Origin of the sequence: Paenibacillus harenae, from assembly GCF_030812415.1 — a bacterium.
Classification (GTDB): domain Bacteria; phylum Bacillota; class Bacilli; order Paenibacillales; family Paenibacillaceae; genus Pristimantibacillus; species Pristimantibacillus harenae_A.
Genome location: NZ_JAUSST010000003.1, coordinates 230,686 through 346,028 on the forward strand (window position 1 = coordinate 230,686; position 115,343 = coordinate 346,028).

Annotated in this window: 94 protein-coding genes and 3 pseudogenes (2 of these 97 only partly in view); 82 read left to right on the forward strand and 15 right to left on the reverse strand. The window is 48.4% G+C overall.

All coding sequences use genetic code 11. From position 1 onward, the window contains the following. Positions 1–115: the beginning of a TRM11 family SAM-dependent methyltransferase gene (locus J2T14_RS11275; protein ID WP_307470812.1), read on the reverse strand. Its footprint begins 839 nt before the window's first position; only the first 115 of its 954 coding nucleotides appear in the window; its start codon is at positions 113–115; its stop codon lies off the left edge, out of view. Positions 116–267: 152 nt separating this feature from the next. Further along, a complete protein-coding gene (locus tag J2T14_RS11280) occupies positions 268–702 on the reverse strand; it encodes an Lrp/AsnC family transcriptional regulator (RefSeq protein ID WP_307470814.1) in 435 nt (144 codons plus the stop codon). Positions 703–851: 149 nt separating this feature from the next. Here J2T14_RS11280 and J2T14_RS11285 point away from each other — a divergent pair, with 149 nt between their 5' ends. From J2T14_RS11285 to J2T14_RS11295, 3 genes are all read left to right on the forward strand, one after another. After that, positions 852–1,679, forward strand: coding sequence for an alpha/beta fold hydrolase (locus J2T14_RS11285; RefSeq protein WP_307470816.1), 828 nt, complete (start codon positions 852–854; stop codon positions 1,677–1,679). A 103-nt stretch (positions 1,680–1,782) separates the two neighbouring features. Beyond that, complete coding sequence (locus J2T14_RS11290; protein WP_307203028.1) at positions 1,783–2,076, forward strand: hypothetical protein; 294 nt, start codon at positions 1,783–1,785, stop codon at positions 2,074–2,076. A 199-nt stretch (positions 2,077–2,275) separates the two neighbouring features. Beyond that, a complete protein-coding gene (locus J2T14_RS11295) occupies positions 2,276–3,142 on the forward strand; it encodes a YitT family protein (RefSeq protein ID WP_307203026.1) in 867 nt (288 codons plus the stop codon). 348 nt (positions 3,143–3,490) lie between these two features. On the opposite strand, the gene J2T14_RS11300 is transcribed toward J2T14_RS11295, so the two are convergent. Both J2T14_RS11300 and J2T14_RS11305 read right to left on the reverse strand, forming a co-directional pair. Continuing rightward, positions 3,491–4,693, reverse strand: coding sequence for an SLC45 family MFS transporter (locus J2T14_RS11300; RefSeq protein WP_307470818.1), 1,203 nt, complete (start codon positions 4,691–4,693; stop codon positions 3,491–3,493). 5 nt (positions 4,694–4,698) lie between these two features. Beyond that, positions 4,699–5,436 carry a glycerophosphodiester phosphodiesterase gene (locus J2T14_RS11305; RefSeq protein ID WP_307471926.1) on the reverse strand — a complete coding sequence of 246 codons (738 nt, stop codon included), beginning with the start codon at positions 5,434–5,436 and terminating at the stop codon, positions 4,699–4,701. A gap of 354 nt (positions 5,437–5,790) precedes the next feature. Between J2T14_RS11305 and J2T14_RS11310 the strand changes: the two genes are divergently transcribed. From J2T14_RS11310 to J2T14_RS11370, 13 genes are all read left to right on the forward strand, one after another. Then, positions 5,791–6,063, forward strand: a complete 273-nt coding sequence (locus tag J2T14_RS11310) for a metal-sensitive transcriptional regulator (RefSeq protein WP_307203464.1) — start codon at positions 5,791–5,793, stop codon at positions 6,061–6,063. A 22-nt stretch (positions 6,064–6,085) separates the two neighbouring features. Further along, on the forward strand, positions 6,086–6,286 hold the full coding sequence (locus J2T14_RS11315) for a copper ion binding protein (protein ID WP_307470820.1): 201 nt from the start codon (positions 6,086–6,088) through the stop codon (positions 6,284–6,286). Between the two features lie 812 nt (positions 6,287–7,098). Further along, positions 7,099–8,508: an ABC transporter substrate-binding protein gene (locus tag J2T14_RS11320; protein ID WP_307470822.1), complete on the forward strand. Its 1,410-nt coding sequence runs from the start codon at positions 7,099–7,101 to the stop codon at positions 8,506–8,508. Positions 8,509–8,709: 201 nt separating this feature from the next. Further along, on the forward strand, positions 8,710–11,706 hold the full coding sequence (locus tag J2T14_RS11325; RefSeq protein WP_307470825.1) for an extracellular solute-binding protein: 2,997 nt from the start codon (positions 8,710–8,712) through the stop codon (positions 11,704–11,706). Continuing rightward, positions 11,703–12,662, forward strand: coding sequence for a carbohydrate ABC transporter permease (locus J2T14_RS11330; RefSeq protein WP_307470827.1), 960 nt, complete (start codon positions 11,703–11,705; stop codon positions 12,660–12,662). The genes J2T14_RS11325 and J2T14_RS11330 overlap by 4 nt, the downstream gene beginning before the upstream one ends. 6 nt (positions 12,663–12,668) lie before the next feature. Beyond that, positions 12,669–13,532 (forward strand): carbohydrate ABC transporter permease, encoded by an 864-nt coding sequence (locus J2T14_RS11335; protein WP_307470829.1) that lies wholly within the window; start codon positions 12,669–12,671, stop codon positions 13,530–13,532. Positions 13,533–13,545: 13 nt separating this feature from the next. Further along, entirely contained in the window at positions 13,546–15,045 is a 1,500-nt protein-coding gene (locus J2T14_RS11340; RefSeq protein ID WP_307470831.1) for a hypothetical protein, read from the forward strand. Then, the gene (locus J2T14_RS11345; protein WP_307470833.1) at positions 15,029–15,646 is read left to right on the forward strand and encodes a YIP1 family protein; all 618 of its coding nucleotides are present in this window, start codon (positions 15,029–15,031) and stop codon (positions 15,644–15,646) included. The genes J2T14_RS11340 and J2T14_RS11345 overlap by 17 nt, the downstream gene beginning before the upstream one ends. 9 nt (positions 15,647–15,655) lie before the next feature. Continuing rightward, on the forward strand, positions 15,656–18,043 hold the full coding sequence (locus J2T14_RS11350) for a DUF5696 domain-containing protein (protein WP_307470835.1): 2,388 nt from the start codon (positions 15,656–15,658) through the stop codon (positions 18,041–18,043). 2 nt (positions 18,044–18,045) lie between these two features. Then, entirely contained in the window at positions 18,046–18,924 is an 879-nt protein-coding gene (locus tag J2T14_RS11355) for a carbohydrate ABC transporter permease (protein ID WP_307470836.1), read from the forward strand. A 5-nt stretch (positions 18,925–18,929) separates the two neighbouring features. Next, positions 18,930–19,910: a carbohydrate ABC transporter permease gene (locus J2T14_RS11360; RefSeq protein WP_307470837.1), complete on the forward strand. Its 981-nt coding sequence runs from the start codon at positions 18,930–18,932 to the stop codon at positions 19,908–19,910. A 53-nt stretch (positions 19,911–19,963) separates the two neighbouring features. Then, positions 19,964–21,439 (forward strand): LamG domain-containing protein, encoded by a 1,476-nt coding sequence (locus J2T14_RS11365; protein WP_307470838.1) that lies wholly within the window; start codon positions 19,964–19,966, stop codon positions 21,437–21,439. Between the two features lie 84 nt (positions 21,440–21,523). After that, positions 21,524–22,942 carry an alpha-L-arabinofuranosidase C-terminal domain-containing protein gene (locus tag J2T14_RS11370; RefSeq protein ID WP_307470840.1) on the forward strand — a complete coding sequence of 473 codons (1,419 nt, stop codon included), beginning with the start codon at positions 21,524–21,526 and terminating at the stop codon, positions 22,940–22,942. A gap of 37 nt (positions 22,943–22,979) precedes the next feature. Here J2T14_RS11370 and J2T14_RS11375 read toward each other — a convergent pair whose 3' ends face one another. Then, a complete protein-coding gene (locus J2T14_RS11375; RefSeq protein WP_307470842.1) occupies positions 22,980–23,897 on the reverse strand; it encodes an ArsR/SmtB family transcription factor in 918 nt (305 codons plus the stop codon). A 272-nt stretch (positions 23,898–24,169) separates the two neighbouring features. Here J2T14_RS11375 and J2T14_RS11380 point away from each other — a divergent pair, with 272 nt between their 5' ends. Then, positions 24,170–25,141: a glycoside hydrolase family 43 protein gene (locus J2T14_RS11380; protein ID WP_307470844.1), complete on the forward strand. Its 972-nt coding sequence runs from the start codon at positions 24,170–24,172 to the stop codon at positions 25,139–25,141. A 151-nt stretch (positions 25,142–25,292) separates the two neighbouring features. Here J2T14_RS11380 and J2T14_RS11385 read toward each other — a convergent pair whose 3' ends face one another. Continuing rightward, positions 25,293–26,621: an FAD-dependent oxidoreductase gene (locus J2T14_RS11385; RefSeq protein ID WP_307471929.1), complete on the reverse strand. Its 1,329-nt coding sequence runs from the start codon at positions 26,619–26,621 to the stop codon at positions 25,293–25,295. 279 nt (positions 26,622–26,900) lie between these two features. Here J2T14_RS11385 and J2T14_RS11390 point away from each other — a divergent pair, with 279 nt between their 5' ends. From J2T14_RS11390 to J2T14_RS11430, 9 genes are all read left to right on the forward strand, one after another. Next, complete coding sequence (locus J2T14_RS11390; RefSeq protein WP_307470846.1) at positions 26,901–27,653, forward strand: SDR family NAD(P)-dependent oxidoreductase; 753 nt, start codon at positions 26,901–26,903, stop codon at positions 27,651–27,653. A 316-nt stretch (positions 27,654–27,969) separates the two neighbouring features. Next, entirely contained in the window at positions 27,970–29,355 is a 1,386-nt protein-coding gene (locus J2T14_RS11395) for an ABC transporter substrate-binding protein (RefSeq protein WP_307470848.1), read from the forward strand. 130 nt (positions 29,356–29,485) lie between these two features. Further along, positions 29,486–30,547: a GntR family transcriptional regulator gene (locus tag J2T14_RS11400; RefSeq protein WP_307470850.1), complete on the forward strand. Its 1,062-nt coding sequence runs from the start codon at positions 29,486–29,488 to the stop codon at positions 30,545–30,547. 362 nt (positions 30,548–30,909) lie between these two features. Continuing rightward, on the forward strand, positions 30,910–31,803 hold the full coding sequence (locus J2T14_RS11405) for a carbohydrate ABC transporter permease (RefSeq protein ID WP_307470855.1): 894 nt from the start codon (positions 30,910–30,912) through the stop codon (positions 31,801–31,803). A gap of 40 nt (positions 31,804–31,843) precedes the next feature. Continuing rightward, entirely contained in the window at positions 31,844–32,680 is an 837-nt protein-coding gene (locus J2T14_RS11410) for a carbohydrate ABC transporter permease (RefSeq protein WP_307202986.1), read from the forward strand. A gap of 6 nt (positions 32,681–32,686) precedes the next feature. After that, positions 32,687–35,152, forward strand: coding sequence for a family 43 glycosylhydrolase (locus tag J2T14_RS11415; protein WP_307470857.1), 2,466 nt, complete (start codon positions 32,687–32,689; stop codon positions 35,150–35,152). Positions 35,153–35,188: 36 nt separating this feature from the next. Next, positions 35,189–36,967, forward strand: coding sequence for a glycoside hydrolase family 2 protein (locus J2T14_RS11420; protein WP_307470859.1), 1,779 nt, complete (start codon positions 35,189–35,191; stop codon positions 36,965–36,967). A 90-nt stretch (positions 36,968–37,057) separates the two neighbouring features. Further along, the gene (locus J2T14_RS11425; protein ID WP_307470861.1) at positions 37,058–37,798 is read left to right on the forward strand and encodes a GTP cyclohydrolase II; all 741 of its coding nucleotides are present in this window, start codon (positions 37,058–37,060) and stop codon (positions 37,796–37,798) included. Between the two features lie 453 nt (positions 37,799–38,251). After that, positions 38,252–39,124, forward strand: coding sequence for a DUF421 domain-containing protein (locus J2T14_RS11430; protein WP_307470863.1), 873 nt, complete (start codon positions 38,252–38,254; stop codon positions 39,122–39,124). Between the two features lie 87 nt (positions 39,125–39,211). Here the strand turns inward: J2T14_RS11430 and J2T14_RS11435 are convergent, their stop codons facing one another. After that, a complete protein-coding gene (locus J2T14_RS11435) occupies positions 39,212–39,547 on the reverse strand; it encodes a winged helix-turn-helix transcriptional regulator (RefSeq protein ID WP_307470865.1) in 336 nt (111 codons plus the stop codon). A 150-nt stretch (positions 39,548–39,697) separates the two neighbouring features. Between J2T14_RS11435 and J2T14_RS11440 the strand changes: the two genes are divergently transcribed. Beyond that, on the forward strand, positions 39,698–40,675 hold the full coding sequence (locus tag J2T14_RS11440; protein WP_307470867.1) for an aldo/keto reductase family protein: 978 nt from the start codon (positions 39,698–39,700) through the stop codon (positions 40,673–40,675). Positions 40,676–40,804: 129 nt separating this feature from the next. Here J2T14_RS11440 and J2T14_RS11445 read toward each other — a convergent pair whose 3' ends face one another. Next, on the reverse strand, positions 40,805–41,542 hold the full coding sequence (locus tag J2T14_RS11445) for a hypothetical protein (RefSeq protein ID WP_307470868.1): 738 nt from the start codon (positions 41,540–41,542) through the stop codon (positions 40,805–40,807). Positions 41,543–41,909: 367 nt separating this feature from the next. Between J2T14_RS11445 and coxB the strand changes: the two genes are divergently transcribed. The 18 genes from coxB (at position 41,910) to J2T14_RS11525 (ending at position 57,199) form a co-directional block, all read left to right on the forward strand. Then, positions 41,910–42,962, forward strand: a complete 1,053-nt coding sequence (gene coxB, locus J2T14_RS11450; protein WP_307470870.1) for a cytochrome c oxidase subunit II — start codon at positions 41,910–41,912, stop codon at positions 42,960–42,962. 80 nt (positions 42,963–43,042) lie between these two features. Next, positions 43,043–44,890: a cytochrome c oxidase subunit I gene (gene ctaD / locus J2T14_RS11455; protein ID WP_307471933.1), complete on the forward strand. Its 1,848-nt coding sequence runs from the start codon at positions 43,043–43,045 to the stop codon at positions 44,888–44,890. Next, positions 44,887–45,504, forward strand: coding sequence for a cytochrome (ubi)quinol oxidase subunit III (locus J2T14_RS11460; RefSeq protein ID WP_307202964.1), 618 nt, complete (start codon positions 44,887–44,889; stop codon positions 45,502–45,504). Before ctaD ends, J2T14_RS11460 begins: the two co-directional genes overlap by 4 nt. 3 nt (positions 45,505–45,507) lie before the next feature. After that, entirely contained in the window at positions 45,508–45,825 is a 318-nt protein-coding gene (locus tag J2T14_RS11465; protein ID WP_307202962.1) for a cytochrome C oxidase subunit IV family protein, read from the forward strand. Between the two features lie 83 nt (positions 45,826–45,908). Further along, entirely contained in the window at positions 45,909–46,811 is a 903-nt protein-coding gene (gene ctaG / locus J2T14_RS11470; RefSeq protein WP_307470872.1) for a cytochrome c oxidase assembly factor CtaG, read from the forward strand. Positions 46,812–46,867: 56 nt separating this feature from the next. Continuing rightward, entirely contained in the window at positions 46,868–47,329 is a 462-nt protein-coding gene (locus J2T14_RS11475; RefSeq protein ID WP_307202958.1) for a DUF420 domain-containing protein, read from the forward strand. Positions 47,330–47,500: 171 nt separating this feature from the next. Then, complete coding sequence (locus J2T14_RS11480) at positions 47,501–48,226, forward strand: hypothetical protein (RefSeq protein ID WP_307470875.1); 726 nt, start codon at positions 47,501–47,503, stop codon at positions 48,224–48,226. 30 nt (positions 48,227–48,256) lie between these two features. Further along, positions 48,257–48,643 (forward strand): GntR family transcriptional regulator, encoded by a 387-nt coding sequence (locus J2T14_RS11485; protein ID WP_307202953.1) that lies wholly within the window; start codon positions 48,257–48,259, stop codon positions 48,641–48,643. Positions 48,644–48,659: 16 nt separating this feature from the next. Then, entirely contained in the window at positions 48,660–49,574 is a 915-nt protein-coding gene (locus J2T14_RS11490) for an ABC transporter ATP-binding protein (RefSeq protein ID WP_307470878.1), read from the forward strand. 17 nt (positions 49,575–49,591) lie between these two features. Next, positions 49,592–50,497 (forward strand): ABC transporter ATP-binding protein, encoded by a 906-nt coding sequence (locus tag J2T14_RS11495; protein ID WP_307470879.1) that lies wholly within the window; start codon positions 49,592–49,594, stop codon positions 50,495–50,497. Continuing rightward, positions 50,490–51,812 carry an ABC transporter permease gene (locus tag J2T14_RS11500; RefSeq protein ID WP_307470881.1) on the forward strand — a complete coding sequence of 441 codons (1,323 nt, stop codon included), beginning with the start codon at positions 50,490–50,492 and terminating at the stop codon, positions 51,810–51,812. Before J2T14_RS11495 ends, J2T14_RS11500 begins: the two co-directional genes overlap by 8 nt. 643 nt (positions 51,813–52,455) lie before the next feature. Then, positions 52,456–52,656 carry a hypothetical protein gene (locus J2T14_RS11505; RefSeq protein WP_307470883.1) on the forward strand — a complete coding sequence of 67 codons (201 nt, stop codon included), beginning with the start codon at positions 52,456–52,458 and terminating at the stop codon, positions 52,654–52,656. A gap of 165 nt (positions 52,657–52,821) precedes the next feature. Further along, positions 52,822–53,040, forward strand: coding sequence for a helix-turn-helix domain-containing protein (locus J2T14_RS30860; protein ID WP_373458140.1), 219 nt, complete (start codon positions 52,822–52,824; stop codon positions 53,038–53,040). Positions 53,041–53,042: 2 nt separating this feature from the next. Next, a complete protein-coding gene (locus J2T14_RS11510; RefSeq protein WP_307470885.1) occupies positions 53,043–53,465 on the forward strand; it encodes a DUF2262 domain-containing protein in 423 nt (140 codons plus the stop codon). 612 nt (positions 53,466–54,077) lie between these two features. After that, on the forward strand, positions 54,078–54,779 hold the full coding sequence (locus J2T14_RS11515; RefSeq protein ID WP_307470886.1) for a hypothetical protein: 702 nt from the start codon (positions 54,078–54,080) through the stop codon (positions 54,777–54,779). A 276-nt stretch (positions 54,780–55,055) separates the two neighbouring features. Continuing rightward, a complete protein-coding gene (locus tag J2T14_RS30865; RefSeq protein ID WP_373458154.1) occupies positions 55,056–55,496 on the forward strand; it encodes a DUF5946 family protein in 441 nt (146 codons plus the stop codon). Positions 55,497–56,048: 552 nt separating this feature from the next. Next, a complete protein-coding gene (locus J2T14_RS11520; protein WP_307470888.1) occupies positions 56,049–56,570 on the forward strand; it encodes a GNAT family N-acetyltransferase in 522 nt (173 codons plus the stop codon). 179 nt (positions 56,571–56,749) lie between these two features. Beyond that, a complete protein-coding gene (locus tag J2T14_RS11525; RefSeq protein WP_307470890.1) occupies positions 56,750–57,199 on the forward strand; it encodes a cell wall hydrolase in 450 nt (149 codons plus the stop codon). A 545-nt stretch (positions 57,200–57,744) separates the two neighbouring features. On the opposite strand, the gene J2T14_RS11530 is transcribed toward J2T14_RS11525, so the two are convergent. Together J2T14_RS11530 and J2T14_RS11535 are read right to left on the reverse strand one after the other, a co-directional pair. Continuing rightward, positions 57,745–58,500 (reverse strand): SDR family oxidoreductase, encoded by a 756-nt coding sequence (locus J2T14_RS11530; RefSeq protein WP_307470892.1) that lies wholly within the window; start codon positions 58,498–58,500, stop codon positions 57,745–57,747. Between the two features lie 74 nt (positions 58,501–58,574). Further along, a complete protein-coding gene (locus J2T14_RS11535; protein ID WP_307470894.1) occupies positions 58,575–59,147 on the reverse strand; it encodes a carboxymuconolactone decarboxylase family protein in 573 nt (190 codons plus the stop codon). A 231-nt stretch (positions 59,148–59,378) separates the two neighbouring features. On the opposite strand from J2T14_RS11535, the gene J2T14_RS11540 reads away from it, so the two are divergent. From J2T14_RS11540 to J2T14_RS30880, 16 genes and pseudogenes are all read left to right on the forward strand, one after another. Continuing rightward, positions 59,379–60,239, forward strand: a complete 861-nt coding sequence (locus J2T14_RS11540; protein WP_307471935.1) for an RNA polymerase sigma-70 factor — start codon at positions 59,379–59,381, stop codon at positions 60,237–60,239. A gap of 728 nt (positions 60,240–60,967) precedes the next feature. Then, on the forward strand, positions 60,968–61,585 hold the full coding sequence (locus tag J2T14_RS11545; protein ID WP_307470897.1) for a hypothetical protein: 618 nt from the start codon (positions 60,968–60,970) through the stop codon (positions 61,583–61,585). A 1,313-nt stretch (positions 61,586–62,898) separates the two neighbouring features. Beyond that, positions 62,899–63,093: a hypothetical protein gene (locus tag J2T14_RS11550; protein ID WP_307470899.1), complete on the forward strand. Its 195-nt coding sequence runs from the start codon at positions 62,899–62,901 to the stop codon at positions 63,091–63,093. A 202-nt stretch (positions 63,094–63,295) separates the two neighbouring features. Then, positions 63,296–63,775 (forward strand): DUF3885 domain-containing protein, encoded by a 480-nt coding sequence (locus J2T14_RS11555; RefSeq protein WP_307470901.1) that lies wholly within the window; start codon positions 63,296–63,298, stop codon positions 63,773–63,775. A gap of 690 nt (positions 63,776–64,465) precedes the next feature. Further along, positions 64,466–64,882 carry a multicopper oxidase domain-containing protein gene (locus J2T14_RS11560; protein ID WP_307202946.1) on the forward strand — a complete coding sequence of 139 codons (417 nt, stop codon included), beginning with the start codon at positions 64,466–64,468 and terminating at the stop codon, positions 64,880–64,882. After that, positions 64,854–65,153, forward strand: a complete 300-nt coding sequence (locus tag J2T14_RS11565; protein ID WP_307470903.1) for a hypothetical protein — start codon at positions 64,854–64,856, stop codon at positions 65,151–65,153. Before J2T14_RS11560 ends, J2T14_RS11565 begins: the two co-directional genes overlap by 29 nt. 1,325 nt (positions 65,154–66,478) lie before the next feature. Next, a complete protein-coding gene (locus tag J2T14_RS11570; protein WP_307470905.1) occupies positions 66,479–67,951 on the forward strand; it encodes a spore germination protein in 1,473 nt (490 codons plus the stop codon). Positions 67,952–67,977: 26 nt separating this feature from the next. Beyond that, positions 67,978–69,036 (forward strand): Ger(x)C family spore germination protein, encoded by a 1,059-nt coding sequence (locus J2T14_RS11575; protein WP_307470907.1) that lies wholly within the window; start codon positions 67,978–67,980, stop codon positions 69,034–69,036. Next, entirely contained in the window at positions 69,036–70,130 is a 1,095-nt protein-coding gene (locus J2T14_RS11580; RefSeq protein WP_307202940.1) for a GerAB/ArcD/ProY family transporter, read from the forward strand. Before J2T14_RS11575 ends, J2T14_RS11580 begins: the two co-directional genes overlap by 1 nt. 10 nt (positions 70,131–70,140) lie before the next feature. Continuing rightward, positions 70,141–70,935, forward strand: a complete 795-nt coding sequence (locus J2T14_RS11585) for an LLM class flavin-dependent oxidoreductase (protein ID WP_307470909.1) — start codon at positions 70,141–70,143, stop codon at positions 70,933–70,935. After that, positions 70,893–71,066, forward strand: a complete 174-nt coding sequence (locus J2T14_RS30870; RefSeq protein WP_373458141.1) for a winged helix-turn-helix transcriptional regulator — start codon at positions 70,893–70,895, stop codon at positions 71,064–71,066. Before J2T14_RS11585 ends, J2T14_RS30870 begins: the two co-directional genes overlap by 43 nt. 232 nt (positions 71,067–71,298) lie before the next feature. Next, positions 71,299–72,144, forward strand: coding sequence for an oxidoreductase (locus J2T14_RS11590; RefSeq protein WP_307470911.1), 846 nt, complete (start codon positions 71,299–71,301; stop codon positions 72,142–72,144). A gap of 170 nt (positions 72,145–72,314) precedes the next feature. Further along, positions 72,315–73,181, forward strand: coding sequence for an aldo/keto reductase (locus J2T14_RS11595; RefSeq protein ID WP_307202936.1), 867 nt, complete (start codon positions 72,315–72,317; stop codon positions 73,179–73,181). A gap of 734 nt (positions 73,182–73,915) precedes the next feature. After that, positions 73,916–74,187: pseudogene (locus J2T14_RS30875) on the forward strand (IS110 family transposase); the annotation flags it as partial. A 428-nt stretch (positions 74,188–74,615) separates the two neighbouring features. Next, positions 74,616–74,892, forward strand: a pseudogene (locus J2T14_RS11605) (transposase); the annotation flags it as partial. Between the two features lie 516 nt (positions 74,893–75,408). After that, positions 75,409–75,633: pseudogene (locus tag J2T14_RS30880) on the forward strand (DUF3885 domain-containing protein); the annotation flags it as partial. Positions 75,634–76,359: 726 nt separating this feature from the next. Here J2T14_RS30880 and J2T14_RS11610 read toward each other — a convergent pair. After that, positions 76,360–77,190 carry a helix-turn-helix domain-containing protein gene (locus J2T14_RS11610; RefSeq protein ID WP_307470914.1) on the reverse strand — a complete coding sequence of 277 codons (831 nt, stop codon included), beginning with the start codon at positions 77,188–77,190 and terminating at the stop codon, positions 76,360–76,362. Positions 77,191–77,719: 529 nt separating this feature from the next. Between J2T14_RS11610 and J2T14_RS11615 the strand changes: the two genes are divergently transcribed. The 9 genes from J2T14_RS11615 to J2T14_RS11655 all read left to right on the forward strand — a co-directional run bounded on the left by J2T14_RS11615 (position 77,720) and on the right by J2T14_RS11655 (position 92,545). Next, positions 77,720–79,423, forward strand: a complete 1,704-nt coding sequence (locus J2T14_RS11615; RefSeq protein ID WP_307470916.1) for a cellulase family glycosylhydrolase — start codon at positions 77,720–77,722, stop codon at positions 79,421–79,423. A 151-nt stretch (positions 79,424–79,574) separates the two neighbouring features. Continuing rightward, on the forward strand, positions 79,575–81,320 hold the full coding sequence (locus J2T14_RS11620; RefSeq protein ID WP_307470919.1) for a sensor histidine kinase: 1,746 nt from the start codon (positions 79,575–79,577) through the stop codon (positions 81,318–81,320). After that, positions 81,317–82,897 (forward strand): response regulator, encoded by a 1,581-nt coding sequence (locus J2T14_RS11625; protein WP_307470921.1) that lies wholly within the window; start codon positions 81,317–81,319, stop codon positions 82,895–82,897. The genes J2T14_RS11620 and J2T14_RS11625 overlap by 4 nt, the downstream gene beginning before the upstream one ends. 254 nt (positions 82,898–83,151) lie before the next feature. Further along, the gene (locus tag J2T14_RS11630) at positions 83,152–84,051 is read left to right on the forward strand and encodes an ABC transporter permease (protein ID WP_307203460.1); all 900 of its coding nucleotides are present in this window, start codon (positions 83,152–83,154) and stop codon (positions 84,049–84,051) included. After that, positions 84,045–84,932, forward strand: coding sequence for a carbohydrate ABC transporter permease (locus J2T14_RS11635; RefSeq protein WP_307470923.1), 888 nt, complete (start codon positions 84,045–84,047; stop codon positions 84,930–84,932). The genes J2T14_RS11630 and J2T14_RS11635 overlap by 7 nt, the downstream gene beginning before the upstream one ends. Positions 84,933–84,989: 57 nt before the next feature. Next, the gene (locus J2T14_RS11640; protein WP_307470925.1) at positions 84,990–86,651 is read left to right on the forward strand and encodes an extracellular solute-binding protein; all 1,662 of its coding nucleotides are present in this window, start codon (positions 84,990–84,992) and stop codon (positions 86,649–86,651) included. A gap of 205 nt (positions 86,652–86,856) precedes the next feature. Beyond that, positions 86,857–87,621: a hydroxypyruvate isomerase family protein gene (locus J2T14_RS11645; protein WP_307470927.1), complete on the forward strand. Its 765-nt coding sequence runs from the start codon at positions 86,857–86,859 to the stop codon at positions 87,619–87,621. Between the two features lie 443 nt (positions 87,622–88,064). After that, the gene (locus J2T14_RS11650; RefSeq protein ID WP_307470930.1) at positions 88,065–90,890 is read left to right on the forward strand and encodes a sensor domain-containing phosphodiesterase; all 2,826 of its coding nucleotides are present in this window, start codon (positions 88,065–88,067) and stop codon (positions 90,888–90,890) included. Beyond that, positions 90,887–92,545 carry a thiamine pyrophosphate-binding protein gene (locus J2T14_RS11655; RefSeq protein ID WP_307470932.1) on the forward strand — a complete coding sequence of 553 codons (1,659 nt, stop codon included), beginning with the start codon at positions 90,887–90,889 and terminating at the stop codon, positions 92,543–92,545. Before J2T14_RS11650 ends, J2T14_RS11655 begins: the two co-directional genes overlap by 4 nt. An 8-nt stretch (positions 92,546–92,553) precedes the next feature. Here the strand turns inward: J2T14_RS11655 and J2T14_RS11660 are convergent, their stop codons facing one another. Next, positions 92,554–93,141, reverse strand: coding sequence for a hypothetical protein (locus J2T14_RS11660; protein WP_307470934.1), 588 nt, complete (start codon positions 93,139–93,141; stop codon positions 92,554–92,556). A 262-nt stretch (positions 93,142–93,403) separates the two neighbouring features. On the opposite strand from J2T14_RS11660, the gene J2T14_RS11665 reads away from it, so the two are divergent. After that, positions 93,404–93,823 carry a VOC family protein gene (locus J2T14_RS11665; protein WP_307470936.1) on the forward strand — a complete coding sequence of 140 codons (420 nt, stop codon included), beginning with the start codon at positions 93,404–93,406 and terminating at the stop codon, positions 93,821–93,823. Between the two features lie 380 nt (positions 93,824–94,203). Here the strand turns inward: J2T14_RS11665 and J2T14_RS11670 are convergent, their stop codons facing one another. Next, entirely contained in the window at positions 94,204–94,710 is a 507-nt protein-coding gene (locus J2T14_RS11670; protein WP_307470939.1) for an SRPBCC domain-containing protein, read from the reverse strand. Beyond that, positions 94,707–95,057, reverse strand: a complete 351-nt coding sequence (locus tag J2T14_RS11675) for an ArsR/SmtB family transcription factor (RefSeq protein WP_307471937.1) — start codon at positions 95,055–95,057, stop codon at positions 94,707–94,709. Before J2T14_RS11675 ends, J2T14_RS11670 begins: the two co-directional genes overlap by 4 nt. A 902-nt stretch (positions 95,058–95,959) precedes the next feature. Here J2T14_RS11675 and J2T14_RS11680 point away from each other — a divergent pair. The 3 genes from J2T14_RS11680 to J2T14_RS11690 all read left to right on the forward strand — a co-directional run bounded on the left by J2T14_RS11680 (position 95,960) and on the right by J2T14_RS11690 (position 99,977). Continuing rightward, a complete protein-coding gene (locus tag J2T14_RS11680; RefSeq protein WP_307470941.1) occupies positions 95,960–97,702 on the forward strand; it encodes an ABC transporter ATP-binding protein in 1,743 nt (580 codons plus the stop codon). Positions 97,703–97,714: 12 nt separating this feature from the next. After that, entirely contained in the window at positions 97,715–99,484 is a 1,770-nt protein-coding gene (locus J2T14_RS11685; RefSeq protein WP_307470944.1) for an ABC transporter ATP-binding protein, read from the forward strand. 199 nt (positions 99,485–99,683) lie between these two features. Continuing rightward, positions 99,684–99,977, forward strand: coding sequence for a hypothetical protein (locus tag J2T14_RS11690; protein ID WP_307470946.1), 294 nt, complete (start codon positions 99,684–99,686; stop codon positions 99,975–99,977). 338 nt (positions 99,978–100,315) lie between these two features. On the opposite strand, the gene J2T14_RS11695 is transcribed toward J2T14_RS11690, so the two are convergent. Continuing rightward, positions 100,316–101,155 (reverse strand): AraC family transcriptional regulator, encoded by an 840-nt coding sequence (locus J2T14_RS11695; RefSeq protein ID WP_307470948.1) that lies wholly within the window; start codon positions 101,153–101,155, stop codon positions 100,316–100,318. A gap of 165 nt (positions 101,156–101,320) precedes the next feature. On the opposite strand from J2T14_RS11695, the gene J2T14_RS11700 reads away from it, so the two are divergent. The 8 genes from J2T14_RS11700 to J2T14_RS11735 all read left to right on the forward strand — a co-directional run. Continuing rightward, positions 101,321–102,709 carry a family 4 glycosyl hydrolase gene (locus J2T14_RS11700; RefSeq protein WP_307470950.1) on the forward strand — a complete coding sequence of 463 codons (1,389 nt, stop codon included), beginning with the start codon at positions 101,321–101,323 and terminating at the stop codon, positions 102,707–102,709. Between the two features lie 267 nt (positions 102,710–102,976). Then, positions 102,977–105,040: a GxGYxYP domain-containing protein gene (locus tag J2T14_RS11705; RefSeq protein ID WP_307470952.1), complete on the forward strand. Its 2,064-nt coding sequence runs from the start codon at positions 102,977–102,979 to the stop codon at positions 105,038–105,040. 161 nt (positions 105,041–105,201) lie between these two features. After that, a complete protein-coding gene (locus J2T14_RS11710) occupies positions 105,202–106,350 on the forward strand; it encodes a GntR family transcriptional regulator (RefSeq protein WP_307470954.1) in 1,149 nt (382 codons plus the stop codon). Between the two features lie 473 nt (positions 106,351–106,823). Further along, a complete protein-coding gene (locus J2T14_RS11715) occupies positions 106,824–109,016 on the forward strand; it encodes a hypothetical protein (RefSeq protein WP_307470956.1) in 2,193 nt (730 codons plus the stop codon). A gap of 24 nt (positions 109,017–109,040) precedes the next feature. Continuing rightward, complete coding sequence (locus tag J2T14_RS11720) at positions 109,041–112,130, forward strand: alpha-mannosidase (RefSeq protein WP_307470958.1); 3,090 nt, start codon at positions 109,041–109,043, stop codon at positions 112,128–112,130. After that, positions 112,127–113,038 carry an ABC transporter permease gene (locus tag J2T14_RS11725; RefSeq protein ID WP_307470961.1) on the forward strand — a complete coding sequence of 304 codons (912 nt, stop codon included), beginning with the start codon at positions 112,127–112,129 and terminating at the stop codon, positions 113,036–113,038. Before J2T14_RS11720 ends, J2T14_RS11725 begins: the two co-directional genes overlap by 4 nt. A gap of 18 nt (positions 113,039–113,056) precedes the next feature. Next, positions 113,057–113,950: a carbohydrate ABC transporter permease gene (locus J2T14_RS11730; protein ID WP_307470963.1), complete on the forward strand. Its 894-nt coding sequence runs from the start codon at positions 113,057–113,059 to the stop codon at positions 113,948–113,950. Positions 113,951–114,003: 53 nt separating this feature from the next. Continuing rightward, positions 114,004–115,343: the 5' portion of an extracellular solute-binding protein gene (locus J2T14_RS11735; RefSeq protein ID WP_307470965.1), read on the forward strand. Its footprint extends 328 nt past the window's final position; the window shows 1,340 of its 1,668 coding nt (coding positions 1–1,340); its start codon is at positions 114,004–114,006; its stop codon lies beyond the right edge, outside the window.

Genomic DNA, 115,343 nt, shown 5'->3' on the forward strand with positions numbered 1-115,343 from the left:
TGGCCTCCGTGTCCTCTCCGAAGAAAGCGCGCATCTCGAGGCGGCATAGCGAATGCTCTTCCTCGCGAAAAGCATAGGTATATATAAATAATGGCGTCTGACCGGTTACTGTCAATTCGTTCGCATCCTCTTCATCAATGAAATAACGTTCAAGTATAAATGGCGGTATGACACAACGATAGCCTTTAACGGCGTAAAAAGCAAAAGAGGTCAGCGATGACCGACAGATGAGCCAAGCACAGGCAGCCTGTTCATGCGTTGATCGGATTATTCCGTGCTTCCGACCAAACTTTTATCCTCGAATCGCGTGGAAAGAACAACGAGGGTCGATGAAAATCCGAAATTATTGCAAGTCTCAAGAAAGGTTTCCAAGGTTTCGCTTGTTTCGGTTACGACCTTCAATAAATAATTGTACTCTCCGCCGGTTCTATACAAATCGACGATCTCTGGGGTTGCCTCGCCGAAAACTTCGAACTCCTTGCAGCTATTCGACTTAAACAGGACAAACGCGGTTGTATGCTTGCCAAGCTTAGAGGGGGAGATCTCCGCTCGATAGCCCGTTATGACCCCCTGCTCCTCGAGCTTCCGGAGTCGTTCCGTTACGGCCGGCTGCGACATCGCTATCATTCGACTCATCTCGGAAATCGTAATTCTGGCGTTATCGTGAAGCGTTGATAATATTTGGTAATCGATGCGATCCATAATCAGAGCACCTCATTTTTATAAGTTATACGATCGGAAACAACGATAGAATTAAGGTTTTAGGGCCCAAACTCCTTCATATTCTCATTTAAATTGTAGGTCAATTCCAATAAAATGTCACTAATAACCAGTGAGGGAGAATGAGAACGATGACCATGACATCACACGAAACCAGAGAGACCGACGGATTAAACTTTTTCGCGACAGGAGATGGAGTTCGGATTGCTTACCGAATCGATGGATCGGCCGATAAGCCGGTATTGATGCTTGCGAACTCCATTGCCACCTCGATGAGCATGTGGGATGGGCAGATAGCCGAATTATCCCTGCATTTCCGCGTGCTGCGTTACGACTATCGGGGGCATGGGAACTCGGATACGCCCGCCGGTCCGTATTCGTTCGACAGACTGGGACGGGATGTAATCGAACTGCTTGACGCTCTTCATATCGACCGTGTGCATTTCCTCGGGCTGTCGCTTGGCGGCGTTATCGGACAATGGCTCGGCATCTACGCTCCCGAGCGGCTCGGCCGGCTCATTCTAAGCAATACATCCTCCTACCTGGGGCCGGCCGATCAGTGGGAGGGGTTAATCGCCTCCGTGCTGCAGCCCGAGAAAATGAGCGAATTCGCCGATATGTTCATGAAGAACTGGTTCCCTTCGCATATGCTGGAGTCGGAGAACGCTATCGTCGCGAAATTTCGCGAGATGGTGCTCGCTACCCGTCCGCAGGGCATTGCAGGAAGCTGGGCTGCCATCCGTGACATGGATATGCGCCGTACTGTCGCCCTTATCAACAGTCCGACATTGGTCATTGCCGGCCAGTATGATACAGTGACGCTTCCCAGCCATAGCGTATTAATCGCCGAGACGGTGCCGAACGCGAACCTCCTTGTGCTTCCTGCCGTTCACCTGTCGAATGTGGAGTATGAAGCTGAATTCCTAAGCACCGTGCTTGAATTCCTGCAATCGAAATAACTTTGTCATGGAGCCAATGGGTCCTCACGGCCATACCTTGCAAGAAATAAGGAGCAATATGGTACAATAAAAGGGAGCGAAACGAATGAGGAGATGAGTGGCCATGAGCAAGGAACAACAAAACGAGCAAGTGAACGAGCAGGAGCTGCTTCAGTATATAACGAAGGCGACAGGTCTTGAAGCGGCAGCCGTCAAGCTGGTGCTAGAACATGCGCAGACGTACATTAACGATGCGAAGGCAGACGCCAAGGGCGAGGTGGATATCGACAGCGACGATCTGGTCGATTACATTCTCGGGCGCCGCGATATTAGTCTGAACGAGCTGCAAGTCGAATCGATTCTTGATGCCGAGATGGATTATTTGATGGACAAGGGGCTCGCCGGCTACATCGATTAAGAAGCTGGCAATCCGCAATCGAATAAAATATTTTTGACCGATTGAAAGATGCTATTCCGCGTAATCATTGTTGTTTGCGCAGGGTAGCGTCTTTTTTTCACAGAATGGAAGACAGTCTTATGCGGGGACTCTGTTTTGAGAAAATGCCTTTTCTGTGCTAAAGTCTTAATAAGGAAAACTTATATAGGAGGTTGGGCTTTTGGCGAAAGTACATAAAGGGTTATCATTTACGGAAATTCTCAAAAGATTCGTTTTCATAACGATTGGTTCGATTATGATGGGTGTCGCTTTGGAATTGTTTCTCGTTCCGAATAGCGTAATTGATGGAGGCATTGCGGGGATTTCAATTATGCTGGCGGCCAAGACTCCCTTGCCAATCGGTCTTTATTTATTTATCGTGAACGTACCGTTTCTTGTTTTGGGTTATAAACAGATTGGCAAAACCTTCGCGATCTCGACGCTGTACGGCATCGCTTTGATGTCGGTCACGACAGCCCTGCTGCATCATGTAGAGGCCTTCACCGATGAGAAGCTGCTGGCCGTGCTGTTCGGAGGTCTCATTCTCGGCGCTGGCGTCGGACTTGTTATTCGTTACGGAGGATCGCTTGACGGGGTAGAGATCGTATCGATTCTCATTTCCAAAAAAATGCGCATGCCGGTCGGACAAATTATAATGATCTTCAATGTTGTCGTATTTATTGTTGCAGGCTTCGTCTTCGGTTGGGATTCGGCCATGTATTCGATATTCACGTATTATATTGCGATTAAGGTAATCGATATCGTTGTGGAAGGCCTCGAAGAGTCGAAGTCGGTCACAATCATCTCCAGCGAGCATGATGAGATATCGTCGGCGATCATGGACAGACTCGGACGGAGCACGACGCTCATCCAAGCGCGCGGCGGCTATTCCAAGGAAGAGACGCAGATGATTTATTGCGTCGTAACGCGTCTTGAGCTTGCAAAGTTGAAGTCGATCGTGCAATCCATCGATGAGAAAGCGTTCATCGCGATCGAGCATGTATCGGACGTCATGGGCGGCAGCTTCAGCAAAGGCAGCATCCATTAATTTGAACAAGCATGGGTAAACCCAAAAAATCCGAACCGTTGTCAAAGAGACGCGGGATCGGATTTTTTGTTGAAGGTCTGTTTTTGCGAGCTGGCTCGCTGATAGGGACTGCTATAATGGATTTTTTGCAGGATAGAACATCCTTAGGAGGACCCGGTAGCAGCTATATTGGATTTTCGCATTAACTTCGCTCTTGAACCGCCTAAATGAAGCATTCCGATGGGAAGTTATTGCAGATATCCAATATAGGCTTGGAGAGTCTCCTTAATCGGCAAAAGTTAATGCAAAGATCCAATATAGGCTTTTCTGAGTACGTTATATGAGGTTTCGTGGTGGGTGCTGTTAGTATTAAGCGGTTGTTGAATGCCCTGTCGCGGTCGTGTCGCGGGCGAGACCCTTGTCGCGGACGCCGAATAGAAAGGCGAGTGCAATGAGCATGCTGCCGGAAGCGACGTAGAACAGGATGGAGTAGCCGAACAGGTCGATTAATCCGCCCATAAGCGGCGGCGAGGCAATCGCGGCAAGCGACGAGAATACATAGTAAATGCCCGTACGTCTGCCGATGCTCTGCTCCTTGCCGAGACCGATAATAAACGGATAGGAATTAATGTTGATCATCGCCCAGAATATACCCCCCGCCAGCATGAGCAGCCGAAGCGGAAGCAAGGCGTCGATGAATGTAATCGCTGCGAAAATCACAACGAGACCGGAGACTCCGATCATAATAATCCGTTTCTTGCCGAACCTGCGTCCGAGAAGTCCGCTTGGAATAGCCGCAAGCACGAGCGCAAGGGAGAAGAAACCGAGCGAGAAGGCGGATTGCCCTTCCGTTAAGCCTAGATGATTCTCGCCGTACAAGGTGAAGAGCGCCTCTACGCCTTGATAGGACAGAAACCAGAAGAAGATCGCCCCAAGCAGGAAGACCGTCGACCGATTCAGCTCGCTCCTGAAAGACAGCTTTTCTCTCTGCTCGGCAGGGATATACGCGACAGTATCGCGTTTTTCTTTAATGACGAACATGAGAATCCCTAAGCTTATAATCGTGATGACGGCAGCGGACAGAAACGGCAATGAATGATCCGCGTCGTACAGCTTCGAACCGACGAAAAAGGCGAGCAGCGCGCCGATGCCGCCCATGAAGTTAATGATGCCGTTCGCCTGCGAGCGCTTGCTGTCGATCGTAATATCCGGCATCAGCGCCACCGTCGGCGAACGATACACGCTCATCGACAAGTTCATAAGCACCATGAAGGCGACGAGCGTTACGAGGCTGACATGGAACGGCACGAGCGCGACGAATAAGGCGGCCAGCGGCATGCCGATCATGAGGTAAGGCAGGCGTTTCCCGAACCTCGTGTTCGTCTTGTCGCTGAGGTTGCCGACCCACGGCTGCAGGAAAAGAGCAAAGTAGTTGTCGATCGTCATCATGAAGCCAATCAGCAGCGTGCTCGATAAATAATTATCGAGGAAGAACGGCACGAACGCATTGTAAAGCGCCCAAGTAATGCTAATACTAAAAAAACCAAAGCCGAGCAGCCACGTTTTCCTCATGACGGTTACGCTCCTCTCGATTGCAGCACCTGAACGAGTCGATCTGGATAATCGGTAATGATGCCTGCGACGCCGGCATCGATAAGACTAACCATCTCTGCTGGGTCGTTGACTGTCCAAGGGTGATAGGCAATGCCGTTCTGGGCCGCCCCTTCTACCCACTCTGGAAGTATAGCATGCTTATTGGCGTGCAGAGCCGATGCTTGCAGCGTCTTCGCATACGCCCATGGCTCATACAGCCCTTCCATATACAAGATTCCGGTGCGGATCTCCGGTGCGAGCTGCTTGCATAGGGCAAGCGAATAATGATTGAAGCTGGATATAATGATCTGTTCGGATAAGCCGTACGAGCGAATCTGATCGATCACTTGCTGCTCCATGCCTTCATACAGGAAGACACCGTTTTTAAGCTCCAAATTCACGATGGTGTCGGTATTCTTCACGAGCTCCAGCAGCTGCTCCAATAAAGGAACCTGCTCCGTACCGAATTCGGGATCGAACCAGCTTCCGGCATCCAGCTTCGCTACTTCGTCATAATCGGTATCTTTTACGAATTGGTTCAAGCCGGCCGTGCGTGCAAGCGATTCGTCATGGATAAGGACGATCTTCCCGTCTCTCGTTCTCTGCACATCGGTTTCGATTCCTGTTGCTCCAAGCGCAAGCGCTTTGGCGAAAGCGGCCATCGTATTCTCGGGACAATAAGCGCTTGCGCCGCGATGGGCAAAGTTAATAGGCTGTTTAATGCTGATCCATCCTTTCTGCTTGTAAGGTCGCGAATAAAATATAACCGACTTTTGTTTCCGCTGTATCATCGTTTTCGATTAGAAGGAAGAATACGTTTTCACCATAATAGTACCTGAAATGAAGCAAATAGCAAGACTAACGTAAACGCCGGTAATGGTTATCGAAAAAGAAATGAAAAAGAGGCTTTACATACCCCTTAGGGGTATGATATGATTCAATTATCAAATATACCCCATGGAGGTATGCAAATGGTGAAGGAAACAGCGACAAACGATAATCATCAGCATGCTCACGCTAGTGAATGCGCCGCGCCGGAAGCGGGAAGCGACCATTGCGGCTCGAAGACGGAGCGCATGAGCCATCACTCGGACAAGATGAAGGCGAATCTGACGACTAGGCTTAACCGGATCGAAGGACAAATCCGTGGCGTTAAGGCGATGATCGAGAAGGATACTTACTGCGATGACGTGCTTAATCAGATAGCAGCCGTGCAATCCGCGCTGAACGGCGTCGGGAAGCTCTTGCTTGAAGGCCATATGAAGAGCTGTATAGTCGAGCGTATCCAGGCAGGCGAGAACGAAGTGATTGACGAGCTTCTTACGACGGTTCAGAAATTAATGAAATAATCATTCGAAAGGGGTAATTACAATGGCAAACGTAACGTTGAAGGTAGAGGGCATGACTTGCGGACATTGCGTCAGCTCTGTGGAGAAAGCGGTAGGCAACGCGGGGGCTGCGGGCAAGGTCGATCTGGCAAGCAAGAAGGTGTCGATCGAATACGACGAGGCGAAAGTATCGCTGGACTCGATTAAAGCGGCTATCGAGGACCAAGGCTACGACGTCGTATAAGATGTGCGGCATTAATTAGAAGGAGGCTATTGCAGCCTCCCTTCTTTTTAATTTAAACATACCCTATATGGGTATGTTGAATGAAGGATTACCGGCCTGCAGCCGTATTTTGGCGCAATCGGCCATGTCGTTGTCATAAGCGACGTTTCCGGTAGCGGGCATCAACAAAGTATGGTGACGATTCCAAAGGGCGGACGAAACCTTCATCGTGCCTTTTACGATTTCGGTGGAATAAGTTGGAGCGACCTCTTTCATAAAAGAGTTAATCACTATCGAAAAATGTTAGTTACTATCGAAACCTTCAATAAATGCTAGAGCGAAGCAACGGTATCAGCCGCCAAAGGGGTGGATGATACCGTTTTTATTTGCCCGTATAAATACCTGGGAAGTCACTAATGACGCGGTTTCACGCTGATTTGATAGCTTCTCCCAGCAAGCGCTTACAATTTTTATTTTTAGAATGAAGATTTAGGGGTTGAAATGAGGGAAATTCATGTTAAAATAAGTTATGTAACAAAATCATTAATCAATTAATATAATGGTTATTTCTGGTGGGGGTGAGCTGCGATGAATGTAAGGATTAGCGGAAATTTGCGGGGTAATCGTACTTCATCTTACAGTTAATTAATTTGTTAATCGATTCAGAGAAACAAAGGGAGTCATTGTTTTTGAAAGACTATAAGACTTATATTAACCTCTTTATTACCGGTAGTAAATGAAAACGTTTTCTTTGATGCTATTTATTTTGCGTACATCTCCTGCAAGTGAATGAAAACGAAATTGACGGAAGTAGACAAGGGAGGAAATTACTTATGAAGAAGTTTGCAAGCACTTTCATTATGGTGTTGGCGATCATTATGCTCGTATCGGCATGCTCTGGCGGCACTGCCAAAACAAACAACGGCGGCAATGCAGCGACGAATGCGCCGGCTAACAACGGCGGCGATGCGGCTACGAACGCTCCGGCCGAAGACGACGGAACGATGAAGTCGTCGATCGATCCAGGCATCTCCGGCGAAGTGACGTACTGGACATTCCTCGACAACCAAAAGAACGGCAAAGACAAAGCTTTCCAGGAAGCGTTCAACGCCGTATATCCGAACATTAAGCTGAACACGATCTTCGTTCCTTTCGGAGACTTGCACGACAAGCTGCAAACGACGCTGGCCGCAGGCAAAGGCGCTCCTGACGTAGCGCTTGTCGAGCAAGGCCAATTCCCGAGATACTCGACCGGCAACGTGCTGGAAGACCTTCTTCAGCCTCCGTATGACGCAGGCAAATACCAAGACCTCGTATCCGAATACAACTGGAACCGCTGGTCTTCCGTCGACGGCAGTAAGCTGCTAGGTATGCCTTGGGACGTTACGCCGGGCGTAACGTACTACCGCGCCGACATTTTCGAAGAGCTTGGATTGCCTTCTGATCCTGCCGAACTGGGCGAATACATCCAAGATCCGGAAAACTTCTTCACGCTTGCTCAAACGCTGAAAGCAAACGGCAAGTATGCGATGGAATGGCGCGATTCACCGGTTCACTGGCTGGGCGATTCCTACGGCTACTATGACGATCAAATGAACTGGGTCCGCAACACGGATGAATTCGTGAAATTCCTTGACATTTCGAAGCGAGTAAATCAACTGAAAATTGCTCCGCATGATGGCATTCTTAGCGATAAAGGCAAGCAGCGCGTGAAGAAAGGCGAGTCCCCGATGTTCGTAGCCGGAAACTGGGCCGCGCGCAGTCTGGCAGAGAACTTCCCGGATCAATCGGGCAAATGGAGAGCGACGACGATGCCTTTCGGCCTCAACGTAGGCATGGGCGGTTCGACGTTCGTTATTCCTTCGCAAAGCCAAAACAAAGAAGCCGCTTGGGCGTTCGTAGAATTCGCGACGACTCACGAATCGGCATGGAAGCTGTGGATCGAGCAATCGGTTCAACCGGACTGGAGCCATATTACGAGCCAAGAATGGTACCTGAACCACACGAATCCTTACCTTGGCGATCAAGCGGACTATGCGCTTTACGTCGAACTTGCGAAGAAGCTTCCTGTAAGACGCTATACTCGTCTGGACGGCATGGCATGGCCGCTGTGGGTTGAAAACGTGCTTGCCGCAATGGACAAAAACATCGATTCCAAGACGGCGATCCAGCAAGCGCAAGAAAACATCGAGAATAAGCTGAAAGCCGAAAAAGACAAGCTTATCAAAGAACTTCAGCAATAGGCCTTGCACATTTAGGGGGGGACGTGTATGCCTCCCTGCTGTATCTCGATAGATAGCATGAAACGATGCGGCGCCGCGAATTGCGGCGTCTGCCGTTTCTTATAATCAAAGCATATATTTTGAGAGGTTCATTCGGAACGAAAGCTGCGTCGCGCCGCGACGGCAGCCGTTTACGCTGGTATGGCAAGGGGGTGCTCCTTGGTGATTCGTTGGCTGAAAAAGTTTAGGGTAACGTTGGTTGTTATTGCCGCATTGATCTGCTTCTTTATATGGTGGAACAATTCAAGGGGCTACGATGATAGTGTAATGGCAAGCATTACGGTGGATGATACCATCGATGAATCGTCGATTTTGGAAGGTGAAGACGCGGGCGGAAAGCTCGAGCCGTCTTTTAATAAATATGCGGACAGCTGGAATGAGCAAGGCGCGAAGGATACGGAGGGCTTCAAGCTGTCGATCGAATCAGCCGCTTATACGGCTGTCAGCGAAGCGGGTACGCGGATCGAAAGCGGACTTGGCGGTCAAGCGGGCGAAGCGCTGGCGCTTATCGACGAGGACAGCTGGGCGGAGTATACGTTTGAGGTGCCTGAGGACGGCTATTATCAAATGGGTATGAGCTATTATGCGCTTGAAGGCAAACGCTCGGCCGTTGTCCGCAGCGTACAAATCGACGGCGCGTTTCCTTTCTACCAAGCGAAGAAGTTGGAATTCCAACGGATGTGGAAGGAAGGCGGCGAGCCTTGGTTCGACAATCAAGGCAACGAATTCAACCCGCGCAGGGTAGAGGTCGCCGGATGGCAATACCGCGATTTCGTCGATGCGGAGGGCAAGGTGTACGAGCCGTTCCGATTCTATTTGACGAAGGGCGAGCATACGCTCCACATTCAAGCGGTACGCGAGCCTGCCGCAATCGGTTCGATCGACATTTTCTCGCCGGTGCATGTGAAGGCTTACGCGGAGGTGCTGGCCGAATACGAGAAGCAAGGCTACAAGAAGGTTGAAGGGCGGCTTATTAAAGCGCAGGCCGAGCTGTCTACGCTGAAGTCCGATCCGACGCTGAAGCGGATCGAGGACCGCGAGCCGGCGACGGAGCCGTTCAAGAAGGATTCGATCGTTCTTAACACGTTCGGCGGCGCGAGCTGGCGCACGGGCGGTCAATGGGCCGAATGGGAAATCGATGTGCCCGAAAGCGGTCTGTACGAGCTCGGCGCCCGTTACGGCCAATGGTTCCTGAACGGCATGCCGGTGCAGCGCTCGATCAAAATCGACGGCAAGCTGCCGTTCAAGGAAATGGAGGGAATGTCGTTCCCGTACAAAGCGGAATGGCAAATCAAGCAGTTCGGCGCAACTGAGGAAGAGCCGTATCTGGTCTATCTCGAGAAGGGCAAGCACACGATCCGCATGGAGGTGCAGGTCGGCGCGCTTGGCCGGATGCTGGAGACGGTGACGGATACAACGCGCAAAATGTCGCTGATCGGCCGCGAGGTCATTCAGGTTACGGGCACGAACCCGGACCCGAACGGCGACTGGCGCCTCGAGCAAAACATTACGAACCTTGTGCCGCGCCTTCAATTGATGGCGAAGCGGTTCGATGATACGATCAAAGGCTTGTACGCGCTTGGCGTACAAGAAGGAAGCTCGGAGGTCAGCACGCTGTACGAGGCGCGCGACGTTATTCTGAGCATGGCGGAAGAAACGACGACCATTCCGGCCCGCATTGGGCAATTCAACGATTTGCAGGCATCGCTGGGAACTTGGGTCAACGGCCTCAGCAAGCAAAGCTTGCTGCTCGACTATCTGATTATTAAGTCGTCCGATCAAGCTTGGCCAAAAGCGGATGCAGGCGCGCTTGCAAGAACGGGCACGATGCTGTACGACTTCGGCAGCTCGTTTACGAAAAACTACGGCGGCATCGGCAACGTGTACGCGGACGAGCAAGTGCTCGACGTATGGGTAGCGCGCGGCCGCGATTGGGTCGACATCATTAAGCAAATGATTGACGAAGACTTTACTACGGAGACCGGCATCAAGGTTAACGTCAATACGATTCCGGCTCAGCAGATGCAAGTGCTGCTGCTGGCCAGCACGTCGGGCCTTGCGCCGGATGTCGCGCTCGGCGTTGAAGGCGAAATTCCGATCGACTATGCCGTTCGTAACGGATTGGTCAACCTGGAGGAGTTCGACGATTACGAAGAAGTGGCAAGCCGGTTCAGACCGGGCGCCCTTATTCCGTACAAATACAACGGCGGCAGCTACGCTCTGCCGGAGAATCAGAACTTCAACATGCTGTTCTACCGTAAAGACATTATGGAGCAGTTGGGCGTCAAGGAAGAGGATATTCCGGATACGTGGCAGGAAGTGATGGATCTCATTCCGCTGCTTCAGCAGAACGGCATGGATTTCTTCTATCCGCATGCGCCGAACAACCCTGGGCTTGCCATCAACGAATTCGCTCCGTTCCTATTCCAGCATAACAGCGAATTTTACAAAGAAGACGGCAAGTTCTCCAATCTCGACTCTCCGGAGGCGATGGAGGCGTTCAAGCTGTGGACGGGATTGTTCACGAACTTCAAAATTTCCAAGCAGGCCGACTTCTACAACCGCTTCCGTTCCGGCGAAATGCCGATCGGCGTTGCCGATTATTCGACTTACGTGCTGCTGTCCACGGCAGCGCCTGAGCTGACCGGCTGGTGGGGCATGAAGCCGATGCCGGGCACCTCGCAGGCCGACGGCCAAATCAACCGTTCGACGGGCGGTATTGCTCAGACGGGCATGATCTTCAAGGATACGGATATGAAGGAAGACGCATGGGAGTTTCTGAAATGGTGGACCAGCGCGGATACGCAAGAGCGCTTCGGCTCAGAGCTGGAATCGCTGCTTGGCGTTGAAGCCCGCTGGAACACCGCCAACATCGAGGCGCTGCAGCGGATGCCGTGGCAGACGTCGGATATTAACGCCATCTTGGAGCAATGGGAATGGTTCAAGGAACGCGAAGTCGTAATCGGCGGTTACTACACGACTCGGCATATCGCGAACATCTGGAACCAAATCGTCCTGAACGGCAAAATACCGCGCGAGGCCGTTGAAGAAGGCGTTAAGGAAATCAACAAGGAATTGCGCAAGAAACGCGAGGAATTCGGTCTGGATTCCGAAGGCGGCGCGGCGCAGAAAGCTGCAGAAGGAGGCGTAAGCCCGTGAGCATAGAGACAAGTACATCGGCAGTTCCAGCCGCGGAGCGCCTTCCGAAGAAGCAGGGCAAGCTGTCCTTGCTATGGCAGGATGTGAAGAGAAACAGGGTATCTTACCTGTTTCTCGCCCCGTTTCTTATCCTGTTTACGTTATTTACGATTATTCCGGTCGTTACATCGATTGTGCTCAGCTTTACGTACTATAACATTTTGGAATCGCCGCGGTTTATCGGCTTGTCCAACTATCGCCTGCTGTTCGTCGACGACGACATCTTCCTGAAGGCGATCGGCATTACGCTGAAATTCGCGTTTATTACCGGTCCTGTCGGTTACGCGATGGCGTTTATGCTCGCTTGGCTCATTAGCCAAATTCCGCAAAAATACCGGTTCTTTTATACGCTTTGCTATTATACGCCATCGATTACGAGCGCGACGGCCATGTCCGTCGTCTGGCTCTACCTGTTCGCGGGCGACCGCAAAGGCTTGCTGAACTACTTTGCGATGCAGCTTGGCGTAATCGACGAGCCGTACCTGTTTCTGCAAAACATTAATTCGATCGTGCCCGTCATCGTCATCGTATCGCTTTGGATGTCGATGGGGGTCGGCTTCCTGGCTTTCCTCGCCGGCTTGCAGAACGTACCGAAGGATTTGTACGAAGCAGGCGGAATCGACGGCATCAAATATAGATGGCAGCAGCTATTCTATATCACGATTCCGTCCGTTCGTCCGCAGCTGCTGTTCGGCGCCGTGCTGCAGGTCGTATCCTCGCTGACGGTATTCGACGTCAGCGTGCAGCTTGTCGGCTTGCCGAGCCCGCTTTACGCCGGCCATACGATTTTGACGCATTTATTCGATTACGCCTTTATCAAATTTGAGATGGGTTACGCCGCAGCGATCGCCGTCGTGCTGTTCTGCATGATGATCGGCCTTAACCGTCTCATCTTCAGATGGCTAGGAAAGGACTGAACCAAGATGACTGGCGCGGTAAAAGGCAGGAGAATAGATTGGAGCGGCATTTTCCTCTATCTGTTCCTCACATTGTTCGGTCTTCTGATGCTTGCTCCGCTCGTCTATATGATTTCCACGGCGTTTAAGCCTACGAGCGAGCTATTCCTATTTCCGCCGCGGTTTTTCGTGAACAATCCGACTTTGGTCAATTTTCGCGATTTGCTGCTCATAACGGGTACCACAAGCGTTCCGTTCTCGCGGTTTATATTCAACAGCATGCTCGTCAGCGTCTGCATTGTCGGCTTCGGAATATTGATTTCCGCCATGGCCGCGTATCCGCTGGCTAAGCATAAGATGCCGTTTCGCGACGGAATCTTCAATCTGATCGTGCTTGCGATCATGTTCTCGCCGATGGTCGTGCAAATTCCGCAATATTTGCTCATCAGCAAGATCGGTCTGGTCAATACTTATTGGGCGATGATATTGCCGTATTTGGCGGCGCCGGTCGGCATGTTTCTGATGACGCAATTTTTGCGCCAAATTCCGGATGCGCTGCTGGAAGCGGCGCGCATTGACGGCGCTAACGAATGGAAGGTGTTCTGGGTCGTCATTATGCCGATGCTGAAGCCGGCCATTGCCACCTTCGCGCTGTTCAGCTTTATTTCTGCCTGGAACGATCCGTATCCGGCGATGGTATATACAACCGATCAGGATATGAAATCGCTGCCGCTGGCCATACAGACAATCAGCGGCGGATACGGCGTCGTCGCGCGCGTCGGCACGCTGGCCGCAGCCAGTCTGCTGATGATTATTCCGACGATTATCGTCTTTATCGTTACACAGCGCATGGTGCTGCAGACGATGGCGCATTCAGGTCTGAAAGAGTAGGGGGACAACCGGGATGAAGCATGTTTTCAAATTCCGATACGTTGTCAGTACGGCTATGGCTTTACTGATGCTGCTGTTAGCTTTACCGATTCATACGTTTGCGGCGACGCCTTATACCGGATATACGATCAACAATCTCCGTCAAGACGTTCGTTCGATAAACGGTTATGTATACGAAGGTTCAATCGACGGCTATAACCTTGCTTCGGGGGCGTTCTCCGCTCCGGAAGATGTTTTTATCGCGGAGGACGGCACGGTATTCGTTGTCGATACGGGCAACAGCCGAATCGTTCACCTGGACAAGAACAACAACGTGATCAAAATCGTCGGCGACGCGGAAGGCGACGGCATGCTGAACGAGCCGAAGGGCGTGTTCGTCAAGCAGGACGGCACGATTTACGTCGCGGATACAAAAAATCAACGAATAGCGATCTTCGATCAAGACGGCAAGTTCGTGAAAGCGTACGGCAAGCCGGACAATCCGCTGCTCGGCGCAACGTTCTCTTATTCGCCGTCGAAGCTGCTTGTCGACAAACGCGACTATATGTACGTGGTCAGCGACGGCAATACGCAAGGTCTGCTCCAAATCGATAAGAACGGCCAATTCAGAGGGTTTTACGGAGCGAACCATGTCGGCTTCAGCTGGAAACGGCTGATCGACAAGCTGATTGCAACCGACGAGCAAAAGGCGAAGCTTGCCGTCGTCAAGCCGCTCGAATTTTCCAACGCGGTGCAGGATAACGAAGGCTTCATCTATACGACTACGCTCGGTACGGAAACGAATCAGCTCAAGCGGCTGTCGCCCGTCGGCGTCGATACGCTTAATATCGGCGAGCGTAGATACGGCGGCCGGTTCGACGCGGGCCCGTTCTCGGTGCCTTCGTTCCTTGATATCGCCGTCGACAAAGACGGCGTGATAACCGCGCTCGATTTGCAATCGAGCAAAGTGTATCAGTACGACAAGCTTGGCAACTTGCTGTTCGTCTTCGGCGGGCTCGGCAATCAAAACGGCCTGTTCGTAACGCCTTCCGCCCTTGCCCAGTCCGAGGGCGGCACCGTATACATCGTGGACAAAGGCCGGAACCGTGTCGATATGTTCCGCACGACGCCGTTCGCCGACCTCGTGCACGACGCGTCGAGGCTGTTCGTTGACGGACGCTACAAGGAAGCGGAGGGCATGTGGAACGAGGTGCTCCATTACAACGCCAATTTCGACCTCGCTTATCTTGCTATCGGCAAGTCACTGTACAAAGCTGAAAATTATAAAGAAGCTATGACGTATTTCGAGCTGGCCCGGTCGCGCGGCGATTATTCGACGGCCTTCAAGGAATACCGGAAAGAGTACATTCGCGACAACTTTGCCATGATATGCTTGATTCTTATCGCGCTATTCGTCGCGCTGCGCTACTTGCTTCCGTTCTTGTGGAGAAAGGCTAAGCCGCTTCTGTCGGCGCGCCGGACCGCTGGAGCCGGATTGACGAAGGAAGGGGTGCCCCATGATCGCAACGTTTAAATTGATGCGGCAAGTGCTTGTGCACCCGATCGATTTTTTCCATGACATTCAAGAGCCCGGACGTATCAAATGGAGAGATGCGGCAGTCGTCATGCTGCTGACGTATATTGCCAGGATGGTGGCTATCTTGGCCACGGGCTATGCGTTCGAAACGAGAGAGCCTTACGAAATTTCGTTTCTGCATGAATTTATTTGGCTGATCGTGCCTTGGCTCACATGGTCGGTTGCGAACTGGGCGGTCAGCGCGATTCTCGAAGGCGAGGGCAAGTTCAAGGAAGTATTCGTCGGAAGCGCGTTCGCATTCGTGCCTTATATGGTCTTCATCGTACCGGTTACGCTGCTGACGAATGTCATTGCGCTCGACGAAGATTCGATCTACAGCTTTCTCATTAATTTGACGATCGTGTGGGTCGCCTGGCTGCTATTGCTTAAAGTGAAAATTATTAACGACTTCGAGCTCGTCAAAATGCTGTGGATTACGTTCCTAAGCATCGTCGGCATCCTGATCATTTGGTTTGTCGGCATTCTGATGTTCGGTCTCATGAATCAACTCATTAACTTTGTAGTCGATTTGTTCAAAGAATTAAACTTCCGAAGGTAGGCGAACGAAATGAGGAAACAACGAAAATGGCTCATCGCGGCTGCACTTCTGCTCGTTGTCAGCGTCTTCCCTCACTTCGGGTCCTCCGAAGGCGACATCCGGGTGCTGGCGGAACAAGAAACGGCGAGCGAAGGAGCAAGCGGTGAAGAGGCGGCAAGCGCAGAGCAGGCTGCCGGCGACGCAGCGGGAGAGGAAGCTCCGGCGGATGCGGCCGCGACGGACACGGCCGAAGCGGCCGCAGTCTCAGTTGATGAGGGTGCAGGCGCCGAAACGGGAGAAGTGAAGCTGTATCCGGTAACGGCCGTTAAGGAAATTGCGGCAAACGACGCTTTGACGATGTATATCGATGAAGATACGGGCAACATCCGCCTCGTCGACAACAAGACGAAGAAGGAATGGCTCGGTACGCCGCAAGTGCCGCGCACGACAATGCCTAACAACAAGAAATTTATGGACGCGGCCGTACACATCAAGTATACGGAAGGCGTCGATACCGTTCAGACTTATTTGGCGAAGGAAAAGGAAAACAAACTGGCCATCGAATATTTGGAGGACGGAGCGAAGGTTACTTTTTCGTTCGTAAAGGAAAAGCTTGAGCTTGTTGTCGTCTACCGTTTGCTGAAGGACGGATTCGAGGTCACGGTTCCCGAGGACTCGATCAAGGAAACCGGCAAAGCGAGATTCGTCAGCATCGAGCCGCTTCCGTTCTGGAACGCGGCGGCGAGCACGGACGAGGGCGCGCTGTTCTTGCCGGACGGATCCGGCGCATTGATGACGTACAAAGCGACTCATCCTCAATATTTTGCCGGCTATTCCGAAGTCATTTACGGAGCGGATCCCGCTTACCTGTCGCGGACGAACGAAAATATTATCGAGGAAATATGGCGTCAGCAGCCTTCGCCGAAGGAAAGCATCGCCCTGCCGGTATTCGGCAATTACCGCAACGGCATCGGCTCGCTCGGCATCGTAACGAAGGGGCAATACGACGCGAAGGTGAACGGAACGCCATCCGGCATTCGGGCTATCGATTATTATCGGACGTCGACGGAATTTGTATACCGCTGGGACGATATTATATTCATCGGAACGTCGGGACAAATTCCGTTCTTCCAAGGCGAATGGATCAAGGGCGACCGCCAGCTCCGCTACGTGCTGCTGCAGGATGAGAAGGCCGATTACGTCGGCATGGCTCAAGCATACGGCGCTTATCTGAAAGAAGAGCAAGGCGTGAAGCCGGCCGAGCAAACGGCCGCGCCGATCAGAGTGAAGCTGCTCGGCGGCATTTTGCGCGACGAGGTGCTCGGCAACACGTTTATCGCGATGACGACATTCGACGAGGCGCGCAAGATTATCGACGAGTTCCAGGCAAAAGGCGTAAGCAATCTGGAATTGACTTTGTCAGGATGGTCGCAGGACGGCATTTACGGTGATCAGCCCGACCACTTCCCGGTCGAGAAGAAGCTTGGCGGCGCCAAAGAGCTGAAGGAACTGGCCGCTTACGCCGCTAACAAAGGCGTAACGCTCTATTTGGAAGCCAACTATGCAAGAGCTTTTTCGGAAAGCGACGGCATGAGCAAAAATAAAGATTCCATTCGCGGCATGGACCGCGAGGCTGCCGTAAGCACCGACTATTACATCGGCAGCAGATGGAACCGCGACAGCAGAACCTATTACTGGATGAAGCCGGAGAGAGTCATCAGCGAGCATTTGAACAATGAACTGGATGACTATAAGAAGCTTGGCGTCAGCGGCGTTCATTTTGCTTACTGGGGCAATACGCTGTACTCCGACTTGGATACGAAAGCGTATCTTCCGCGCGAAAAGACGGCTTCGGCTTGGGTCGAAGCGACGAATGCGGTTCGCGAGACGACCGGCGGCGCCTCGGTCGACTACGGTTTCGGCTACATGCTCGGCCATGTCGATTCGATTGTCGGCGCGCCGCTCGATTCGAGCCATTTCATCTACAACGACGAAACGGTTCCGTTCTACCAAATCGCGGTTCGCGGCCTCGTGCCGTATACGGCGGGCGCGGCGAATCTGCGCGAAGACGCTCGTAACGAGCTGCTGCGCATGGTGGAATACGGAGCGCTTCCAAGCCTCGAGCTGACGTACGAGCCTACCTCCAAGCTGCAGCGGACGATGGAAGATCGGCTGTGGAGCTCGGAGTATACGGGGTGGCTGGACAGCTCGGTTCAGGAATACAAAGAGCTGGAGCAAATTTATACGGCAACGCTCGGTCAACATATTGCCGATCACGAGAAATTGGGCAACGCTGTATATAGAACGACTTACGGAAACGGAACGCAAGTTATCGTCAACTACGGCGCGTCGGATGCGACTGTTGACGGCGTCACGGTACCGGCGGCGGGCTATGCGATGCGGAATGGAGGGAACTAGTCATGGGCAAAAAGTTTAAGCTCTCAATGAGAGGGCGTCACATCCTGGAAGGCTATTCCTTCATTTCCATCTGGATTATCGGTTTCCTACTGTTCATGCTCATTCCGCTCGGTCAATCGTTTTATTATTCATTGAACCATTTGGAATTGACGCAGGGCGGTCTGAAGGCAACGTATGCGGGTCTTGAGCATTACCGAGCCGCCTTTGCGACGGATATCGATTTCCGTCCGTTTCTGCAAACGACGGTAACGAATATGCTGACGCAGGTGCCGCTTATTCTCATCTTCTCGATGATGAGCGCCTTGCTGCTCAACCGCGGCTTCCGAGGACGGATGCTGTTCCGCGGCATCTTCTTCCTGCCGGTCATCATTGCGTCCGGCGCAATCCTGCGCGAGCTGCTGGAGCAAGGCGCCGCCCAGCTGCCGATCTTCTATCAATCGGATTTATTCGGCAAGCTGAACGCGTTCATTCCGGAAGATATATTGGAGCCGCTGCTCGAATACGCCGATTCGCTGACGATGGTCATGTGGGATTCCGGGGTGCAAATCTTGATCTTTATCGCGGGCTTGCAGACGATTTCCCCGTCTTTGTACGAGGCGGCGAAGTGCGACGGCGCGACGAAATGGGAAAGCTTCTGGAAAATTACGTTCCCGATGATTATGCCGATGCTGTTCGTCAACACGCTGTACAGTATCGTCAATTCGTTCACGAAGCCGGACAACAAAATTATGGAATACATCAACAATATCGCGTTCAGGTCGAATAACTACGGTTACGGCTCCGCGATGGGCTGGATTTATTTCATTGTCATTTCGATTATTTTGGCGATAGTCTTCTTCATCTTCCGCAGAAGCTTATCGGCTACCGAAGGCAGGAGGTAGAGACTATGAACACAACTAGCTTGGCAAGCAAATATACGGAGCTGCAGAGTAAGGCGAAGGACGCTTGGAAGGTTACGTGGGTCAAGCGCAGCCGCGGCATTTTGGGCACGGTCTTTTTCTACCTCGTCATTCTCAGCTTGGCGTTCGTATTCATGTACCCGCTGCTTTATATGATTTCCAAATCGTTGATGCGCCCGGAGGACGTGGCTGACGCGACGATTCAATGGATACCGAAAAAATTCAGTTTGCAAAATTATTCGATTGCGTTGGATGCGATCAACTTCTGGAAGGGTCTGGTCAACAGTATCATTATTTCGTTCGGCAGCGCCATCTTGCAGGTGTTAAGCTGCTCGATTATCGGCTACGGCTTTGCGCGGTACCGCTTCCCGGGACAGGCGATTTTCCTGGCTCTCGTCGTCTTTACGTTCCTGGTGCCGCCGCAAACGTTCGTCGTTCCGCTGTTCAAGCTGTTTCTTGACTTAGGGTGGGTCAATACGCATTTGCCGTTCGTTGTACCGGCGATTCTCGGCCACGGCTTAAAGGGCGCGCTATTCGTGCTCATCTTTATCCAGTTCTACAGCAGGCTGCCGAACGTACTCGAAGAAGCAGCGCGCATCGACGGCGCGGGCCCGTTCCGCACGTACTGGACGATTATGTTCCCGCTGGCGAAGCCGGCCATGCTCGTCGTATTCCTGTTCTCGGTCGTATGGCACTGGAACGACTTGTTCGAGCCAACGCTGTATTTGCTGGTTCCGGAATATTTCAACCTGGCGCAAAATATGGCCTTCTTCAACGGCAACGCCAATCTGGAGATGCAGCAGGCTGCGTCCTCCATTTCGCAAGGTACGCTCGGACTTGCTCCTACGCTGCAAAATCAAATTATGGCGGCCGTTATGCTGACGATCTTTCCGATTCTTCTTTTGTATCTGTTCACGCAGCGTTATTTCGTTGAGAGCGTGGAACGCGCAGGCATCGCCGGCGAATAAGCGATGGCTGGCTGTCGACTTGCGCTGAACGATAAATGGGGACGTGATACGGCTTGAGAGGCAAGTGGGGGTGGACAGCTTGCGGCGCGCTAATTGCCGCGGTTGTCCTAGCTGCCGTGCTGCTGAACGCACGGTTGCATAAGGAAGAGGGGAATCATGCCGCTGCCTTATATGGACAATCGCTGGATTCGCTCATGCTGCGTTACTCGTTCGACGAGGATGCGGCTGACGCGGGAGATGCTAAGGACGCAAGCGGACATGAGAACGAAGGGCTTAAAACCGGCGGATCGCTCGAATCGGACGGCAAGTTCGGCGCAAGCTATCGGCTCGGCGGAGCCGGCGATTACGTGGAGCTGCCAACCGCGTTATTAGGCGGCTTAGAGGAGCTGACTCTGTCTGCCTGGATGAAAGCAGACGATCTGCGAACTTGGCAGCGGCTGTTCGACTTCGGCAACGGACAAGATCGTTACTTGTTCCTGACGCCGATGTCGGAATCGGGCAAAGTGAAGGTAGCGATCAAGAACGGCGGCGGAGAGCAGATCATACATTCGACCACGGAGCTGGAGCTGAACAGCTGGACGCATATCGCCTTCACCTGGGCGGGAAGCACTGGCGTTCTGTACGTGAACGGCCGCGAGATAGCGCGCAATGACGAGCTCTCGATCAAGCCAAGCGATATGGCAGGTACAACCAGCTATTATATCGGCAAATCCCAGTATGACGTCGATCCGTACTTATCGGGGGAGATTGACGAGGTGCGCTTGTATGCCAAAGCGTTGACGGCCGATGAAATAGCCGACCAGCTTACTTCCGGCATGACGGATGAAGAGGCTGTCGCCTATGTCTCGGATTGGTTGGCATTGCCAAGCACGGATCGCGTTGTAGAAGATCTTAATCTTCCCAAGGATGGACCGGGCGGAACCTCCATTATGTGGATGACCGACGATGAGAAGGCGGTAAGCATAGAAGGAGCTGTTACTAGGCCGGGAGAAGGCGAAGGTGATCGGAGCGTCACGTTGACAGCAACAATTAGCAAAGGGAAGGCGCAAGCGGCGAAGGCCGTTCCATTGCTAGTATGGGAAGAGGGAGTCGTCGATTACGCGGTTACGATTGATGCATCCGTGGATCAACAAGGCGCGCCCGTCAGCGAAACGCTTTACGGCATCTTCTTCGAGGATATCAACTATGCTGCCGACGGAGGCGTATACGCGGAGCTGATCGAGAATCGCTCCTTTGAGTTCGCCGACCCGCTATGGAATTGGGCTTTGCGAACGGAAGGCGCGGGAGACGGCTTGCTGGCGGTGTTGGACAGCGAACCCTTGAATAGCAACAATACGCACTACTTGACGATGGAGATTAATGCGCCCGCTGCAGGCGATGCGGTGGCAGTCGTGAACGAAGGCTTCGGAGGCCTGGCGATCGAGCAAGGAGCAACGTACGACTTATCGGTCTATGCCAGAAGCGGCGGCGAGGCCATTTCAAAACTATCCATCGTCCTTGAGACGGAGGATGGCAAGCGAATCGGGTAAGCGGAAGTTGACGGGATCGGTGCGGATTGGCGCAAGCTGACGGCGCGGATCACAGCAACCGCAGCTGCCGATAACGGCAGGCTTGTGCTTATCGCGTCTGGCGTCGGCGAATTAAGCGTCGATATGGTGTCGTTCTTCCCACAATCGACGTGGAAGGGCAGACCTGGCGGTTTGCGTGCCGATCTAGTCCAGATGCTGGCTAATCTCAAGCCGTCGTTCGTCCGCTTCCCGGGCGGCAGCATTGTCGGCGGCGATGGCATAGGCAACCGATACAATTGGAAAGACTCGATCGGCGATCCGGCCGGGCGGAAGCAGAATGCGAATATGTGGGGCGGTACGGCGCAGAATACGTCCTACTACCAAAGCTACGGCCTTGGCTTCTACGAGTATTTTTTGCTAAGCGAGGATATCGGGGCAGAACCTCTGCCCGTCGTCAACGCTGGTATGGGCGATCAATTCAGACAGTCGGATGTGGCTCCATGGGAGGAGCTGGACAGCTATATACAAGATGCGCTTGATCTGATCGAGTATGCGAACGGTCCCGTTACAAGCAAGTGGGGAGCAAAACGTGCGGAGAGCGGTCATCCGGAACCGTTTGGGCTTCATTATCTGGCGATCGGCAACGAACATTGGGGGCAGGAATATTTCGTCAGGTTCGAAAGGTTCAAAGATGCGCTGAAGGAGAAGTACCCCGACATTCAACTGATTTTCTCGGCGGGGCCATCCCCTGACGGAGCGATCTTCAACGATGCACGGAGCTGGCAACGATCACAGCCTGCAGATATTGTAGATGAGCACTACTATATGAATCCGGATTGGTTTCTGGACAATACGAATCGTTACGACAGCTATGACCGAAGCGGGCCGAAAATATTCGTAGGCGAATATGCCGCCCACAACGGCAATCGGGACAACAGCTTCGGCGCGGCGCTTGCGGAAGCGGCATTCATGATCGGGCTTGAACGCAACTCCGATGTCGTGGCGATGGCTTCTTACGCTCCGTTATTCGGCAAGGAAGGTTTTGCGCAGTGGTCGCCTGACTTGATTTGGTTCAATAATAGCTCGGCCTACGGTACGCCAAGCTACTACGTGCAGCAGCTATTCGGCGTCAACAAAGCAAGCGTGGTGCTGCCGGCTGAAGTGAAGCTTCGCAGCGGCAAGTCTTATGAAGCTGGCCGAAGCCAGGTTCATAACGATGATGCAGAGCGGTGGCAAGAACCGTTCTATTGGCTGGCTGGAAGAGACGATCTTAGGGGAGAGCTTATACTGAAGGCTGTAAATGCGGCAACGTATGACGTCAAGGCAATGGTCGAGGTGAAGGGCGTAAGTGGGCTGGAAGGATCAAAGCTAACGATGAGTGCGGATTTGCTGGCGAAAAATTCGTTCGGGCAGCCACTGCTCGTGAAGCCTGAGCAGCAGCGGATTGAGGGATTGACGAATACGTTTACGCTGGAATTGCCTAAGCAATCGGTGACGGTCTTCAGGTTGAAGACCGTTCGATAGTAGCAATAGGAGATATACGGCTTAGGCCGTGTTTCTCCTATTCATTTCTTTCGTAATATAGGCGCATTACGATGTCTTGATTGTAATTGCCGAATCCGGAACCGAATAGCGTAACGCCGCCAACGTTCTCGGCATCCTCTTCTACGGCGATTCTGAACTTCCATTTCTTGTTCGTTACGTCGATCTGATCGAGCGTTACGTCGGATATTTGCTGTCCGTCGATAAACGTTCCTTGGTTATTGATCTTAAGGCGTTTCAGCAAGCCGTATTGATTGACGGCATCCCACCACCAATCGGGAGTGAACTTGCCTCGCTTCGTTCCGCCGAAATCGCCGGGGCTTGTCCAAATGCCAATCCTGACACCATTGAAGTAGAAGCTAATGTCCGAAGGCCAATTCTCGTTTGCATGGGGCGCCTCTGAGGAAATCTCGAACGATATTTCAAGCTCGGTCGGCTTCTCGCTCTTGAGCAGGAAGTTGGCCGCCTTGTATTCGATAAAGCCGCTCGTGAACCACAGTATCTTGGCATTGATCCGTTCGGCATCAAGGAAAAACCGCGGTTCGTCGAACATGCCAATGACTTTCGATGTAGTCGACAATCCGCATGTGGGTTCTACCTCGAAGTCGGTATAATGGCCGATAGAGATTATGGTTTCATGGTAGGTGCGCAAAGCGGCGCGGTTCTTGGACGGGAAATCGATTTCAATGCTATCCGTGATCAGCTTGCACATCTTCTTCGTGCCGCCGCCGCTCGATATCATCTCGGAGCTGATGATTCCCGCCTTCTCCAGCTTCTTCACATGCATCGTAATGATCGGGCTGCTCAGCTCCAGGGCTTGAGCGATATCTTTAATGTTCATGTCCTGCTGCGAGAGCAATTGAATAATGCGCAGGCGAACATCGCTGGCCAGAGCTTCATAGATCGGCAGGTGCGTCGTTGTTACATCGATCTTCATTACTTCACTCCACTCTAAGATTGGTGAACAGCGATTTATTAATTTGTTTTCGGATTAACATCAGACAAAAGCACATAGGATGACTGATGCGAGAGTGTCTAATGGGACGAAAATAAAATGTCGAATCACCGTTGCGGTACATCTTTAATACTTATATTTTATATGTAAATAGGTAAATTGACAAACACATTTTCTATGTTATTATATAAAATATTAATTGATTAACATATTTATAAACAAATGGTTGGAATCGAACTGGAGGAACTATTAAAGTGGAAAACAGACAAGGGATTGGAAACTTGCAGACGGTTTATCGTAATCCGCTAGTCGAGCAGCGTGCCGACCCATGGGTGCTTAAGCATACGGACGGTTATTATTACTTCACGGGCTCCGTACCCGAGTACGATCGCATTGAATTAAGACGCGCAACGACAATCGAAGGGCTTACATCGGCGCCGGCAACCGATATTTGGCAGAAGCATGAGAACGGCGTGATGAGCAGAAACATATGGGCGCCGGAAATCCACTATATAGCGGGCAAATGGTATATCTATTTCGCGGCAGGAAGGGACGATGAGCCTTTCGCGCACCGGATGTACGTGCTTGAGAACGATGCGGTTAATCCGCTCGAGGGGCAGTGGGTAGAGAAGGGGGAAATCAAGACGGCATGGGACTCCTTCTCGCTAGATGCGACGAGCTTCGAGCATAACGGCGAGCAATATTTGGTTTGGGCGCAAAAGGATCCGCAGATTGAAGGCAACACGAACTTATATATCGCGGAGATGGATAATCCTTGGACGCTCCGAAGCGAGCAGGTTCGCATTACGAAGCCTGAATACGACTGGGAAGTAATCGGCTTCCTGGTGAATGAGGGAGCTGCGGTATTGAAGCGCAACGGTCGGATCTTCTTGACTTACTCGGCGAGCGCGACCGATCATAACTATGCGATGGGCATGCTGACTGCCTCCGAGACGAGCGATCTGCTCGATCCGGCTTCTTGGATCAAGTCGGAGAAGCCGGTGTTCGCCAGCAATCCCGATGCGAGCCAGTATGGCCCGGGCCATAACAGCTTCACCGTGTCGAAGGACGGTACGCAAGACATCATGATTTATCATGCACGCAGCTACAAGGAAATTGCGGGCGATCCGCTGTTCGATCCGAACCGTCATGCGCGTGCCAAAGCGATCGAGTGGCGCAGCGACGGCACGCCGGACTTCGGCAAGCCGCAGGCTGACAATGCGTAAATGAAATAATGGCGGTGCAAGGTAATCCTTGTTCCGCCATTATTATTTGATAGGGAAGGTTCTGCCAGCAGTTAGGTTGGATTCTTGCAGGATGGAACGCCACTGAGAGGCAAGCTTGACTGCTGTAATGGATTCTTGCATGCCAAGCGGATTAGATCGCTTGCAGTCCTGCCTGGTTCAGCAAGTTCCATGGCTTGTTGTAATGCGGCTGGAAAAAGAAGTCGACGAAGCTTAGCTCATCCATCGTCATTTCGTTCTGGATGCATACCGACAGCGTGTTGATCGCTTGCGTCAGATCGACCTTCGATAAAATTTGCGCGCCTACGATTCTGCCACCTTCAGCTTCATACACAACCTTGAGCATCACCTTTTCGTAGGTAGGCATGAACTCGGGACGGTAGTTGTCTTCGATTGTGACATTTTTCACATTCAATCCCGCAGCAAGGGCAGCCGCTTCCGTCATGCCGGTCGAAGCGATATTGTAATCGTAGATTTTGATGCCCGACGTTCCTTGCGTACCCAGGTAACGGACGGTTGGCTTCATGAGGTTTCGCGCGACTAACGTACCCATCCTTACGGCGTTCGTAGCTAATGGAATGTAGGCGTGCTGACCAGTCGGATTATAATGCACGGCACAGCTGTCTCCAGCGGCGAAAATGTCCGGCTTGCTCGTACGCATGTAGCTGTCCACGATAATCGCGCCGTTCGGAAGCATGTCGACCTGCCCTTTCAATAGCTCGGTATTCGGACGGAACCCGATGCAGAGGACGACGAGATCGGCCTCGTATTCGCCGGCGGTTGTATTGATCCTCGTTACGCGTCCGTCTTCCCCGGTGAACGACGTTACCGTCTGTCCGAGCGCAAGCGTAACCCCTTTGTCCGCGAATTGCTTTTCCACGATAGCGGTGAACGATTCATCCAAATATTTGAACAATACCCTATCCATATTATCGATCAGTGTCACTTGCTTGCCGAGCTCCTCGAACGCTTCCACGAGCTCGATGCCGATATAGCCTGCGCCGATAACGGCGATGCGCTTTGCATGCTTCGCTTTCTCGATGATCGTCTGCGAGTGTTGGTAGTTTTTGCATAACTCGATATTTTCAAGTCCGATGCCTTCCATCTGCGGGATGATCGGCCACGAGCCCGTCGTCATTACGAGCTTGTCGAACGTATCGACGAATGGCTCGCCGGTAGCGAGATTGCGAACCTCAATCGTCTTGGCGTCCGTATCGATGGCAAGCACGTCATGCCGCATATGCGTCGTCACGCCGAGTGCGGCAAGCTGGTCGGGCGAAGCGTAGAACAACTGCTCGGCATCCTTTACGATTCCGGCAACATGAAGTGCGATTCCGCACGATAGGAACGAGATGTTGTCATTTCTTTCATAAACGGTAATAGCAGCCTCCGGATAGAGACGGGCTATCTGCGTAATAGCGGCAGTTCCGGCATGCGTACATCCAACAACAACAATTTTCATCGACATTTTCAAACGCCTCCTTGTATGAGTGCAGACTTCCCTTAGGGAAGCTCGCTAACGTTGTGAATAAATTCACAACCATCTGTATAATGTGAAAACATTCACAACCACTTCTTGCTATTATCATATTCGTTAAGCGGATAAATGACAATGAATAAATTGTGACAAATTTCACAAACATAATTTTCATATTCAAACCGATTGGATTGGCGCTGCGGCCGTTGAATTGTTTAAAATAAGAGGTAGTGTTGCAAGGCGGACAGAAGGAGGCATGACAAAATGGAATTTACTTTCACGGGGAAGGTCGTTCTCATTACGGGAGCAGGCGGCGGAATCGGACGTGTGGTCGCGCTTGCCTATGCGCAGCAAGGCGCCATTGTCGTGATTACGGATAAGCTGGAAGACAAACTGGAGGAGACGGCAAATCTACTGCGGGAGAAAGGATTCGATTCCCACCGGTATGCAGCGGATATGAGCAAGCCGGAGCAGATTGCAGCCTTGGTCAAACAGATCGGCGAGCTGTTGGGGACAATCGATATCGTCATCAATAATGCGGGCTTCGGCATATGGAAGCCGCCTTACGATCTGGAACTGGACGAATGGGACGATGTGATCAACACGAATCTTCGCGGGACGTTCGTATGCGCGAGGGAAGCGGCGAAGCTGATGCGCGTTGGCGGCGGCGGTTCAATCGTCAATATATCGTCGACGAGAGCGATGATGTCCGAGCCGAACTCGGAGGCTTATGCCGCTTCCAAAGGAGGCATTTTGTCGCTTACCCATGCGCTTGCGGTATCGCTTGGTCCTGATCGCATTACGGTGAATGCCATATGCCCCGGTTGGATCGAGAACGGCGATTACAGCCGGCTTCGTCCCGAGGATCATACCCAGCATCCGTCGCAGCGTGTAGGACGGCCTAACGATATCGCGCGGGCTTGCCTCTACTTAACGAATCCTCAGAACGATTTCATTACCGGCACAAGCTTAACGATTGACGGCGGAATGACGCGGAAAATGATCTATGAGGAATAAGAGAATGCGTAAGCATGGCTAATGGGAAGACTAACCGACTGCTAATCCACAAATGGATAGACTGACGGTTGGTCTTTTTTTTTTGTTTATATACTAAATAGATCATAATATTCATTGCAATAAGACTCGTAGGCTTATATGCGGAACTTACCGCTGTTATAAGATTGTTGGAAATGAATTATAGATATTTAAATCGTTCCATATAATTTTATACTAAATACAGTATTTAAAATTATAACAATATAAAATAGAATGAAGGAGCGATAAGGGAAGCGCTTGCAATTCGTGATTTACGAAAAAAGGGAGGCGTCAAGAAATGATGAAAAAGGGTTCGATGAAGCTCGGTTTGGTTCTTATCCTTTGTATGGGACTACTGTTGTCGGCATGTTCTTCGAATAATAATGGAAGCGGTTCCGACAAAGGGAACAACGGGTCGGGCAACGCGGTAAACGAAGGGAATTCAGCTGAAACGCCGAAGGAAAACGTAAAGATTTCGTTCATGGGCCATGGCAGCCCGCAGGAGAAAGAAATATTCGCGAAGCTGATCAAGGCTTACGAAACGAAGTATTCGAACGTAAAGGTGGAATATACGAGCGTCCCGCCGGCGGAGTACAACCAGAAGCTGTCGACGTTGGTCGCATCGGGCAAGACGCCTGACGTGTTCTACGTATCGGGCCCGCAGTTCTATAAGTTCGCGGAGGCAGGCACGATTCAGAACCTGCAGCCGTTCTTGGAAACGACGGAATTGTTCCAGGAAGGCAATGTATGGAAGCAGGCGCTGGACCGCTATCGGTATGACGGCAAGCTGCTTGGACAGGGCGACATCTACGGCCTGCCGAAGGACGTAGGCCCGTGGACGATGGCGTATAACAAGACGATGTTCGAGGAAGCGGGCGTCGAATTGCCGCCGGCCGAAGTCGGCGGTTGGGATTGGAACGACTGGATCGAAGCGGCGAAGAAGCTGACGAAGGACGAGAACGGCGACGGCAAAACGGACATCTACGGCGGAGCGAACTTCCCGCTGGAAGGCGCAGTGTGGGCGAGCGGCGGCGATTTCATCGACTACGCGACGGGTACGATCAAGATCGATCAGCCGGAATTCTACAACGCGATGCAATGGGTGGCGGACTTGCGACTGAAGCATAACATTACGCCATCGCCTGAGGACGAGAAAGCGATGAATGCGTATTCGCGCTTCGTGGCGGGCAAGGTGGGCATGTTCCCGATGGGTCCTTGGGATCAGCCGGGCTTCTGGGATTTGCCTTTCGAGTGGGATATCGCGGCATGGCCGGTGAACCCGGGGACGGGACAGGCGAGCACATGGCTCGGATCGATGGGCTATGCGGTGTCGAGCAAATCGAAGCATGCGCAGGAAGCGTTCAATCTAGCGGCATACTTGGCGCTAGATGCGGAAGGGCAGAAACAGAACTATGAGCTGGGTCAAGCCGTGCCGAATCTGGTCGATATGGCGAAGGGCGAATTCCTGGAAATGGACAAAGCGCCGGCGAACCGCCAAGTGTTCCTCGACGTTATCGAGAAGTACGGACATCCGCCGGTCGAATTCGGCTCGAAGGATACGAAGTGGATCGATACGATGTGGCAAGAGGCCGGCAAAGTATGGGACGGCAAAATGACGGCCGAGGCATGGGCAAAGGAATTGGCGCCGAAGCTTCAGGAGCTATACGACAAAGGGAACAAATAAAGTCTTCTAGTGAGGAGGCTGCCTACCCGGGAAACATGTCCGAAGGCAGCCTCTTTGTTGCGCATTGATGCTGACAACTGCAAATATATTTAGTATGATGAGTATATTAATATATGATTGGGGCTGCGGCATGAAAAACCATCCATTATACAAGCAGATTCAAGTCGATATTTTAGGCCAAATAAAAGCAGGAAAGCTGCGGCCGGGAGATCGGGTGCCGTCAGAGAAGGAACTCGCCGAACTATATAGAGTCAGCCAAATTACGAGCAAAAACGCATTGATCGGATTAGCGGATGAAGGCGTTCTGGTACGCGTGCAAGGCAAAGGAACGTTCGTCAGACAAGAGGGCGAGTCGGCGCAGACAATGGAGAACGCGAGTCAGAGAGGAGCAATTGGCCTCATTCTGCCGTGCATGAAGACAAAGGTTGATCAGAAAATATTGGATTCGATCGAGAAATACGTAACGGCTAGCGGCTACAGCCTTCACGTGCGAATTACGAGAGAATCGCAAGCCGAGGAAAGCGCGGCAATCGAAGCGATGGTGAATGACGGCGTTCGAGGGCTCATTATTTTTCCGACCGAGGAGGAGCGCTATAATGAAAGCATATTGCGATTGTCGCTCGATAAATTCCCCCATGTGCTTATCGACCGGTTCTTGAAGGAAATACGCACCTATAGCGTCAGCTCGGACAATATGACGGGAACGGAGCAGGCGATTTCTTACTTGTTGGACAACGGCCACGAGCATATTGCGCTTATTACGCCGGAAATAACGAATACAGCTACCGAGGAGCGAGTTGTCGGTTTCGAGAAAGCCTATATGGCCAGGAAGCTGCCGATAGACAAAGACTTATGGTGCGTGCTTCGAATAGAGGATATTTCGGGTGGCAACGCACAGACGATCATCGAAGCTTTCCTGAGCGAGCGACCGGCAATTACGGCGGCGTTCGTAGTCAATGTCGAGTTAACCAATTATGCCTACTATGCTGCGAAACGGATGCGCAAGGCTGTGCCGGACGAGCTTGAGCTTGTCTGCTTCGATCGTCCAGACTTTCAAGACGTATCGCATCTTCAGCAAAACGAGGATGAAATGTGCAAGGTAACGGTCGAGCTGCTTCATGCGCAGCTGCAAGGTGAATACGACCCTCGTCGTATCGTCGTTCCTGTAACCTTCAATAATAAGAGAACCTAAACGAGAAGCATGGAAAAAGTACCTTTATGCCGTTCAACAGCGGCTTAGAGGTACTTTTTTTATATTATATTTAGTATATAAACATATAACAATATAAAATATAATGAATGTAAGGAATGAAGCGCTTACAGGCGATTGCGACGATTCACACATAAGCAAAGGAGGCGTCAACTTTTAATGAGAATAAAACGGTTTTTGAAGCTTGGGCCGGTACGTGGCGAGAGGCCGGCAAAGTATGGGACGGCAAAATGACGGCCGAAGCATGGACGAAGGAATTGGCGCCGAAGCTTCAGGAGCTTTACGTCATAGGGAATAACTAGTTGAACGAATTTACGAATAGCGAGTAGCGAGGATGTGTACGCATGAAAAAACGTAAACCCGGTTATATCCGCAAAGAATACGCGTGGGCATATTTGTTCGTAGCAGCTCCTGTGCTCGGCTTCCTCATCTTCGGGGTTGCACCGCTGCTATATTCCGTGTGGCTGAGCTTCACCTCATGGGACTTGGTTACGCCTCCGGAATTTGTCGGCTTGGACAATTACGTCGAGGTGTTCCAGGATGAGAAGGTCTATAAGTCGCTGTACAATACCGTCTTCATGATGCTTGGCATTCCAATCGGTATGGTATTCGCCTTGATTCTGGCCATCATGATGAATCGGCCGCTTAAAGGCATATCGTTCTACCGGACGATCTATTATTTGCCGGTCATTTCCCCGATCATTGCCGTATCGCTTCTATGGCAATGGATATTGAACCAGGACTTCGGCTTGCTGAACCAGACGCTTTGGAATTGGTTCGGCATTCAAGGGCCGAACTGGCTCGGCAATGCGGATTGGATCAAGCCTTCAATGATTTTGATGGGCGTGTGGGGCGGCGTCGGCGGTACGATGGTGCTTTATCTGGCGGGGCTTCAATCGATCTCTACCTCTTATTACGAGGCGGCGGAAGTGGATGGAGCGAATGCGTTTCAGAAGCTATGGAAAATCACGATTCCGCTGCTTACGAATATTCACTTCTTCGTGATCGTCATGGGCGTCATAGGCGCGTTCCAGTCATTCAGCCAAATCTACGTATTGGCGGGTGACGGCGGTCCGGAATACAGCGCAGCGACAGTCGTTTTCTATATTTTCGAAAATGCGTTCAAGTACTTCAATATGGGCTATGCCAGCGCGATCGCATGGGTGCTCGGCCTCATTATCTTTATCGTGACGCTCATTCAATTCAAGTTATCGAAAAAATGGGTGTACAACGATTAAATTTTTGCGGTCATAGTTAGCGAGGGGAGTTTGATCAGATATGAAGCAAAAACAATTAACGAACCAATGGGTTAGCCTGCTGCTCGCCATCGGCTCAATCGTCATGCTTGCGCCGTTCGTGTGGACCGTGTCTACCTCCTTGAAAAATCAGCGTCTCGTATTCGAGATTCCGCCCAAGTGGATTCCGGACCCGGCCACGTTCGACAACTATGTGACCGCTTGGAACGATTCGCCGCTTCTGAACGGCTTTTTGAACAGTATCATTATCGTCATTTTCGTACTTGGCATTGGGCTATTGACCTCGACGATGGCTGCGTATGCTTTCGCCAAAATCGACTTCCCGTTCAAGGACGGTCTCTTTCTGGCCTTGCTTGGTACAATGATGATTCCTTATTCCGTAGTCATGATTCCGCAATTCATCGGCTTCTCGGAAATCGATTGGGTCGATAGTTTGCTGCCGCTCATCGTGCCGGGATTGTTCGGCAATATCGTGGTCGTCTTTTTCCTGCGCCAGTATTTGGCCGGCGGGCTTCCGACGGAGCTGGTCGAGGCGGCCAAGCTGGACGGGAGCGGCTTCTTCCGGACATTCTGGACGATTGCTTTGCCCGTAGCGAAGCCTGCAATTGCCGCACAAGCGGCGTTAAGCTTCATGGGCATCTGGAATGATTTCATGGGACCTCTTATTTATTTGCATACGCCCGAGAAGCAGACGATTCAAGTTCTCATCGCATCGATGCAATCCCAGTACATGGGCTCGTCCAACTTCCCGGTTATTATGGCAGCATCGATTATTTCGATGATTCCGGTCATACTGGTCTTCTTCTTCTGCCAGCGTTATTTCATTGAGTCGCTTGCGATCAGCGGGTTGAAGGGGTAGCCTATCATGCGAATTCGGACCAAGCATTTCGGTTGGAGATTATCGATTAAGGCTGCAATATTCACCGCTACGATCATTCTGGCGCTGGTCGCCTGCCAAGCGGATGAGGTGTCGAAGGTCGAATTGTTGAAGGAGGATGCAAAAGTGTACACGAATTCATTCAAGCTGGATGGCGAGTGGGAGGATTACGGAATAGGCGATCCTTACATTCTGCGATACAACGGAAGATTCTATTTATATTGCAGCACCAAGGATTGGCGTCCCGGAATAAAGGCTTGGAGCTCCGATAACCTGGTCGATTGGCAATATGAAGGTCTCGTAACCGAGTCGGAAATAACGACCGGCGCGTATGCCCCGGAGGTCGTCTATTGGAACGGCAACTTCTATTTATATACGTCGCCCGCCGGCCAAGGGCATTACGTGCTCCGGAGCGACAATCCGACTGGTCCGTTCACCGTCGAAACGGATAATCTGGGTCAAACGATTGACGGCTCGGTATTTATCGACGACGACGGCAAATGGTATTTCACGAATGCGGGCACGCAAGGCATCGTAGCGCATGAGATGCCGGACCCGTTCACGATCGACATCGGCGTTACGACGAATGCGTTCCTTGGCCATTGGACGGAAGGGTCGATGATTTGGAAGCGGAACGGCTTGTATTACATGACGTATACGGGCAACCATGTGTTCAGTAACGGCTACCGCGTCAATTACGCGACGTCCAAGATCAGCCCGTTCGGCGACTATGCGATCCCTTCCAACAATCCGATCATCATTAACACGGAGGAAACTTTCAAGGGTCTTGGACATAGCGCTACGGTGCTGGGACCCGATATGGATTCCTACTATGTAACGTATCACAATCTGGTCGGCCATTCCGCCGAGGGCCCGCCCGTTCGCGAACTGAATATCGACCGGCTTGCCTATAACGGTGACAAGCTTGTCGTGTTAGGGGCAACCCATGACCATGAACAACCTGCGCCGGCCATGCCTGCGCTATATGGTTGGCTAACGGACAACATGCCGGAGGAGCAGTGGGACTCGGCTGATGCGAATACGATTCTTAGCAAAGCTTCAACCGCAGAAAACTTCATAGCGGAATACAATTTTCGCTTAACGCCTGAAACAGGGCTAGCCAATAAGAACAGTGCCGATGCCGTATTTGCCTATAAGGATGCGGATAACTACTCGTCTGTTAGATTGCTTCCGACGAACGACACGCTTCAATTGCTAATCGTTGAAGAAGGCGCGGCGAAGGTAGCGGCTGAGGCGTCATTGCCTGACGATTTCGATTACTCGAAGCTTCATACGATTCGAGTCGAGCAGCGGGAGGGCAGAGTACTTGTCTTCTTCGATACGATGAAGAAGCTTGAAGCGGAAACTTCCGGCGCAAGAAGCGGAAAGATCGGATATATGTCCTCCGAGGACATGAAACCTGTCTATGAATATACGGCATTCTCCAACGATTCCGACGGAAGCAGCGATTTCGAGGCTTATAAGCCGCTGCCGGGAGCAATCGAAGCGGTTCATTATTTGAAAGGCGAAGATCGCGGATATCATGTCGGGAACAAGTATGCCGCTGCCGAGTACCGGAAGTCTGACGGCGTCCGGATTGGCAAGACCGAGGATGGCAGCTATTCCGTACGGCTGCAGGATAGCGGAGATTGGCTCAAGTATAAGATAAATACGAAGAAAGATAGTCCCTACGGAATTGCCGTAACGGTGAAGAAGCCGGATACAGACGCCGTGCTGGAATGGTCCGTTGACGGGGCCAAAGCGGTCAAGACGACGATCGATGCAGATGATGCGGCATTTGGCGAGGGCGCAGCTACGCTGCGTATCGGTACGCTTACCATTCCAAAAGGCTTTCACGAGCTTAAAGTGAAGTTGAAGGCGGGCTCGATCGAGCTTGAATCATTCCAGCTGTTCGCAGCGAAGCGACCAGTGGAAGATGAAGCGTTGGACGGAGATTCGGCGAAATCCCTGTTCGGTATGTTCGGCAGCAGCGAAGGGACTTATACGGGCAGCGGCATCGATGACGATATGCTGTTCGCGGGAGACGACGATTGGGATAACTATGCTTTTGAAACGGAGATTCTGTTAAATGATCAATCGGATCGAGGCGGTATTTACGTCCGCGCCACGAACGAGTCCTACCATCCCGATCAAGTGAAGGATGCGGCTATGGGCTACTACATTGGCATCTCGTCGTCTATCATCACGCTTAATCGAATGAATTACGACTCTTATCCGCTTGCAAGCGAGACGGTATCGCTGGAGGCGGGCCGAAAACATGCCTTCAAGGTAACGGCAGAAGGCGGACGCATTGAAGTATTCTTGGACGGATCGTCTAAGCCGCTTATCGCTCATACGGATCCGGAGCCGTTCCTTCACGGCAAGATCGGCATTAGATCGGAACATTCGGCGATGTCATTCGCTAATATGAGCATTCATCCAATAAAAAAATAAAGGTAGAGCAAGTAGCACCGGAATTGGAGTGGAAACATGAATTATCCAACTAGAAACGAGTATCCAAGACCGCAATTCGAGCGGTCGACGTGGGTTAATTTGAACGGGGAATGGCAATTCGCATACGACGATGCCAATGCAGGCCTCGATGAAGGCTGGTTCGCAGGCGGTACGGATGGCGGGCCCTTCGAGAAGACTATTCAGGTTCCGTTCTGTTATCAGAGCGAGCTGAGCGGCATTAATGAGCAGGCGTTCCACGATATCGTATGGTATCGCAAGGAGATAGAGATTCCGAAAGCGATGGCCGGCAAGCGAATAATCCTTCATTTCGGAGCGGTCGATTACGAAGCGAAGGTATGGGTTAACGGCAGGCTCGTTGCCTGCCACGAGGGCGGACACACCCCGTTTCATGCCGATATTACAGCAGCCATGCATGTTTCGGGGGCAAACCGCATCGTCGTTCGCGCGCAGGATTACAGCAAGGATGTAACGCTGCCCAGAGGCAAGCAATATTGGAAAGAAAAGTCCGAGCAAGTGTTTTATACCCGCACGACGGGCATATGGCAGACGGTGTGGCTTGAGGCTGTCCACCCGACGCATCTTGGCAAAGTAAGGCTGACGCCGGATATCGACCAGAACAAAATCCATATTCGCAGCTTTATCGCGGAGGCGGACGCATCTCGAAGCCTGCGCCTGAACATCAAGATCACGTTCGGCGGCGAGTTGGTTGCAGAAGATCTTATTCGCGTCATGGCATCCGAGGAGGAAGTATCGATTAAGCTGCATGACTTCAACGATCACGGGCTTGGCCGCTGGTGGTCGCCGGAGAAGCCTCAGCTATACGACGTTGAATTTACGTTGCTGGACGAGGATCAGGAAATCGATCGAGTGAGCAGTTATTTTGGAATGCGCAAAATCTCGATCGAGAAAGGCATCCTCTGCTTGAATAATAGGCCTTATTATATGAAGCTGGTACTTGATCAAGGGTATTTTCCCGGCGGCGTGCTTACGGCTCCGAGCGACGACATGCTTCGGAAGGACGTCGAGCTGACGAAGCAAATGGGCTTCAACGGAGCGAGAAAGCACCAGAAGATCGAAGATCCGCGATATATGTACTGGTGCGACAAACTTGGCTTGCTCGTTTGGGGCGAGATGGCTAACGCGTATCAATTCTCGGAGCAATACGTCGAACGTGTAACGAAGGAATGGCAGGAAGCGGTTCACCGCGATTACAACCATCCTTGCGTCGTCGTCTGGGTACCGCTTAACGAAAGCTGGGGCACGCCGAATATATTGATCGACAAGCGCCAGCAGCATCACGCTTCAGCCTTGTACTATTTGACCAAGTCGCTGGACGATACGCGCCCCGTTATATCGAATGACGGCTGGGAGCATGTGAAATCGGATATTTATACGATTCATGATTACGAGAGCAAGGAAGAGGTATTGCGCAGCAGGTATGCAACTCCGGAATCTTCCGTAGGGTGCGATCCGCAAGGCAGGAAAATCATTTTGCCGGGTTTTGCATACAATGGAGAGCCTGTTCAATTATCCGAATTCGGCGGTATTTCGTACATTCAGGACGAAAGCGACGGCTGGGGCTATTCCGCTGCGAAGGATGACCAAGATTATTTGGAGCGTCTTACCGCTGTTATGAGGCCGGTACTTGCTGCAGGCGGGTTGCAGGGTTATTGCTATACGCAGTTGACCGACGTCGAGCAGGAGAAGAACGGCTTGTTGCGATTCAACAGAGAACCGAAGCTGCCGCTCGAGGTTTACCGTAAGCTGAATACCGGAGAAGCGCCTGCATTGTAACGAAAGTTAATTCGATTCCGGCATATTGGCTAAGTCTGAGGAACATAATAGGTCATATGTCTATTATGCACCAGTCAGGAGAGCAGCCTTATGTATAACGAAGCGATAGCGATATTGGATCATAAAATCAAGGCGATTGAGAACGACACCGGAATGATTTATTTGGTCGGGCCCATTCGTCTACCGGTTCGTCTCGGCGAGGACGAAGCGATCTTTCAGTGGTATTGCTGGCTGAGCTGCGATGAGAAGCTGGATGACGAGGAGCAGATTATTAGAAAGCTATCGTCTATCAACCTTGCTGAGATGCAGCAGTCCAGCGTACTCGTGTACGGCGACTTCGAGCATGCGGACGAGGCTTGGATCCGGATGCACAGCATCTGCCATACCGGCGATATATTCGGCAGCAAACGTTGCGATTGCGGATTCCAATTGCATGAATCGATGCGCAGAATCGTAGAGAAAGGTGCCGGCGCATTGTTTTATTTGGCTAATCACGAGGGGCGGGGCATCGGCCTATTCAGCAAAGCGATGGCCTACCTGCTGCAAGAGAAGGGCTACGACACGGTAGATGCCAATCTGAAGCTGGGCTTCGCCGACGATGCGCGCAATTATGACGATGCGATCCGGGTGCTCCAGGCGCTACGCTCGAAGCCGGTTTCACTTATTACGAACAATCCTCGCAAGCGCGATGCGATGCAGGAAGCGGGACTAAGCGTAACGGAGCTCATCCCGCTATGGGGTGATCGATCCCAGCACAACGAGCGCTACTTGGATACGAAGGTGAACCGGTCGGGGCATCTGACCACGGTTTCGGCTTGCCCGAATGATTGATTATAAAATTGGACAGGGCTGTCCTGCCAGCAGAGAATCTGCTAGCGGAACAGCCCTTAGTTGTTGCTTATATTTAACCGGACCTATGCGCGAGCGACAGGTCGTATGGAATCCCCATGTTAACAGCAAACAGCAAATGTACTCTTAGTTGCTTAACTACGCATCCTAGAACAACGGAAGCCCTACCTCTCTTCCGTCCTTGCGGCTCCGATGACCGCGCCAGTGTGAAATAGAAATACAGCACGAAAATTGGTTTGGAATTAACAGCACAGAAATCAAAATCCGAGGAAAACATTGAATTCGAAAGGGGATTATTCTGAGGGTTAAATATAACACATTCATTTCATTATACATGGATGCTTGGGGAAAAGCAATATAATTTTCAAGAATTGCAAAAAAAGAATGACAATAACCATTTTGGACACGATAGGAGGGAAGGAGGAGGGGATAAACATGCCTGAATGGTTTGAGATTTCTTTACGTACGCTTGCTGCCGTCGCTATTTTATTTATGCTGACTAAGATTTTGGGCAAGAGACAAATTTCCCAATTGTCCCTGTTCGAGTACATAACGGGAATAACCATCGGCAACATCGCGGCTTATGTCTCCCTTGATTTGGACACTCTTTGGTATTTGGGCCTCGTTTCGATCGTCGTTTGGACAAGCGTCGCGGTCGGCATGGAATATATGACGATGAAGAGCAGAGTCATACGCGACTTCGTTGATGGCAAAGGCACGGTGCTAATTAAAGACGGCCAGCTCTATAAGCAGCATCTGCATAAAGAGCGTCTAACGCTGGATGAGCTGTTGGAGCAGCTGCGCAAGAAGGATGTATACCGGGTTGCAGATGTTGAATTCGCCGTCATGGAGCCAAGCGGCGAGATTAACGTAATGCTGAAGAAGGAGCATCAACCGCTCACGGCAGAAATGATTGGCTGGAATCTAAGACCAGAGAACGAAGCCAAGACGGTCATCATCGATGGGCGTGTGTTTAATGACATGGTCGACGAGAGCGGATACAGCCTGGAATGGCTGCATCACGAGCTGAAGAAAAAGAATCTTGCGCCTGAGAGCGTCTTTCTAGCCCAGATCGATAGCGATGGCCAGTTGTACGTACAGACCGGCGATGCGAGGCCGGACCATGACAACGCCGATAGGAAACCGAAGGATCGGATAGATTCTTTGGCCAAGCAATTCGAATCGGAACTTAAGCGGCTAAGGAAGCTCGCACGCAATGAGAGCGACCGCCGCACTTACCAATCCGCGCTTGATCGTTTTCAAGCAGGCTATAGTCCATCAATGCCGGATAGAGAGCAGAAGCCTTAGCAGCTCAGCGGTTGGCAAGAAAGAAATAGCCTGTTTTTCCTTCTATTAAATACGGAATAGAAGGAGAGGCAGGCTTCAAGCGAGCGATTAATCCGTCCATCTTGCGGCCCAAAGCTTCATTTCCTTTAATATATGGGTTAAATCCTCGCCCTTCGGCGTTAACGTATATTCCACCGTTACGGGGACAGTCGGAAACACCTTGCGCTCGAGTACGCCTTTTTCTTCCAGATGGCGAAGCGTTGTTGTTAGCGCTCTCGGACTAACGGACGGAATCATCCTCTGCAATTCGCCGAATCGCCTCGTTCCGCAGAACAGCTCCCTGAGCACGAGAAAGGCCCATTTTCCCCCGATAACATCCAATGTTTTCTCAATATTGCATTCGATCTGAATGGGCTCCTTTGGTACATAATTATGCGCGCTCATTAAGCCAGCTCCCTTCCTCACGTGCGGTTACTATAAGTATAGTATATATACTGTAGTTAATAAAATGAATAAACTTTCACTACTTTATTAATCGCTAGAACTGCTATACACTACTAGTGAGACGAGGAAAGAAAAGAAGGAGTGAAGCAGTTGAAATACAGGAAACTTGGCAGAAGCGGGCTCAAAGTGAGCGAGATCGGACTTGGGAGTTGGCTTACATTCGGTACGGCAACGGCAGAGGAAACAGCGCAAGCTTGTATTCATAAAGCATACGAGCAAGGCATTAATTTCTTCGATACGGCGAACGCCTACAATAACGGCGCAGCGGAGCAAGTAATGGGAAGCGCATTGAAAGCGTATACGCGGAGTAGCTACGTGCTCGCTACGAAGCTGTTCTTCCCGATGGGAGCCGGCCCGAACGATAGGGGCTTGTCGCGCAAGCATATTATGGAGCAATGCGATGCCAGCTTGAAGCGTCTAGGCACGGATTACATCGACTTGTACCAATGTCATCGCTTTGATAACGAGACGCCGATCGAAGAAACGCTGCGTGCGCTGGATGATTTGACGGCTCAAGGCAAAATATTGTATGCGGGCGTCAGCGAGTGGACGGCAGGGCAGATTGCCGATGCGGCTTCGATTGGCAAAAACCTGAACCTTCGTCCTCTGATCTCCAATCAGCCGATCTACAATATGTTCGAGCGTTATATCGAGAAGGAAAACGTTATCCAGCAATGCGAGTGGGAAGGGATGGGGCAAGTTGTATTCTCTCCGCTCGCGCAAGGCGTGCTGACTGGTAAGTACAAGCCGGGTCAAGCCATTCCGCAAGACAGCAGAGCGGCAAATGACAAGACGAACGGCGTCATTAACAGCTATCTGCGTGAAGATGTGCTCGCTTGCGCGGCAAAGCTTGAGGAGCTGGCCGCGGAGCTTGGCGCTTCGCTATCTCAATTCGCGCTCGCTTGGGTGTTGCGCCAGACGAATGTGAGCTCTGCGATCATCGGCTCGAGCCGTCCGTCCCAAATCGAAGAGAATATTAAAGCGATCGATTTGGTTTTAACCGACGACGTTCTTGCGCGTACGGAGAACATTTTGATGGAGATCAGCGGCTTCGCGCCAATGAGATAGATGAACCAACGAGTAAGGGCTCTCCACGAAGGCCACGCATTTGGCCTGCGTGGAGAGCCTGTTTTAATTTTCATGTCCGCAATGAATGTGAAATTATGTCTTATATATAGGAAGCGATTTTTCGAAATGCTATTTTTGACCCCTGTTTCTTTCTTGTCGATGCGGGATGACGATTGGATCGGATATAGTCTTCGGCATTGTGGTGCCGCCGGCAAAATGATACTTGACCAAATTGTTGAATTCGTCGAGCGACGGCATCAGCGAGCGGCCGCCCCAAGCGATTTTCGCATATTCATTGAAGTGATTGACAAGCTCCATATTGGCCGAGATATGAACCTCCTGCACGGTAGGAGCCATTTTCCTTACCTTCAAGGCAATCGTCTGCTTCAGCTCGTCGGACAAGTTGTTGTAGTCGTTGACGGTAAAATAAGAATTGTAAGGGCCTGCCAGTCTTTGGTTGTTCGTAAAGTTGCTCCCTGTAGCGTGATTATAGACCCCTTCCGTCGTTCCCGTATTGTCCTGCTCAAGCGTACCGCCGGAATTGCGCGTGCCGACAGACGTCCAGTCGAGCAAGAGACCGACATAGGCATTCTTGTCCGTAAGGAAGACAAGCCCGGATGCGATACCGTTAATGCTCGATATTTGATTGGATATTTTGGAGCTGTATTCAAAGAAAGCATTCATGTGCTGATTAGGATTGGTCGACATTGTGCCGAATGCTTTGTTCCCGATCGTCTTCGGATCACCGGTTTCCCTGCTTCCGTAATCGGTATCGCTTTTCTGCGCTTGATTCTCGTAGTTGCAGCCGATTGCGACAGCGAATAGAACGGCGGCGGACACTAATAAAGCGGCGATTCGTTTCACCATAATAGAACGGACCCCCATTCATGCGATAATGGCTTTAGCTTCTGCCAGGAGCGCTTAAATATACGTTTCGGGCCGCATACATAATTGACCATGGGTTTGGTGCACAATGTAGGGTAAGAAGACAGAGCTGAGACAAGCTGTTCGGATCGTTTGCAAGTGCCGAAAAACCCCCGTATATCGCGATTTTGACAGCTTTGAGAACAATTTGTGAACTCTCTGTGGAACATTGACAAATAGGTGCTTCAACTTTATATTTAATAAAGTGATTTAAGTTGCAGGAGTTGTAATAACATCTGTGAAACACGCAGTTAGCCGCTTGCCACGCGAAATTAGGTAGCTGCGAAAACGTCAAAAGTGGGGTTGATTAATGATGAAACGGTGGCAATTTGTAAAACGGCTTGCGCCGCTGATGGCCATGATGGTGCTAGTGTTAGCGGCATGCGGACGGGAAGATTTGTCGACGCTGAATCCCCAGGGACCTGTAGCGGAAGAGCAATTCGGACTGATGAAGCTGGCGATTTCAATCATGTTGGTCGTGATTGTAATCGTATTTGCGATTTCTTTGTATGTAATTATTCGTTTCCGCAGGCGTAAGGGAGACAACACGATTCCGAAGCAGGTTGAAGGAAACCATAAGCTGGAGATTATCTGGACTGTAATCCCGATTATCATGCTTATCATTCTTGGCGTCCCAACTGTACAGTCGGTATTCAATCTGGCGAAGGACTACAGCAAAGACCCAGACGCTGTTAAGGTAATCGTTACTTCGCACCAATATTGGTGGGAATTCGAATATCCGGAGCTGGGCATTAAGACGGCACAAGAGCTTATTATTCCGACAGGCAAGACGATCGCGATCGAAGCGAAATCGGCAGACGTGCTTCACTCGTTCTGGATTCCTTCGCTAGCAGGCAAGATCGATACGAATCCTGGCGCGAACGTAAACAAAATGTATTTCTCGGCGCCAAAAGAAGGCGTTTACCTCGGCAAGTGCGCCGAGCTGTGCGGACCTTCCCACGGTTTGATGGACTTCAAGGTTAAAGCGGTAGACGAGTCCTCGTTCGACCGTTGGACGGCAGCTATTCAAGAACCGGTTGCTTTGCCTAGCGATCCGGCTGTCGCTGAAGCGTTCCAAAGCAAATGTCTTACTTGCCACGCAGTCGGCGATCTGGGCGGACCGGCCTTCCCTAACTTAACGGGTATCGGCAGCCGCGAGAGCGTCGGAGGTATACTTGTTAATACCGATGATCCGCAATATAGCAATGAGGGTTCCGTTTACGATAACCTGTATCGTTGGATCAAGGATCCTAACAGCATTAAGCCGGGCAACCAAATGGCTGGCGCTTACGATCTGACGGAGCAGGAGCTTGAAGGCATTACAGATTACTTATCGAAACTAACTCTCGACTACGAACAATAAATCATCGGTGATTGAAGGAGGTACCTACTTTGGCTCATGCACATGCTCATACGCATGCGGTCAAACGTCACAGCGGTTTAATGGACTGGCTGACAACGGTTGACCACAAAAAAATTGGAATTTTGTATTTGCTGGCTGGAGGATTTTTCTTTCTAGTTGGCGGCTTGGAAGCATTGTTGATTCGGATTCAGCTTTGGAAGCCTATGAATGACTTCGTAAGCGCCGATACGTTCAACGAATTGCTGACGATGCACGGAACGACGATGATCTTCCTTGCGGCGATGCCGATTCTATTCGCGCTTATGAACGCGATCGTACCGCTCCAGATCGGCGCGCGCGACGTTGCTTTTCCGTTCTTGAACTCGCTTGGCTTCTGGACTTTCTTGTTCGGCGGCATTCTACTTAACGTAAGCTGGTTTACCGGCGGCGCGCCGGATGCAGGCTGGACAGCCTATGCACCGCTCGCCGGCACGACATACAATGGCGACCATGGCGTCGACTATTATGTTCTAGGCCTGCAGGTTGCCGGTATCGGCACATTGATCGGGGGCATCAACTTCCTCGTTACCATTATCAACATGCGTGCGCCTGGCATGACGTTCATGCGTATGCCGATGTTTACTTGGACGATTTTCATTACATCCGCTCTAATCTTGTTCGCATTTCCGGCCCTTACCGTTGGTCTTGCGGCACTCATGTTCGACCGGTTGTTCGATGCGAACTTCTTCGACCCGTCGGGCGGCGGTAATGCCGTGCTATGGGAGCATATTTTCTGGATATTCGGGCATCCTGAGGTTTATATCCTCATCCTGCCGGCCTTCGGCGTTATTTCCGAGGTAATAAGCACATTCTCGCGTAAGCGTTTGTTCGGTTACAGCTCGATGGTTTTCGCTACCATCCTGATCGGCTTCTTGGGTTTCATGGTTTGGGCGCATCACATGTTCACGACAGGTCTTGGACCGGTAGCGAATGCGCTGTTCTCCATCGCAACGATGCTGATCGCGGTACCGACCGGTATCAAAATTTTCAACTGGCTGTTCACGATGTGGGGCGGTTCGATTATATTCAACACCGCTAACCTGTTCGCAGTGGGCTTCGTGCCTACCTTCGTAATGGGTGGCGTAACCGGCGTCATGCTGGCTGCCGCGCCTGCCGACTTCCAATATCATGATTCCTACTTCGTTGTAGCGCATTTCCACTACGTTATCGTCGGCGGTCTGATCTTGGGTATTTTCTCCGGTCTTCACTACTGGTGGCCGAAGATGTTCGGTCGCGCGCTGAACGAAACAATTGGTAAGTTGACGTTCTGGACGTTCTTTATCGGCTTCCACTTAACGTTCTTCATTCAGCATTTCCTTGGTCTTCTTGGCATGCCGCGTCGTATCTGGACGTACCTTGACGGTCTTGGCTTCAATGAAATGAACTTAATTAGTACAATCGGCGCGTTTCTGATGGCGCTTGGCACGATCTTGTTCCTCTTGAACATTGTTACGACGGCGTTCAAGCCGAAGAACGCGCCTGCAGATCCATGGGAAGACGGTCGTACGCTGGAATGGACGATTCCTTCGCCGGCTCCGGAGTACAACTTCGCTCAGACGCCGCTTGTTCGCGGTTATGACGCTTATTGGAAAGAGAAGATGGATGGCCACAAAGGCATGACGCCTGCCGAGCCGCTTGGCCCGATTCATATGCCGTCGCCATCGATCTTGCCGTTCTTCATGGGTGTCGGCTTGTTTATTGCAGCGCTTGGCTTCATGTACGCACCGGATTGGGGCGATATGTTCGACGGCTTCAAAGCGGGCTATGGCGTTGGTATTTTCGGCCTTCTCATCTTGTTCGGATGCATGTTCTTGCGTTCGGTCATCGATGATCACGGCTTCCATATCGAAGAAGAAGAAATCCTCAAAGACAAGGGGGGGAAAGCATGAGCGCACACTCGCATGTAGATGGGCAATTGCCTCATGAGCCCGAAAAGGCGACCCTCGAGGGACGCAATAAAGTATTAGGCTTCTGGTTATTCCTTGGCGGCGAGACCGTATTGTTCGGAACGTTGTTCTCCGCGTTCCTTGCGCTTCGCCACCAAGTGCTCGGCGGGCCTCCTGCCGAGGAACTGTTCAATCTTGGTCTCGTAGCAGCAGCAACGCTGATCTTGCTTACATCCAGCTTGACGAGCGTATTCGCGGTTCACGCGCTGCATACGCATCAAGTGAAGTCGTTGATTATGTGGCTTATCATTACCGTTGTTTTGGGTGCAGGCTTCCTGGGCCTCGAGATTTACGAGTTCGTGCATTACGTGCATGAAGGCCACGGCTTTACGACGAGCGCATTCAGCTCCTCGTTCTATACGTTGGTCGGCTTCCACGGCGCACACGTTGCATTCGGTATCCTGTGGATCTCGCTTCTTATCATTCAATTGGCGAAGAAGGGCCTGAACACAACGACTGCTCCTAAAGTGTACATTGCCAGCATGTACTGGCACTTTATCGACGTCGTATGGGTATTTATCTTCACCGTCGTGTACTTGATGGGAAAGGTGGGCTAATCGATGGCAAGCAATCATTCAGCCACAGAGGAAAGCACCAAACGTCATAAGGTCGAAGGACCGAAGAAACACGTCATTGCCTTTATCTTCTCCCTTGCGCTTACGCTTATCGCGTTCGCGGCAGTAATGGGCGGAGAAATCAACAAAGACTTCATCTACATCATCTTGATGGGAACGGCTTTCTTGCAGGTGTTTGTACAGATGGCATTCTGGATGCATATGAAGGATCGTGGACATACGTTCGCGCTAATCGGAATATTGGGCGGGGTATTCATCGTCTTTACTTGCGTCATCATGGCGGAGTATTGGGCTTGGTGGTAAGCCGCAGTTGAATTTCATCGGAGGAGGGTCCCAAGGCTTGGGTCCCTCCTCTTTTCTAGAAAGCAATGAAAGGAGTATCCACGATGCTAGGCTTAGAGTATTTTACATTCGAAGAGTTGTGGACCCCGTTGTTTCTGTTCGGAATGGCGGCTATCGTCATTCTATATTTCTATCTAATCGGCCCATGGCGGCTTAAGCATACGCCGGGCGAGCCTCCGGCAACGGTACTGCAGAAGACGTTGTTCGTGACGTCGGCCGTCCTGATCTACCTGTCGCATGGCGGTCCGCTCAGCCTGTTAGGCCATACAATGTTCACGTTCCATATGGTCAACATGTCGATATCCTATCTAATCGTTCCGCCGATGTTCTTGCTTGCTATACCGGCTTTCCTATGGCGCAAAGCATTCGCAGCCGCCTTCTGGAGCAAGTTCGGCAAGCTGATGCATCCTATTGTTACGTTAGTGTTGTTCAATATGCTGTTCTCCATCTATCATGTGCCCATGATTCATGATTACGTCATGACGCATTTCACGATTCATCGCCTTTATTATTTGATCTTGTTCATTACTTCATGCATGATGTGGTGGCAGATCACATGTCCGGTATCGGAGTGGAGCCGTCTGACCGATCTGAAGAAGATGGCTTACGTATTCGCTAACGGCGTATTGCTTACGCCAGCTTGCGCGCTTATTATTTTCGCTAAAGAACCCATGTATGCAATCTACAGCGATCCGAACGTATGGGTAACCGCTATGGGCTATTGCGTATCGGGTGATCCTAGCAGACTTCTTGATCTGGGCAGCTTGGGGGGCGGCGGGCCGCAGTTCTTCAACCTGATGGACGTCGTTGAAGATCAGCAGCTTGGCGGTATTGTTATGAAGCTTGTACAAGAGCTGATGTACGGTATTATATTGGCCTATATTTTCAAGCAATGGTTCAAGAAAGAGCATACCGAGGATGAGTTGCCTAATCCAGGCACCGCTTAAGGAATAGATAAAACGTAGCTGAACCAATTATTTTGATTACAATGGGTGGGGTATTAATGGATAAATATACGATTGTGCCATCAATTAGCACGTTCTTCATCGTTCTGAGCGGCGTGCTCGTCGCGATTGGATGGCGTCTGGCCATTAAACGCAAGCTCGAGCAGCATCAGAAGGTCATGTTCGCGGCGGCCGTCTCGGCGCTGTTGTTCTTCATTATTTACGTATCGCGTTCGGTGTTCCAGGGCAATACCGAGTGGGGAGGACCGGACGAATTGAAGCCGTATTACCTCGTCTTCTTATTGTTCCATATCGTGACGGCGACGATCGGCGGGGTGTTCGGCATTACGACGTTGACGCTCGGTTACCGCAAGAAGTTCGCCAAGCACCGCAAGTGGGGCAGAGTCACCTCGGTCGTATGGTTCGTTACTTCGATAACGGGTACGGCAGTTTATGTTTTGCTGTACCTCATGTACCCGGGCGGTCATACGAAGCCGGTCATCGACGCTATTTTCGGTTGATAGCTGTATAAGGACAGGCATGTGAAGCGGTTAATCCGTTTCATATGCCTGTTTTTTGTTATTTGCAAAATTAGCAAAAGGAAGTCATTGACAACTGTGTATGTCGTGAGTATACTGTGTATAAAGATATACACAGTATACTTACTGATCACATCGAGGGGAGCAGATACGGTGAGCAAATGGAAGGGTGCATGGTTTCTCGCCAAGCAAGAGCTAGTAAGGGATCGATGGAGGAGCATTATTACGGTAGCGTTTATCGGTTACCTTTTACTGTTCAGCGTACCGTTGTTCCTGGAATCAATGACGGAGAGAGAGACCGATTCGATGTCATGGCTGACGGACTTCATCTACTTATCGCTGCTTCCTTGCCTCGGCTTCGTTCTTAACAACACGATGATGAATTATTACAAGAAGGACAGCTACTCCAGAAAGCTTGCCTACTTGCGTACGCTGCCGATCACGCCGCAGCAGATCGCATTAGGCCGTCTTATCCAGCTAACGCTCGTGTTGTTCGCCGCGCAGCTCATATTTTTTGCAGCGCAATATGTCATCATTTATTTCTCTTTCGTGGAGATCGATCTAGGAGACTTCGCCTTGTACGCTTTGTTCTGGTTCGGCTATTCACTTATGATCGCCATGGCTTATGTTTACTGGGAGATCGGGCATAGCGGCAAAGTCTACTTCGCAGCCTGTATCGTAACCGCGATTCTCTTCCTGGCTATAGCGGCTGCCGTAAGTTGGCTGGGAGAAGGCAACATCGTAATCGGAACGCTAGGGGCGATCGAAGAAGGCAAATGGTGGATCGCGCTTATTACACCGGTGATCTGCGCCATAACGTTGCCTTTCGGTTACCGCGTGCTTACGAATCGACTTCAGAAGCGCAGCTACACAGTCTAGATGAATTGAAACTAAGAAGAAGGTGAAGCCATGCGGTTGCCCATACAAATTAACGAGCAAAGCGCCGAGCCGCTCTATCATCAAATAGAAGTTCAACTGCGGGCTTTGATCGTAAGCGGACAATTGCAAGAGGGCACGATGCTACCGTCGATTCGAGAGTTCGCGCAGACGTTAAAGTGCAGCGTCATAACGGTTAAGCGAGTATACAGCGATCTGGAGACGGAAGGGCTGCTGCGAACCCGCCAAGGAACAGGTACATATGTTGCCCAGGTTGGCGAGCAGGAACGCGATCGACATCGGTTATCGGCTGTGGCCGAGGCGATGGAGCAAGCCGTTATTGCCGGAAAACGGGTGCAGTGTACGGAAGAGGAGCTTAAGTTACTGTTCAAGGAAGCGATGAATAAGCATTTTGATTAGAATTGGAGGCAGTGTGATGACAGAGACGTTGGCGGTTCAGTTGAAGGGCGTCGTACAGAAACGCTCCAACTTTCAGCTAGGTCCTATTGATCTTGCTATACCAAAAGGTTATATAACCGCAATTGTCGGACCGAACGGCAGCGGCAAGAGCTCGACCTTCAGGCTGCTGCTCGACTTGGTCAAGGCAGACGAAGGAACCATTGAGATGCTGGGACAGCAGGTAGGCGGTAGCCCGGATGTCGAGCTGAACAAGAAGATCGGTTATTTGCCGGAAGAGTCCTGGATGCATGAGGAGAAGATGAAAGCTACCGAGAAGGCGGAGTTCCAGCGCTTCTGGTATGACAAGTGGGATGTCAACCGCTATCAGGAGCTGCTAAGGCTGCTCGAGGTTGATCCTAATCAAGTATTGGGCAAAATGTCCAAGGGCAGTCGGCGCAAGTTCGAATTCGCCTTGGCGCTCGCTCACGGACCAGAGCTGCTATTGCTCGACGAGCCTTCCTCCGGGCTTGATCCGCTCGCTTGGAAGACGATGATCGATGTGCTGCATCGCTATATGGATCGCGGGGATCGCACGATATTGATGACTTCACACATAGTCGAGGAGGTTAAGCGTCTCGCCGATTATATCGTCTTCATGTCGCAAGGGCATGTGCTCGGGATGTACGAGAAGGATGAGCTGTTCAGCAGCTGGTTCGTCTACTTCGTCAGCGGAGAGCGCATATCCGCCGCTTTGGCTGCCAAGATGCCGGGACAATGCGGGGTTGAGCAAGCCGGGGGAACGACGTATCGCATAACAACGAATCAAGCCGCTGCTGCGGAGCAATGGTGCTTGGAGCAGGGTTTGGAGCTAGTTAGCAGCCAAGCGATGGAGCTGGATGAAATTATGGCCGCTCTGCTGATGCAAGATCGATTGAACGCGAGATCCAACTAAATGAGGGGAGCAATAACATGAATCCATTGAAGGTTGAGCATATCGTTAAGCAATATGGAGATAAAACGGCCGTGAACGGCATTAGCTTCGAGGTAAGCGAAGGGGAAATATACGGGTTGCTGGGTGCCAACGGTGCTGGCAAAACAACGACGATGCGGATGGTACTGGGACTTATTTACCCGGACGAGGGCAAAATCTACTACCACGGCAAGCCATATAGCAACCAACAGCTGCAAGGGCTCGGCTATCTGCCAGAAGAGAGAGGGCTGTATCCGAAGGTTCGCGTAAGCGATCAGATCCTATACTTGGCGCAATTGCGCGGGATGTCGAAGAAGGATGCGGACGTGAACCTGAAGCGCTGGCTGGATCGGTTCGAGGTGCCCGATTACTACAATAAGAAGGTTGAAGAATTGTCCAAGGGCAATCAGCAAAAAATCCAATTCATCGCATCCATTATCCATAATCCGAAAATCGTCATTCTCGATGAAGCGTTCAGCGGTCTCGACCCGGTTAACGTGGAGCTGCTCAAGTCGACGGTGAAGGAGCTGCGCGATTCCGGCACGAGCATCTTGTTCTCGACTCACCGTATGGAGCATGTCGAAGAGCTGTGCCGCAACATTACGATTTTGCATCGTTCGAATGCCGTACTGAAGGGCAACCTGAAGGAAATCAAGAAGCAATTCCCGAAAGAGCGCGTGATCCTAAGCACTGAAGGCGAAGTGAAGGGATTGGAGCAGATTACAGGCGTGACCGGCGTTACGCGCCACGAGTACGGCTACGAGATTGGCATAACGAATGAAGCGGCGGGCGGCGATATTTTGCGGCATGCGATCGGTCAAACGGCGATTTCGCGCTTCGAGATCAAGGAACCGACTTTAAACGAGATTTTCATCAAAACAGTAGGCGGTGACGGCCATGAATAACTTCTGGACAGTAGTTGGCTTTACGATTAAAAACAAATTCAGAGGCAAGGCATTCCTCATCACAACGTTGATTATCGCTATCATTATTTCCATCGGCATTAACCTTCCGTATATCTTCTCGCAATTCGGCGGAGACGGAAAGAAGGTAACGAATATCGGTTACGTGCAATCGTCGCAGGCCGAGCTTGCTGCGGGCTCGATTGTGGGCGATCAATTGAAGGCTTATAATGAGGCACAAGAAGAGCCGTCGATCAAGCTGATCCCTTACGAGGACAAAGGCTCGGCTGCTGCGAACGAGACTGAGCTTAAGAAAGCAATCGCGAACAAAGAAATTAAAGGTTACCTGGAATTCGGTGAAGCAACGGCGGAGAGCGGCTTGCCAAGCATGACGTACAAGTCGGAGAAGCTAATGGAGATGGAGCTTACAAGCTCGCTGCAAAGCACGTTGCAAGCGATTCGCATGGAAGCGGCGCTGCAAAGCGCAGGCTTAACGGATGAACAGAAAACGCAATTGTTCACGCCGGTCGACATTGCAACCGTTCAAATCTCCGCAACAGAAGGCGCGGGCAATATCGGAGAAGGCAAGACGCCTGCCGAGCAAGGCATGAATATGGGCTTCGTATACGCGCTCGTCGTTCTGCTCTTCATGACGATTATGATTACAGGTCAATTGATTGCTTCGGAAATTACAGCCGAGAAAAGCTCGCGCGTCATGGAGCTGCTCATTACGAGCGTCGCGCCGCTTAAGCAAATGTTCGGCAAAATTCTAGGCATGTTCATCGTTGGATTGATTCAAATTATAGTATATGTGGCGGTCATCATTATTAACGTAAGCCTTCCGCATAACAGCAAGACGTTGAAGGATCTGGATATTGACTTCAGTCTGATCGATCCATCCCTGATCGTCTATGCGCTTATCTTCTACGTGACGGGTTACTTCCTGTTCGCAACGCTGTTCGCGGCGGTCGGCTCGATCGTAAGCAGGACGGAAGATCTTGGCCAGGCGGTGCTGCCGATCACGATGATCTCCCTCGCTGGCTTCTACATCACGATCTTCAGCATCGGCAACCCGGACAGCACGCTTGTAAACGTAACATCGTATATCCCGTTCTTCTCGCCTTATGTGATGATGCTTCGCCTCGGCTTATCCGAGCCGCCAATGTGGCAAGTGCTCACTTCCATCGGCATCCTGCTCGCAACGATCTACGCATCGGTATGGATCTCGGCTAAAATCTACCGCACGGGCGTGCTTATGTACGGCAAGCGTCCGAGCTGGAAAGAGCTCCGCAAGGCGATGAAGGCTTATAAGATTTAAGAGATAACAAGCACATGTGTGTTGTGTGGCGTCATAATTAATGAGATACTTTTAAAATATTTGAGAATTAGTTTGCATAAATATAAATGAATATTTATGCACTAAAATGTATAAATTAATGGGTTGTGGGTAATACGTAATGTTGTCACTCGTATTACCCTAGATTGTCACAAGAGTCCAGAAGATTTGCCACTCAAAACCTGTACTTGAATAAGCTCCCTCGGGAGACGATAGTCCTAGAATATAAAGAGGTATCTTGGCTAGATAAGTCTATGGAGGATGTTATGGATTCGGCGTTCGGCTTGATAACCATAATCGTTCCGTCGCGAGGTACGGAGAAGGGCATATTTGGACCGAGAAGTGCAATCTCAGAAATACTTTCCAAATGTGACAAGACTAACTTTCGACACTAAACCTTATACCGAAGTAAGGAGTACAGGGATACCGGAAGCAAACGGAATGATAGATCCAGTCGTCCCGATGCGCCAGTCGTACCCGGTAGCACCGGTAGGTCCGATAGGACCAATCAAGCCGGTGGCGCCGTTAACCCCTGCAGGTTCAACGGGTCCCCCTATTGGGCCAGTGAAGCCACGCGGGCCTCTGAGTCCTCTGCATCCAGTGCGTCCATTTGGATGAAGATGATATGTTCCTAAATCCAACGGTTGCTAAAACAATAGTTTATGAAAATGAAGGAAAGCCGGGATTGCTTACGCTCTTGAAAGGAGATGACAACAAAGAGTTTATTGCACTCATAATAGATAAAAGGTTTGCTTTCGGTTACATTTCTACATCTGAGGATAATTCAATTTTTGAGGATTTGCGCTCAAGGTTTGATAATATTTAATGAAAAAGAAAAAATAATCACACAATCAAATTAATAAGCGTTAACTTAAAAATCATCTATTCTAAACTAATGAAAAGCCCGCAGACTATATTGAAGTGCACCCCTTATAGTAGACATTGGAAAAACCCATATGGGAAACCGATGATACTTTAGGGGTGTATTATTATGAGGAAAAGAGAGCAATCGAATAAATTGTATACAAATGAAGTAAGGAAAGAAGCGATACGTTTACACGAGGAGGATAAATGGACGTACAAGCAAATTACAGAAAAGTATGGAATACAAGATAAAGATAGAGTTCGTAAATGGGTGTATAAATTCAGGAAACAAGGCGAGTATTTTTTAATATGTTATAGCAGATATTGCATGAAGAAAGGGTTTTGAATATGATTATCGAGGAAATAAACGATGAGTTTTGGGGACAGATAATAAAAGACAGTTGTGATTTTTACTTATGTAATAAAAGTATTGCAGGCTTAGATATTGAGATTGTTTTTATACCAGATGAAGGAGATATCATGGAATTAATTGAGAATTCTAAGGATATGATTCAATACTATCTTGGAAATGAAAAAAAATATAAATTATTTGCCGCAGAAAATCTGGGACATTTTGTTACTGAATCATGGAATCAGGGTGAATTATTAACGCATCAACAATTTGTTGATAAAATGCAAATTGAGTCAATTACAATTGGGTTTGATAGCTTTGATCTAGCTTATGATGACGGTGGTATTTTTAATGGTCATCTTATCATGGTTTTTGTGGATGGGGAAAGAAACCCGACAGGTGCAGATATCGCAGGGTAAAGTAAAGTAAACATAATTATATAATCGAAGTAATGCAGAACTATTTAAGTACTAATGAAAACTAGACTTTCATTGGAAATGAGGCTCAATATATGAAGACAAATAAAGTAGATTTCTAGAGGTGCTGTGTCCAGCATAAGGGTGTTCAACCGGTAGAGAAATAAGAATCTATAGCACCAACTATTTTCTCCTCGATTTATTCGGGGAACGCTATCGAACATTCAAAATAGCCCTAGTCCCAAGTCAGAGATGTGAAGGGATTGATTTGATAGCATCAATTAGCAGGTAAAAGAAAAATGATTCAACTAACGGATACGATAGTTTATTGAAATCACAGAAGCGACCGACCACAAAGATCGACTGCTTCATTAAGCTAACTGGCAGCAGAGCGTGGTGGCAATCTGGATAAGACAAAAAGCCGGAACCACAGCTAATTCCCGAATCGCTACTGCCTGACCGCAAGATAATTGAGGAATATGTTTTAACCGAGGCGGAAAAGTGTCTATATAAGTCGATGCTTTAATCAGTTGAAAAGGTACTATATAAAATTAGAACTATGACAACCCTAAATTTATCTTTATGATGAAATTATAATTCATAAGGAGTATGAATATGGGTATTCTTAAAGCAGTTTGGAAGATAATCTACTTGATATCTGCGGTAGCAGTTGGCGTCGGATGCTTACACGCATTCGTATTCTTTATCTTTAATCTAGGCGACGGATTTTTAAGCAATGATAATAAGCCAGCCGCTTTCGGGGTAGCCGCCTTGGCGATTGTAGGAACAACAGTCTTTTTACTTCTCGGTAGACTCATTTATAATTCAAATATCCATATAGGCCCGACATTAGGAATCATCATCGTTGCTGCTATCTTGACTATGCCGGCTATTGAAGTCGGGTATAATGTTATAGGTATCTATCAAACATTCCGTGCGAAGCCTTATGTGGAAAGGTATTTTAAGGAGCTAAAACCAGCCTTTGTTGAAAAAATCACTCCATTGGAATTTGACGATAAAGAAAGCAAGTCTGATACTCTACGTGTCTGGCGTGATAATGTACATAGTATCTGGATTAAGTTAAGAAAGAAAGATGGGACACTGTCATCTGAAGATTTAAAAAATGTTATTGGTGCCCTACCTCCTGCCAAGTATGATGTGAGAGTATTTATCTATTATGAGAGTTTTAAAGAATATCCAAGTGAGTATACAATCGATTTTGCGAGACGGAATAATCCAGTTGGTCCTCCGTATTGTGAGTCCAATGATTATGAAAATGATCCGTGTAATTTCATAAAGGAATTTTTGGAAAAGTAAGGTGAACAGTTTATATGGAACGGCTGTTTTTAACTAACGGAGAACTATAGTTCAATAAAAACACGGAAGCAGCCGACCACAATGGTCGGCTGCTTCATTACGCTAACGGGCAGGATGCGCTAACAAACAATACAAATCCCACATAGATTTGCAATTCATTATACCTTGACTTTCCCGTAGGGCCACTTACTTTTAATACGTGATTTAAATGGTTGCGTCCAAAAAATAAGCCAGCAATAAGGGAGAAAAATAATCGATACATAGGAGGTAATCGTAATCGATACTTGTAATAAATGTGGTGCCGAACTTTCTCAGGAGAAAACATGCGAATCGATATTCAATGAGTTTATGGCCCTTGAATTCACATATCCAAGCTACGGAAGGGTGCACTTTCTAACTGTTGCCTCGTACATGGTGCAACATGAAGGCTACAGCGATGAAATGTATGTTTGGGCGCAATCCGCATTACGGAGGCATCTAGAGGAAGGTTATCCTACGGAATTAATACGCCTAGATATGGCCAGGGGACCAGGGAACATCAAGGGTATTCAAAGACCAATGAATGCACTACCACTACCTAAGGTAGCATGGACCATGACGATCGCCGACGTGGCCTCACAAATGCATGACTCCGATAGTTACTGTAAGCTCGCAGAGCAATGGGGGCGAACTACACTGAAAGAAATGGGCCCACTGGTTACGAAAAGTAATGATTAAATTAAAGGGAAACGATTGTTTCAAAACCCGAACCGAGAGGCTGCCGCGAAAACGACCAATAGCCTCGTTAAGCTAACGGGCAGGATAAACACCCTTTAAAAGTTGAATTTTGTTATACAGAAAGTTTCCATAGAATTTGAATGGCATTTTCAGGTAAAATGTGCTCAAAGGAGTGATGTATTAATGTTAAACAAGGTGGTTATCATTTAAGTCCACAGAAGGACTTTTATGGAGGATTATTTTGAAACAGTCCTCGCGGGATACAGATCCGAAACTAGGCTCGATCATTCGATGTTGAATATATTGCCCTTGCTTATTCAAGCAAACCTCATGGAGGGTATTATAGATGCATTCAATGTAATGCGAAACAACGGCGAAGAGCCGGAATGTGATGAGGAGCTGTCGTATCGCATAAAATGTCTAGAAGACGTTCATCCCGTATATGGGATTTTTCCATGAGATTTATTCGTGTGAAGAACCCTTTGAATAAGAGGGTTTCTGTTATTTTGCGTAGAACAATAATGAAAATCTAAATCTAAGGGGCAAAATCATTTGATAAAAAAAGATAGTGTAGTAATAAGGACTGGCAGTTTGGATGATGCAGAAACAATTTTAAATATTCAACAGGCTGTTGTTATTGAAAACCAATATTTGATTTTAGCTTCAGAAGAGTTCGATAGGACAACGGAACAACATAAAAATTGGATACAGAACATTTTAGAGAATGAAAGAGATACAATAATTGTAGCTGAAATTAACGGTGCAGTTGTTGGATGGATTGTTTTTCAGTCCAAAAATCTAAAAAGACTTTCTCACACTGGTTATTTTACAACTATGATACATAAAGATTATCGAGGTATGGGTATCGGTAAAATGCTTATAAACGATCTTTTAAACTGGGCAGAAAAGAATCCTTTGATTGAGAAGATAAGTTTAGGTGTTCTTTCAACAAATCTAAGGGCAATAGCTTTATACAAGAGTGTGGGATTTGTTGAAGAAGGACGTAAAATTAAAGAAGTTAAGTTTGGTGAAAATGAATATGTAGATGACATACTTATGTATAAATTGGTTTAATCGTATTAAGCTAACGGGCACGATAGTTCAACCATTATTACACAGCGGCAGCCGGCCAAACGATCGGCTGCTTTTTTAAGTTTTGACACCCTGGCACACATGTGACCCACCCCGCACGCCAACGATCATTTTGGCAAAATGTGAATATAGTGTGTTAACCAGTTGAAGGGGGTTTTGCCATGGGTGCGAGGGTTAAGTATAGGTCGTCTGACGTTGATTTGTTGGCACGGCTTATGAGGGGCGAGGCACAGGCGGAAGGCGAAAAGGGTATGTTAACGGTTGGCGCTGTCGTGATTAATCGGGCCGTAGTCAGGTGTTCGGATTTCAAGAACGTCAACAATATTAATGATGTTATTTATCATTATATGAATGACGATGCCATGTTCGATGCCATATTAGAACCCGATTTTTATCTGAAGTCACGGGAACGAGAGCGGCGGTTAGCTGAACAGACCATAAAAGGCTGGCGAGAATGGCCTGCAAAATACTCGCTGTGGTATTTCAACCCGTGGGGGCCAACATCTCAAGCTTGCCCCGCAATGTGGTACGGTCAACCGCTCGCGGGTGCTTGGAAAAATCATTGTTTTTACCAACCTACAAGCACGGAATGCGCGGAAATTTACCGATAAAAAGCTTTATAAGGGCTAATGCCATAAGGCATTCAATGCCAAATAAATAACACTTTGGTATGCCATCGACTACGAAAAGTTGCCTTAAAAGAAGCACAGCCTCTTCTTGATAATAGTCCTCACCTGACTGTGAAAAAATAGGTGATCAATTAAAAGTAGTTGCAAATCCAAACTTTAAATAATCAAGGGTGAGCTTTTATCAAATTTCAAGTAGTATCGGAAGAAGATTAAGCTAACGGGAGACGATAGTTCAACATCAACATACGGCAGCTGGCCATGACCGGCTGCCGTTTTTCATTGAACTAACTGGCAAGATTGCGTAAATGAATATTCTTATAGTGATCGTGAGGTTCCTTTATATATGAAGGAGTAGGCTAGGCTTCCCGGCTTGATTCATTCGAGCAGCACTCCCGAGTATCAGTCCAACAACAGCTCCAACAATCATAATGACCTGAAAAGAAAAGAACCCTTTGCAGGGTTCTTTGTAGGGACGCGTAATGAATTTATGGTTACTGCATATTTCGCCTCAACGCTGCCGTGCCGAATTACGCTTGGGACGCGGAGAGGTTGAGCCAATCCTCGAAACGGGTCGAAGTGATGCGCGGGTTATCGCCCGGAACGAGGGATTGATCGTTCAACTCTGCGCCGAAGTATCGGGCGTTGTCGTCAGTGACGACCAGTCTTGGGTCTTGCTGCACGCGCAGGAATTGACGGACGAGTTCATCAAGAGGCAGACGGTCCGGGCCGGCCAGCTCGACAGTGCCGTTCACAGGCGCTTCAAGCGTGAAGTCGGCCAGCGCGGCAGCAACGTCATCCGAAACGATGGGTTGAACATTGGCAGAAGATAAACGAACGGTTTCTCCTTCAGTTGCTACATAAGCAATACTATTAATGAACTCGAAGAATTGCGTTGCACGCACGATTGTATAAGGGATCTTTGAAGCCTTGATCAGCTCTTCTTGTGCCATTTTTGCGCGGAAATATCCGCTTTGAAGAAGGCGGTCCGTACCCACGACCGATAGTGCTACGTGATGCTTCACTCCAGCGGCCGCTTCGGCGGCAAGGAGATTTTGCGTCGACGATTCGAAGAACTCTAATACGGCCTTGTCCTCGAATGAAGGAGAGTTGGCCACGTCTACGACAACCTGAGCGCCGCTAAGCGCCTCGGCCAGCCCCTCGCCAGTAACGGCGTTTATGCCCTTGGAAGGCGATGCCGCGACTGCCTCATGGCCAAGCTGACGAAGGTTGCTCACAAGTTTAGTTCCAATAAGTCCGGTACCGCCAATAACTACGATTTTCATGTTGATCCTCCTAAGGTATGTTTTTCATGGTCTCTGATGAATATCCCTGTGACGTACTTAGCACCGGCGGCGGATTAGCTTAAACCTGCTTTCGTCAAACCATACGCTGCGTCAGCCGAACCCGGAACGGTCTTAAAGGAGACGTTCAACCGGTTCCAAGCATTGATCGCCATAACCGAGAAGGTCAGGTCCGAAATTTCTTTCTCAGACAACTGCCCGCGTACACGGTCATAGACTTCGTCAGACACGCCATGCTCAGGCAGCTTCGTTAGAACTTCAGTCCATGCAAGCGCGGCCCGTTCACGCGGAGAAAATAGGGTTGATTCTCTCCATATCGACAGATGATAGAGGCGAAGCTCGCTCTCGCCGTGGATCTTGGCTTGTTTGACATGCATGTCCAAACAGAATCCGCATCCATTCATTTGCGAAGCTCTGATGTGAACAAGATCAAGGATCTTTTCTTCAATCGCGCTGTCTTTCTCGGCGTTGCTGAATTCCAATAATTTTTTGAAAAGCTCCGGTGATTCCTTCATAAAGTTTATACGTTGTGTCATAACTGCACCTCTTCTTTCGTATTTGTGAATCGCGCCTTCGAACATATAACGAGGTTGCGATTGATCTTGTGACATGGAGCGATCTTTCTCCATCTGATAACCTGGCATCTCCTTCCTCTTTCATTCGATCGCTTGCCATTCCACCATATAACGACGATGCGATTACATCTGTGACATCAGCCATGCTGTACATATTAAAAACGAATTTAGAAATGATATGTAGAAACACACCGCGAGTATCCGGACATTTTGTCACAAATAGGGGCTTTAGCTTGTTTTATTATAGGAAGAACTTATTTTATGAGCAGGAATGGACGTGGAAGAATGCAGGCTTTATACAATCAATATAAAGGGCTGTTGTTTAAGCTCGCCTACCAACTGACCGGTTCGGTATCCGATGCAGAGGATGTCGTACAGGATGTTTTTCTGAAAATACATGACGTACCCCCTGAGAAACTGGCTGAGCCAAAAGCATATCTCTGCAAAATGGTGACGAACCGATGCCGGGATTTGCAAAAGTCGGCCCGCAGGAAACGGGAGCAATATTATGGGGAATGGCTGCCGGAACCCTTTCTTAGCCCGGAAGAGGATGTAATGGAGTCGGTCGTCCGGGACGATCTTTTATCATATGCAATGCTTGTACTGCTTGAAAGGCTGTCTCCTACGGAACGGACTGTTTTTGTCCTTCGTGAAGCATTTGGCTTTGAATTCCTTGAGATAGCGGAGCTCGTTGATAAAAGCGAGGTGAACTGCCGCAAGCTGCTCAGCCGCGCGAGAACAAAGATGGGAATTTCCGCCGGAGAGCTTGTTCATTCTGAGGAAGCCAACCATGAGTGGGTTCACGGCTTCATGGCGGCGCTCAAGCAAGGAAACATGAATCAAATTTTATCGATGCTTGATCAGGACGTTGTCCTTGTCTCCGATGGAGGAGGCAAAGTGACTGCCGCCGACGAGCCGATCGTAACGGGGGAGCTCGTTGCACGGTTTCTTCTTGGTCCGGTACGCCAAGCTTCCATGGTTGAAGGAGCCGCAGTTATTGAAATCGGCCAAATTAATGGACAACCCTCACTTATTCTTCGTTCAAGCGAGGGCATTCATACGGTGGCGATGCTTCAGATCGAGGAAAATAAAATTCAAAACTTATATTTCATCCGAAATCCCGATAAGTTAAAGCATGTAGGTTAAGCAGCTATTTCGGAAAAAGAAGATGCGGCAGACTTGGAGGGAGGCGATTGGGCATTGTATCTGTCCTCCTGGATCTGTTCGTCATTGCATGTTTAATCGGTACTTAATGCTTTATGACGCTTCCTTATACTGCCAATCATCCATAAAATCAAGGGAATGGCAATATAGACGAAGGGGTAGAAGAATCCGATAAGAAACATGTTTTTGAACGTATTCGAAATCCGAATATTGTGCGTGCTGTAGATCAAGTTCGCTAGCAAGATGAAAGTTGTTACGCAAGCAATAAGCTTCCAATTTTTGAAACCGGTCCACTAAAGAAAATATAGTGTTGGACTAATAATGAATGATTAGACTGCCTGCGCTTTGTTGAGATAACATACAGTTTAAAGGAGTGAAACCTCGATGAAGAGCGATTACTGCAAAGTTGAGCATCCGAATTATACAGACTACAATAAACGTGACTTATAAAGAATGCCTTATTGCACAATACCACTACTTGCAGAACTTTGATGGAGAAGTTATGGATGATGTGCTTAGTTTGGAAAAGCATTCAATACTTACTAGTGAAGATTAAGTTATCGGGGAACGATAGTTCAACATCAACATACGGCAGCTGGCCATGACCGGCTGCCGTTTTTCATTGAACTAACGGGCAGATTAGTTGAATAGATACAGCCATTAATCATCGCCATTTAGGGAAGAATACCTTAAAAAGAGCAGGTGTGATTATGAAAATTAAACTGTATGTAATGATTTTTTGCTGTCTGTTTCTCAATACTTTTTCCACCACTTACGCTTATCGGTCTCCGAATAATGAACCTTTACCTTTTGAAAAACTCTACTTTGAATATGGTTACAAATCTGTGGACGATGCCGTACTGGAATTTGAAAAACACTTCAATCGAGACATCGAACTGCCAGTGATGTTACCTCCCATAGCGTTCACACATGTTTTTGGGCAGTGCCACATCGATACTGATCATAAAATTAATGATAGTTTGCGAATCGAATATGTTAGTGACAACCGGATCGTCGCGGCCCCGAATCACTACGTAATTGAAATTCGACCTGCAACTCAAAAGCACAAAGAGATCATACGAAAAAGGAACGTAATCCGCACATATGAGTTAGATGGTGGAATAAAAGCTATATATGGAACTATGTTTAACGGACGTATCAATACTCTTGTCTTTGAAAGAAGTGGATGGCAGTATTGGTTATGGGTTAATAAACGAATTGAGAATAAAATGCCTGCAGATACTTTATTCGAGATAGCCAATTCAATTGGATTAGAAACTAAGTACAAAGAGAAATTGTTAAAACTTTCTCGTTCAACTAACGGGTGACGATAGTTCAACATCAACATACGGCAGCTGACCATGACATGCTGCCGTCTTTTATTGAACTAACGGACAGTTTAGTATGAAAACTATCTGGAGGTATTGCACATTCCTTAACGAATATTTTAATAAGAAGAGTTAATGGAATTAGACACTTTAGTTCTCTGGGTTTATCATATTTACTTAGTGATTCCAATTTATCTCGGATCGCGAATTAGTACCAAGATTCTTGTTTTACAGACCAGCACTATTGCTATATCAGTAGGAATTATTTTTAATTTAATGTTTTATATTGTTGCAGTGATCTTATGGTTACTGCTTTTTTTTTCAGCGAACGTCGGATTGACTGCAGAATCATTTTTCGGAGGTATCTCTGTTACTATCATTGCTTTTGTCATGAGTATTCTAATAGTGTTGGCCACATTAACGTATAGAAAAGCGAAGCATAAGTAAGCCTTGGGCTGTCGGCTTCGCTCGATGGTCTTTCTCTGCCTTTTTCAGAGAAAGTTACTGCAGCAGTGAAAACTTTGTTACATCAGCATGGGTTTGTGAACGAAGTGCGCCGTCTGGACACATTGTATTGAAATGAATAATCGGAGGAGATCTTATTAAGTCATCGTATAAAGCGGTTTCCGTGTTTGTTATGGTGGTATCTTTGATTCCTAGTGGTTTTGGATTATTAATGGCTAAATTTATGGGGTGGGGTGGAATTGATTTTTCCTATGCAGTGTTCCATGAATCAGAATGTTATATACCCATATTAATTGGTCTCTTTATCTTCATAATTGGCTTGGTAGGGTTATGTGTACCACAGATTCATAACTTAATTAAAATTAATTTTGACAGGTACAAAGAAAAAAATAGAAATGATTGATCAAATTATTAACGCTATAAGTAATGTGAAGTAAGATTCCCTTAAGTAATTTAAAGAAGAGGATACTTGCACCGTATCCACGCTTCGGGCTAACGCTCTCGGTCATCTGCCCGAGGTATTTCGAGGAAGAGGTATCAAGCAGACAACCCTGCACCACCTAACCGCATCGCGTCATTAAGCTAACGGGTACGATAGTTCAATACTGACATGACTGCCACTTGGCAGCCTTTCGTTCGCTTAGCATGGTAATGGCTTCTTAATAGAAGGATTGGGGATAATTTTCTGGAATTAAAATAATTAAGAGGTGAACATAATGAAAAAAATCTCTTTATTATTGCTGATGGCTATAAGCATATTTGTAATTTATCAATTTCAAACGCCCATCCTTACAGAAAAAAATGCTATTATCAAAGCAAAAGGATAATTAAACGTAATCAACGAAAAGATGAACGCTGATTTTGATACGGAAAAAATAGCTGCTTATTGTGTACTTGAGAATGATACAATTTGGAACAAAATTACAGAAAATAGACAATGGTCTGTTATGATTGATGGTGTTGCAGTTGATATCATGGCTAATACAGGAGAATTTGTTCAAATGGTATTTCCTTTGGATGGATTCATTACTGAACTCCCATAGTAACGGTCTCACCATTGAACTAACGGGTACTATAGCTTAACAATCACCAGAACGAGGCTGCCGGCATAAATCGGTAGTCTCGTTGAGCTAACGGGCAGTATAGTTTAATCTTAACGCAATTATTTCAGGTATAGAGAATTGCGAAGTTATAAATCGTTATATACAATGGGTGGAAAGTATTATTAAAGTGGGTGAAACCAATATGACGACCTATGATCAATTTATGAGTAACCATTTTCCAAATTTAATTCTCAGGCCACCTTTATTCTACAACTGGAATGTAGGAATTCGATTTGAACTTGGGGATTCAAATGCGTATGATTTAGATAAGAATTTCTATATGGAACGTGTGTATAAACGAGCAATTGAGTTATTCAAAGCTATCAATGAGATAAATGATGAAATTATTATTGTTACAAATGCCGTTTTTGCTTATAACCTAAAAAATAAAGTTAAAAGGGTAAATTTATATCTAAAATACATTAAGAGTAAACACTTATTAAGAAATCTAAAGCTTAATGTTATTCCCGATGTCTTTGCTGATGAAGATGAAATACCAGACGAATTAGACAATACTTTTAGATATATGATCAATTATAAAGTTAAAGAGCTAGATTATCTTAATTTAATTAAAGCTATTTGTAACCAAGATGTAGGGATCAAGCCTTGTGTGGCGTCATAATTAATGAGAATGCTTCTAAAATATTTGAGAAAAAATCGTCATAAATAGTGAGGAGTGAATAATTATTCATATAAATGTATAAGGTATAATGGTGAGTAATAGTTACAATTGAGACCGACTAAATTAACTTATTAACGAATGAGACTTATAGTTGTGAATGATACTATTTTTTAGCCAGTTAGATCACTTCCCTTGATCTGACTGGCTTTTTCGTATTTAAATCTGGGTTTATTAACGTTAAAAGGCTCCGAATGGGATGCGGAATAGTGTATTCAGTTCTGGCTGCATATCATTGGTTTGCTTCTCTCCATATATTCGTTATAACCAGTGTCGGTCGAAAGAAATTGGAATCGGTCAGAAAGTAGATCGGTTCGATGTTTACGAGCGACAAAAGATAATTAATAGGTCCTTGGCTTGGCGAGAGCATCATCATAATGAGGCCGTATCGCAGGGCGTAGGGCGGGTTCAGTCTTCCTGCCGAGGATATCCCTTGCCGTTCCTATGATGAAGGTATCGAGAAACACCTCAGCTCACCGCAAAGGATGGAAACAGATATGAACATTACTCTTCTCGCAGAATTGATTGAAGAGACAACTGTAAACATTGTGAAACGCTCCCCGCGACCGGCGGCTACTGCGGCCGGATGCGGCGTCCCTCACTATCCCGCGTCGGTCAATATGGCGAGCATGTGTGTTGAAGGACCCGGGTACGGGAGCCGAAGAGCGCGAATTCGAGCTTACCGCACAGGACACAATACTCCGGCTTGAAGATGGCACAACCATAGAAGCGTGGACCTTTAACGGCAGCACGCCTGGACCCGAGCTTCGGGTGCGCGAAGGCGGCCGGGTCGTCGTCAAGCTGATCAACCGCGATATCGATGAGGGCGTTACGATTCATTGGCACGGAGTGGCGGTGCCGTGCTCCCAGGACGGCGTTGCCGGCGTCACTCAGGATGTGATTTGGTCAGGCGAGTCGTTCGCGTACTCTTTTATCGCAGACCACCCAGGAACGTATTGGTATCACTCACACCAGGAAAGCTCCGAGCAAGCAAAAAAAGGCTTGATCGGACGAATCGTCATTGAACCGAAGGAGAATATGCTCCTATGACAAAGATATCGCGGTAACGATGCAGGAGCTTGACGGCGCCGGTTATATGATCAACTGCCGCACGGACGGTGTGAAGCTGAACGCCGGACCCGGGGAAACGGTGCGTCTACGGATCGTAAATTCATCAAACCGGACGCAGTATATGGGGGTGGCGGGCGTTTCGTTCAAAGTCATCTCGATGGACGGCAAAGATTTGAACGGTCCTACAAAGCACTACGGACAATCCATATGCCTCCTACAGCTGCATTGTTGCTGGTTAGGAACGAGTTGAAAGGAGCGGTGGAAAACGGGCCAATGATAGAGATCCTTGACGGGTTCTTGGCGAGGCATACAAAAGGAGACACTAATGAACCAAAGGTCAGGACAAGAACCTATATCCTTAACCGTAGTCGTACACAACTACAACTACATTACACCCATCGTTTGGATGGCATTACGCTAAAGGACAGGTTAGTTTAACGTATCTACTTCGGTTATACGAGGGAGGTATGTATGGGAACAATACATTCAGTCAACGCACTTATTACCTGGGACAGAGATCCAAGCAGCTTTTCCTGTAATACTTGGCTGCAGGATCTAATCGTGAACTGCGGAAGCCTTGAGGGTAGACAATTTGTCGGCGATGCTTGGACCGTACAAGTCAGAATTACAGATCTGATCGAAGGCACATGGGATACATACGCGGACATTCGTTTTATAGTCGATGATGCACCTTGGCAAGATCTTTGTCAGTGGGTTCACCTTTAAATTATGGGCTGGCAAAGAGGTTGCCACGGTTAAGGTTCTGTAGTATTTGCATCATGAGTTTCAATAACGGAGAACGACAGTTAAATAAAGGAAACTGACGAGGCTGCGGACGCGGGGCTATACGGTGGCTCGGCGCTTTCTAAAGGACAACCAGATACCGTACGACCGCGCTTATCGTTACATTTACGAAGGGCGCGATAGCGACGGGTATATGGCGTTTAGACTCGAAGGTTACGACGCACCGGATCAGCCAGATAATATGTGAGGAGGCTCGCTCGATGACTGAATTAGACCATTTATGGGCCGAAATAACTCGTAAAATGTTGGTTCCGAAAATTTGAAGGAAACTAAAGTATTAGAATGAAAAAAAGGGTTAGACTGTGAAAATCAAGTAATAGACTGTCGATGACATTAATCATTCGAAATAATTATCTTTTCCCACGTAGGGTCATGAATTCGCTGGATTTCACCTGTAGATAAGTATGAGATAAGAAGGAAACAGAGGAGGCGGTTGCTCGGAACAACTGTGAGGCTTTGCAACATGAAAAAGGAACGTACTTTCAAAACGGGAAAGCCTTAATGGTACCGAGCAATGTAAGGCTGCTGTCCAATTTTATAGGAGGAATTTTATGAAGTGATAACGAGTATCTAAGTTATAAATTAGCAATTGAAGCGAATCCCTTCAACGGGCGGGCATGAACACTGTTTGAATATTATGTTTCTTAATAGGGGGATAAGCATGTTAGGCCTTCAGCTCTGGAAAGTCGACCGCTTGTCAGAAAAAGGTATAATTTCAACTTCAAAACACCATAATAAGACGAGTTATTTTTCTTAGAAAGGTGGTACCCCATGAACTCAAATATACATAAGGCTCTAAGAGAGATCTCAAAATCAGGCGATTTTGTACAAAAAACCATCACGGTACAAGGCAAGCTTCTTCATTTCTCTTACTATACTTCGCTTATAAATCATGAACAATTTCATCATGATTTACTCTCCTTTATTCAAACCTCCAATTGTGAAATTGAAAATTTGGATGATTTAAAGGCTTTGATTCCCATTGAGGGAATCAAGGTTTCATCGGACCTGAAACAAATTTCACTTAGCTTAACCAAAGGTTCAATCTTTCTTCAAATAGATCCCCATTTTAATGAAGGTCTTTTAGTGGACATTGCGGATTTACAACTAGGATTACGCAAAAATAATAATACTGAAAATGAATACAGCGTAATTGGCCCGAAAGTCGGTTTTGTTGAAAATTTAGATACCAACATGAATTTACTTAGAAAAGGGATGATAACTGAAAAACTTATATTTGAGGAACACACCGTTGGTTCTGTTTCAAAGACAAGAATAGCTATCGCTTATATTGAGGGTATCACCAATCCTCAGCATGTTAATACGTTAAGGCAAAGACTCTTGGATCTAGATGTTGACGTGGTTTTTGACAGTTCTATTCTCGAGCAGCTCATTGCAGACAACTCGAAGACTCCCTTCCCGTTATTATTATCCACTGAGCGTGTGGACAGAATAAAATATTCCTTGATAAACGGGGAAGTGTCCCTTTTAATCGACGGTTCTCCTTATGCGATTTCAGGACCTGTCACCTTATTTAGTTTTTTAATTTCGCCTGAAGATTATTATTTGCCATGGATTTTGGGTTCATTCTTTCGTCTCATTCGTTATTTCGGGGTCGCGGTTTCAATTCTGGGAACCTCCGCTTATGTTGCAGTTCTTACCTTTCATTACAGAGTCATTCCCATGGATCTTTTAGGCCCGATAATCGAATCCAGAATAAACGTTCCCTTCCCTCCTTTGCTGGAAGTCTTGTTCTTGGAAATAACCATCGAGCTATTGCGCGAAGCAGGGTCCAGATTGCCTACGAAGGTTAGTCAAACGTTGGGAATCGTAGGAGGTATCGTACTTGGGCAAGCAGCAGTGCAAGCCGCTTTAACCAGTAATATTCTGCTCATCATTGTTTCTCTTTCGGCATTGGCTTCCTTTACTACGCCTATCTATAAGATGTCCAACACGATACGGTTTTTGCGTTTTCCATTAATATTCTTGGCATCCTTGTGGGGCGGTTTAGGCATAATGCTTGGGTTAATGTTTATTTTGGGCCATTTAATGCGGTTGAAATCGTTGGGCATGCCTTATATTGTGCCTCTGTTCCCTTTTCGCCACAAAGATTTCTCCGACAGTTTTATCCGCTCTTCCTTTTCCCTTACTTCTAAACGATTTTCATTTACGCGTCCACTCTCAATAAAAAGATATTCCGTACAAAAAAATAAAGATACCAGCGACGACTATGATAACGAGTAATTTTCTACGGATAGGAGGAAGAGTAAATGAAAGGGCATATTCTCGTTTTCTTCTGCTGCTGCCTATTATCCGGTTGCGCGCAAGAACGGATAGTCGATCGGATTAAAATCATTCAAAGCATTGGCACAGACATCGAAGGAGAGACAATTAAGATGAGCGCTTCTTATCCTACGTATAATAATGCTTCCGGGAAACAATCCAAACCCATGTTAACCGCGAAGTCGCAAACGATTTCCGGGAGTCTCAAAACCCTAGCTGCCGAGTCTTCGCAACCTATCGAACTCGGTCATTTGCGGACATGGGTTATTAGCGAAAAATTTGCAAGAAAAGCCCTCGCGGAGGTTGCCGACATCATCAATTCAGATTCCATTAAAAGCAGCAATGCTACTCTTGTAATAACAAAACAAAATGCAAGCTCGATTATAGCCGAAACCCTAAAAAACCCTCCGTTCTTCTTATCGGAACTAGTCGAACAAAACATGGACCATGGGAATACTCCAAAAACAAATTATCATTCATTTATAAATCAGTATTTTGGAGAAGGCCAAGATGTTTATTTACCAGCTATAAAGAAAGATCAGGGCTTATTGCATATGGATGGAATCGTTGTCTTCAAGGGAGACAAATTAAAGCTTTGGTTGACCAACAAAGAAGGATTATATATAAAACTCCTTAAAGACAAAGCCCTGACAGGCCAATATGATTTCACGACCGAACAAAAAGAGAAGTATTCCCTTGTTATTTGGCACGGAAAGAGAAAAATAGCTATCGCGCAAAACGGAAAGGCAGCGATTTCCCTTATATTAACGATAGAACTTAGAGAATATCCGAAAAAAATAAATATCCTAAAAAAGCACGATTTGCATGAAGTAAAGAAGCAAATCGAAGAAAAATTCGGTTCAGAAATCAAAAAAATGTTAGTCCATTTACAAAAGAATAATGTCGATCCTATCGGCTTTGGAGAGCAGTATAGGAGGCAGCATCGAAAGTACAGCGAGAACGGATTTTATGACGAAATCTACCCGAATCTGGATTTTGAAGTCAAGATGGAAATCATTATTATACACTCAGGAGTTGGGCATTAATGCAGAACCAGGTTAAGGAAAATTACACAATTTCCGGATTCTTTGTATTTTTCTTAATCGCTGTTTCTCAAAAAACCGGTATTGTGTCGAATTTTCAAAGTCTAGTCGTTAGGGATGCCGGTCAAGATGCTTGGATTTCGGTTATGTTATTGGGTTTGAGCCTGCATTTAATCATCTGGATGGTCTATAAGATGCTCGGCTATCCCGCAAAAGATGTAATAGACTTACATCGAACGATCTTCGGCAACTTCATGGGCAATTCCCTTTCACTGTTATTAGTCGGATACTTCTTCATAATATCTCTATTTGTCTTTCGAACTTACATTGAAATCATTCAAGTATGGGTATTTCCAACTACTCAAACCTGGGCATTGGCAGCGATCTTTATTTGTATGATTTATTATTTTGTATCCGGCGGGTTCAGGGTATTAACCGGAGTATGTTTTTTCGGGTTTTTGATCCCTTCATTTTTAATCTTTTTTCTTTACTTCCCGATTCGACAAGGTGATCTCCAAAATTTAATGCCAGTACTCAATCACTCTTTTCTTGATTTGCTTAAAGCATCTAAATCTTCCAGCTTTATTTACTTCGGAATTGAAACATTGCTTATTTACTTCCCTTTCTTAAAATTACCCGAGAAAACCGCAAAATGGGCGCATATCGCCTTGCATTACGGTACATTCGAATATACAGTACTAACTGTTGTAACCCTTATGTATTTTTGTCAGGGACTGCTAAAGCATACCCTGTGGCCTAGTTTGGGGATGACGAAAATTATTGAGTTTACCTTTATTACAAGGTTTGAATATATTTTTATTTTTTTGTGGCTTATGGTTATCATCCCTACGATTTGTATCCCTATTTGGTGCTGCACGAGAATTATGAAAAGAGTTGCCACGCTTAAACCCCGGCTATCTTTGCCTTTCATACTCGCAACCCTTCTCATCGCCGCGCTGATGTTCAACGAACGTATGAATATCGATGTATTTGAAAAATTCATCATTGAGATGAGATTTTATTTTATCTATGCTTACATACCGTTCATATTTATCATTTATGTTATCAGAGCTAAGATTGGAATAAATCGGAAATAAGGGCTGCCACATGACAGCCCCTAAAGGATTTATGTTACCTACTCTTACAGCTTCTTGTCATCGTGGGAAATTACCGATTTGGCGGGCAGTAGGGGGATTGCCGGAAAGCGGGATTAAAGCAGGCCTTGCCGGCGTGCCATTGACTCTTGCTACGCATAGTGGTGTGTCGAGGTATTTTAAGACAGCGGTGGATGCGTACCGTCAAGCCGCAAATCAAGCTGGTCATGATCCGGCTAATCTGCCCGTAGCAACGACCACAATACTTTATGTCGCTGAAAATTCGCAGGATGCGCAGAACGAGTTCTATCCGCATATGGATCACGTTTATCGAACAATGCGGGGCATGCCTTTCCCAAGGCATCAATTTTTACAATCTGCTAATATCGAGGATGCTTTAATGGTGGGAAGCCCTCAGCTTGTCATCGAGATAATTTTGCGCAGTATGGATCGCCGAAGGTATAAAGACCGATCTCGAAACGTTTGTATTGAACATTCTCAGCTACATTATTCAACGGGAACACCTGCTTTCATTTATTTTGTCATTAATGGATTGGAGCGAATACAAATGGAACAAGATTTGAGTTACTGCAGGATAGAGCCTGCGTTGGACGTTATGACGGGCAGATGGAAAATCCCTATTTTATATATGCACTTTCAAGGCACTAAACGGTTTAGCGATCTTCAGAAAGGCATACCAAACATCACGAAAAATGCTGACCACGCAACTTGCGTGAGCTTGAAGAGCATTATATTGTTAAACGGGTGGTATACCAGGCTGTTCCACATAAAGCGAAATATCCATTAACGGAATACGGCAGTACTTTAGAAGCGATATTAACATTGATGCATCAATGGGGCAGCGCCCATTTGGATTACATGCGAATCAAAAGCGAGCAACCTTTCCGGAAAGGTCAAAATTTGCAGCAGGACACTTAACTTTAAGTGTTTGCAATGCCATTATGATGCCGAAGGATCGGTTTGAGAAGTAGTTACTTTTTTCTGTCCAGGTTACCTTTGCGTAACCATGCTTGCGCAGGCTTCGGCTTTGAACCGAATAGACAAATAAATCGAGCTTTATAGACCGGGGAAAAAGCAGTATAGTTTACTCATGCACGACAGCAATACTTCTTCTCAGATATAAAAGACAAAGAATAGGTGGGAGTATATAATGGCAAAGCAAAAAGTATGGGTAGTCACAGGAGCTGCCCGAGGAATTGGTTTGGAGATCGTTAAAGCCGTGCTCGCAACCGGGGATCAGGTTATAGCAACGGTCCGGCGTTCCCCGGAGACCTTGTTGGATAAGCTGGGTAAACCCGCTAATCTTAGCGTCGAAATATTGGACATTACGAATGAGGCGCAGGCGAAGGAAGCCGCGGACCAGATCGTTCAGAAATTCGGAAAAATTGATGTCCTGGTCAATAACGCCGGCTTTGGTCTTCTGAGTGCAGTGGAGGAAGCTTCCGCGGATGAGGTGAGAAAGAATTTCGAGACGAACGTTTTTGGATTGCTCAACGTGACACGCGCAGTGCTGCCGTATATGAGAAACGAACGTTCGGGACATATTATAAATATCTCGTCTGTTGGCGGATTAAGCGGAAATATCGGCTGGGGCGTATACGGTTCGACCAAGTTCGCCGTTGAAGGGCTTACGGAGTCCTTGGCTTTAGAGCTGGCACCGCTTGGAATTCATGCTACCGTAGTAGCTCCGGGCTTCTTCCGCACGGACTTCCTCGATGCATCTTCTCTTAGCAATTCGGATCGGATTATTCCCGATTACGCGGAAACCGTCGGGAAGATGAGGGAATTCGCCGTAGAGGCTAACCGCAAGCAGCCAGGTGATCCCGTCAAGCTGGCTAAAGCTATCGTTCAGGTTGCGAATGCCGAGAAGCCGCCTGTCCATTTGCCGCTCGGGAAAGATTCCTTGCAAAGATACCGGGAAAAGACAGCCGACTTTGAAAGAGATATCGAAAATTGGTATGATGTCATTACTGGCACGGATCATGATGATGTATAAGTCCGAGCACGCTTGTGCGGGGCGGTCGAATTTTGTTGGATATCGCGGGTACTCGCTAGTCGAGTTCTGTATGATTTTAAGGGCTGCGTTGAACTCAAAAGTACCGTAATCATTAAGTTGATTGCGGGACTTTTGTGTCAAAAATAAAATTGAAAAGGAGTAACATATACATGACAAATTCAGCTGTTTCGGCATCCGCAGCAGGCATTATTACGGTTGGCGACGGACTCAAGGTTAACCGTTTGGGGTTTGGTGCCATGCAATTGACAGGCCCCGGTGTGTGGGGAGAACCAAAAGACTTGGATGAAGCCATTCGCGTACTTCGTCGGGCGGTGGAACTGGGTGTTAATTTCATTGACACAGCAGATTCATATGGACCATTTATATCCGAGCAACTTATCAAACAGGCACTGCACCCATACAAAGATGGCCTTATTATTGCAACGAAAGTTGGACTGACGAGACCGGGTCCTAATCAATGGGTTCCTGTTGGCCGTCCCGAATACTTGCGGCAACAGGTAGAACTCTGTTTGCGCCACCTTGGTCTGGACCGGATAGACCTTTTGCAGTTGCACCGCATTGATCCGAAGGTTCCCCTCGAAGAGCAGATTGGCGAACTCGCGCTGTTGCAAAAGGAAGGCAAGATCCGTTACATCGGTTTGAGCGAAGTGAGTGTCCCGCAAATCGAAGCAGCAAGAAAAATTGCCCAAATCGTGTCGGTGCAAAACCTGTACAATCTGGCAAAGCGAGATGCAGAACCCGTTCTCGAGTATTGCGAAGCGCAGCAGATCGCGTTCATTCCATGGTACCCGTTAGCAACCGGTGAATTAGCTAAGGAAGACGGTATTCTCGGCAAACTGTCCAAAGAACGCGGAATCCAGCCATCGCAGCTTGCACTTGCATGGTTACTGAAACGTTCACCGGTCATAATGCCAATTCCTGGAACTTCGTCTGTGGCGCATCTGGAAGAGAATATCGCTGCTGCAGGAATTGAACTAAGTGATGAGGATTTTGCGAAGTTATCAAATGCAGTTTAAAAGACAAGCCGTTTAACGACTAAGTGATTTGAACGACTAAGTGATTCACTTTTTCGTATTATTTAAATATGAACCGGGGGCACAGCACCCCGGTTTTTCCATTAGGAATGGCGGTTATCGATAGGAGGAAATGCTATTGTCTCTGCGAGCGGAAAAAGTACTCGATATTCCTTCTATGGCGATTGCTCTGATCCGGACGTTACTAAAGCAAAAGAGAAATTATGTCTCGAGCCTTTCTCGCCTTTCGTGACTCCGGTTACGCTTAGAGATAAAAATTTCGGAAGTATCCCCCGTGTATATATCGAAACACTAAAGGATAAACTCGTTAAATCTTCAAAGAAAGATGTATAGCGAGTCTTCAAGTGAAGCCATTATTTCTTTGGACTCGGATCACTCGCCTTTTATTTCGCAGCCCCATGTTTTAGCCTATCATCTAAAGAATATAGCTAAGGTATATGGAGCACAGGGATGAGGAATCAAAAATAGATAAATAAACGGACTACGGCAGCCATAAACGGCTGCCTTAGTGCGTTAAAGAGATCGACTCGATTGCGTATAAAATTTTCCACCTATGCGAACAATACGGCTAGCCATAGGATCTACATCTCACTTGTTGTGGGTATAGATATCACGAAGGAAACTCATGTAGCACAAGCAACTAATTTTTGCGGCATCATACTTAGTAAGCGATATCTATCATTCTCAAATACAATTCCGACAAGGGCAAGAGCGTTGTCATGGTGAATCCGGCCACCATCAAATATGAAACAAGGAGAATCGCGATAATTCTCCCTCCAAAAGTGATACGAAGGATGCACTTGTCATCGCTGATGTGGTTAGCCGAGGCTTCTACTATGAATACTCGCGACAGGCTATCGTTTTTCAAAGGTTGAAAAAGATTATGAGTGACCGGGAATTTTGGGTGACGAATAGTGTACGGCTGCAGAACCGGATCATTCGCTTCCCTGAGTATTTCTCAGTGTTTGAAGACTGGACCTGCAAATAGTCCTTAGCTACTTTGAAAGAATTCCCTTCTCCGCAGGATCTAGCGTCACTGTTCATATCAGAAGTGATCACAGGATGGAGAGAACATGTGAAGCGAGCCGGTGGCTCCAATGGCATGCAGAAAGCTGCGTAGCTCATCGCTCAAGCAAAGCGTAGTGTAGGCGAACGACTGCCTAATCAAATAATAGGTAAGACTTGAATTAATAAGAGTTATGGAGGAAATAAAGTGATAATCAAGGAATTTTCACTTCAAGAAATCTAGTCATTTTTGTTTATAAATGGATAATCAAGGTCTGGAAAACACACGACTAGTCGTAAGTTTCAGCATATTTATATACACCACCTACAGGCATTTAAAAAACATTTTTCAAGCAATCTTAGATACTCCAAATGTTCCATTTCTTAAGAATCTCTCCTAAGCTAAACTCAGATGTGGAACTATGCAAGAGATGTCCATTCAAGGAAGGGTGTTATACCGAAGGAGCAAAGAGCAAAACCTATTCGGTGAGTATTAAATCCGCTAAGCACACCGAACAAATGACGTTCCGAGAAAAGTGAGTACTTCAAAGAGAAGGCAAACAGTGAGCTCAAATACAGGCACGGGTACGACGTAGCGTCATCTTCGGGTCTTACTGGTATGCAATTACAAGGCGCAATGGCGATTTTCACTGTAAACCTGAAAAGAATATTGAAGCTGATGAATTAAGAAATGAGTCACAAGTAACTGAATGTACATCGAAAAACGAGCAAAACACCCAATATTAGGGAGTGGTGGTTGTTTTTTTGTTTCCAGCCTTTAGGCTAATCCGAAAAACTAAGAGTTCTTCAGCGGCCTCGTACGCCGCCAAGGTCTTCTCTTTTTGTTGGGATGATGCTTATAAATTAGCAGGGGGAGATTACCCATCGTTAAATCAGTGCGATCTGTTCCATATCCGATTTCTTAACGAGCACTAGGAGAAAATACATACAGGAGATAACTGCCCACCAATAGGCTGATAGATGAGCCAATCAACCAGGTGGACACGATGGCCGGATGAATACCTCCAGGGTCTTCTGTTTGTGGACTCCGAATAGTCAATATACATTTCATGTATAAATATGCATTATGTCCATTTCGGATATTCTCATCAATTATGAAAATCAGTGCTAACCTGAGCTATCTGGAGATGTACGTTTCTCACTTATTATGAAACCCACCTCTTTATAAACCAATCTTTTCGTTGCTGTTTTCTCAGAAAATATGACGCCACACAAGCCTGCAATTCATCACGATGTTTTCTTTCTCAAAATTAGAAGAGGAACAATTTATCATATTTATGATGATCGTGGATGCGATGTAATTTCAAATTCAATTTCAGGAATTAAACATATTTTTCTTAAATACAACGATTGGATATTAAATTATGATAGGGAATCCATTAATAAAACATTTGATGAAGTCTTCTAAGAAGCCAGCAACAGCATCTAATTATGTTTTGGGTAATCGGCCCAGAAGATACTTCTAAGTACATGCATCATTAAGCTAACGGGTACGATAGTTCAATAATTGAAGCGGCGGACCAAAATTTGGTCCGCCGCTTTATCAATAAACAGTTCATAGGGCTTTTTTCATTGTCTACAATATGGGGGCTTGACCACATTTTTGTGCCCCCTCGAAATTATGCCATACTATCATATATTAACATCTATTTAAGGGGAAATGTAGATATAAAATTAATGGAGTGGCGGTTCTACTCATACAATCGCGTAGAACCTTTTAAATTTATTCATGTCCTTTGATGAGTTACAATGAACATTTGGCTAAAGCAATTAGCAAGATTAAACAGGTAGGAAGAGACCTTTTGTTTCAAACCCGTTTACTTCACCAGAATTTGATCTAGAATCTTTAAAGTCGAAATGGATTCTGAGAACCGGTATAAACAGAAATTAATAGCGGAAAGGGAGAGCACCAAGAAATGAAGGAGAAAAAGTAATGGGGTATAGAAGTTACTGTTAATTCAGAGAGAATTGACTCCTATCATCTTCCATAAAATATATACCCTGTTTTCTACTCTAGGTTCACCATCAGGTATATAATCCCAATTTCGCAAAAATGGATCTACTATAATCATTCTCCCCTTTGTTCTAGTCCATTGGCAATTTTCTCATTTGTGGCAACCAATGGCGGACCCGACTAATCACGGATATAACGTCCCGGAGAAATTCCTTCCGATTTCGTGAATTGTTTGGTAAAGGAATAAATATCTCCGTAGCCAAGGCTAACGGCTACGTGTTTGATGGGGAGTCCGGAGAGCAGCATCATTTTTGCCTGCTTCATGATCTGTTCAATATGATACTGCTTAGGGGACAACCCGGTCGTTTCTTTAAATAACTTTCTGAAATTCTCGTAGCCCATATTTACGACTGCTGCCGCTTGTTTAATGTCATAATGAATATTACTTGAACCGCCGATTAGCTGGCAGGCCTTCGTTATCTTACTTTCATTTTGCTCGCTCTGAGTATTATTAATGCTACCGTGCAATCGGATAATGAGCTCCTGTACCCTCATCAGCAGATAGGGCAGCTTTTCATCCGTCGCGCCTTTGAGGGTGTTTAGCAAGGCAACAAAATCATAAAAAAAATTGGTTGTATGCTGGGCCGCTTGCACCTCTTTATCGGAACTTATTATTCCAAGCGTCCTCAAGTAATGATAGACAGGATACCCAACGCTGATGTAAAATTCCAGCCATCCCCCATTTGGCTCAATTTCCGTGGAGTGTAAGCGGTCTGGCAAACGTTGAACCAGATCGCCTGCTTGCATGAGAGTAACTGTGCCGTCCTTTGAGATAAAACGTCCATTGCCCTGCAGGATCAAAAAACAGCTGTAATAGCCTATCTTAAAGTCATATTGAGAACGCTCCGCCGTTCTTTTTCTCATAAAGCCGCATGACAAAATGCCTTGGTCGAAATCGTCGCCAATGCACCGATATATGACATCATTTTCCTTAATATCTTCATAATTCATATCGTCGCCACTCCTACCAAAATGGACAAATGAAATACCAGTCTAACCATTCACATAAAGAATTATCCTTATATTATAACGGTGTCGTTATTTTAATCACAACAAATTAGCACAATGGATGGGAGTGTTACTCATACGTTTGAAGCTGAATTGGAGCCGCCGATGAGTTGGCAAGCCTTCGATATTTTATGTTCATTGTGCTCTCTCTGCATATAAGGTTATCCAATGCCAGTGGTTTTCGTCGTCCATGATCACGACGTCCACTCGCATGCCTTCCTTAATCCAAAAAATTCATTTTCATCTGATTTACACCTACCAAAATGAATAAATGAATTACCAAATGCAACATTTAATTTAAGAAGACTTATCCTTATATTATAGAGGTATCGATATTATTCACCGCTTCCAACAAACATTCTTTAAGGAGATGCATGAAAACAACATCGAAGAACTGTCTCAAGTATCGCTGTAAGCCGATTTACTCGAAAGACAGCAATGCCGCGTTATTAAAAAGCAAAGGAGATTTTTTATGCGCACAAAAAGATCATATCTGTCCGTCCTAGTGGTCGTTGCCCTGCTGATGACGTTGTTTTCATCCGTCGGTTCGGTTGCTGCTTCCCCGAAAGAAAGCAAAATGCAGTCTTATGTCAGTGCAATGCAGCCCGGATGGAACCTGGGCAATACTTTTGATTCATTTAATTTGAACGCTCCAAATAATGGTGACGAGACGTCCTGGGGCAACCCGATCGTTACCAAAGAATTCATTAAGGAAATTAAGAATCAGGGCTTCAAAAGCATCCGTATTCCGATTACATGGGACGGGCGGATGGGCGGCGCACCGGACTATACGGTCGACCCGGCCTGGATGGACCGGGTTCAGCAAGTCGTCGATTGGTCGCTCGAAGAGGGTCTGTATGTCATGATCAACGTTCACCACGACGCTTGGATGTGGCTCAGAACGATGCCAACTAATCATGACGAAGTATTGGCCCGATATACCGCGTTATGGACGCAGATCGCCGACCGCTTCAAGAATCATTCCGACAAACTGATGTTCGAAAGCATCAACGAACCGGAATTTTTAAACGTTGATATCACGACGCAGCTCGAATTACTTGATGAAATCAACACAACCTTCGTGAATCTTGTAAGAGAGTCTGGAGGCGCTAATGGCGATCGTCCGCTTGTGCTGCCGACGTTATATTGCAATGACGAGAAAGTGCGTGTGGATTCGCTTGCAAGCACGATTGCCAAGCTGAACGACCCGAATTTGATCACGACCGTTCATTTTTACGGCCTCTGGAATTTCAGCATAAACATTGGGGGCTACCCGAAGTTTGAGGCCGACACGATTAAGGTTGTCGATACATTGATTGATAATGTAAGGAATGCGTTTGTATCGAAAGGAATTCCCGTTATCGTAGGCGAATACGGACTGCTAGGCTGGGATGTCAGCGATGGTTTGCCCGAGCATGGCGAGATGTTGAAGTATATCGAGTATTTCACCTCTAAAGCCGTAGAGAACAAACTTGCCCTTATGCTGTGGGACAACGGTGGGCGTTTTGACCGTCGAACGCTTCAGTGGAACGATCCGGAGCTTTACGATCAGATCATGGCCAGCTTGAAAGGCCGTTCTTCCACTGGCGAATCCGATCTGATCTTTGTCAGAAAAGACGCGCCGGCTCAGGATACTTTAGTGCCCATGCACTTGAACGGCAATAAGCTGACCGGCATCCGGGCCGGAGACTATAAGTTGGAAAAGGGCAAAGATTACGAGTTGAACGGCGAAGACTTGACCCTCAAAGCAAGTTTTATCGCCAAGCTGACTGAATCGGCCGCACTCGGCGAGGTAGCCGTGTTGAAAGCCCAATTTAACAAAGGCGCCGATTGGACCTTCCATGTCTTGTACAATGACACCCCGGTGCTTCAAAACTCGGAAGGCACCACCGCAAATTTTGCGATCCCGACCGCCTTCAATGGCGACCGACTTGCTACGATGGAGGCCGTGTATGCTGAAGGGGGCAACGCCGGTCCGGATAACTGGACTTCGTTCAAGGCGTTCGGCCAAACATTCAAACCATCTTATGCAACGAATGAAATCACGCTTACACAGAGCTTCTTCAATAAAGTGAACGACGGAACGGTGATTCTGAAGTTCCACTTCTGGAGCGGCGCCATCATCGAGTACACGATTACGAAGAACGGCACGAGCATCACGGGCACAGCATCGTAGAACTGAAATCGTTTCGGTAAAAAAGGAGTCCTGCCTTGCGCCCGTGCGCTGGGGCAGGACTCCTCTGCTGTCATCCATCATGAAAGCCACCTATGGCAGCTAGTCACCAGCGCACGGTTTGCTTTTTTTTTGTGGCTAAGGAGGAAGCTTGATGAATCAATCGAGAACTTATGTGCCGTTTTCCTATAAGATCATGATTCCTTATTTGCTGCTCATCATGCTTACCGAAATTTTCATCGGATCCTATACCTATACGAGACTTTCGAATTCAAGCTCTGTATTAACGGAATTGAATATGAAGATGACGTTTCAGCAAATCACGAACAATATCTTGTATCAGCTTCAAGACGTACAGCAAATATCGGATTCACTGTTCCAGTCAACAGAAATTCAAAAATATTTGGATTCAGATGAAGACCCTTTTGATATTTACATTATTACGAGAGATCAACTGCTACCCCTACTTGCTGCTCCTTTGCAATCGACGAGAAACAATATTCAAATCATGCTGTATGTCAAAAATGAGAAGTATCAAGAGGTTTTCAAGGATTTGAAAGGCAACATTCAAGAGAAAGCATACAATCTGCTCTATTTCTCGCGTATTGAAAATGAAGAATGGTTTAAGCAGCTAACCGTAAAAAAGCTGGATAATCAATGGCTGCAGGTGGATACCGATTTAGAGCAACATAACATTTCTCTTATTCGAAAGCTGATCTCGTTTAACGATTATCAAACGGAAATAGGTTACTTGCGAATATCCATTCGCTTGGAGGAATTGTTTCAATCATTGAATAGCGTTAGGGTTGGAGAGCATTCAATCGTTCAGGTGAGGGATAAAACGACGAGCAACATTTTATATCAAGTAAATACAAGCGGCGAAGAGAAGATCAACGAGCCCTACTTAACCGTCAAGCATGACATACCGGGGACTCGATACGGCTTGGAAATATTGGTTTCAGATCAATATTTCCTCAAGGAGGCTCAAGATATTCGGAATGTCACCCTAACCGTATGTATCGCCAGTTTCCTCATTATGCTATTCATCGGCATTCTTGTGGCCCGTTTGTCTAATAGGAGGATGAAAAAAATCATTTCGTACGTCCGTTCACTACGATCCGGGGAGTTTCGCAAACGTATCCTTATTTCAGGTCATGATGAATTTGCGCAAATCGCGGTCGCTTTTAACGAAACAGCCTCCAATATTGATCATTTAATTCAAACGGTATATTTGCAAAAAATTAATGTGAAGGAAGCAGAGTTGGAAGCTCTGCAGGCCCAGATTAATCCTCATTTTCTGTATAATACGCTTTCCTCGATAAATAGTCTTGCCAACATGGGTGAAACGGACAAGGTCAGCGCCATGGTAACCGGTTTGGCGAAATTCTACAGGTTGACGCTTAATGATGGACGTATCATGATACCGCTAGTCAATGAGCTGGAACAGGTGAAATCCTATATCGAAATTCAGAAGATCAAATATGCCAACCGCTTCGATACATTTATAGAGGTTGAGCCGGAATTGCTCGAATGCGAGGTCATAAAGCTTATTTTGCAGCCATTTGTCGAGAATGCATTAAAATATGCTTGGCATGTTGATCGTCTAACCGTCAAAATTGTTGGGAGACGAGTGGGCGATCATATCTTCATATCGGTTATTGATAACGGAATCGGCATACATCGAGACCGGATACGCGAAATTAACAGCAATCAGCTGATGATTTCAAGTTGCGGGATCAGCAATGTGAATGACCGGATCAGGCTGAGATACGGCGATGATTACGGAGTTAAGGTATCAAGCTTCTATGGAGGGGGCACCACGGTTTTACTTATTCTCCCCTATGAGCAACCGAAGACTGGCATAAAAGATATACGAAAGATGCGGGGGGAAGATGCATGACCTATCGGATATTAATTGTCGATGATGAATCGGTGGATTTAGAGTGGATGAGAAGAAGGATACAAAGCAGCGGCAAACGGCTTGAGGTAGCTGCAGCTGTGGACAACGTATATGCCGCTCTGGACGTCGTCAAGGAAGAGCAGATCGACATTATACTTTCGGACATACGGATGCCGATTATGACGGGAATGGAACTTATCCGGAAGGTGAAGCAATCCCGCCCGCATATCAGAGTTATGTTCGTCAGCGGTCATAAGGAGTTCGAATATGCGAAGCAGGCTGTTGATTTCAATGCCTTTGGTTATCTCCTGAAGCCGGTGGAGGATAAGGAGTTGTCAGATAAGCTGGATGCTGTTATCGCTGATTTGGACAAGGAGCGGGAACGCAATGAAGAGACGCTTCAGTTAAAGGAGACGTTCTCGCTAGTAAAGCAGGAGATGCTTTTCAGATGGCTGGAAGGCGATAACCGGCAGCTGGCTGCAAAGGCTGCATCCGTGCTTGAAGAGGAAGTGCAGGCTTACGGAACTGCTGCTGCGGTAGTTGAGGTCGATCAAGTAGATTGGCGGACGGGGAAGGATGACGTAAGCGATTGGCAAGCTTCATACCAACAGATCATCCGGTTTGTCGAGGAGTATGTAGAGGAACGGGGATGGGGGTATAGTTTTCAGGGAGAACATCAGCGCCGGATACTGCTTCTATTCGGGGATGAGCATACGCACAGCACAAGGATGGACGAGCTTATTGCAGCAGTGGGCAAGCTGTTTCCGCTAACGATTTCGATCGGACTCGGCTTTCACACGGATGATCAATTGGAACTCCCCCAGTCTTATGAAGCGGCGAAAAAAGCACTTGGTACCAAGTGGCATGCAGGTAAGAATAAGACACTTACTTCTGGTGATAGCGGCGGGCCGATAAATACGTTTGCGCATAATCCGGACGAGCAATGGCCAGAAATCGTGCAGGCGCTAGCGGATTACAATTTAATGGCGATCGATGATTGGATCGAGCTGATCTTTCATCAGTTGCAGCCCTTGGAAACCAAAAGCACGGTCTTCCAGCACCTTGTCCATTCCATTATCAAATTGAGCGAGCAATTTTCGACATTGAACGAGAACTTCGACGAATTGATGGAGTGGGAAACCCCCTTTCCGAACAATCTGCTGGGGTTTGAAACCGTGCTGGATATGAAGTCTTGGCTGAGACGAAAGTTTTTTGCGACCTCGGAAAAATGGTACCTCAAGAAACAAACTCAGAAGAGAAAACTAATCCTTGAAATCATGCAATATGTGGAGGAGCAGATTGACAGGAAAATTACGCTCAAGAAAGCAGCGGATTACTTTGGTTTTTCCACTAATTACTTGGGGTATCTGTACAAGCAAGAGACAGGACAGCACTTTAGCGCTTATATTAATGAACAGCGAATCAAGAAGGCTTGCCAACTTCTGCAAAACCCGAAGGTCAAAATTTATGAGATATCCGAAAGCATTGGCTATAAGAATATTGTTTATTTCAACCGCCAGTTCAAACAGGTAACGGGCATGTCCCCCGGCGAATACCGAAAGCTGCTCAGTATTTAACATTAGAAAAAAGCTTTGCAACCAGCGCGCATCGGTATTCAATCGGTGCGAGCTGTTTTAGTTTGGCTTTACGTCCGAAATCGTTGAAAAAGTAAAGTTTTCGTTACTCACCTCAATCCCATGATCGTCCCTTAAAATTTATCATTAAGAAAAAGAGGGAGGATCAACCTATCGCGATGAAAGAACATATCACATTAAAGGCGGACATACGCAAAGCAAGAACACCCCGATCCGGTTACGGATTACGAGGCATAATGCGACAATGGGATCTCCAGTCAATGGTTTTGCCGGGATTCATTTGTCTAATTCTTTTCAGCTATATTCCGATGTATGGAGTCATTATAGCATTTAAGGAATTTGATATATTTCAGGGAATAGGGGCGAGTCCCTGGGTTGGTTTCTATCATTTTAATCTATTTTTTGAATCCCCCGAGCTGAATATGGTCATGCGAAACACGATCATCATCTCGACATTGAAGCTGGTCTTGATTTTCCCCGCTCCGATCATGTTGGCGCTCCTGCTTAATGAGATCAGGCATAACGGGTTCAAGCGCTTCATTCAAACGGCAACCTATCTGCCGCATTTTATTTCCTGGGTTATCGTTTCAGGATTAGTATTCTCCCTCCTGTCGGTGGAAAGCGGCAGCTTGAATTATCTTCTTGAGAAGCTTGGGATCATTGATAAGCCGATTAACTGGTTATCTATGCCGGAATATTTCTACAGTATTCTGCTCAGTGCTAGTATGTGGAAAGAAATCGGGTTCAGCTCCATCGTCTACCTGGCTGCCATAGCCGGGATTAACCCCAGCTTGTACGAAGCCGCGGAGATAGACGGAGCCGGCAGAATCCGCAAGATGTTCAGTGTTACGCTGCCCTGTATCGCACCTGTCGTTATCATCTTCCTAATCCTGTCGATTGGCAACCTGCTAAGTGCCGGTTTTGAAGATATCTTAACGCTAACCAATAACGGCAAGAACGGGACCTTAACCAATGTGGCGGAAGTGCTCGATACGTACGTCTATCGTGTGGGTCTAAGCGAGCAGAGGTACTCGTTCGCAACGGCGGTCGGTTTGTTCAAATCCATCATTAACATTGTATTATTGGTCGCTGCAAATACGATAGCCAAGAGAGTAGGGGGTAATTCCCTATGGTAAGAAACAGCTGGAATGACCGCATCATCGACATGATCATCTATACGCTGTTAGCGGTGCTCTCTTTTACGGCCATATACCCATTCTGGAATACGCTCGTCATGTCTCTGAATGAAGGAAAGGACACCGCCATGGGGGGGCTGACCTTTTGGCCTCGCGAATTTACTATTTCGAATTACGAAGTGATATTCAACGATGAACGCTTCTTCCGAGCGATGGGGATATCCATCGCAAGAACAGTATTCGGTACGTTCCTCTCTGTTCTGATTACGGCTTTAATGGCCTTTGCGCTAGCGAAAAAAGAGCTTAAGGGCAAGCGGTTCTACATGATTGCCGGCATCATTACGATGTACTTTCAAGGCGGGCTAATTCCGACTTACCTGTGGCTGCGGGAGATCGGGCTGTTCAATAACTTCTGGGTATTGATTATCCCCGGGATCCTTAGCATCTGGAATATGATCGTGTTCCGCACCTTTTTCCAGGGGCTGCCGGATGAGCTTGAAGAATCGGCCAAGCTGGACGGCTGCAACTACTATGGTCTTTTCTTTCGAATCGTGCTGCCCGTATCGGGCCCCGTATTCGCAACATTGTCGCTTTTCACGGCGGTCGGTTTATGGAACGAATGGTTTAATGCCGGTATTTTCATCAATAATGCTGATCTGCTTCCTGTTCAAAACTATTTGATGAACATGATCAATTCCAGCTCGACCGCGGAGATGCTTAGCCAAATGGGCAACGGGGTCAATGTGGTGACTCAGACAATCACGCCAAAATCGCTTCAGATGACGGCCGTTATGGTGGTTACTCTGCCCATCATCATGGTGTATCCGTTCCTGCAAAAGTATTTTGTCAAAGGTGTCATGATTGGTTCGTTGAAGGAATGATTTAGAGGCCTCGTGCCTTTAAATATATAAAACAAGCTAGAGAGGGGTTATCATGTGTTGAAAAAAATAAGAAAGCGGCTGTTTGTGGGATTATCTCTTATTCTCGCTGGCAGTTTGGTTCTGAGTGCATGCAGCGGCAATAGTAACAACCCGGGGAATGAGCAAACGAACAGCACAGGAACGCAGACGCCGGAAGTGACTGGAGAGGCGCTGCCCGCATTTGGGGAACAGCCATTAGAGTTCAGCTACTATATGAATTATGACTGGGCTTCTCCAAGCGGTTATGGTACCAATGATGCGGTTACCAAATGGTTAAAAGAAGAGAAAAAAATGAATTGGACTGAAATTGGCTCCAATGGCAATGCGAAGCAGAAATTCGGGACGATGGTTGCGTCGGATACACTGCCAGACGTTATAGCTCTGGACCCGAACACGCCGGAATTCGAAAACTTGGTGAAAAACAAAAAGATCGTTCCATTGGATGCTTACTATGATAAGTATCCGAACCTAAAAGATTTGATCGATCCGGATACGATGGAAATGATGCGAGCTTCCGACGGCCATGTCTACGGCATGCCTAGTTGGTTCGGCAGTTCCAGGAATGAAAATCAAATGGCCAGCTTCGGATGGATTGTCAACCGTAAGATCTATGCCGAGCTGGGTAAGCCGAAGCTTGAGACATTTGATGATTTGTATGCGTATTTGAAGCTCGTCAAAGAAAAGTATCCGGATATCATACCAATGCAAGATCCATCGGAAATGATGATTTACGGCGGCTACGGCGATTTGCGCTGGTCGGATTCTCTTAAAGAAGTTCCAGTGTATGTGAACTTCAAGACGAAAGCGATCGAATCCATATTCACGGATCCGGCCTTCAAAAAAATGAAGGAAATGACAAACAAGTTATATCAAGAAGGACTGGTCTCGCAGGATTTCCTCACTCAAAGCGGCGAGCAAGCAACCGAAAAGCTTAACTCTGGTCGAATTGCCGTACAAACCGCTAACAGCATAACTTCAATAGGGCGAGCAGCGAACAACATTTTGCAGGCGAAGGACCCCGCGGCAGGTTATGATTTTATCCCCTACCTATACGCTGATGGCGTGGATCCGGCTACAGTAGCGCCTATCGGCTTTGGTAAGTTGGGCTGGAACCAAACGGTAATTACGACTAGTGCCAAGGAACCGGAGAGAATCTTCCAATTCTTCGACTGGTGGGCTAGCGCAGAAGGTCAACGAGTTTCAACATACGGGCCTCCGGGAATATTGTGGGACACTTTTGACGAGAACGGCGCACCGATCGACAACGAGAAGAGCAAGACAATGACTATGGAAGAGAAAGCCAACCTAAAGCTTGGTTGGAATCCGCTCGGCTCTTGGCAATTCCATAAGATTGGGGCAGCACGGGTTAAGCAGAACCCAGAGAAGGCCGAATGGGATGTTGTAGCAAGTTTGTTCTATGGTAAATTCGTCAAAACGAATAACGATCAATTCAATGGAATTATGAATATTGACTCCAAGTCCAAGCTGGGAATCGACTTTGCGCGGATGAAGCAGATCGTTAAGGATTACGACGCGAAGCTTGTTTTTGCGAAAGACCAAGCGGAGTTCGATTCCGTATTCAAGCAATATGAAGATGCTTTGAACGCCTCAGGCTACATGGATCTGATTGCGCATGAGACTGAGGTATGGAAGAAGAACAGGGAGAAAATGGGCTTATAAGGTTGGCTGTTTGAGTGGAAATATGAAGGACGTTGCCCGAGCGATGGCATGGGCAGCGTCCTTTGCTTTTCTTCCAAATTGAGCTTCACGAGTCCGGAAGGAAAACGACAGCAATTGGTCGAATTCGTAAGGACCGAGGGATATGAGGAGCTAGTTCCGATTTACAAAGTAGGCTAGAGCCGTGCTGTATGGGAGGTTGTAACGTTTGAAGCTATCGGTATGTATCGATTCCGTGTTCCGCGAGCTAGGATTGGAAGACAGTCTTCGTAAGGTGAAGGAAGAGGGTTTCCGTGCCTTCGAGTTCTGGGGCTGGGAGAAGAAGGACTTAGGTCTGATGACGAAGCTGGTACAGGAACTGGATTTATCGCTCAGTGCCTTCTGTGTGAAGCAAGCGAATCTGACAGAGCCATCCGCACGTTCGGCTTATCTGGATGGATTGAAAGAAACGTTGGAGGTGGCGAAGCGACTGCAGTGCCGAACGCTCATCTTGACAGTGGGCAGTGAGCAAGCTGGTGTACCCCGGGAGGAGCAGCGGCGGAGCTTAGTAGAAGGACTCCGTGCGAGCCTTCCTCTGCTGGAGGGGACCGGTGTGACGCTGGCCGTAGAACCGCTGAATACCCTTATCGATCATCCCGGCTATTTTTTGTCCTACTCCCAGGAGGCTTGGGATATTCTGCAGGAAGTCCGTCATCCGCAAGTGCAAATGCTCTTCGATATTTACCATCAACAGATTACCGAAGGGCATGTGACAACGAATCTGCTCCGTATGCTGGAGCGGGTCGGGCATATTCATGCGGCGGGCAATCCGGGCCGAGGTGAGCTCGGTGAGGGTGAGCTGAATTACCCCTACATTTTTAGGCGGTTGACAGAAGCCGGGTATCAAGGGTATGTAGGCCTGGAGTATTTTACGGTAGGAGATCCGGCGGAAAGTTTGCAGCGAATGACTGCAGCGTATAGTGAATGGCTATAAGACTATGGGCCTGCCGTGGCGGCGGGCTTTTTTATGTGGCGAAAAGGAAATCTGCGTAAGTGCAACAATCATAAATTGCCCCATCCCTCATAAGCGTTGTTGGGTTGATGTTTACAAATTAGCAAGGGGATATTATCCATCGTTAAATCAGTGCGATCTGTTCCATATCCGATATCTTAACGAGCAACTAGGAGAAAATACATACAGGACGCGGCGATCGTTCTCGGTGCTCAACCGAAGAGCGGTCGCCGATAGTTTTTCAGAAGAGAATTTAGGTAGTTTTTGGAAATTAAAAGCTATAATAAACCTTTGTCAAGAAAAATCGCTTCAATAAAAGGAAATCGATATTTATTGTCGAACTTTGTAGAATTGATATAAATAGTGGGTCAGCAAGAGGAGCTGAATAATACGATTTTATACTCGGGAGCAAGGGGGGGCAGATCATGTTTAAGGAACAAATGAGGTATTCGCGTCTAGCGCATCTAACCAAATTAATAAATACAAAACTGGAATTACGTGAAGTATTGCAGCATGTGACGACGGCAATATCCGAAGAAATCGTCCAGTGTGATTCGGTAGGCATCTACTTGCCGCAGGAGGACGGGACGTTCAAAGGATACGTAGGCAAACCGCAGTCCATTAACGGATGGACGCTGGATATGCATGTCATCGATACGGATATGGACTTATTGGCCAAAGAGGTAATCGAAACAAAGAAAACCATATATATCCCGGATACATCCAAGGATAATCGGCCTGATCCCAGAGCGGTAGAAGGGTTTCAAATTAAATCATTGCTCGTTCTCCCGATCTCGTTCGAGCAGGAATTATTCGGTCTTGTTTTTTTATTTGATTATGGCACACCGATGAATCTGACGGATTCGGAAATTCAAACCGTCGAGGCTTATGTGACCATGGCGGCCGTGGCGATACAAAACGCAAACAATTTAACGCAAAAAGAAAATTCTATCGCCGAAAAGCAGTTGCTGCTTGATGTGACTCGTGAATTGGCGATGTGCTCTACGCTGCATGAAAGTCTGGACCGCTGCTTTTTCTACTTGGGAAAAGTTTTAAACAACTATAATGTAGCCGTTCATTTATTAGACCCAATTACAGAAAGAAACATTAGTCCGGTGAAGTTGAGCAAGGATAGCGACTGGACGGAAGAAGACTGGATGAAGGCACATGGCAAGATCCAGATAAACGAACGCAATGATGCTGTATTTCAAGAGGTTATAAGAACCAAAAAAGCGATTTTCATTCCGGATGTCTTCGCAGATGAGAGGCCTAACCATGATCTTTGCCGTAATTTCGGCATAAGAGGCATGATTATGTTCCCGTTGGTCTCCATGGGCGAAGTATTGGGCGTTATACCGGTTGTCGATCTTGGCGAAGGAAAATTCAACTATTCGACAGCTACCATGAATCTTGCGCAATCCATAGTGGATGCTACGGCCTCGACGTTGTCCAACTTATTATATATGGAAAAGCAAGGAATCATTATCGAAGAGCGAACCTCGGAAATAACGGAAAAAAATAAAGAACTTCAAAAAGTTATAGCCGAGTTGCAGCAGCTTAGCCGGGAGAAAGAGCTGATTTTAAACTCGGCGGGTGAAGGGATTTTTGGTTTAGACCTTGACAGGAATATTACATTTTGCAATCCGGCCGGTGTTTCCATGCTGGGGTACGGCACGAAACGCGAATTGATCGGACAGCCGGCAAGTATTATTTTTAATGGAAAAAGTCCGGAGAACGGGGATTCTGCCTCAACCGTTGCTGATGGCAATTGGGATCAGTATGATCAGGATAATCGATTTTATCGAAAGGATAATTCGAGTTTTCCGGTTGAATATGTCATCTCCTCGATAAGGGAAAGCGACGAGATTGTAGGGGAGGTCGTCACATTCAAAGATATAACGCAAAGGAAGCAAATGGAGGCGGAAATAAAATACCATGCTTACTTTGACAGCTTAACCGATTTGCCTAACCGGGTTCTCTTGAAAGACAGACTAACGCAAGGAATAGCCCACGCACAATCGCATGGTGAAAAACTGGCAGTTCTATACCTGGATTTAGATCGGTTTAAGTTGATCAATGATTCTTTGGGACATAGTTTCGGCGATCATTTATTGCGCCTTGTGGCCAAACGGCTCAGTCTCTGCGTTCCGAAGGGCGCGACGGTATCGCGACAAGGCGGAGATGAATTCACCATTTATTTGCCCAATATTAAATGCGAAAGCGAAGTGTTGAAGGTTGTTCACCTTGTTGTGGATTCTTTCAAAGAACCTTTCCCGCTGCTGGAGAATGAAATCTATATCAAGACGAGCATTGGCATTAGTTTGTTTCCCGATAACGGGGATACGACCGAGACTTTAATCAAAAACGCGGATACCGCGATGTACAAATCGAAAGAAATAACGGGTAACAGTTATCATTTCTTTAGCGAGGGAATGGATACAAGAACATTCGAAAGCGTTAAACTCGAGAACGCTCTATACAGAGCATTGGATCATGAGGAACTCGTCCTCTATTATCAGCCTCAAGTCGATTATTTAACGAAACGGATAGTAGGAGTAGAGGCTTTACTGAGATGGAATCATCCGGTAAAAGGATTAATAGCTCCGGATCAATTTATTCCGATTGCCGAGGAAACAGCCTTAATCATACCTATTGGCGAATGGGTTCTGAGGGAATCATGCAGACAGTTAAAATATTGGCAGGATCAGGGATACCCCTTGTTTAGTATCGCTGTTAATTTGTCGGCTCGTCAGTTTGAACAAAACAATTTATTCGCAATGGTAACGAATGTTTTAAGCGAAGTAGGCTTGTCCGCCGAATATTTGCATTTGGAACTTACTGAAAATTTAATTATCAAGAATAGGGAATTAACGTTAAAAACGATGAAAGAATTAAAAAGCTTGGGCATTAAAATCGCCATTGACGATTTTGGGACAGGGTATTCATCGTTGGGTTACTTGAAAAGCTTACCTATCGATACGTTGAAAATAGACAAATCCTTTTTGCATGACGTTACAAACGATGATGATAATGCAGCCATTACAAATACCATTATTACGTTGGCTCAAAATTTGAATCTTAGCGTCATTGCCGAAGGTGTCGAAACCAAGCAGCATGTCGAATTTTTATCGTCTCGGGAATGTTATTTGATGCAGGGCTATTACTTCAGTAGACCGATGAAGGCAGAAGATATAACGAAGGATTTTATTATGGATAGCGACAATTCTGTATTCGAAAGGAATCGATTATGAAAGCAGCCCGTGCAGTATTGGAATTTTTAAAAGGCAGTGGCGTTAAGCATATTTTTGGTATTCCGGCAGGCTCCGTCAACGCTTTTTACGATGCGCTTTACGAGATGCCTGAAATAGAGCCTGTTGTAACCAAGCATGAAGGTGCCGCTTCCTATATGGCAGCAGCCTATGCCAAATATTCAGGCCGGATGAGCGTAAGTATCGGCTGCAGCGGACCGGGGGGAACAAACCTGGTTACCGGCGCGGCAAACGCGATGCGCGAGCATTTGCCCGTCTTGTTTTTGACGGGTGCCGTTCCTGTACAGACGATGGGATTGAACGCCTCCCAGGAGCTCGATATTGCCCCGGTTTTCAGTTCCGTTACAAAATATAGCGTCATTGTGAAAGAGGCAAAGAACTTGCTCCCTGAAATCATCAAAGCAAGCCAAATCGCCATATCCGGCGTGCCGGGTCCTGTTCACATCGCCATCCCGATCGATGTTCAACACGCTGAGGTCGGAAACCTTGACATACCGATTCTTCAAGAAAGAAAGCCTATGATTCCCGACTATGAAACGATACAAGCGGCAGCCATGGCGTTATTGCAGAGAAAGGATGGCTGCATTCTTGTCGGACAAGGAGTCAGAGGAGCCGTCGACTCTCTAATCGAACTGGCAGAAATGCTGAATTGGCCGATTGTTACGACTCCGCAGGCAAAAGGGTATATTCCGGAGAATCACCCGCTTCTTGTAGGCGTATTCGGGTTTGCGGGTCATGAAGCCGCATCGGCTTTAATAAACGAAGGTGCAGGTCAAGCCCTGTTGATCGTGGGTTCAAGTCTGGGTGAGACTGCTACGAATAATTACAATCAAAATCTTACCAAAGGCCGGTTCACGGTTCAGCTTGACTTTGACCAGTCGGTGTTTAATCGGAAATATGAGATCGATATCCCCGTTTTAGGCGATATCCATTTGAGTTTATTGATGATGATCGAGGATTTAAGAATCTTGGGATTATCCAGGGAAAGCACCCGTCCTGCTTTATCGGAGAAAACATTTGAAGAGAATGAATCGCCACCTCGGGGCATCGAGGAGTACAACACGAAGAATGTCCTGCTTACGATTCAAAAACTCCTGCCATCTACCACTCGATATACCGTTGATATTGGCGAATTCATGTCTTATGTTATCCATCATATGAATGTCCTGGATTATGATTCCTATAATATCAATGTCCATTTCGGAGCAATGGGTATCGGTATTGGATCGGCTATTGGCTCCAAATTAGCCGAACCCGAACGACCTGTCGTATGCATTACAGGCGATGGCTGTTTCTTCATGCACGGGATGGAAATATTAACGGCCAAAGAATTGGGCTTGCCCATTTTGTTTATCGTGATGAATAATGCGCGCTTAGGAATGGTCTATCACGGACACTCGCTGCAATTTAAGAGAACCCATCCTTCCTTTGAGCAAGAAGCAGTCAATATTGCCGAGATGGCTGCGGCAATGCGTATTCCAAGCTTTAGAGTCAATGGTTTGGATGATATTCATCCGGATATGATTAACCAATTAATAGGCTACGACGGACCGGCTATTTTGGAAGTGGCTTTAGTAGACAACAATAATCCCCCAATGGGGGATCGCGTTAAATTTCTATCTTCTTTTGGAAAGTAATCGTTATCTTACAAATGGGAGTAGGAATGCTTGATGACACTAATTATGGCCATTATGGTTTGTCCCTTAAAGGCGTCTGGCACGGGTTCGCCCGAAGGATTAGAGAAATAGCAGCTCGCTTTGTTCTCCTCGCAGCAGTATCCCAAAGAGATGAATGCGTTTATTAATTCGATTGGCAGCTCCCCGGAACCGGTTTGTTCGGCAAAATAGTCGGTCGGGAATATGCTTACATCGATATCTCCGGTTCCGGTATGTACCGCAAACAAATCCTTGTCATGCTGGATCATCCATTGGTTTTTGGAATATAGGGAGATTCGGGCTCCTTCCAATGCAGAAAGGGCATCTAAATTAATCCCAAAAGTCTGATTAATCATTTTGCGAATTTCCGCGCCCGTTACTTTGTTCCCGCAATGCTCCAAGTATGCTTCTATGGCTGCTCGGGGCGGGGTCGGTAAATAAGGGGTCGATTCCAAATCGAATTTGAAAACTTGGTGTATGCTATTCATAATGTCCGAGCTGCTGACCCCTTCTTCGTAAGAAACCAGAAGATTGTCCATCGCTTCTGCCTTTGTCATCAAACCATTCTGATTACCCATTGACATGTAAACCCCCATCTATAAAATTTTTTGAGGTTATTAATCCTTGCACTGAGGATACAAAATCATTATACGGCAAATAAATCCAATCATAAATCACTTAATTTGATTAGATAAGATGCGGGTATCGACACAGATGGAAGTCTCCCTTATTCCATAACTATGACATGTATTGTCACTATTATGGGGCACAATGAATAGATGGTCCGTAAGTTGATGAAATGGACGACTATCTAAATTCAAGTTAAGGAGATCGATAAGGATGTTGAAAGCAATCCCGTTTATTATGCTAGATGGAAAGGCTGCTGAAGCGATTCGGTTTTATGAGGAAGCGTTAGGAGCGACTGTAGTATTTAAGCAAACGTTCGGAGAATCGCCAGGTGGTGAAAATTTTTCCAGTGAGGAGCAAGAGCGGCTCGCTCACTCTGTTTTGCGTATCGGCGATACGCAACTTTTTACGGCCGATATTGGCTCGGATTTTCCTTACAAGGAAGGAAATCAGGTGAATATTTGCTTGACGACGGCAGATGTGAATCAGTCGAGGCAGTTTTTTCAAGCTTTGCAGCAGGGAGGTCAAGTCAACATCCCCTTAGGGGAAGTTCATTTTAGTCCCGCTTATGGTGTGGTGACAGATCATTTCGGCGTGACTTTCCAGATCTTCACGGTTAAACCGCACAACTAACTCATTAAGCACGAGCAGAGACGTTCTACCCCGGCCACCCGTACTAACCCTCTTACGAACAAAGAGGTCAACCAGTAAAAATTGGCTGACCTCTAATGCGAACGGGCAGTTTTGTCTAATCAGTCAAAATCAAAGCAGCAGCATTATGATCAAAGCTTTCCTGCCAACCGAGCCTCACTTAAATGATAAGATAATGTTTGTTTTCTTTTGCTTTCTTTTTCACGTATCTCATAAACCCTTTGATTAGTAGGACAGCAACTATTACGAATGGCCTCTGTGTTTGCGGCAACAATGAGCCAAAAAAATAAAAACGGTCGTCAGGAATAAGCTCCTGAACGGCCGTTTTACGGCTTCTATGTGGGGTATTTCGGTAAAAATTATTAAACGTTTTGTAGGTGCTCTTCGAGACGATCCCAAGTTTCGTTGATGCCTTGCTCCATGCCCATGTCCAATACCGTTTGAAGCGCTTCGGCGGAGACATATGTCGAAGTATTAATCAATTTGGTTTTTCCTTCGAACTCTACGAACTGAATGATCACATCGGTTACAGGCATTTCCGCAGAAATATTGCCTTCACTGTCGGAGAAGTAGTCCGTGTATCCGATTTTTTCGCTGGTTACGATATCTTTGTACACGCCTTTGCCCCAGGATTCCATGCCGTAGAAATCGCCTTGATTCTTATCTTCGCACTTCATGCAGTAATGCCAGATGCCGCCCGGACGGAAATCGATGTTGCAAACAGGAACCGTCCAACCGCGCGGCCCCCACCATTGTTTCAAATGCTCGGCTTCGGAGAAAGCTTGGAATACTAGCTCGCGAGGGGCATTAAATACGCGCTCCAGGATCAATACGTTTCCTTCTACTTTGCTTACCGTTTGGTTTGTCATTTCATTTCCTCCTCGAATTTGGATGATTCCTTTGGTTTTTCTTGCAACTGTTTTAAATAACGCTCTAAGTTGTCGTAACGCTCATTCCAGATTTGACGGTAACGTTCAAGCCATGCATCCAACTCTTTCAAAGGCTCGATCCGAAGCTTGTAGTTCCGCCGATTTGCTTCCGCTTCGACTTCCACTAGGCCGGCTTCCAACAGGACTCGCAAATGTTTAGAGGCTTGCGGCTGCCTTAGTTGCAGACGTTCCGCAATTTCGCCTACGGGAAGCGGCCCGTTCGCCAGCAAATCCACGATGCGCAACCGGTTCGGTTCTGCCAGAGCGCTAAACGTTGTGCTATCCATCATTCGGCGCCTATCACCTCGTTTCAGCGGTGCCTCTTGCTTACATTTAGAATATACCCTATAAGGAATATTCCTGTCAAGGAATATATATATAATTTTTTTTCGAGTGTAGTCCGGACAGAATAGCGCAAATAACGGGAACCAGAGTTATGATTCTAACGGGTAGCTTAGTTAAATCAGAAGGAGCAGACTGCTGCGGTATCTGCTCCCTATTCTCAATGAAGAATGGAGTAAGTTCAATTAACGCCCAATCAGCAGCAACATAAAGGTTATTTTTTGCGTAAGAGAATTGTAGTTGAAATTGGAAAGGTGGCAATCCATTATGCGGAAGCCATAATTCTGAACCAACTCTTCTTAAGTACATTCAACAAGTAACCATTCATACCGAGGACGATAAGTTGAAATGGTTAAAGATATTAGGTCTAGAAGAGAGACGCCCAGTCATTCTTATTTTTGATACTGAAAAAATGGTTTACCACACAAATGATCCAGAACAACTGAGGGAATTCGCGAAAACTCTGGATAAATAATGGTTAAACTAACAGGTGCGATAGTTGAATCAAGAACAAAGGCAATCGACCCAAATGATCGGTTGCCTTTTCTACGCTGACGGAAGGGGTTCCCGTTTGAATAATAAAGCCAGTTGCCGACGGGTTAAGGTAGCTGAACTAACATGGAGCAGTTTGCTGAGGCAACTGCTCTCGGCAATCAGCTTAAAAAAGTTATAGGTGGTTGATTTGTTTTGGAAGCGCAGACGGCTCCTGATCCTTCAGAGCAATTGGTTGAATTGACAGTCGTTATATTGGTATTGAAACTATCTAATAAACAGGTAAACTGTTATACTGGAATTTGGAAAATGTCTTTAAAAATGGTTAGCTTCGGTAAGAGAAAAGGGGGATATCATGTCTTTTGTAAATCGGTTGCAATGGTTTTTTAAAGATAGATGGAGGAGCTACGCGGTCGCCATCGGCATCATGACATTAGTTAGCTTGCTCTCCACGATACCGCCGAACCTCATTGGGAGAACGGTCGACAATATCCAGAAAGAGCAGCTTACCGAGGCCGGCTTGACGCAGACAGTGCTGCTGCTCATCGGACTTTCATTGCTTCTCTATGCGATGGTCTACATCTGGATTACGACGTTGTTTGGCAATTCGGTACTTATCGAGAAGGTGCTGCGAGGGCGGCTGCTTGCAAATTTAACGAGGATGACGCCCGCTTTTTTTCAGCGAAACAGCACGGGGCATTTAATGGCATTGGCAACAAATGATGTATTAGCGATCGGACAAACAGCGGGCTATGGCGTCATGACGCTTGTCAATACGCTGGTTGGCGCTTCTGTTGTCGTTATTATGATGGTTTCGTTCGTAAGTTTTAAATTAATGATAGCTGCCCTCATTCCGCTGCCATTGCTGGCGTTCGTTATTAGCAAGCTCGGCAAAAAAGTGAGAACACGATTTTTGGATGCGCAAGCCTCCTTCGGAAAAATGAACGAGCATGCGCTGCAATCGATCTCCGGCATACGCGTGATCCGTTCCTACGTGCAGGAAAACGATGACCTCGCTGCATTCGACAAGGTGACCTCTGAGGTTATGCTTAAAAACAAGAAGGTCTCCATTCTAAATGCGCTTTTTCAACCTGTTATTTCGCTGATAGTCGGCGTAAGCTATTCGATCGGCATAGGTTATGGCTCTTATCTCGTTTTTCAAGACGAAATATCGCTTGGTCAGCTTATCTCGTTCAATATTTATTTGGGTATGCTCATATGGCCGATGATCTCCTTCGGTGAATTCATAAATGTGTTGCAGCGCGGAAGCGCCTCGGCCGATCGATTAGATGAAGTACTCACGCAAGAGCCCGATCTTAAGGATACGGATAAGCCTGTTGCGATAAAGGTGCCTACGCGCATTGAGATGAAGCAGTTAACTTTTACTTATCCAACGGCCAGCCATCCTAGTCTGGAGAACATCTCTTTGCAGCTTGAGAGAGGTCAGACGCTTGGTATCGTAGGCAAAACGGGCAGCGGGAAGAGTACGCTGCTTAAGCAGTTGCTTCGTCAATATCCGCTGGAGCATGAGCGGCTGATGATAGCTGGCGTGCCTGTGGAACAGATAACAATGGACCAGATGAGACGCTGGATTGCATATGTGCCTCAGGAGCATCAGCTGCTATCCAAATCGATCAGAGACAATATCGCGCTGGGCAAGCCCGACGCGTCGCCGGAAGAAATCAACCGCGCGGTAGAAATGGCCTCTTTCACGGAGGATATCGCTCTAATGCCTGAGGGACTTGAAACCGTTGTCGGCGAGAATGGCGTCATGCTCTCGGGCGGGCAGAAGCAGCGTCTAGCTATAGCGCGGGCGCTGCTCATTGATTCTGAAATTTTGCTGCTGGACGATTCGTTATCGGCAGTCGATGCGCGGACAGAAAGTCGGATTCTTCATCATATCCGTTTGGAGCGCGAAGGGAAGACGACGTTTATTACGACGCATCGCCTCTCCGCAGTCAGTCATGCGGATTGGATCATCGTGCTGAGCGAAGGACGGATTATAGAAGAAGGCACGCATGATGAGCTAATGCTGTTCGAAGGCTGGTACAAAGAACAGTGGGAACGGCAGCAAATGGAAGCTAGCTTGGAAGAATGAGGAGGCTGAGGCATGCCAAAGCAATCGACTGCGGGAAGATTATTCGCATATGCTCTCGTTTATAAGTACAGAATTATCAGCGCGCTGCTTATTCTTTGCTGCGCGGTAGGCGCCGAGCTTGGCGGACCTTTTATTATAAAAACGATTATCGATAAGCATTTATCGGTAGAAGGCAATGATCTGATGCCGGTTCTCGGACTGCTTGCGTTTTATTTGGGGCTGCTGCTCGCAGCCAGTATCGGCAATTTTTTGCAATCGTACATTTTGCAATCGACGGCTCTGCGGATTATCAAGAACATGCGTATGGATTTAATGCATCACATCCAGCGGATTCCGCTGCGCTATTTCGACAATACGCCAATCGGGCAAATCGTATCGAGAATAGCGAACGACACGGAGGCCGTGCGGGATTTGTTCATGAGCTTTATGGCAACCTTTGTTGTCAGCTTCATTCAGCTAATCGGGATTTTTACGGCGCTGTTCATATTGGATGTAAGGCTGGCGTTGTTCTGCTTGCTGCTGCCCCCGCTGTTCGCGCTAATTATGGTCGTTCACTTGAGATATTCCAAGGGGTTCATCACGATTATGCGCGCCCGGCTTAGCGATATGAATGCGATGATTAATGAATTGATTGTTGTTATGCCTATCATTCAAGCATTTCGCCGCGAGAAGGTAACGCTGGATGAGTTCGAGGTGCTGAACGAGGACCGTTACGTCAATCAAATCAAACAGTTTAAAGTGTTTTCTTTGTCCTCGCGAAACATCGTAGGCACGATCGGAAGCCTGGTAACCGCGATGGTTATCTGGTATTTTGGCCGCGCGTCACTCGAGACAGGTATTTTATTCGGCGTGTTTTATGCCTTTATCGACTACTTGGGCCGTATCTTTCACCCGATCATCGGTATTTTCGATCAGCTGACAAATGCGCAGCGAGCGTTCGTATCCGCAGAGAAGGTGTTTGCGATACTCGATATGGAAGGCGTGGAGGTCGAAGATGTTGATCAATTGAAGCGGCCGGACGGCGTCGTGAAATTCGATAACGTAACCTTTGCTTATAAAGCGGGCGAAAACGTGCTGAAACAAATATCATTCGAAGCGCGCAGAGGAGAAACGGTCGCTTTGGTTGGTCATACCGGCTCGGGCAAAAGCTCTATATTGAACCTGCTGCTTGGCTTCTATGAGCCGGATACGGGGATTGTTACGATAGATGGCCAAGATATTTCAACGTTCTCTAAGCAGGCTCTGCGCAAGCATATGGGGATTGTGCTGCAGGATCCTTATTTATTTGCCGGTGACATTAAATTTAACGTTAGCCTTTATAATAAGGATATTTCCATTGATCGAGTAAAAAGCGTGCTGAAGGATGTCGGGGCCGCGACGTTCATCGAACAGCTTCCGAACAGCTATGATGAGCTGGTAGTCGAGCGCGGAAGCACGCTTTCCTCCGGCCAGCGGCAGCTCATTTCCTTCGCCAGAGCATTGGCCTTCGATCCGTCGATTCTAATATTGGATGAGGCGACAGCGAGTATAGACAGCGAGACTGAGGGACTTATTCAGCAAGCGCTGCGAGTGGTCAGTGAGGGACGTACGACGCTGATTATAGCGCATCGGCTGTCCACGATTCGCGATGCCGATCAGATTCTCGTTCTGCATCGCGGCGAAATCGTAGAACGGGGCAATCATGATTCGCTTATGGCGCTGGGTGGCAGGTATTACAAAATGTATCAGTTGCAAAAAGGCGAAAAAGTCCCGGAGAGAGCAACCGTCACGAAAGAAGCTTAGTGCTCTAGTTTAAGTTGCGAAGCTATCGGGTAACGTTCAATAAAACGACGGCAGTCAAGGACTTTATTTCATCCATGGCTGCCGCTCTTTTTATTATTGGGAGCAGTCTAAGCCTATATGAATAAACTTTACGCTAAGATTGCCGATAAAATAGAGTGAAGGAATTAGCCTTACAAACGACGAAGAGGTGCATTGACCTGTGAAAAACACCGCAACGGCTTTGCTTTTGATTGCCCTGCAAATCGTATTTGCCATCTGTACGGTATTGTGGGCGATCTACGTGCTCATGACGCTGCTCATGGCCGATCAGTTCGACGATATGAACGTGCTTCAGTCTATATCGATGGTTGTTATCTGGCTGTTCCCGATCGCGTCGATCGGTACGGCCGTCACAAGCTGGATCTTGTACCATAAGCGCAAGTTCAAGGCAGCCGTCTGGATCGGCTGCATTCCGGCGCTATGGATTTTGCCGCTGTTCGGTTTCTTTGAATAATGCGGAAGACGAGTAAAGGATGTTGATCTTTAATCGCAAACATCTGTTGTTGCTGGGGTATGAATGAAGCTATATTGGATTATCGCAGTAACTTTTCGCAGGTTGGGGCGTTTCTGGGAGCTATGTTGGATATTCGCATTAACTTTTGTCATAATTTCGCTTTGAGAGTCGTCTTAGCTCTAAGTTAGTGCAGATATCCAATATAGCTCACCAACCTTGCTCCTAGGGTACGAAGTTACTGCATATATCCAACATAGCTAGTCGCTCTTGATTGAAATGAAGGAGGCACCCCTAAAGCCAATCGCTTTTCGGGGTGCCTCTATTGGTTTTATCGCTCTCTATTCGAATTTCGACGGAGGAACGTTATAGTATTTTTTGAACGCCTTCGAGAATGTGAAAGGATCGGGATAGCCGAGCAGCCCGGAAATTTGCTGTATGCTATATTTCTTTTGATAGAGATAGTCGCGGGCTTGGTTCATTTTAATATGATAAATATATTGCCCTGGCGTGATGCCGACGGCCTTCTTGAAATACGAAATAAAGTACTTTTCCGATATGCCCGCAAGCGCGGCAAGCTCGCTCATTTTCATCGACTGGTGCAAATGGTCATACACGTATTGGAAGATCGGCTGCAGGATGTCCAGATTACGCTCGGACTTCTTCGTTTTTTTTCCGTTCAGGAACGTGCCGGTATATTGCCCTTGCCCATGAAGCGCGATGATCTTGGCAATAACGGCCGTCAGGCAAGCTTTAAGGTACAATCGGGTACCCGGCTTGTTGTTCATCGCGTCCGATTGGTTATACGATTTGCCGAACAGCGCAACCTCCTCCTGAAGCAGCTCCCGCTTAATAATGCCCGAAAGGCGAAAGTCGCTCAATATGCGCTGCTGCCCGCCGATGCCATAATCGAAATGGACGTAAATAAATCGGCAGCCATCCTCGCCGGAAGCGGCCTTATACGGAATTTGCGGGTAAAAGAAGACGACGTCCCCAGCGCCCGCTCTATATTCGGTCCCGGCTATTTCGATCTTGACGCTTCCTGCTTCAACAAACCACAGATCGTAATCGGCATGCGCCTTATGCTCGATCCAGTCGCTTCCGTAAGCCGTCACTCTGCATGATTTCATGCGGAGCTCGATAAAGTCCGACAATGCATTGAAAATTCCTATGTCCGGCACGACGAAAACCTCCACCACAAGACATCGTTCGTTTTTCGTTATTGTAGCATTGAACTTACGGGCCATCAATAATCGAACTATATGACAGGTTTGCAGAACTATCTCATATTCTCCTTTTCCGGGGATCCCCTATAATGAGGCTATACCGATTGGGAGGGATAGTTAATGAGTCATTCAAAAGAGCAGCATCCGAAGGTCGTCGTCATTGGAGCGGGCAGTCTATTCTTTGGGCGTCAGTCCATTTGGCAGATGGTTCACTCCCCATATTTGAACAAAGGCACGCTTACCCTGGTCGATACGAACGAAGAAAAGCTGGCCAAGCTCGTTCGTCTCGCCGAGATGGTTGCAAGGGAGAACGGCGTGTCCCTAAAAATCGAAGGTTCGACGAATCGGAGGGACGTGCTTGCGGGAGCGGATTTCGTCGTGCTCAGCTTCGCGGAGGATACGGTGAAGTATCGCGGCATCGATTGCGAGGTCTCCTTGAAGTACGGCATTCGCATGTGTTCGGGAGATACGATCGGCCCCGGAGGGATCTTCAGGGCGATGAGGGAATTGCCGGTCATTATGGACTGCGCCAAAGATATCGAAGAGCTCTGTCCGGACGCTTGGGTGATCAATTATATTAATCCGTCTACCGTTCACGGCATCGCATTAAGCCGCTTCGCGCCGAAGCTCAAAACGTTCGCGCTGTGCGATAGCCACCATATGCCCCATAAGAAGGCGGATTACGCGATTCGGGCGGGCATTATCGGGAATAAAAGCCAGTTTACCGAGGACATCGACAACCGATTCGACTTGCGCATAGCCGGCGTCAATCATTTCACTTGGCTGCTGAAGGCGGAGTTCGACGGCGTGAACGTTATGCCGCAGATCGCCGAAGCGTTAAGGAAGGCCGCGGGGACGGAGAACAACGGCGGAGATACGGGGGCGAAAGCGATCTATAACGATGCCATTACGTACGAACTCTACGATATTTTCGGCTCGATTCCGACTTGTACGGCCCATACAAAGGAATACGTCACGTATTGGCAAGGGCTCGGCAAGACGCCGGATGCCATTCCGCCGCTATCGATCTGGGAGACGGAGGATCGCTACAAGCGGCATGAGGAGATGTGGCGGCAAGTGGACGATTTCCTTTCCGGGAAGCTTGCGATCGCCGATTATATGAAGTCGTTCGGGCCGGATCATGCGACGGATATTATTGAGAGCATGGTAGGCAATCTCGGCAAGCGATTCTACGTCAATACGTTGAATAACGGCGCGGTAACGAATATGAATGACGATTCGTTCCTGGAATTGCTGAGCGACGTCAGTCTGGAAGGTATCAAGCCGCTTCATATCGGAGAGATGCCGCGGGGAATCAGGGGCATGCAGGAGCTCGTGCTGGACACGCATGAACTGACGGCGGAAGCGGTCGTGGAGAAAAGCCGCGAGAAGCTGCGCAGAGCGATGATGACAGATCCGCTCGTCAATTCCATCCATGACGCGGATATGATCATTACGGAATTGCTGGAATTGGAGAAAGACCGGATTCCTAAAGAATGGTATGAATAAGGCGGGAGAGGGACGGTGGATCCGTTGCCTCTCTTTTTTTTGTGAATGACAGGAAAATGCAACCAGCCCGTTATCGATCCGAACTGCAACTATGGTCTCAAATTGATGTCATACGATAAGAGGTTTTGTAGAAAGGATTGCAAAGATATTATGAATATATTAAATATATATTAGCGAGAACGGAACGGATTCTGCCGCAAAAGGAGGGGAGGGGAAGTCGCATTCCAACGTCGTTCTCCATAAAATCATTTAACCGAGGTGTATCTTATGCTGCGAAAGTGTACGGTTATCGGGCTTGCGATCGTTTGTACCCTATCGATGACGATGGGTGCAGCTGCATCGGCTGCGGGCGACAAAGAAAAGGCGCGGGAGAGCGGGATATCCTGGCCGGCTGAGCAAGCGCTTCCGAGCTTCTCGAAAGTAAAAGAACTTGACGTGGCGGATATTTATGACGCTCCCGGCGATATCAAGCTGATGATGGCGACCTTGCAAGGCGCCGTTAATCGGGTAGAGCCGCGCGTTTATTTGCTGGAGAACAAAGAAGAAGGCAAGTTTACTTGGCTGAATGATCTGGATGTGAAATATAAGGTCAGGGACGACTATTGGCAAATCGTACGGAAGTATGCAAAGGAAATAAACGGAGTTATCGTCTACGATCCGAAAATCCCGGATTCCGTCAACGTGGCGACGACGCTGGCGGGCTTGAAGGGAGCGGTTGTCGCAAGTCCGGAACTTGCGAAAAAGCTGCAGGCCGCGCCTTACAACTTGAACGTGCTGGACGATCTGCAAGGCAAATTCAAAGATCGTCTCGATGCGTATACCTGGCAGTACGAAAACTTGTGGAGCCAAACGACCAAACGAATGATCGTGGGATTGAATCCTCAAACCTCGATCAGGCTGCCGGAGAATCAGGAAGATTTGTTTACCGTGCTTGGGCAGGATACCACTCAGGAAAGAGATGGAACGAACAAAAAAGTGTACGACTTTGACCTGAGCGAAAGTCTTGGCGACTCGGATGCGTATCTCCGGTTCGGCGATGCGTTTCCGCAGGACGGCTGGGGAGCGGCCGTGCATGAAGTGACGGTGAAGGCGGACGGAGAGACGATCGCCCAATTTACCGCGGGTACCCCGGAGGAAGAGGCGTTCCTGTACGATAGGGACGGATCGCAGTTGTCCGAGGGGCAAGGCGGGCATCGCTTTGCCGACAACGGCCGCTATTTCATCTATAAGTTCACGCCGCCCGCCGGCACCAAGCAGTTGACCGCTTCGGTCGAAATGTGGAATCAATACAAGGTTTCCGTCAGCAGCGTTCAGCCCGTTTCCTCCGAGCAGATGGAGCCGTACGGCTTTCTCCGCGATTATGCGGTAGCCAATAAAGCGATGGTGTTCTGGCTGGACTCCAACGTTCCGGAGCAGCGGGAGCTCTTCGAAAAAATATTGTCGGACGTCAAGCCGGGCACGCCTTATCTGGGCTGGTTCAGCAACGACGTCGACGGCGAGTTCAGCGGCGTCGAGATTACTTCGAACCATGGCGTATACGTGCTGGCGGCGGACTGGTTCAGCAATTTGACCGTATTCTCGGGCACGAAAGCGAATAACCTGAAGCCTGCCGCAGTACAGACGCCTGAGCTCGAAAATAAAATTTACGTGACCTATACCTTCAGCGAAGGCGACAACTTCCAATACAATCAGCATCGCATGCGGATATTGTGGGATGATCCGAGCCGCGGCAAAGTGCCGCTCAACTGGACGTCCAGCCCGCTGCTCTATGATGCCGCGCCTGCGATGTTGAACTACTTCAACGAAACGGCAACGGCAAACGATCAGATCATCGCGGGACCGTCGGGCGCCGGATATTTCTACCCGAACGCTTGGCCGGCGGAATCGTTCTCCGCTTTCCTGAAGCAGTCGAATTCGTACATGGAGAAAACGGGGATGACCATTCCTTACGTCCTGAACCGGATCGACAGCCAAAACGTGCCGCTGGACGACGCCCATGCGGCGGCATACATGAAGGAATATAAGCCGGCAGGGATGTTCCTAAGCTGGGAGGACCGTTACGGCGTCGAGGTAATCGACGGCAAGCTTCCCGTCTCGACGATTCAGGGCATCAGCACGGCGAAGGACGGAAAAACGATTCTGGACAATGCCAAAGCGAAGTGGGACGGCAAATCTCCGATGTTCGTTTCCTTGGGGCTGCTTGCATGGAGCCTGACGCCGTCGGATATCGCCGAGCTTCAAGCGTCGCTCGGGCCCGAATTCGCCGCGGTTCGCGCCGATCAATATTTCTCGTTGATTCGCAGCGCCTACGGATTGCCTGCCAAGCCGTAAGCTCGGCATAACAAGAGAGGACGCCGGACATTCCGGTCGTCCTCTCCATCGTTTTTTTTGCAGCAAATGACTCGTACGGTGGTTTGTTTTTTCTTGAAATCGGATGCGAAAGGATATACTATATATAACATAACAAATATACGGGAAATTTTGGTGAGCCAATGAAAAATGAAAGAATGCCGTTGTACCAGCAAGTCCAGGATTACATTAAAGAGCTGATCCATACCTCTGGCCTCAAGGAAGGCGATCGCATTCCGACGGAGAAGGAATTGATGGAGCTTTTTAATGTGAGCAAAATTACGGTTGTGAATGCTTTAGCCGGCTTGGTGAATGAAGGCTCGATTTCCCGTGTGCCGGGCAGAGGCAGCTTCGTCAACAAAGTAAAGCTGGATCCGTCCGAAGGAGTCTCCTTCGCCCTACGCAGCCCGGACGAGCGGGAAGCCGGTCCCGGCAGGAAATTGGTCGGTATTGTCATGCCGTCAATAGAAGATTATTTCTCGATTCGTTTGATCGAAGGCATCCAGAATGTGCTGCGGGAGCGCGGATACCGGTCCGTAATCCAGCTGTCGGACGGCGTACTGGAGCAGGAGAAGCAGGCGATCAAGCTGTTTAAGGAGTTCGGCGTCGACGGGCTGCTCATATTCCCGGTTGACGAAGAACAATATAACGAAGAAATTTTGAGCATGAAGCTAAGCGGTTTTCCGTTTGTGCTGATCGACCGGTTTCTTCCCGGCGTGGAGACGGATTATATTGCGTCGGACGGCAGAATCGGTACGCAGCTTGCGGTGGATTACTTGTGGGAGCTGGGCCACCGCGAAATCGCGATCTGCTCCGACTCACCCCTGCAGACGATTACGGTACAGGAAAGAATCGACGGCTATATGTTCGCGCTCAAAAATAAAGGGGCGCTTATCAACCCCGCGCATATGATCACCGAGTTCAGTCTCAAAACATCGGATGACATGCAGGCCCATCCTTTGTTCAGATATGTGAAAAACCGGATGGCGACCGCCTATATTACGCTTAACGGCAAACTGGGCGCGCATGTTCATCAAATGGCCGTGCAAGCCGGTCTGAACGTGCCAGAGGATTTGTCGATCATTACGTTTGACGATTCCACCGCCATTATGGAAGGGGTCACCGCCTTTACGCATGTCAAGCAGTTCGAGCATGAGATCGGACACAAGGCGGCGGAGCTGCTGCTTGGCCGCATAAGCGCCGGCGACGAACCTCGAAGCAAATATAGCAAAATTTTAATCAAACCGGAGCTGATCGTCCGTCATTCGACGGGCCCGTGCAAGCCTGTCTAACACTGGCCTCCGGCGACAAACCAAAGGAAGCACGTCTCGAGGCAGGAAAGCATTGCCGATGGGGCGGGCTTTTTTTGAGTTGGAAGCGTAGAGGTCAACGACGTTAGACGATTCCGATTGAGCCTTAGGAAGGAGTAAAGAGGTTATTAAGGACATTAAAAATAATATATTGAATATATATTAAAATGAAGTGGCGTTATTCGACAATATAATCGAGTTAACGCTATTTTTCTATGCTTTTTTACTGGTTCAAAAGGCACTGAAACCAGTGTTGATACAAGGAAATACGCCTATAACCCAGGTTTGGTCAGTGGAATGTAACCGTGACAAAAATAGCCGATCAAAAGGTGCTAATACGAATCATTAAAAAATATATTGAATATATATAAATATGCGACTATACTGTGGTGGAGAAATACAGTCTCTTACAAATCCGATGCGACTTGCATCCATCAGGCAAGGAGGTCTGGCAGGTGACCAGAGATCGAAGGGAAGAAAGAACCGGATTTCAGGAATCGGCCCCTTATCGGGCTTCTTATGATTTGCAAACGGATTTTGTGATGGTGTACGGAATCGACGATACGATGCCCGAGCGGATTCGGCAATGGAAGGAACGGGGTTATATCGTCCATCTGATGACGGGTGTGGCATGGGGTGAATATCTGGATTACTTAAACGGCCTTGTGGACGGGCGCGACCATTGGGACGAAGCCCAGACCGACCGGAACGGCGAGCGGATCATCCATGGGGACACGCCCGATGTTCCCTACATGGTGCCGACTCTTGCATATACGAGCTTTTTGGCCAAGCAAATCCGGCTAGCAGTTGAGGCGGGCGTAGAGGCGATCCATCTGGAAGAGCCGGAATTTTGGGTGGACGGAGGATATTCCGAAGCGTTCAAGCGGGAATGGAGGCTGTATTACCGAGAGCCCTGGTCCGCCCCGCATTCATCCCCGGACGCGCAGTTCAGAGCTTCGAAGCTGAAGGCGCATCTGTATGCGAGAAGCCTGGACCGGCTTTGCACCGAGATGAAGGATTACGCCTTAACCGCATATGACCGCGACTTGCGGTTTTACGTGCCGACCCACAGTCTGATCAACTACACGCAATGGAGAATCGTCAGCCCGGAATCGGGGCTGATCGATCTGCCTTCCATCGACGGATATATCGCGCAGATTTGGACGGGAACTTCACGGACGCCCAATGTGTATCAAGGCGTTCGCAAAGAACGGACGTTTGAAACGGCTTATCTGGAATACGGGATGATGCAGGAGTTGGTCAGGGGGACCGATCGGCGCATGTGGTTCCTGCATGATCCGATCGAAGACAATCCGAACCATACCTGGGACGATTACAAACAAAATTACAAGCGGACGTTAACGGCATCGCTGCTGCATCCCGATGTTTCCCGCTACGAAGTTTCCCCATGGCCGCGGCGAATCTTCGAAGGAAAATATCCGTCTGAGGACGGCAGCGGGAAAACGACGATTCCGGCGGATTATGCGACGTTGCTGCTGCAGGTGATGCATACGCTCGGCAATATGGGGCAGATGCCGGACCGCGCGGACCAGGAGGAATCCCTCATCGGCGTATTGATTGCCGATTCGGCGATGTTCCAGCGAATGAAGATGGAAGAAGCGATACCCGCAAACTCGGGGAAATACGACGGCACAGACCCGGAAGGGTTCGAGAAGGACGGCGATATGGAATTGCTGGACTTTTCCCCGTTCTACGGCTTGGCGTTGCCGCTGCTCAAGCATGGCATTCCGGTTCGGCCGGTCCAGCTCGACAACGTGAGGAGGTTCGCCCGGTATTTGAACGGATACCGGGTGCTGCTGCTCAGCTACGAATTTATGAAGCCGGAATATCCGGATCTTCATTTCGCTTTGGCCGGCTGGGTCAGAAACGGAGGCGCGCTCGTGTATGTCGGCAATGACGCCGATCCTTATCACGGCATCCGGGCTTGGTGGAATGAAGACGGGCTCGGCTACGCCTGCCCCCGCGAGCATTTGTTCGAGCAGCTTGACGTGAAGCCGGAAGCGGGAAGCGGGCTTTACCGTTCCGGCAAAGGCGTGGTCGCCTATCTTTCCGCCGCGCCTGAAGATTGCGCTAAATCCGCCGAACGAGCGGAATCCTTGCGAGCGATCGTAAGGGAGGCGATCGAAGCGCTTGGCGATCCGGCATGCCGCTGGCTACCGAAGCACGATTTCGCGCTGCGGCGCGGGCCTTACATCATTGCGGCCGTGCTCGATGAGTCGGCCTCGGACGCGGCAGTAACGTTTCCGGGACCCGTCGTCGATTTGTTCGAACCGCTCCTACCGGTGCTGCAGGAGGTGCGGATCGCGCCAGGCGAGCAGGCTTTCCTGTTCGATTTGGAAAGGGGACGCCCGAATGACGGCCTTGTCGCATGCATAGCCGCTTCCTCGCGGATCGAATTGCTCGAGCAGAGCGGAGCGGGCTTCCGCTTTCAGCCGAAAGGCCCGGAAGGGGTCGAGGCGGCGGCAAGATTTTATAGCCCGCGAAAGCCGCTGTCGGCAACGCGCCTCTGCGGAGGAGACAACGAAGCGATTCCGTTCGAGTGGGATGCGCCATCGTCAACGGTGCTGCTAAGGTACGAGCACAAAGGAGATACGGATGTCCTGGTGAACGTCGGTTGGGAAAGCTGAACATAAGCCGAAAGGAGACTTGTTATGCCATATGAAACGGTAAAGCCAGAGCGGTTGAAGGCGATGCTGGAAGGCTGGAAGGAACGGATTTATGTCCCGGTTGAGGAACTGCGCGTAACGGCTTGGGTTACGCCGGAGCCGGTGCCTTATGAAGAGAGGATGTCCGGCCGGTGGATGGAGCTGTTCCCGGGGGATCGATGGGGAGGTTTATGGGATTGCGCCTGGTTTCGTTTTGCAGGCGAAGTGCCCGCATCGGCCAAAGGCGCAAAGGTCGTGCTGCTTATCGACGTCAATGGCGAGCTATGCCTGGTTGACGAAGAAGGTTCGCCGAAACAGGGGTTGACCAACATTAATTCGGAATTCGATTATTCGCTTGGCCTGCCGGGCAAGCGGGTCGTCCATGTGGGCGAAGCGTCGACAGGCTCGGAAACGATCGAAGTATGGGGCGATGCGGGCTGCAACGATCTGTTCGGACGGTATCGCAGCGGCACGCTCAAGGAGGCGGTGATCGCCATATGCCGCGAAGATCTCAGAGGGCTCTACTACGACGGGGAAGTGCTGCTGGAGACGGCGGAGCGGCTGCCGGCCGGTTCGGCGAGGAAGGAGCGGATTCTGCAAGCGTTATACGAGGTTTCGCTGCTTATGACCGAGCTGACGGATGAACGGATCTCCCGCGCGAGTCGCATGCTTCGCGAGCAGTTGGCGCAGCGGGGAGGCGATCCCGTGCTGACGATTCATGCCGTCGGCCACGCGCATATCGATCTGGCATGGCTGTGGCCGATCCGGGAGACGATCCGCAAGGGGGCGAGAACGTTCTCGACGGCGCTTCGGATGCTGGAGCGTTATCCCGATTACGTGTTTGGAGCAAGCCAGCCGCAGCTATACGATTGGATGAAGCGGAGTTACCCGAAGCTTTATGAAGAAATCGCTCGGCGCGTGAACGAGGGACGGTGGGAGCCGCAGGGCGCGATGTGGGTCGAAGCGGATACGAACGTTCCGGGCGGAGAGTCGCTTGTCCGGCAACTGCTGTACGGCAAACGGTTTTTCCTGCAGGAATTCGGACAGGAAATGAAATCATTGTGGATGCCCGACGTGTTCGGTTATACGGCCAGCTTGCCGCAATTGCTGAAAAAATCGGGCGTCGACTACATGATGACGCAGAAGCTGTCTTGGAGCGCTTATAACCGGCATCCGCACCATACGTTCATGTGGGAGGGGATCGACGGATCCCGGGTGCTGATGCATATGCCGCCCGAAGATACTTACAACAGCCCGGCCGCGCCGCGTTCCATCGTCAAGGCGGAGTCGGATTATTTGGACAAAAACGTGTCGGAGCATTGCCTGATGCTGTTCGGCATCGGCGACGGCGGAGGCGGCCCCGGCGAAGAGCATCTGGAGCGTCTGTCCCGCGAGAAGAACTTGCTGGGTTTAAGTCCGGTCGTTCAGACGCCGTCCTCGGTCTTTTTCGAAAAGCTGGAGAAAAACGCCGAGCGCTACCAAACGTGGAGCGGGGAGTTGTATCTCGAAAAGCATCAAGGCACGCTGACAAGCCAGGCGCGGAACAAACGGTATAACCGGAAGCTGGAGAAGACGCTGCGGGAGCTGGAGTTTGCGGCATCGCTTGCCGGAACGCTTTGCGAATACCCGTATCCGGCCGAGGCGCTCGAGGAAATTTGGAAGGAAGTGCTGCTGTACCAATTCCATGATATTTTGCCAGGCTCCTCGATCAAGCGGGTATACGACGAATCGTTGGAACGGTATGCGCGTTTGCAGGAGCGCGTCGATTCGATGATTGCGGATGCGTACGGCGCAATTACCCGCAGGCTGCCGCCTTTGCAGGCGCCCGGCAACAAGCCGCCAGCCGTATTTAATTCCTTGCCTTGGAAGCGGGAAGAGTGGGTGAAGGAAGGCGGACGATGGATGCTCGTGTCCGTGCCTCCGATGGGATACGCGCCGGCGGTTTCCGCGGAAACGTCCGACGCCATGGCGGAGACGGCCGCCGCGGCGGAAGCGCCGGCGGATGTGCCTGCGCTGCGCACATCGGCGGAGGGGCACTGCCTGGAAAACGAGCTGCTCCTGCTGACCTTCTCGCAGGACGGTTCGATCGTTTCGATCTACGATAAGGAGTATCGGCGCGAAGTCGTGCAGGCGGGGGGTAAAGCAAACGAATTGCGCGTTTATGGCGACGATGGAGATGCATGGGACTTCCGTCAGGACTACCGGTTGACGGGAGGCATGGCGCTTCAGCTGGAGGAAGCCTCTGCGTTCGCGGACGGGCCGACGGCAGGTCTCGTCCATCGTTACCGGATCGGAGAATCCCTGTTGACGCAGCGGGTCAAGCTAACCCGGGGCAGCCGCAGAATCGATTTTGCGACCCATGTCGATTGGCGGGAATCGGGCAAGATGCTGCGCGTTTCGTTCCCGGTGAACATCCGTACGGATGCCGTCAGCTGCGACATTCAATTCGGTTATTTGAAGCGGCCGACGCATCGGAACACGATGTGGGATTATGCGAAGGACGAAATTTGCGCGCATCATTGGATCGATCTGTCGGAGCCGGATTATGGCGTTGCATTGCTGAACGATTGCAAATACGGGCATAGGGCGGAAGGCGGCGTGCTTGATTTGAATCTGCTGCGCAGCCCCTCCCATCCCGATCCCGAGGCCGACAGGGCGGAGCATACGTTTACGTATTCGCTGTATCCGCATCAAGGCGACCATGTACAGGCGGAGGTGTACAAGCGAGGCTACGAGCTGAATGTTCCGCTGCGGATTGTTGCCGTTCCGGAAGGCAACGCGGCGGATACGCTTGCGGAGACGTTCGCATTCCTGAGTCTCGGTCATCCCAATGTCATGGTGGAAGCGGTGAAACAAGCCGAGGACGGAGACGATCTTATCGTCCGGCTGTACGAGACGGCGGGTACCCGCGTCCATACGGCGCTTCGCCTTGGATTCGAGGCCCGGGAAGCGTGGCTGACCGATCTGATGGAATATAAGCTCGAGGCGATGCCGATCGAAGGGGACGAGATTCGATTGACGTTTGCTCCGTTTGAAATTGTGACGCTCCGATTAACGGTTCCAGCCGGGACGGCAAAGCGAGGGGGAGGCGCATGACGGCTTCTTTTCTTTGGAGGCGAATCTGGCGGCACAGGGTATTTTATCTGTTCCTGCTGCCGGGGGTGGTCTGGTTTTTTATTTTTTCCTATGTTCCGCTGTTCGGCATTCAAGTGGCGTTCCGCGATTACACGTTTTCGGGCGGATTTACGGGAAGCCCTTGGGCCGGGCTTAAATACTTTCAACAGTTTTTCGATTATTACAAGTCTGAGGAGATTATCCGCAACACCATCGTGATCAGCTTTCTGAAGCTGGCGATCGGCTTCCCGATGCCGATCCTGCTCGCTATTTTGCTCAACGAAGTGCATCGCCTTAAATTCAAGAAAGTCGTGCAAACGCTTTCGTATTTGCCTTATTTCGTTTCGTGGATTGTAGTGGTCACGTTGATGCAGCGGCTTCTTTCGCCTTACGGAGGACCGCTCAACGAACTGCTGTCCATAGCGGGCATCGAGCCCATTCAGTTCCTGTACAATCCGAACTGGTTCTATCAAGTGATCGTCGGCTCGGAGGTATGGAAAAACATCGGTTGGAATTCGATCATCTATATGGCCGCCATCGCCGGCATCGATCAGCAGCAGTACGAAGCGGCCAAAATCGACGGCGCGAACCGTTTCCGCCAAATCTGGCACGTGACGTTGCCGGGCGTTCGCAATATCGCCATCATCCTGTTTATTCTGTCGATCGGAAGCTTGATGAGCGCCGGATACGAGCAGCTGCTGCTTCTGAGCGGGCCGCCTACGGCGAGCATCGGCAGCGTGCTTGACGTTCATGTCATAACGTCCGGCATCGGGGAAGGCCGATTGAGTTATGCCGCCGCGGTGGGATTGTTCCAAAGCGTGATCGGCTTGATCCTCATTCTGATGGTGAACCGGATCGCCCGTAAAGTGAGCGACGTATCTCTTTTCTAAAAAAAAGGAAGTGATTGGATGAAACGCCGATTTTCCGTTTTTACGATACTGAATTATGCGGCGCTTGCGCTGGTTGGATTTTCGATGGTGTATCCGTTTATTTATATTTTGGCTTATTCGCTCAATGACGGGAAGGATTCGCTGCTGGGCTCGCTTTATTTCCTCCCGCGCAGGTGGACCCTGGACAATTACGCGGAAGTTTTCGAGAATGCCCGTATCTGGCAAGCGTACAAAATTACGCTGCTGCGCACGCTGATCGGCACCTTCCTGCATGTGGGACTTAGCACGCTGATGGCGTACGCTTTGTCCAAAAAAGCGTTGCCGGGAAGATCGTTTTTTTCCTTCTATATTTTTCTGCCGACCATCTTCAGCGCGGGATTCATTCCGTTTTTCATTACGCTACAGAAGCTTCATCTGATCAACACTTTCTGGGTGTACGTCATTCCGATGCTGTTCAGCTTTATGCACATCGTCATCCTCCGCACCTTTCTTCAAGGCATACCCGAGGAGCTGGAGGAATCGGCCCGCATCGACGGTTACGGCGATTTCCAAATATTCGCCCGCATTATTTTGCCGCTTTCGGGTCCGGTGCTTGCCACAATCTCTTTGTTTATCGGGGTGACCCACTGGAACGACTGGTTTTCAGGCGCCTACTATGTGTCGAATAAAGACTTGATTCCGGTGCAAACGATGCTGCAGGAAATGCTGACGCAAGCGGAAGCGTTCTCGTCATCGGCGCAGCGGGCGGCGCAGCAGGGCGGCCAGACGGTTAATACCGGCGTGCAAGGCTCGACGCCCGAGTCGCTGCGAATGGCGTTGCTTGTCATTACGGTGTTTCCGATCTTGTGCGTATATCCCTTCCTTCAGCGTTTTTTCGTCAAAGGCGTCATGATCGGCTCTGTCAAAGGATAAGGGTTCCCTTGAGGACTTATCATATAAATGACTATTTTCAGGGAGGTTTCGTTATGAAGAAGCTGTACGGAAAAGGCGCAACGTTATTGCTTGCGGCTGCGCTCGCGATCGGATCTTTGGCCGGATGTACGAACAATGAGGAGCCAGCGGAAACAGGCGGAGAGGGAGGGGCGTCGTCAAAAAAAGAAGTGACGCTGCGCGTGCTTCATAACTGGAACGGCTCAACGGGCTCGGAAGTCGACATGACTCCGGTCGAACAAGTCATCAAGGAAAAAACCGGCGTTACGGTCGAATGGGAATACACGACGGGAAGCGAAACCGAAAAGGTGAATGCGATTTTCGCCACGCAGGACCTTCCGGACATTTATACGGGACCGGCATGGGGCGGAGAACTTGACGGCATCATCAAAGCGGCCAAGGAAGATCAACTGATCGATTTCTCGGACAAGCTCGACCAATACCCGAACCTCGCGAAATCGATCGCCAAAGAAAACGTGCCGCCGGCTCTCTACGAAAAGGCGATTGACGCGTATGACGGCAAAAAATATTTGCTGCTGCAGAACCAGCCCGCTACGGACGCGGACGGCATCGATTGGCTGTACGGCTTCTATGTGCGGAAGGATATTGCGGAGCAGATCGGCGTCGATCCCCAATCGGTCAAAACGAAAGACGATTTCTACAGCTTCCTGCAAAAAATCAAAGATTCGAATTTGGAAGCGAACGGCCAGCCGGTCATCCCGCTGGGCGGATTCAGCAACGGCTGGGCGGTAGGCATCGGCAACACGATGTTTTACGGCGGCGCCGGTTACGTCGACAAAGGAGACGGCCTGCTTGAGAATGCTTTCTTCTCCGAAGGGTACGACGAATATACGTTATATTATCGTAAGCTGCTGTCCGAGGGGCTGCTGGACGCGGAGGCGTTCACGCAGACCGACCCCATTGCCAAGGAAAAAATATCGCAAGGCCGCGTCGCGGTATTGGCCGCGCATTATCCGGCGATCCTTGACGCCACCAAGGAATACGCCAAAGCGAATCCGGGCAGCGAGTTCGTGCCGGTAGGCCCGCTGGAGTGGGCAGGCGCGGAGTCGAATCGGCCGGTTGATCTGGGCATTCAAGGGAACAATGTCACGGCGATTACGAAAGCGGCCAAGGATGTGGACGCCGCGCTCCGGCTGCTTGATTATTTAGCATCGGACGAAGGGTTTATGCTCACTCGTTACGGCGTGGAGGGCGTTCATTGGGATATGGTGGACGGCAAGCCGACGCCGAAGAAGGAATGGTTCGATAAGTTCGCGAACGACACATCGGGCAAGCTGATCGAACGCAAAAACCAAGGGCTGGAGATCGGTTTCAACTCCATGTCGGGAATGGACCGGATCAACTCCGTGGGCGG

Excerpts from the sequence above, each read along its gene's own strand:
- J2T14_RS11280 (WP_307470814.1), bottom strand. The coding sequence starts at position 702 with ATGGATCGCATCGATTACCAAATATTATCAACGCTTCACGATAACGCC.
- J2T14_RS11285 (WP_307470816.1), top strand. The coding sequence starts at position 852 with ATGACCATGACATCACACGAAACCAGAGAGACCGACGGATTAAACTTT.
- J2T14_RS11290 (WP_307203028.1), top strand. The coding sequence starts at position 1,783 with ATGAGCAAGGAACAACAAAACGAGCAAGTGAACGAGCAGGAGCTGCTT.
- J2T14_RS11300 (WP_307470818.1), bottom strand. The coding sequence starts at position 4,693 with ATGAGGAAAACGTGGCTGCTCGGCTTTGGTTTTTTTAGTATTAGCATT.
- J2T14_RS11310 (WP_307203464.1), top strand. The coding sequence starts at position 5,791 with ATGAGCCATCACTCGGACAAGATGAAGGCGAATCTGACGACTAGGCTT.
- J2T14_RS11315 (WP_307470820.1), top strand. The coding sequence starts at position 6,086 with ATGGCAAACGTAACGTTGAAGGTAGAGGGCATGACTTGCGGACATTGC.
- J2T14_RS11320 (WP_307470822.1), top strand. The coding sequence starts at position 7,099 with ATGAAGAAGTTTGCAAGCACTTTCATTATGGTGTTGGCGATCATTATG.
- J2T14_RS11335 (WP_307470829.1), top strand. The coding sequence starts at position 12,669 with ATGACTGGCGCGGTAAAAGGCAGGAGAATAGATTGGAGCGGCATTTTC.
- J2T14_RS11340 (WP_307470831.1), top strand. The coding sequence starts at position 13,546 with ATGAAGCATGTTTTCAAATTCCGATACGTTGTCAGTACGGCTATGGCT.
- J2T14_RS11345 (WP_307470833.1), top strand. The coding sequence starts at position 15,029 with ATGATCGCAACGTTTAAATTGATGCGGCAAGTGCTTGTGCACCCGATC.
- J2T14_RS11350 (WP_307470835.1), top strand. The coding sequence starts at position 15,656 with ATGAGGAAACAACGAAAATGGCTCATCGCGGCTGCACTTCTGCTCGTT.
- J2T14_RS11355 (WP_307470836.1), top strand. The coding sequence starts at position 18,046 with ATGGGCAAAAAGTTTAAGCTCTCAATGAGAGGGCGTCACATCCTGGAA.
- J2T14_RS11360 (WP_307470837.1), top strand. The coding sequence starts at position 18,930 with ATGAACACAACTAGCTTGGCAAGCAAATATACGGAGCTGCAGAGTAAG.
- J2T14_RS11375 (WP_307470842.1), bottom strand. The coding sequence starts at position 23,897 with ATGAAGATCGATGTAACAACGACGCACCTGCCGATCTATGAAGCTCTG.
- J2T14_RS11385 (WP_307471929.1), bottom strand. The coding sequence starts at position 26,621 with ATGAAAATTGTTGTTGTTGGATGTACGCATGCCGGAACTGCCGCTATT.
- J2T14_RS11390 (WP_307470846.1), top strand. The coding sequence starts at position 26,901 with ATGGAATTTACTTTCACGGGGAAGGTCGTTCTCATTACGGGAGCAGGC.
- J2T14_RS11395 (WP_307470848.1), top strand. The coding sequence starts at position 27,970 with ATGATGAAAAAGGGTTCGATGAAGCTCGGTTTGGTTCTTATCCTTTGT.
- J2T14_RS11400 (WP_307470850.1), top strand. The coding sequence starts at position 29,486 with ATGAAAAACCATCCATTATACAAGCAGATTCAAGTCGATATTTTAGGC.
- J2T14_RS11405 (WP_307470855.1), top strand. The coding sequence starts at position 30,910 with ATGAAAAAACGTAAACCCGGTTATATCCGCAAAGAATACGCGTGGGCA.
- J2T14_RS11410 (WP_307202986.1), top strand. The coding sequence starts at position 31,844 with ATGAAGCAAAAACAATTAACGAACCAATGGGTTAGCCTGCTGCTCGCC.
- J2T14_RS11415 (WP_307470857.1), top strand. The coding sequence starts at position 32,687 with ATGCGAATTCGGACCAAGCATTTCGGTTGGAGATTATCGATTAAGGCT.
- J2T14_RS11420 (WP_307470859.1), top strand. The coding sequence starts at position 35,189 with ATGAATTATCCAACTAGAAACGAGTATCCAAGACCGCAATTCGAGCGG.
- J2T14_RS11425 (WP_307470861.1), top strand. The coding sequence starts at position 37,058 with ATGTATAACGAAGCGATAGCGATATTGGATCATAAAATCAAGGCGATT.
- J2T14_RS11430 (WP_307470863.1), top strand. The coding sequence starts at position 38,252 with ATGCCTGAATGGTTTGAGATTTCTTTACGTACGCTTGCTGCCGTCGCT.
- J2T14_RS11435 (WP_307470865.1), bottom strand. The coding sequence starts at position 39,547 with ATGAGCGCGCATAATTATGTACCAAAGGAGCCCATTCAGATCGAATGC.
- J2T14_RS11445 (WP_307470868.1), bottom strand. The coding sequence starts at position 41,542 with ATGGTGAAACGAATCGCCGCTTTATTAGTGTCCGCCGCCGTTCTATTC.
- coxB (WP_307470870.1), top strand. The coding sequence starts at position 41,910 with ATGATGAAACGGTGGCAATTTGTAAAACGGCTTGCGCCGCTGATGGCC.
- ctaD (WP_307471933.1), top strand. The coding sequence starts at position 43,043 with ATGGACTGGCTGACAACGGTTGACCACAAAAAAATTGGAATTTTGTAT.
- J2T14_RS11460 (WP_307202964.1), top strand. The coding sequence starts at position 44,887 with ATGAGCGCACACTCGCATGTAGATGGGCAATTGCCTCATGAGCCCGAA.
- J2T14_RS11465 (WP_307202962.1), top strand. The coding sequence starts at position 45,508 with ATGGCAAGCAATCATTCAGCCACAGAGGAAAGCACCAAACGTCATAAG.
- ctaG (WP_307470872.1), top strand. The coding sequence starts at position 45,909 with ATGCTAGGCTTAGAGTATTTTACATTCGAAGAGTTGTGGACCCCGTTG.
- J2T14_RS11475 (WP_307202958.1), top strand. The coding sequence starts at position 46,868 with ATGGATAAATATACGATTGTGCCATCAATTAGCACGTTCTTCATCGTT.
- J2T14_RS11485 (WP_307202953.1), top strand. The coding sequence starts at position 48,257 with ATGCGGTTGCCCATACAAATTAACGAGCAAAGCGCCGAGCCGCTCTAT.
- J2T14_RS11490 (WP_307470878.1), top strand. The coding sequence starts at position 48,660 with ATGACAGAGACGTTGGCGGTTCAGTTGAAGGGCGTCGTACAGAAACGC.
- J2T14_RS11495 (WP_307470879.1), top strand. The coding sequence starts at position 49,592 with ATGAATCCATTGAAGGTTGAGCATATCGTTAAGCAATATGGAGATAAA.
- J2T14_RS11500 (WP_307470881.1), top strand. The coding sequence starts at position 50,490 with ATGAATAACTTCTGGACAGTAGTTGGCTTTACGATTAAAAACAAATTC.
- J2T14_RS11505 (WP_307470883.1), top strand. The coding sequence starts at position 52,456 with ATGTTCCTAAATCCAACGGTTGCTAAAACAATAGTTTATGAAAATGAA.
- J2T14_RS30860 (WP_373458140.1), top strand. The coding sequence starts at position 52,822 with ATGAGGAAAAGAGAGCAATCGAATAAATTGTATACAAATGAAGTAAGG.
- J2T14_RS11510 (WP_307470885.1), top strand. The coding sequence starts at position 53,043 with ATGATTATCGAGGAAATAAACGATGAGTTTTGGGGACAGATAATAAAA.
- J2T14_RS11515 (WP_307470886.1), top strand. The coding sequence starts at position 54,078 with ATGGGTATTCTTAAAGCAGTTTGGAAGATAATCTACTTGATATCTGCG.
- J2T14_RS11525 (WP_307470890.1), top strand. The coding sequence starts at position 56,750 with ATGGGTGCGAGGGTTAAGTATAGGTCGTCTGACGTTGATTTGTTGGCA.
- J2T14_RS11530 (WP_307470892.1), bottom strand. The coding sequence starts at position 58,500 with ATGAAAATCGTAGTTATTGGCGGTACCGGACTTATTGGAACTAAACTT.
- J2T14_RS11535 (WP_307470894.1), bottom strand. The coding sequence starts at position 59,147 with ATGGAGAAAGATCGCTCCATGTCACAAGATCAATCGCAACCTCGTTAT.
- J2T14_RS11540 (WP_307471935.1), top strand. The coding sequence starts at position 59,379 with ATGCAGGCTTTATACAATCAATATAAAGGGCTGTTGTTTAAGCTCGCC.
- J2T14_RS11545 (WP_307470897.1), top strand. The coding sequence starts at position 60,968 with ATGAAAATTAAACTGTATGTAATGATTTTTTGCTGTCTGTTTCTCAAT.
- J2T14_RS11550 (WP_307470899.1), top strand. The coding sequence starts at position 62,899 with ATGAACGCTGATTTTGATACGGAAAAAATAGCTGCTTATTGTGTACTT.
- J2T14_RS11555 (WP_307470901.1), top strand. The coding sequence starts at position 63,296 with ATGACGACCTATGATCAATTTATGAGTAACCATTTTCCAAATTTAATT.
- J2T14_RS11570 (WP_307470905.1), top strand. The coding sequence starts at position 66,479 with ATGAACTCAAATATACATAAGGCTCTAAGAGAGATCTCAAAATCAGGC.
- J2T14_RS11575 (WP_307470907.1), top strand. The coding sequence starts at position 67,978 with ATGAAAGGGCATATTCTCGTTTTCTTCTGCTGCTGCCTATTATCCGGT.
- J2T14_RS11580 (WP_307202940.1), top strand. The coding sequence starts at position 69,036 with ATGCAGAACCAGGTTAAGGAAAATTACACAATTTCCGGATTCTTTGTA.
- J2T14_RS11585 (WP_307470909.1), top strand. The coding sequence starts at position 70,141 with ATGACAGCCCCTAAAGGATTTATGTTACCTACTCTTACAGCTTCTTGT.
- J2T14_RS11590 (WP_307470911.1), top strand. The coding sequence starts at position 71,299 with ATGGCAAAGCAAAAAGTATGGGTAGTCACAGGAGCTGCCCGAGGAATT.
- J2T14_RS11595 (WP_307202936.1), top strand. The coding sequence starts at position 72,315 with ATGACAAATTCAGCTGTTTCGGCATCCGCAGCAGGCATTATTACGGTT.
- J2T14_RS11610 (WP_307470914.1), bottom strand. The coding sequence starts at position 77,190 with ATGAATTATGAAGATATTAAGGAAAATGATGTCATATATCGGTGCATT.
- J2T14_RS11615 (WP_307470916.1), top strand. The coding sequence starts at position 77,720 with ATGCGCACAAAAAGATCATATCTGTCCGTCCTAGTGGTCGTTGCCCTG.
- J2T14_RS11620 (WP_307470919.1), top strand. The coding sequence starts at position 79,575 with ATGAATCAATCGAGAACTTATGTGCCGTTTTCCTATAAGATCATGATT.
- J2T14_RS11625 (WP_307470921.1), top strand. The coding sequence starts at position 81,317 with ATGACCTATCGGATATTAATTGTCGATGATGAATCGGTGGATTTAGAG.
- J2T14_RS11630 (WP_307203460.1), top strand. The coding sequence starts at position 83,152 with ATGCGACAATGGGATCTCCAGTCAATGGTTTTGCCGGGATTCATTTGT.
- J2T14_RS11635 (WP_307470923.1), top strand. The coding sequence starts at position 84,045 with ATGGTAAGAAACAGCTGGAATGACCGCATCATCGACATGATCATCTAT.
- J2T14_RS11650 (WP_307470930.1), top strand. The coding sequence starts at position 88,065 with ATGTTTAAGGAACAAATGAGGTATTCGCGTCTAGCGCATCTAACCAAA.
- J2T14_RS11655 (WP_307470932.1), top strand. The coding sequence starts at position 90,887 with ATGAAAGCAGCCCGTGCAGTATTGGAATTTTTAAAAGGCAGTGGCGTT.
- J2T14_RS11660 (WP_307470934.1), bottom strand. The coding sequence starts at position 93,141 with ATGGGTAATCAGAATGGTTTGATGACAAAGGCAGAAGCGATGGACAAT.
- J2T14_RS11665 (WP_307470936.1), top strand. The coding sequence starts at position 93,404 with ATGTTGAAAGCAATCCCGTTTATTATGCTAGATGGAAAGGCTGCTGAA.
- J2T14_RS11670 (WP_307470939.1), bottom strand. The coding sequence starts at position 94,710 with ATGACAAACCAAACGGTAAGCAAAGTAGAAGGAAACGTATTGATCCTG.
- J2T14_RS11675 (WP_307471937.1), bottom strand. The coding sequence starts at position 95,057 with ATGGATAGCACAACGTTTAGCGCTCTGGCAGAACCGAACCGGTTGCGC.
- J2T14_RS11680 (WP_307470941.1), top strand. The coding sequence starts at position 95,960 with ATGTCTTTTGTAAATCGGTTGCAATGGTTTTTTAAAGATAGATGGAGG.
- J2T14_RS11685 (WP_307470944.1), top strand. The coding sequence starts at position 97,715 with ATGCCAAAGCAATCGACTGCGGGAAGATTATTCGCATATGCTCTCGTT.
- J2T14_RS11700 (WP_307470950.1), top strand. The coding sequence starts at position 101,321 with ATGAGTCATTCAAAAGAGCAGCATCCGAAGGTCGTCGTCATTGGAGCG.
- J2T14_RS11705 (WP_307470952.1), top strand. The coding sequence starts at position 102,977 with ATGCTGCGAAAGTGTACGGTTATCGGGCTTGCGATCGTTTGTACCCTA.
- J2T14_RS11710 (WP_307470954.1), top strand. The coding sequence starts at position 105,202 with ATGAAAAATGAAAGAATGCCGTTGTACCAGCAAGTCCAGGATTACATT.
- J2T14_RS11720 (WP_307470958.1), top strand. The coding sequence starts at position 109,041 with ATGCCATATGAAACGGTAAAGCCAGAGCGGTTGAAGGCGATGCTGGAA.
- J2T14_RS11725 (WP_307470961.1), top strand. The coding sequence starts at position 112,127 with ATGACGGCTTCTTTTCTTTGGAGGCGAATCTGGCGGCACAGGGTATTT.
- J2T14_RS11730 (WP_307470963.1), top strand. The coding sequence starts at position 113,057 with ATGAAACGCCGATTTTCCGTTTTTACGATACTGAATTATGCGGCGCTT.